Annotated in this window: 113 protein-coding genes, 3 pseudogenes and 1 riboswitch (2 of these 117 only partly in view); of the genes and pseudogenes, 18 read left to right on the forward strand and 98 right to left on the reverse strand. The window is 43.2% G+C overall.

The window, feature by feature from the left end:
* A protein-coding gene (locus GGQ95_RS05015) for an acyl-CoA carboxylase subunit beta (protein ID WP_044744440.1) crosses the window boundary here: on the reverse strand, window positions 1-261 show its 5' portion. It extends 1290 nt beyond the left edge of the window; 261 of the gene's 1551 nt are visible here — the first part of the coding sequence; it begins with the start codon at window positions 259-261; the stop codon falls past the left edge of the window.
* Entirely contained in the window at window positions 258-683 is a 426-nt protein-coding gene (gene mce, locus GGQ95_RS05020; protein WP_044744441.1) for a methylmalonyl-CoA epimerase, read from the reverse strand. The genes GGQ95_RS05015 and mce overlap by 4 nt, the downstream gene beginning before the upstream one ends.
* 168 nt (window positions 684-851) lie before the next feature.
* Between mce and prli42 the strand changes: the two genes are divergently transcribed.
* Entirely contained in the window at window positions 852-947 is a 96-nt protein-coding gene (gene prli42 / locus GGQ95_RS05025; protein ID WP_149917071.1) for a stressosome-associated protein Prli42, read from the forward strand.
* Window positions 948-988: 41 nt separating this feature from the next.
* Here prli42 and GGQ95_RS05030 read toward each other — a convergent pair whose 3' ends face one another.
* From GGQ95_RS05030 to GGQ95_RS05130, 21 genes are all read right to left on the reverse strand, one after another.
* Window positions 989-1495, reverse strand: a complete 507-nt coding sequence (locus GGQ95_RS05030; RefSeq protein WP_066145703.1) for a L,D-transpeptidase — start codon at window positions 1493-1495, stop codon at window positions 989-991.
* 61 nt (window positions 1496-1556) lie between these two features.
* Window positions 1557-2504 carry an aromatic acid exporter family protein gene (locus GGQ95_RS05035; protein WP_066146527.1) on the reverse strand — a complete coding sequence of 316 codons (948 nt, stop codon included), beginning with the start codon at window positions 2502-2504 and terminating at the stop codon, window positions 1557-1559.
* A gap of 447 nt (window positions 2505-2951) precedes the next feature.
* On the reverse strand, window positions 2952-3674 hold the full coding sequence (locus tag GGQ95_RS05040; protein WP_080862337.1) for an amino acid ABC transporter ATP-binding protein: 723 nt from the start codon (window positions 3672-3674) through the stop codon (window positions 2952-2954).
* A complete protein-coding gene (locus tag GGQ95_RS05045) occupies window positions 3667-4326 on the reverse strand; it encodes an amino acid ABC transporter permease (RefSeq protein ID WP_044744682.1) in 660 nt (219 codons plus the stop codon). The genes GGQ95_RS05040 and GGQ95_RS05045 overlap by 8 nt, the downstream gene beginning before the upstream one ends.
* Window positions 4327-4532: 206 nt before the next feature.
* Window positions 4533-5327, reverse strand: a complete 795-nt coding sequence (locus tag GGQ95_RS05050; RefSeq protein WP_066145708.1) for a transporter substrate-binding domain-containing protein — start codon at window positions 5325-5327, stop codon at window positions 4533-4535.
* 294 nt (window positions 5328-5621) lie between these two features.
* Window positions 5622-6059 carry a BrxA/BrxB family bacilliredoxin gene (locus GGQ95_RS05055; protein WP_066146530.1) on the reverse strand — a complete coding sequence of 146 codons (438 nt, stop codon included), beginning with the start codon at window positions 6057-6059 and terminating at the stop codon, window positions 5622-5624.
* Between the two features lie 118 nt (window positions 6060-6177).
* Entirely contained in the window at window positions 6178-6720 is a 543-nt protein-coding gene (locus GGQ95_RS05060) for a hypothetical protein (protein WP_183186448.1), read from the reverse strand.
* Between the two features lie 738 nt (window positions 6721-7458).
* Complete coding sequence (locus tag GGQ95_RS05065) at window positions 7459-7704, reverse strand: hypothetical protein (protein ID WP_066145714.1); 246 nt, start codon at window positions 7702-7704, stop codon at window positions 7459-7461.
* Window positions 7705-7717: 13 nt separating this feature from the next.
* Window positions 7718-8212, reverse strand: coding sequence for a helix-turn-helix domain-containing protein (locus tag GGQ95_RS05070; protein ID WP_183186449.1), 495 nt, complete (start codon window positions 8210-8212; stop codon window positions 7718-7720).
* Window positions 8213-8526: 314 nt separating this feature from the next.
* Window positions 8527-8664, reverse strand: a complete 138-nt coding sequence (locus GGQ95_RS05075) for a hypothetical protein (protein WP_156450476.1) — start codon at window positions 8662-8664, stop codon at window positions 8527-8529.
* Between the two features lie 170 nt (window positions 8665-8834).
* Complete coding sequence (gene meaB / locus GGQ95_RS05080; protein WP_066145720.1) at window positions 8835-9959, reverse strand: methylmalonyl Co-A mutase-associated GTPase MeaB; 1125 nt, start codon at window positions 9957-9959, stop codon at window positions 8835-8837.
* Entirely contained in the window at window positions 9956-12151 is a 2196-nt protein-coding gene (scpA, locus tag GGQ95_RS05085) for a methylmalonyl-CoA mutase (RefSeq protein WP_183186450.1), read from the reverse strand. The genes meaB and scpA overlap by 4 nt, the downstream gene beginning before the upstream one ends.
* Window positions 12144-14186 carry a methylmalonyl-CoA mutase family protein gene (locus tag GGQ95_RS05090; RefSeq protein ID WP_183186451.1) on the reverse strand — a complete coding sequence of 681 codons (2043 nt, stop codon included), beginning with the start codon at window positions 14184-14186 and terminating at the stop codon, window positions 12144-12146. Before GGQ95_RS05090 ends, scpA begins: the two co-directional genes overlap by 8 nt.
* Before the next feature lie 336 nt (window positions 14187-14522).
* Window positions 14523-15842: a dihydrolipoamide acetyltransferase family protein gene (locus GGQ95_RS05095; RefSeq protein ID WP_066145729.1), complete on the reverse strand. Its 1320-nt coding sequence runs from the start codon at window positions 15840-15842 to the stop codon at window positions 14523-14525.
* A 139-nt stretch (window positions 15843-15981) separates the two neighbouring features.
* Window positions 15982-16965 (reverse strand): alpha-ketoacid dehydrogenase subunit beta, encoded by a 984-nt coding sequence (locus tag GGQ95_RS05100; RefSeq protein ID WP_183186452.1) that lies wholly within the window; start codon window positions 16963-16965, stop codon window positions 15982-15984.
* Window positions 16966-16978: 13 nt separating this feature from the next.
* The gene (locus GGQ95_RS05105; RefSeq protein WP_044744457.1) at window positions 16979-17974 is read right to left on the reverse strand and encodes a thiamine pyrophosphate-dependent dehydrogenase E1 component subunit alpha; all 996 of its coding nucleotides are present in this window, start codon (window positions 17972-17974) and stop codon (window positions 16979-16981) included.
* A gap of 22 nt (window positions 17975-17996) precedes the next feature.
* The gene (gene lpdA / locus GGQ95_RS05110) at window positions 17997-19418 is read right to left on the reverse strand and encodes a dihydrolipoyl dehydrogenase (RefSeq protein ID WP_183186453.1); all 1422 of its coding nucleotides are present in this window, start codon (window positions 19416-19418) and stop codon (window positions 17997-17999) included.
* Window positions 19419-19433: 15 nt separating this feature from the next.
* Window positions 19434-20543 (reverse strand): butyrate kinase, encoded by a 1110-nt coding sequence (buk, locus tag GGQ95_RS05115; protein ID WP_044744459.1) that lies wholly within the window; start codon window positions 20541-20543, stop codon window positions 19434-19436.
* A 63-nt stretch (window positions 20544-20606) separates the two neighbouring features.
* Entirely contained in the window at window positions 20607-21710 is a 1104-nt protein-coding gene (bcd, locus tag GGQ95_RS05120; protein ID WP_044744460.1) for a branched-chain amino acid dehydrogenase, read from the reverse strand.
* Between the two features lie 34 nt (window positions 21711-21744).
* Window positions 21745-22650 (reverse strand): phosphate butyryltransferase, encoded by a 906-nt coding sequence (gene yqiS / locus GGQ95_RS05125; RefSeq protein WP_044744683.1) that lies wholly within the window; start codon window positions 22648-22650, stop codon window positions 21745-21747.
* A gap of 169 nt (window positions 22651-22819) precedes the next feature.
* Complete coding sequence (locus GGQ95_RS05130; RefSeq protein WP_183186454.1) at window positions 22820-24886, reverse strand: sigma 54-interacting transcriptional regulator; 2067 nt, start codon at window positions 24884-24886, stop codon at window positions 22820-22822.
* Window positions 24887-25021: 135 nt separating this feature from the next.
* On the opposite strand from GGQ95_RS05130, the gene GGQ95_RS05135 reads away from it, so the two are divergent.
* Complete coding sequence (locus GGQ95_RS05135) at window positions 25022-25258, forward strand: DUF2627 domain-containing protein (RefSeq protein ID WP_044744462.1); 237 nt, start codon at window positions 25022-25024, stop codon at window positions 25256-25258.
* 20 nt (window positions 25259-25278) lie between these two features.
* Here GGQ95_RS05135 and GGQ95_RS05140 read toward each other — a convergent pair whose 3' ends face one another.
* Window positions 25279-25998, reverse strand: coding sequence for a glycerophosphodiester phosphodiesterase (locus tag GGQ95_RS05140; RefSeq protein WP_066145735.1), 720 nt, complete (start codon window positions 25996-25998; stop codon window positions 25279-25281).
* Between the two features lie 229 nt (window positions 25999-26227).
* Between GGQ95_RS05140 and GGQ95_RS05145 the strand changes: the two genes are divergently transcribed.
* Window positions 26228-26377: a YycC family protein gene (locus GGQ95_RS05145; RefSeq protein ID WP_080862329.1), complete on the forward strand. Its 150-nt coding sequence runs from the start codon at window positions 26228-26230 to the stop codon at window positions 26375-26377.
* 288 nt (window positions 26378-26665) lie between these two features.
* On the opposite strand, the gene GGQ95_RS05150 is transcribed toward GGQ95_RS05145, so the two are convergent.
* From GGQ95_RS05150 to GGQ95_RS05290, 29 genes are all read right to left on the reverse strand, one after another.
* Window positions 26666-27571, reverse strand: coding sequence for an NAD(P)/FAD-dependent oxidoreductase (locus tag GGQ95_RS05150; RefSeq protein ID WP_183186455.1), 906 nt, complete (start codon window positions 27569-27571; stop codon window positions 26666-26668).
* 75 nt (window positions 27572-27646) lie between these two features.
* Window positions 27647-28087 (reverse strand): Rrf2 family transcriptional regulator, encoded by a 441-nt coding sequence (locus GGQ95_RS05155; RefSeq protein ID WP_044744465.1) that lies wholly within the window; start codon window positions 28085-28087, stop codon window positions 27647-27649.
* 368 nt (window positions 28088-28455) lie between these two features.
* Window positions 28456-29235 carry a sporulation transcription factor Spo0A gene (gene spo0A / locus GGQ95_RS05160; protein WP_044744466.1) on the reverse strand — a complete coding sequence of 260 codons (780 nt, stop codon included), beginning with the start codon at window positions 29233-29235 and terminating at the stop codon, window positions 28456-28458.
* Between the two features lie 267 nt (window positions 29236-29502).
* Entirely contained in the window at window positions 29503-30789 is a 1287-nt protein-coding gene (spoIVB, locus tag GGQ95_RS05165) for a SpoIVB peptidase (protein ID WP_044744467.1), read from the reverse strand.
* A gap of 125 nt (window positions 30790-30914) precedes the next feature.
* Window positions 30915-32636, reverse strand: a complete 1722-nt coding sequence (gene recN, locus GGQ95_RS05170) for a DNA repair protein RecN (protein WP_183186456.1) — start codon at window positions 32634-32636, stop codon at window positions 30915-30917.
* Between the two features lie 17 nt (window positions 32637-32653).
* On the reverse strand, window positions 32654-33103 hold the full coding sequence (gene ahrC, locus GGQ95_RS05175; protein ID WP_044744684.1) for a transcriptional regulator AhrC/ArgR: 450 nt from the start codon (window positions 33101-33103) through the stop codon (window positions 32654-32656).
* Window positions 33104-33158: 55 nt separating this feature from the next.
* Window positions 33159-34001 (reverse strand): TlyA family RNA methyltransferase, encoded by an 843-nt coding sequence (locus GGQ95_RS05180; RefSeq protein ID WP_044744469.1) that lies wholly within the window; start codon window positions 33999-34001, stop codon window positions 33159-33161.
* Window positions 34002-34004: 3 nt separating this feature from the next.
* Window positions 34005-35897, reverse strand: a complete 1893-nt coding sequence (dxs, locus tag GGQ95_RS05185; RefSeq protein WP_066145743.1) for a 1-deoxy-D-xylulose-5-phosphate synthase — start codon at window positions 35895-35897, stop codon at window positions 34005-34007.
* Window positions 35898-36121: 224 nt separating this feature from the next.
* Window positions 36122-36997 (reverse strand): polyprenyl synthetase family protein, encoded by an 876-nt coding sequence (locus GGQ95_RS05190; protein ID WP_066146533.1) that lies wholly within the window; start codon window positions 36995-36997, stop codon window positions 36122-36124.
* A gap of 6 nt (window positions 36998-37003) precedes the next feature.
* Window positions 37004-37234: an exodeoxyribonuclease VII small subunit gene (locus GGQ95_RS05195; RefSeq protein ID WP_044744471.1), complete on the reverse strand. Its 231-nt coding sequence runs from the start codon at window positions 37232-37234 to the stop codon at window positions 37004-37006.
* Window positions 37227-38579 (reverse strand): exodeoxyribonuclease VII large subunit, encoded by a 1353-nt coding sequence (gene xseA / locus GGQ95_RS05200; protein WP_066145746.1) that lies wholly within the window; start codon window positions 38577-38579, stop codon window positions 37227-37229. The genes GGQ95_RS05195 and xseA overlap by 8 nt, the downstream gene beginning before the upstream one ends.
* A 14-nt stretch (window positions 38580-38593) precedes the next feature.
* Window positions 38594-39460: a bifunctional methylenetetrahydrofolate dehydrogenase/methenyltetrahydrofolate cyclohydrolase FolD gene (gene folD / locus GGQ95_RS05205; protein ID WP_066145749.1), complete on the reverse strand. Its 867-nt coding sequence runs from the start codon at window positions 39458-39460 to the stop codon at window positions 38594-38596.
* Between the two features lie 365 nt (window positions 39461-39825).
* Window positions 39826-40233: a transcription antitermination factor NusB gene (gene nusB, locus GGQ95_RS05210; protein WP_044744474.1), complete on the reverse strand. Its 408-nt coding sequence runs from the start codon at window positions 40231-40233 to the stop codon at window positions 39826-39828.
* Window positions 40234-40453: 220 nt separating this feature from the next.
* On the reverse strand, window positions 40454-40855 hold the full coding sequence (locus GGQ95_RS05215) for an Asp23/Gls24 family envelope stress response protein (RefSeq protein WP_044744475.1): 402 nt from the start codon (window positions 40853-40855) through the stop codon (window positions 40454-40456).
* Between the two features lie 14 nt (window positions 40856-40869).
* Entirely contained in the window at window positions 40870-42225 is a 1356-nt protein-coding gene (gene accC, locus GGQ95_RS05220; protein WP_044744476.1) for an acetyl-CoA carboxylase biotin carboxylase subunit, read from the reverse strand.
* Between the two features lie 14 nt (window positions 42226-42239).
* Window positions 42240-42749 (reverse strand): acetyl-CoA carboxylase biotin carboxyl carrier protein, encoded by a 510-nt coding sequence (gene accB, locus GGQ95_RS05225; RefSeq protein WP_183186457.1) that lies wholly within the window; start codon window positions 42747-42749, stop codon window positions 42240-42242.
* 544 nt (window positions 42750-43293) lie between these two features.
* Window positions 43294-43878, reverse strand: a complete 585-nt coding sequence (locus GGQ95_RS05230) for a SpoIIIAH-like family protein (protein ID WP_044744686.1) — start codon at window positions 43876-43878, stop codon at window positions 43294-43296.
* 16 nt (window positions 43879-43894) lie between these two features.
* Entirely contained in the window at window positions 43895-44530 is a 636-nt protein-coding gene (spoIIIAG, locus tag GGQ95_RS05235; protein ID WP_044744478.1) for a stage III sporulation protein AG, read from the reverse strand.
* Entirely contained in the window at window positions 44514-45146 is a 633-nt protein-coding gene (spoIIIAF, locus tag GGQ95_RS05240) for a stage III sporulation protein AF (protein WP_066145754.1), read from the reverse strand. The genes spoIIIAG and spoIIIAF overlap by 17 nt, the downstream gene beginning before the upstream one ends.
* A 14-nt stretch (window positions 45147-45160) precedes the next feature.
* Window positions 45161-46327: a stage III sporulation protein AE gene (spoIIIAE, locus tag GGQ95_RS05245; protein WP_183186458.1), complete on the reverse strand. Its 1167-nt coding sequence runs from the start codon at window positions 46325-46327 to the stop codon at window positions 45161-45163.
* Window positions 46328-46343: 16 nt separating this feature from the next.
* Window positions 46344-46727, reverse strand: coding sequence for a stage III sporulation protein AD (spoIIIAD, locus tag GGQ95_RS05250; RefSeq protein ID WP_066145761.1), 384 nt, complete (start codon window positions 46725-46727; stop codon window positions 46344-46346).
* Window positions 46728-46749: 22 nt separating this feature from the next.
* On the reverse strand, window positions 46750-46956 hold the full coding sequence (gene spoIIIAC, locus GGQ95_RS05255; protein WP_027407755.1) for a stage III sporulation protein AC: 207 nt from the start codon (window positions 46954-46956) through the stop codon (window positions 46750-46752).
* Window positions 46957-46972: 16 nt separating this feature from the next.
* Window positions 46973-47485 (reverse strand): stage III sporulation protein SpoIIIAB, encoded by a 513-nt coding sequence (gene spoIIIAB, locus GGQ95_RS05260; RefSeq protein ID WP_066145764.1) that lies wholly within the window; start codon window positions 47483-47485, stop codon window positions 46973-46975.
* Window positions 47482-48405 (reverse strand): stage III sporulation protein AA, encoded by a 924-nt coding sequence (spoIIIAA, locus tag GGQ95_RS05265; RefSeq protein WP_066145767.1) that lies wholly within the window; start codon window positions 48403-48405, stop codon window positions 47482-47484. Before spoIIIAA ends, spoIIIAB begins: the two co-directional genes overlap by 4 nt.
* Before the next feature lie 33 nt (window positions 48406-48438).
* Window positions 48439-48720: a YqhV family protein gene (locus GGQ95_RS05270; RefSeq protein WP_044744484.1), complete on the reverse strand. Its 282-nt coding sequence runs from the start codon at window positions 48718-48720 to the stop codon at window positions 48439-48441.
* Window positions 48721-49033: 313 nt separating this feature from the next.
* Window positions 49034-49591 (reverse strand): elongation factor P, encoded by a 558-nt coding sequence (gene efp, locus GGQ95_RS05275; RefSeq protein ID WP_044744485.1) that lies wholly within the window; start codon window positions 49589-49591, stop codon window positions 49034-49036.
* 27 nt (window positions 49592-49618) lie between these two features.
* Window positions 49619-50680: a M24 family metallopeptidase gene (locus GGQ95_RS05280; RefSeq protein ID WP_080862323.1), complete on the reverse strand. Its 1062-nt coding sequence runs from the start codon at window positions 50678-50680 to the stop codon at window positions 49619-49621.
* The gene (gene aroQ / locus GGQ95_RS05285; RefSeq protein WP_066145773.1) at window positions 50668-51126 is read right to left on the reverse strand and encodes a type II 3-dehydroquinate dehydratase; all 459 of its coding nucleotides are present in this window, start codon (window positions 51124-51126) and stop codon (window positions 50668-50670) included. Before aroQ ends, GGQ95_RS05280 begins: the two co-directional genes overlap by 13 nt.
* 74 nt (window positions 51127-51200) lie before the next feature.
* Window positions 51201-51710 (reverse strand): YqhR family membrane protein, encoded by a 510-nt coding sequence (locus GGQ95_RS05290; RefSeq protein WP_183186459.1) that lies wholly within the window; start codon window positions 51708-51710, stop codon window positions 51201-51203.
* A 726-nt stretch (window positions 51711-52436) separates the two neighbouring features.
* On the opposite strand from GGQ95_RS05290, the gene GGQ95_RS05295 reads away from it, so the two are divergent.
* Complete coding sequence (locus tag GGQ95_RS05295; protein WP_183186481.1) at window positions 52437-53369, forward strand: DUF1385 domain-containing protein; 933 nt, start codon at window positions 52437-52439, stop codon at window positions 53367-53369.
* A gap of 22 nt (window positions 53370-53391) precedes the next feature.
* Window positions 53392-53766 carry an SA1362 family protein gene (locus GGQ95_RS05300; RefSeq protein WP_066145783.1) on the forward strand — a complete coding sequence of 125 codons (375 nt, stop codon included), beginning with the start codon at window positions 53392-53394 and terminating at the stop codon, window positions 53764-53766.
* 15 nt (window positions 53767-53781) lie between these two features.
* Here GGQ95_RS05300 and GGQ95_RS05305 read toward each other — a convergent pair whose 3' ends face one another.
* The 9 genes and pseudogenes from GGQ95_RS05305 to lipM all read right to left on the reverse strand — a co-directional run bounded on the left by GGQ95_RS05305 (window position 53782) and on the right by lipM (window position 63280).
* Window positions 53782-54666, reverse strand: coding sequence for a patatin-like phospholipase family protein (locus tag GGQ95_RS05305; protein ID WP_066145786.1), 885 nt, complete (start codon window positions 54664-54666; stop codon window positions 53782-53784).
* A gap of 96 nt (window positions 54667-54762) precedes the next feature.
* A complete protein-coding gene (gene mntR / locus GGQ95_RS05310; RefSeq protein WP_066145790.1) occupies window positions 54763-55191 on the reverse strand; it encodes a transcriptional regulator MntR in 429 nt (142 codons plus the stop codon).
* Window positions 55192-55285: 94 nt separating this feature from the next.
* Entirely contained in the window at window positions 55286-56311 is a 1026-nt protein-coding gene (splB, locus tag GGQ95_RS05315) for a spore photoproduct lyase (protein ID WP_066145793.1), read from the reverse strand.
* A gap of 219 nt (window positions 56312-56530) precedes the next feature.
* On the reverse strand, window positions 56531-57940 hold the full coding sequence (locus GGQ95_RS05320) for a glycoside hydrolase family 18 protein (protein ID WP_066145795.1): 1410 nt from the start codon (window positions 57938-57940) through the stop codon (window positions 56531-56533).
* Window positions 57941-58050: 110 nt separating this feature from the next.
* A pseudogene (locus tag GGQ95_RS05325) lies at window positions 58051-58665 on the reverse strand (ribonucleotide reductase barrel domain-containing protein); the annotation flags it as partial.
* 85 nt (window positions 58666-58750) lie between these two features.
* Window positions 58751-59068, reverse strand: coding sequence for an HNH endonuclease (locus GGQ95_RS18805; RefSeq protein ID WP_080862319.1), 318 nt, complete (start codon window positions 59066-59068; stop codon window positions 58751-58753).
* A 770-nt stretch (window positions 59069-59838) separates the two neighbouring features.
* Window positions 59839-61005: pseudogene (locus GGQ95_RS05335) on the reverse strand (ribonucleotide reductase barrel domain-containing protein); the annotation flags it as partial.
* Window positions 61006-61362: 357 nt separating this feature from the next.
* A pseudogene (locus GGQ95_RS05340) lies at window positions 61363-62148 on the reverse strand (ribonucleotide reductase N-terminal alpha domain-containing protein); the annotation flags it as partial.
* A 295-nt stretch (window positions 62149-62443) separates the two neighbouring features.
* Complete coding sequence (lipM, locus tag GGQ95_RS05345) at window positions 62444-63280, reverse strand: octanoyltransferase LipM (RefSeq protein ID WP_066145801.1); 837 nt, start codon at window positions 63278-63280, stop codon at window positions 62444-62446.
* A gap of 195 nt (window positions 63281-63475) precedes the next feature.
* Here lipM and GGQ95_RS05350 point away from each other — a divergent pair, with 195 nt between their 5' ends.
* Window positions 63476-63799, forward strand: coding sequence for a rhodanese-like domain-containing protein (locus tag GGQ95_RS05350; protein WP_221212014.1), 324 nt, complete (start codon window positions 63476-63478; stop codon window positions 63797-63799).
* A 610-nt stretch (window positions 63800-64409) separates the two neighbouring features.
* Here GGQ95_RS05350 and gcvPB read toward each other — a convergent pair.
* From gcvPB to gcvT, 3 genes are read right to left on the reverse strand one after another with little or no spacing between them, the layout of a single operon-like run.
* Window positions 64410-65864: an aminomethyl-transferring glycine dehydrogenase subunit GcvPB gene (gcvPB, locus tag GGQ95_RS05355; RefSeq protein ID WP_159720133.1), complete on the reverse strand. Its 1455-nt coding sequence runs from the start codon at window positions 65862-65864 to the stop codon at window positions 64410-64412.
* Window positions 65857-67203 (reverse strand): aminomethyl-transferring glycine dehydrogenase subunit GcvPA, encoded by a 1347-nt coding sequence (gcvPA, locus tag GGQ95_RS05360; RefSeq protein WP_066145807.1) that lies wholly within the window; start codon window positions 67201-67203, stop codon window positions 65857-65859. The genes gcvPB and gcvPA overlap by 8 nt, the downstream gene beginning before the upstream one ends.
* Before the next feature lie 23 nt (window positions 67204-67226).
* A complete protein-coding gene (gene gcvT / locus GGQ95_RS05365) occupies window positions 67227-68321 on the reverse strand; it encodes a glycine cleavage system aminomethyltransferase GcvT (RefSeq protein WP_183186461.1) in 1095 nt (364 codons plus the stop codon).
* A gap of 156 nt (window positions 68322-68477) precedes the next feature.
* Window positions 68478-68566: riboswitch (glycine riboswitch) on the reverse strand.
* 243 nt (window positions 68567-68809) lie between these two features.
* Between gcvT and GGQ95_RS05370 the strand changes: the two genes are divergently transcribed.
* The 3 genes from GGQ95_RS05370 (at window position 68810) to GGQ95_RS05380 (ending at window position 73331) form a co-directional block, all read left to right on the forward strand.
* Window positions 68810-70471: a DEAD/DEAH box helicase gene (locus tag GGQ95_RS05370; protein ID WP_376768705.1), complete on the forward strand. Its 1662-nt coding sequence runs from the start codon at window positions 68810-68812 to the stop codon at window positions 70469-70471.
* Window positions 70458-71252, forward strand: a complete 795-nt coding sequence (locus tag GGQ95_RS05375) for a YqhG family protein (protein ID WP_044744502.1) — start codon at window positions 70458-70460, stop codon at window positions 71250-71252. Before GGQ95_RS05370 ends, GGQ95_RS05375 begins: the two co-directional genes overlap by 14 nt.
* Window positions 71253-71540: 288 nt before the next feature.
* Window positions 71541-73331 carry an IS1182 family transposase gene (locus GGQ95_RS05380; protein WP_183186463.1) on the forward strand — a complete coding sequence of 597 codons (1791 nt, stop codon included), beginning with the start codon at window positions 71541-71543 and terminating at the stop codon, window positions 73329-73331.
* 105 nt (window positions 73332-73436) lie between these two features.
* On the opposite strand, the gene GGQ95_RS05385 is transcribed toward GGQ95_RS05380, so the two are convergent.
* The 9 genes from GGQ95_RS05385 to comGA all read right to left on the reverse strand — a co-directional run bounded on the left by GGQ95_RS05385 (window position 73437) and on the right by comGA (window position 78577).
* The gene (locus tag GGQ95_RS05385) at window positions 73437-73616 is read right to left on the reverse strand and encodes a YqzE family protein (RefSeq protein ID WP_044744503.1); all 180 of its coding nucleotides are present in this window, start codon (window positions 73614-73616) and stop codon (window positions 73437-73439) included.
* Window positions 73617-73640: 24 nt separating this feature from the next.
* Window positions 73641-74156 (reverse strand): shikimate kinase, encoded by a 516-nt coding sequence (locus tag GGQ95_RS05390; RefSeq protein WP_044744504.1) that lies wholly within the window; start codon window positions 74154-74156, stop codon window positions 73641-73643.
* Between the two features lie 462 nt (window positions 74157-74618).
* Window positions 74619-75005 (reverse strand): competence type IV pilus minor pilin ComGG, encoded by a 387-nt coding sequence (comGG, locus tag GGQ95_RS05395; RefSeq protein WP_080862315.1) that lies wholly within the window; start codon window positions 75003-75005, stop codon window positions 74619-74621.
* Window positions 75002-75460: a competence type IV pilus minor pilin ComGF gene (comGF, locus tag GGQ95_RS05400; RefSeq protein WP_231734572.1), complete on the reverse strand. Its 459-nt coding sequence runs from the start codon at window positions 75458-75460 to the stop codon at window positions 75002-75004. The genes comGG and comGF overlap by 4 nt, the downstream gene beginning before the upstream one ends.
* Window positions 75411-75764: a competence type IV pilus minor pilin ComGE gene (gene comGE / locus GGQ95_RS05405; protein WP_066145820.1), complete on the reverse strand. Its 354-nt coding sequence runs from the start codon at window positions 75762-75764 to the stop codon at window positions 75411-75413. Before comGE ends, comGF begins: the two co-directional genes overlap by 50 nt.
* Window positions 75748-76194: a competence type IV pilus minor pilin ComGD gene (gene comGD / locus GGQ95_RS05410; protein ID WP_183186464.1), complete on the reverse strand. Its 447-nt coding sequence runs from the start codon at window positions 76192-76194 to the stop codon at window positions 75748-75750. Before comGD ends, comGE begins: the two co-directional genes overlap by 17 nt.
* The gene (gene comGC / locus GGQ95_RS05415) at window positions 76178-76474 is read right to left on the reverse strand and encodes a competence type IV pilus major pilin ComGC (RefSeq protein ID WP_080862312.1); all 297 of its coding nucleotides are present in this window, start codon (window positions 76472-76474) and stop codon (window positions 76178-76180) included. The genes comGD and comGC overlap by 17 nt, the downstream gene beginning before the upstream one ends.
* Window positions 76475-76491: 17 nt before the next feature.
* Complete coding sequence (gene comGB, locus GGQ95_RS05420; RefSeq protein ID WP_066145828.1) at window positions 76492-77520, reverse strand: competence type IV pilus assembly protein ComGB; 1029 nt, start codon at window positions 77518-77520, stop codon at window positions 76492-76494.
* Complete coding sequence (comGA, locus tag GGQ95_RS05425; protein WP_044744511.1) at window positions 77513-78577, reverse strand: competence type IV pilus ATPase ComGA; 1065 nt, start codon at window positions 78575-78577, stop codon at window positions 77513-77515. Before comGA ends, comGB begins: the two co-directional genes overlap by 8 nt.
* Window positions 78578-78818: 241 nt before the next feature.
* Between comGA and GGQ95_RS05430 the strand changes: the two genes are divergently transcribed.
* Both GGQ95_RS05430 and GGQ95_RS05435 read left to right on the forward strand, forming a co-directional pair.
* Window positions 78819-79526, forward strand: a complete 708-nt coding sequence (locus tag GGQ95_RS05430; protein WP_066145834.1) for a helix-turn-helix transcriptional regulator — start codon at window positions 78819-78821, stop codon at window positions 79524-79526.
* A 138-nt stretch (window positions 79527-79664) separates the two neighbouring features.
* Entirely contained in the window at window positions 79665-79907 is a 243-nt protein-coding gene (locus GGQ95_RS05435; RefSeq protein WP_044744513.1) for a DUF2626 domain-containing protein, read from the forward strand.
* Between the two features lie 233 nt (window positions 79908-80140).
* Here GGQ95_RS05435 and GGQ95_RS05440 read toward each other — a convergent pair whose 3' ends face one another.
* Together GGQ95_RS05440 and GGQ95_RS05445 are read right to left on the reverse strand one after the other, a co-directional pair.
* Window positions 80141-81268, reverse strand: a complete 1128-nt coding sequence (locus tag GGQ95_RS05440) for a class I SAM-dependent methyltransferase (RefSeq protein WP_159720137.1) — start codon at window positions 81266-81268, stop codon at window positions 80141-80143.
* A 158-nt stretch (window positions 81269-81426) separates the two neighbouring features.
* The gene (locus GGQ95_RS05445) at window positions 81427-82059 is read right to left on the reverse strand and encodes an MBL fold metallo-hydrolase (RefSeq protein ID WP_066146540.1); all 633 of its coding nucleotides are present in this window, start codon (window positions 82057-82059) and stop codon (window positions 81427-81429) included.
* A gap of 86 nt (window positions 82060-82145) precedes the next feature.
* Here GGQ95_RS05445 and GGQ95_RS05450 point away from each other — a divergent pair, with 86 nt between their 5' ends.
* Window positions 82146-82568, forward strand: coding sequence for a hypothetical protein (locus tag GGQ95_RS05450; protein WP_066145840.1), 423 nt, complete (start codon window positions 82146-82148; stop codon window positions 82566-82568).
* Between the two features lie 63 nt (window positions 82569-82631).
* On the forward strand, window positions 82632-82808 hold the full coding sequence (locus tag GGQ95_RS05455) for a DUF2759 domain-containing protein (protein WP_044744516.1): 177 nt from the start codon (window positions 82632-82634) through the stop codon (window positions 82806-82808).
* Window positions 82809-82871: 63 nt separating this feature from the next.
* Here GGQ95_RS05455 and GGQ95_RS05460 read toward each other — a convergent pair whose 3' ends face one another.
* From GGQ95_RS05460 to GGQ95_RS05490, 7 genes are all read right to left on the reverse strand, one after another.
* Window positions 82872-83228, reverse strand: a complete 357-nt coding sequence (locus tag GGQ95_RS05460) for an MTH1187 family thiamine-binding protein (protein ID WP_044744517.1) — start codon at window positions 83226-83228, stop codon at window positions 82872-82874.
* Between the two features lie 66 nt (window positions 83229-83294).
* Window positions 83295-84461, reverse strand: a complete 1167-nt coding sequence (locus GGQ95_RS05465; protein ID WP_066145843.1) for a M14 family metallopeptidase — start codon at window positions 84459-84461, stop codon at window positions 83295-83297.
* A 322-nt stretch (window positions 84462-84783) separates the two neighbouring features.
* On the reverse strand, window positions 84784-86646 hold the full coding sequence (locus GGQ95_RS05470) for an LTA synthase family protein (RefSeq protein WP_066145846.1): 1863 nt from the start codon (window positions 86644-86646) through the stop codon (window positions 84784-84786).
* Between the two features lie 1000 nt (window positions 86647-87646).
* Window positions 87647-89098, reverse strand: a complete 1452-nt coding sequence (hpaB, locus tag GGQ95_RS05475; protein ID WP_183186465.1) for a 4-hydroxyphenylacetate 3-monooxygenase, oxygenase component — start codon at window positions 89096-89098, stop codon at window positions 87647-87649.
* 233 nt (window positions 89099-89331) lie between these two features.
* Window positions 89332-90288 carry an ROK family glucokinase gene (locus GGQ95_RS05480; protein ID WP_066145852.1) on the reverse strand — a complete coding sequence of 319 codons (957 nt, stop codon included), beginning with the start codon at window positions 90286-90288 and terminating at the stop codon, window positions 89332-89334.
* Window positions 90289-90295: 7 nt separating this feature from the next.
* Window positions 90296-90508 (reverse strand): YqgQ family protein, encoded by a 213-nt coding sequence (locus tag GGQ95_RS05485; RefSeq protein WP_044744522.1) that lies wholly within the window; start codon window positions 90506-90508, stop codon window positions 90296-90298.
* A 338-nt stretch (window positions 90509-90846) separates the two neighbouring features.
* Window positions 90847-92304: a spore germination protein gene (locus GGQ95_RS05490; protein WP_066146543.1), complete on the reverse strand. Its 1458-nt coding sequence runs from the start codon at window positions 92302-92304 to the stop codon at window positions 90847-90849.
* A 128-nt stretch (window positions 92305-92432) separates the two neighbouring features.
* Here GGQ95_RS05490 and GGQ95_RS05495 point away from each other — a divergent pair, with 128 nt between their 5' ends.
* Window positions 92433-93308: a hypothetical protein gene (locus GGQ95_RS05495; protein WP_066145854.1), complete on the forward strand. Its 876-nt coding sequence runs from the start codon at window positions 92433-92435 to the stop codon at window positions 93306-93308.
* Between the two features lie 3 nt (window positions 93309-93311).
* On the opposite strand, the gene GGQ95_RS05500 is transcribed toward GGQ95_RS05495, so the two are convergent.
* From GGQ95_RS05500 to GGQ95_RS05530, 7 genes are all read right to left on the reverse strand, one after another.
* Window positions 93312-94460 carry a rhomboid family intramembrane serine protease gene (locus GGQ95_RS05500; protein ID WP_066145857.1) on the reverse strand — a complete coding sequence of 383 codons (1149 nt, stop codon included), beginning with the start codon at window positions 94458-94460 and terminating at the stop codon, window positions 93312-93314.
* Between the two features lie 76 nt (window positions 94461-94536).
* Window positions 94537-94713: a protein YqgO gene (yqgO, locus tag GGQ95_RS05505; protein WP_172798667.1), complete on the reverse strand. Its 177-nt coding sequence runs from the start codon at window positions 94711-94713 to the stop codon at window positions 94537-94539.
* Between the two features lie 372 nt (window positions 94714-95085).
* Window positions 95086-96051: an L-lactate dehydrogenase gene (locus GGQ95_RS05510; RefSeq protein WP_044744525.1), complete on the reverse strand. Its 966-nt coding sequence runs from the start codon at window positions 96049-96051 to the stop codon at window positions 95086-95088.
* Between the two features lie 85 nt (window positions 96052-96136).
* A complete protein-coding gene (locus tag GGQ95_RS05515) occupies window positions 96137-96913 on the reverse strand; it encodes a DUF92 domain-containing protein (RefSeq protein WP_044744526.1) in 777 nt (258 codons plus the stop codon).
* Window positions 96906-97475, reverse strand: a complete 570-nt coding sequence (locus GGQ95_RS05520) for a 5-formyltetrahydrofolate cyclo-ligase (RefSeq protein WP_044744527.1) — start codon at window positions 97473-97475, stop codon at window positions 96906-96908. Before GGQ95_RS05520 ends, GGQ95_RS05515 begins: the two co-directional genes overlap by 8 nt.
* A gap of 162 nt (window positions 97476-97637) precedes the next feature.
* The gene (gene rpmG, locus GGQ95_RS05525; RefSeq protein ID WP_044744528.1) at window positions 97638-97787 is read right to left on the reverse strand and encodes a 50S ribosomal protein L33; all 150 of its coding nucleotides are present in this window, start codon (window positions 97785-97787) and stop codon (window positions 97638-97640) included.
* A gap of 82 nt (window positions 97788-97869) precedes the next feature.
* Complete coding sequence (locus GGQ95_RS05530; protein ID WP_159720145.1) at window positions 97870-100263, reverse strand: sugar phosphate nucleotidyltransferase; 2394 nt, start codon at window positions 100261-100263, stop codon at window positions 97870-97872.
* A 145-nt stretch (window positions 100264-100408) separates the two neighbouring features.
* Between GGQ95_RS05530 and GGQ95_RS05535 the strand changes: the two genes are divergently transcribed.
* Together GGQ95_RS05535 and GGQ95_RS05540 are read left to right on the forward strand one after the other, a co-directional pair.
* Window positions 100409-100765, forward strand: coding sequence for a hypothetical protein (locus tag GGQ95_RS05535; RefSeq protein ID WP_369818754.1), 357 nt, complete (start codon window positions 100409-100411; stop codon window positions 100763-100765).
* Window positions 100762-101214: an endolytic transglycosylase MltG gene (locus GGQ95_RS05540; protein ID WP_066145863.1), complete on the forward strand. Its 453-nt coding sequence runs from the start codon at window positions 100762-100764 to the stop codon at window positions 101212-101214. The genes GGQ95_RS05535 and GGQ95_RS05540 overlap by 4 nt, the downstream gene beginning before the upstream one ends.
* A 26-nt stretch (window positions 101215-101240) precedes the next feature.
* On the opposite strand, the gene phoU is transcribed toward GGQ95_RS05540, so the two are convergent.
* The 5 genes from phoU to GGQ95_RS05565 all read right to left on the reverse strand — a co-directional run bounded on the left by phoU (window position 101241) and on the right by GGQ95_RS05565 (window position 107516).
* On the reverse strand, window positions 101241-101900 hold the full coding sequence (gene phoU / locus GGQ95_RS05545) for a phosphate signaling complex protein PhoU (protein WP_044744532.1): 660 nt from the start codon (window positions 101898-101900) through the stop codon (window positions 101241-101243).
* 18 nt (window positions 101901-101918) lie between these two features.
* Window positions 101919-102728 carry a phosphate ABC transporter ATP-binding protein PstB gene (pstB, locus tag GGQ95_RS05550; protein ID WP_231734583.1) on the reverse strand — a complete coding sequence of 270 codons (810 nt, stop codon included), beginning with the start codon at window positions 102726-102728 and terminating at the stop codon, window positions 101919-101921.
* A gap of 428 nt (window positions 102729-103156) precedes the next feature.
* The gene (locus GGQ95_RS05555; protein WP_044744533.1) at window positions 103157-105286 is read right to left on the reverse strand and encodes a peptidoglycan D,D-transpeptidase FtsI family protein; all 2130 of its coding nucleotides are present in this window, start codon (window positions 105284-105286) and stop codon (window positions 103157-103159) included.
* 91 nt (window positions 105287-105377) lie between these two features.
* Complete coding sequence (locus GGQ95_RS05560) at window positions 105378-106661, reverse strand: MFS transporter (protein ID WP_044744534.1); 1284 nt, start codon at window positions 106659-106661, stop codon at window positions 105378-105380.
* A gap of 246 nt (window positions 106662-106907) precedes the next feature.
* A complete protein-coding gene (locus GGQ95_RS05565; RefSeq protein ID WP_044744535.1) occupies window positions 106908-107516 on the reverse strand; it encodes a superoxide dismutase in 609 nt (202 codons plus the stop codon).
* A gap of 211 nt (window positions 107517-107727) precedes the next feature.
* On the opposite strand from GGQ95_RS05565, the gene GGQ95_RS05570 reads away from it, so the two are divergent.
* Complete coding sequence (locus GGQ95_RS05570; protein WP_139788125.1) at window positions 107728-109506, forward strand: methyl-accepting chemotaxis protein; 1779 nt, start codon at window positions 107728-107730, stop codon at window positions 109504-109506.
* Between the two features lie 262 nt (window positions 109507-109768).
* On the forward strand, window positions 109769-110545 hold the full coding sequence (locus GGQ95_RS05575) for a DUF1189 domain-containing protein (RefSeq protein WP_044744536.1): 777 nt from the start codon (window positions 109769-109771) through the stop codon (window positions 110543-110545).
* Between the two features lie 203 nt (window positions 110546-110748).
* Here the strand turns inward: GGQ95_RS05575 and helD are convergent, their stop codons facing one another.
* The 3 genes from helD to pstC all read right to left on the reverse strand — a co-directional run.
* Window positions 110749-113115: an RNA polymerase recycling motor HelD gene (gene helD / locus GGQ95_RS05580; RefSeq protein ID WP_183186466.1), complete on the reverse strand. Its 2367-nt coding sequence runs from the start codon at window positions 113113-113115 to the stop codon at window positions 110749-110751.
* Window positions 113116-113586: 471 nt separating this feature from the next.
* The gene (gene pstA / locus GGQ95_RS05585; protein WP_044744538.1) at window positions 113587-114504 is read right to left on the reverse strand and encodes a phosphate ABC transporter permease PstA; all 918 of its coding nucleotides are present in this window, start codon (window positions 114502-114504) and stop codon (window positions 113587-113589) included.
* 1 nt (window position 114505) lies between these two features.
* Window positions 114506-115343: the 3' portion of a phosphate ABC transporter permease subunit PstC gene (gene pstC / locus GGQ95_RS05590; RefSeq protein WP_066145867.1), read on the reverse strand. 53 nt of this gene lie beyond the right edge of the window; only the last 838 of its 891 coding nucleotides appear in the window; its start codon lies beyond the right edge, outside the window — the gene reads right to left on this strand; the stop codon is at window positions 114506-114508.

Raw genomic sequence — 115343 nt, forward strand, 5'->3', positions numbered from 1 at the left:
TCTTCCATTCATTTTCCCATATCCAGTCACAACGCCATCCCCAGGTCCTTTTTTTCCTTCAAGGCCAAAATCGGTACAGCGATGCTCCATAAATGGATTTAATTCGACAAACGTCCCCTCGTCTAAAAGTAAATCAATGCGCTCGCGGGCAGTAAGCTTTCCTTTTGCATGCTGCTTCTCAATTTTATCATCCCCGCCGCCCAATTCAATTTCTCGGCGTCGGTCATAGAGCTCATTAATTTTGTCATACATGTCTGTCATTCTTGATGACCTCCCGCATTTGTTTTTTCACAAAGCTCGTATAACACGCCGTGGGCCGATTTCGGATGCATAAATGCCACAAGCGCTCCCCCAGCCCCGGTTTTCGGTTTATCTTGAATCATGCGAATTCCCTTTGTTTTTAATTCGTCAATACGAGCTTGAATGTCATCGACACCGAGCGCAATGTGATGAATTCCTTCTCCCCGCTTTTCAATAAATGCGGCAACAGCGCTATCCGGGGCCGTCGGTTCTAATAGTTCAATCTTTGCTTCTCCCAGCTTTAAAAACGCTACTTTTACCTTTTCCGATTCGACTTCCTCGATTCCAACCAGCGGCAGTTGCAGCGTATCGACATAAAATGGCAGCGCTTTCTCAATCGACGAAACCGCAATGCCGATATGGTCGATTTTCTTTACGTTCATCCGTCTAATCCCCTTTGCTGTGAATATTCATAAACATTATTTATATTCGACCTTTCGACAAAAAATCCTGCTAACACGTTTTAGAGCGACCTATTTTTTTGCTTGTTCACGATTTAAAATGGCGGTACAATGATAAATGGCAATATGTTTAGATAGGGAGGAAATCTCATGTCCCGCAAAAAAACGCAAAAAATTGTCGTATACTTAATGCTTATTACCATGCTGTTAACAACTATTTTAGCAGGCGTTGGTATGTGGTTTTAATAAGAGAGGCGACTTTTCCATCAAAGTCGCCCGTCTTTCTTTTATCGCATCGCTCCCTGCTGTCTAGCTAGCACGGCAAATGATTCATTGCTACGAACAATGAACACCTTGGTTCCTTCTGGAATTTTTTCATATAGCGTTTCCACATCCCGATTGTGCATGCGCACACACCCTTGCGTAATATAACGGCCAATCGATTGTGAATTGTTTGTGCCGTGGATTCCATAGATTCGTCCATCGGTTCCTTTTGCATCAAAGCCGATCCATCTTGTTCCAAGCGGGTTGCTTGGAGCACCTCCGGGAATACTCTTCTTTCGGTAATATGGATTTTTCGCTTTTACCTTCACTGTAAACAGCCCTTCAGGTGTTAAAGCTGTTGTGACACCTGTTGCCACAGGATAAACCGCCTCAATTCTTCCTCCTCGAATAAAAGCAAGCTGATTCGTCGCCTTGTTAATAATAATAAAAGGCTGGGTGGCTGATGATGCTGATGATGTCGTCGGCCACAGCAATGAGCATGATAGCATAATCGCCATAAGTAGCCGCATATAATTTCACCCTTTGCTTTTTCTTATATTTTGAAGCAAAAAGGAAAACCCCATTCATGATTTATTTGTCAGGATGAAACTGGCTTTTAATGATTAAATATTGCTCCAATTCCTTCACTAGGTGAAGCAATGCCGCTCGCTCTTCAAACTCTTCGCGCGTTTTCGGAAGCTCCATTGCCTCAAATTGCTTTTTCATATCATGAAGCTTTTGCAAAAAACGATCAGCTGTATTGCCTGGATGAATGGCATCGCTCAGCTCATCAATAAAATCAGCAACGACTTTTCGCTGCTCCACTGTATATGTAAGCGACGTCACAAGCGGAAGCACCCGCTCGATAATTTCAAACTGTTTTTCCCGCATTCGAAAATAGTGATAATATCCTGTTTCATTCCTTAAGAAATGGTTTTGGAGATTGTGCAAAGCCGCTATTTTCGCTTCCTGTAAAATATCTGCTGCCAGCATAAGCTCTTTCCCGTCCCAGCTGCTCTCGTTCGTCCGCAAATACTTCACAACTTCCTTCAAAATAATGCGAAATAAGTCTTCAATGATGCGCTGGTACTCCTTCAATTTCTTCTCGATGCTAGGCATATACATATTGACAATAAGAGCCACGCCAATTCCGATCACAACCAACAGTACCTCATTGATGACAATTTGCACGGTAAATTGTTTAGCCGCATAAAAATGAAGAATGATAACAGAGCTTGTCGCAATCCCTTCCGTGATCTTCAGCCTAACCGTCGCCGGAATAAAAAAGAGCAGCAGCAATCCAATCGAGACAGGATGATAAGCAATTCCTTTAAAAAAAATAAAGGAAAACACGATAGCTACCATGCAAGCAGCAAAGCGGGCCCACGCGGTTTGCAGCGATTTCTTTTTCGTCACCTGAATGCATAAAAGTGTAATAATTCCGGCTGATACAAAGTTATGCAATCCAAAATACTGAGCTAAACTAATAGAAGCGGTTGTGCCGATCGCTGTTTTAATGGTGCGATATCCTATTTTCAGCCTATACACCCCCTGTGAATGTCATGATGCTAACCACTTCATCATATAGAAGCTTGAGGCATTAACATCTGTTCTCGCATGCGCAAGCGCTGATCTGATTTCGCTGGTCAGGTAGACGAAAAGGCAGATCCCTGAACTCTTCCGACGGTGGATTTCCGTTCATTCCATCTTTGCATTGCTATACAAACACAATTGTTGATGAGCCATTATTTTACTAAAAAGATGGAATGATTGAGCTAGACACAAGCAGTGTCAATTGGTTTCTATTAGATAATCAATACACCTGATATACAAATTTTCTCGAATCATTCTCTATCCAACATCACCAACTCCGATTCAAAAAGAAAGGGATATTTGCAAACGGAATGCTCTCGGCTCGTTTTCTTCATCATCCATACTCATTCTATCTGCAAAAAAATAAAAAGATGATCGGCGATCACCTTTTTATTATAGCACCTTTTCGAGAAATTCTTGAGCCCTCTTGCTTTTTGGCGAGGCAAAAAACTCATTTGGCGGTGCATCCTCAATAAGCTGGCCGCCGTCTAAAAAAAGCACGCGGTCAGCCACTTCGCGGGCAAAACCCATTTCATGCGTCACAACGGCCATCGTCATGCCGGTATAAGCAAGCGACTTCATCACCTCAAGTACTTCTTTCACCATCTCTGGATCAAGTGCTGAGGTCGGTTCATCAAATAACATGATTTCAGGCGACATCGCAAGCGCCCGAGCAATGGCCACACGCTGTTTTTGCCCTCCAGATAAACGACTGGGGTACTCATTTGCCTTGGACACTAAGCCTACCTTCCCAAGCAGCTCCATTCCTTGGGTCTCTGCATCGCTTTTTGACATCCCTTTTACCTTGATTGGAGCATATGTTACGTTCTCTAAGACCGTCATGTGAGGAAACAGATGAAAATGCTGAAAAACCATCCCGATTTTTTCCCGCACTTTCATCATATCTGTTTGACGATTCGTAATTTCTTGCGATCCGATCCAAATTTGTCCGCGTGTCGGCTGTTCCAGCAAATTTAAACAACGCAAAAACGTGGATTTTCCAGAGCCGGATGGTCCGATAATGGCTACTACTTCTCCTTGTTCGATCTTTACTGTAATTCCCTTTAATACGTCCAACTTGCCAAATGATTTATGAAGGTCTACGACTTTAATCACTTTTTCTCATTCTCCCCTCGATCACTTTGCCAAGCATTGTGAGAATCATCACTAAAATGTAATAAATTATTCCCGCAATCAGCAACGGTTCAAAAAACGCATATTTGTCTCCCCCAACGATATAGGCGCGCCGCATAATATCCATCGCACCAATGACCGTTACAACTGCCGATTCTTTTGTCAATGTAATAAACTCGTTCATTAACGCCGGCAAAATATGTTTAAACGCTTGAGGCAAAATGATATTTCGCATCATTAGGGGATAGGGAACGCCCAATGCCATTGCCGCCTCTCTCTGGCCGCTATCAACCGCTAAAATGCCGGCGCGAATGATTTCAGAAATATAAGCAGCAGAGTTTAAGCCAAAAGCAATCACGGCGGCCGGAAAGGCTTCAATTTCAAAGCCGATCATTTGCGGCATGCCAAAATAAATAATCATCAGCTGCAATACAAGCGGCGTGCCGCGAAAAATGGAAGTATAAAGATCTGCCAGCCACGTTAACAGCTTGATTCTGCCGATTTTAAATAAAGCTAAAACAATTCCGAAAGCAAACCCCAACAATGCTGCCGATGCCACAATTTTTAACGTTACCCCTATCCCTTGTAAAATAAAAGGGATTGTCGGGATAAACTGAGAGAAATTTAAGCTCACACTCAAACCCGTCCTTCCTTATATATCATCAACCGTAAAAAAACGAGGCTTGCCCGTAAGCAGCGCTTGGCCTCGTTTGCTGTTTCGATTTTATCCAATCCGCTCCATTCGTTCCGATCACTGGCTTTCTTGCCGTTCTGATTTCGCCGGCCCATGTGTTTCATCTGCGTTCTTCAAACTAAATACCGATTCAACACGAAATTTAGTTACTGCTGATCAAACCATTTTTTAATAAGCTTGTCTACTTCTCCGTTCTTCATTTTTTCTTGTAATACTTGATTAAATTTGTCTGTTAGCTTGCTTCCTTTTGGGAAAGCAATGGCTGAGCCAGCTTCTTGCTCACTCGTCTGCATGGTCGTTCCCATTAACTTGCCACCGCTGTTCTTTATATACCCTTTGGCGACGGTATTTTCGATAATCGCCGCATCGAAACGCCCAGCTTGTATTTCTTGAATTAACTCTGGTATGCGATTGCGACTTTCAAGCTTCATATCAATGGTTTTTGCAAGTTTTTTCGCCTCTCCCTCTTGAATGGAGGCTGTTTGCACTCCAACCGTTTTTCCTTTTAAGTCCTCCATTGTCTTTAACCCATTTTCTTTTTTTGTAACAATCATATTTTTCGCTACATAATACACATCAGAAAAGTCGACACTTTTTTTCCGCTCCGGCGTAGGGGTCATACTCGCTAAAACGAAATCAACCTTACCCGATTGCAAAGCTGGAATCAAGCCATTGAAATCCATGTCAACCACTTGGACTTCATATCCAAGCTCTTTGGCGATCATATTTGCTAAATCAATATCAAAACCAATGACCTCGTCCCCTTTCGCTGTATCCATATACTCAAAAGGTGCATAATCAGCAGAGGTGCCTAGTTTCAATATTTTTTTATTTGACTCGCTTTGTTTTTCTGCAGATGATCCGGATGCCCCGCAGCCAGAAAGCAAACTAATGAACAGAATACAAAATAATAGCGACAAAAGTCCTCTCCATTTTTTCATGATCTTTGCTCCTTCTCTTCCCATTCAAAAAGTATTATATTTATATACTTTCATAACAACCATATTTAGAAATTGTCTAATGACAGACGTCTCCCATCTTCAACTGCAGTTCATGATTTTTTGTAATAAGACTAGTCTTTCTTAAGTTATTAAAACAATTTGTATCATAACATCGTTTTCATAAATATGCAATCTGTTTTCATAAATATAAAATTATTTTTATATTTAAAAAATATTCAACTGTCAAAAAAAGATCTGCCCGTTTTAAACGAGCAGATCTGGTTATAAGCTTCTTTATACTTCATCACAATGCTGTTCAAAGGCCGCTTGCAGCTTCTGAACAACGGCAATTGGTTCATGTCCTTCAATTTCATGGCGTTCAATCATTGTGCAAATCTTCCCATCCTTTAATAAAGCAAATGATGGAGAAGATGGCGGATAGCCAACAAAATATTCACGCGCTCTCGCCGTCGCTTCCTTATCTTGACCAGCAAACACAGTCACGAGATGATCTGGGCGTTTATCATAGTGAACAGCATGCGCCGCGGCTGGACGAGCAATTCCTCCCGCGCAGCCGCACACAGAGTTCACCATGACAAGCGTTGTTCCCTTCCGGCTAAATGCTTCATCTACCTCCTGTGGCGTGCGCAACTCTTCATATCCTGCTTCCACTATTTCTTTACGTGCTTGTTGGACAATGTCATTCATAAAAAACTGAAAGTTAAATTCCATATCACTCGCTCCTTCTTTCTTTTTTTTATCATACCAATAAGAGGAGCGATGTTTCAATTTATATGACATCGTGCATTTTTTTAATTGCAAACAGGCCTGCCTTCAAATGTCATTGAATTTAGTACGATTTGATTTTTGTTTCCAATTGTCTGAGGGTTAACTGGTTCAACTCTGAAAAACCGTCTTCCAACGAAATGATTTTTCCTTCATAAACAGGATAAACTCCTTGCCATCCCCCGGCAATGGTATAAAATTCTGTTCCTTCAACAGGTTTTAAAAAACAAACATACCGCCCTTCCGCCATAGGCCCTGGGTAAACCTTGTTAATTGGATTTAAAGGGGCAGGAAGTGGCTCAACTCCGGTGGATAACACGTTGATGATTTTACCATTCGTCCCCTTTATATATTGGTCTACATGAAATCGTTGGACAAAATTGACAAGCCGTCCACTTTGCACTGATTTGTCTAGTGATCGTTTCTGATGTGAAGTATCAAACCAGCCATACGCAATGAACGTTGAACGATTTACTAACCCCTTCAACGTTTCGGCACGTTTGATATGGACTGCTTGCTTTGGAATGCTATCAGAATAAGCCTCAGCAGGGAAATGAAACATAAACAGCAAGCCTATACAGATGAATAGCTTAGACCATCCTCTCATTTCATCACCTCATCATACACACTTCGTTAGCTGTTACTATTGTTCAACAATCTTCCTTTTTTTATGTGATCATTTAACATTCTTCAGTCGAGAAGTCTCCCACTTCTAAATCTTGCGAAGCTTGATGAAAGTGGGAGATGAATCGACTTCGGACAAGGACAGGCTTTTGCCTGTTCAATTGTCTGACCCTGTGGTAAAATAAACCTATGTCGTTCTTTCATAACTGGATATAGGAGGTTGCATGGAGAAAATAAAATGCGAAAACCAAGCGGATCCTTCCATGCGTAAAATATCCAAGGTACAAAAGAACTCCGAATTGTCGGACATCTAGGGTTGGAACGACCCGAAGTCACGCTCAGGGAGACGAAAGGCGGCTTTCGTCGTGGAACTGAGAAGCTCCCACTTCAAGCTTTAGCTAAGTGGTGAGTAGTTCACTAACAGAAAGAATGAAAAGAACTATATGAAAAACGTAAGAATGAATAAAAATAAAAATCCTCGCCTTCTGCCAAGTACAAAAAAGAATGTTCCATGGCTTAAGGAAGCCGACCGTTTAGCGCTGGCCAATGCTCTGCAGAACAAATGATAAATAAAAATAACGGCAATCGCTTTGATATACAAAAGCATTGCCGTCAAGGTTTTCGCTTATCAATGTCTCATGCTGTTTTACGTTAGAACATTTATTTAACACCATGCACCGAGAAGTCTCCCACCTCTACACGAAGGAAAGGTGGGAGAGGTTCATAGTGTAATTTTAATCTTAAAACCATCACTGCTTGATACATCAAGAAGAACAAGTTTTCTAAATGACATTTTCGCATTGATCAACTCTTTTCTTAAGACTTTTAAATATTCTTCTTTGATGGGAACATTCGAATACTTTTTAATACAACTCGCTATGATTCGGATGGTCACATCATTTAACACCACCTTCATGGGTAAAGGAAGGATAAGACGATGTCCGTTTGCCTCAATTCTAATCTTCATAACAGACCTCCGATCATTCAATTACAACTTCAACGTTATCGCCATTAGCACTCTTAACCTCCACTATCTTACCTATCACTCCGCTTTCCGCCATTAGTAATATCGCTTGTAAATCAATGTTTTTCAAAGCATCATGGCATGAAATCTGTGGTAATTGCATTCCGATTTCCAAAGCAGCTTTTATCAATCCAAGTGGCACATTCACTTTTACAATATCCCCCTGTTCACTATGAACAAATACCTTTAAAAGCATTTTGTTGAAATCTTTGCGTTCTTCTTCTGAAACGACTTGAACAACTTTAGATTTTCCACCCCTTAGAAGTTCATCTACTGTGACATGAAAATAATCCGCGAGTTGAGGAAGTAAAGTAATATCTGGGCATGACAAGTCATTTTCCCATTTACTTACTGCTTGAGAAGAGACTCCGATGTATTCTGCAAGTTGGTCCTGTGTCATTCCCTTTTTCTTTCTGAATTCTCCAATTCTTGAACCTAATGTATTAGCCATTTTCGATACCTACCTTTTGTTACGAAGTTGAAATAAATGTTAATTATACTGAACTTTATACATATTATTGCATTTAATAGGTATCGATTGAATAGAGAAATCGTTGAATTTTATCATCTATAAGTTGATTTTCAATCTACCGTTAGTTGTTTTTGTTACATATTGTAATAATAAATATCCTTGCCCTTTTCCAGACCGCTTCATCATCTAAGTCTCCTCAAAACGAGCTTCCGTCGTACGTGAACGAACAATCATATGTGTCCCGCATTGATTCGAAAGAAGTTCACCGTTTTGATCTTTTCTTGCCTACGTTTTCACTTGAGAGAACTAGGAATCCATAATGGCGCGGCAACAGCTTGATCACTTATTTCTCCTTTTTCGTACAAACGAACGGAACAGCTTGTAGCTTGAACTCCTCTGTATACAATTGAAATGTTGGTTTTTTTCGCCATAAAAAATCCCCTTCAAGTATCGTGTGACAGGCCACATCTGAAATGTGGGCTTTTACCAAGAAGCCCCCCACCTCCATCCCGTTAAGAGGTGGGAGAGGTTCATCACCGGTTACTCAAAGGGGATCAAATATCACATTCCGTAGAATTTAATCTAAGGCTTTTTGATCTATTTACTCAGACCCTTTTTTGGTTTCGTAAATCTGCAATAATTGTTGTACGGCCTTCGTGACAGAGAGCGTACCGGCAATGACATGATTTTCAATCATCGGCAGCTCTGCTTTAATTTGCGGATGCGAGAAAAAGCTTGATTCTAAATAATCTTTAATCATGGAGTAAATCCAGTCCTTCAATTGGTGGCGCCGCCGCGCATCAAATGCGCCTGACTGCTTGGTGACGGAAATAAATGCTTCCACAACGTTCCAAACTTTTTCGATCCCTTCTCCCAACAATGCTGAACACGTGTAGGCCTTCGTTTCCCATCCTGGTGTGGCCGGACGCAAATAGTGCAAAAACTGATTATATTCTTCTCGAGCCGCTTCCGCTTTTGGTTTATTATCGCCATCCGCCTTATTAATCACAACCGCATCCACAAGCTCCATAATTCCTTTTTTCATTCCCTGCAATTCATCGCCAGCACCAGTAAGAGCGATCATCATAAAGAAATCGACCATGCTGCGTACGACAAATTCGCTTTGCCCGACTCCGACCGTCTCAATTAAAATAATATCGTATCCCGCTGCTTCGCATAAAAGCATCGTTTCCCGCGTTTTTCGATGAACGCCGCCAAGCGTCCCTCCGGATGGCGACGGACGGATAAAGGCACGCGGATCGCGCGCGAGATTTTCCATCCGCGTTTTATCGCCGAGGATGCTGCCGCCGGTAATAGAGCTGCTCGGGTCAACCGCTAAAACGGCAACCCGATGCCCTTGTTCACACAAAAATTGTCCAAACGCTTCAATAAAAGTGCTTTTTCCGGCGCCTGGCACACCTGTGATGCCGATTCGAATCGATCTCCCGACATGCGGCAAAAGCTCGTGCAAAATTTGCTGGGCCCTCTCCATATGTTTAGCTGCATTGCTTTCTACTAATGTGATGGCCTGTGCCAAAATGGTGCGATCGTTGTTTAATACCCCCTCCACATATTCGCTTACTGAGCGCTCTTTGCGTTTCACCCATTTTTTCGTTTCCTGCGATCTCAGAGTGGTGTCTTCCTTTCCCTTCACATAGGCAGTCGCAAAATCAGCCGTCTGTTCTTTTGGCGCCCATTCTGGACGGTAGGTCCGTTCTTCACTCATTGGCTCACTTCCTCATACCCGATCCGCTTATAAATTTCATGCAATACCTTTTCAGCCGCAGTCGGAATCACTGTTCCTGGGCCAAAGATAGCCGCCGCTCCATGCTCGTATAAAAATTCATAATCCTGTGGCGGAATCACTCCTCCGGCCACAACAATAATATCTTCACGACCTAGTTTGCGCAGCTCCTCCACCAGTTGCGGTAGCAAGGTTTTATGTCCCGCAGCAAGCGAGCTCATGCCAATGACGTGAACATCATTTTCCACCGCTTGACGCGCCGTTTCCTCTGGTGTTTGGAAAAGCGGGCCGATATCCACATCAAATCCTAAATCAGCAAATGCAGTGGCAATTACTTTCGCTCCGCGATCGTGTCCATCTTGGCCCATTTTCGCAATCATGATGCGCGGTCTGCGTCCTTCAAGCTCATAAAACTCATCCGTCAGCTTTTTCACTCGCTCGATTTCTTCCTCATTTGTAAATTCTGAACTGTAAACACCGCTGATTGATCGGATGACCGCCTTATGGCGCTTCGCTACTTTTTCAATCGCATAAGAAATTTCACCTAATGTCGCCCGAACGCGAGCGGCCTCTACTGACAATTCCAGTAAATTCCCTTCTCCTGTTTCCGCCGCCTTTGTAATAGCTTCCAGCGCTTGTTGAACTCGCTCTTCATCGCGGGAAGCACGCAGCTGCTGCAGTCTTTCAATCTGTCGCAGACGCACCGCTGTATTATCGACCTCTAAAATGTCAATTGGCACTTCTTTATCAGGGCGGTACTTATTCACTCCGATGATCGTTTCCGCTCCTGAATCAATTTTCGCTTGCCGTCTTGCGGCTGCTTCTTCAATTCTCATTTTCGGAAGGCCGGTGTCAATCGCTTTCGCCATTCCGCCAAGGCTTTCGATTTCTTCAATGTGTTTCCATGCGCGAGTCATCAGCTCGTTCGTTAACGCTTCCACATAATAAGAGCCGGCCCAAGGATCAATCACATTGCAAATTCCCGTTTCATCCTGCAAATAAAGCTGTGTATTGCGGGCAATTCGCGCTGAAAAATCCGTTGGCAAAGCAATCGCTTCATCCAACGCATTCGTATGCAGCGATTGAGTATGCCCAAGAGCCGCTGCATGCGCTTCAATACATGTGCGCACAACATTGTTGAATGGATCCTGTTCGGTCAAGCTCCAGCCTGATGTTTGCGAATGCGTGCGCAGCGCCAGTGACTTCGGATTTTTCGGGTTAAAGGTTTTCATCATTTTCGCCCAAATAATGCGCGCCGCTCTCATTTTGGCGACTTCCATAAAATAATTCATGCCGATTGCCCAGAAGAACGACAAACGCGGCGCAAACGAATCGATATCAATTCCTGCTTTCAAACCTGTTCTCACATACTCTAAACCATCCGCAAGCGTATAAGCTAATTCAATGTCGGCTGGTGCTCCTGCTTCTTGCATATGATATCCTGAAATACTAATGCTGTTAAATTTAGGCATATATTTCGACGTATATTCGAAAATATCCGCAATAATGCGCATGGACATTTCCGGAGGATAGATATACGTGTTGCGCACCATATATTCCTTCAAAATATCATTTTGAATCGTTCCAGAAAGCTTGTCCTGCGTCACTCCCTGCTCCTCTGCTGTGACAATATAAAAGGCCATAATCGGCAAAACGGCTCCATTCATGGTCATCGACACAGACATTTGGTCAAGCGGAATGCCGTCAAATAAAATTTTCATATCTAAAATGGAATCGATCGCTACCCCTGCTTTTCCAACATCGCCGACCACTCGCGGATGATCTGAGTCATAGCCGCGGTGGGTGGCAAGATCAAACGCGACGGAAAGGCCCTTTTGCCCCATGGCTAGATTACGGCGGTAAAAAGCATTACTCTCTTCCGCTGTGGAAAATCCTGCGTATTGGCGAATCGTCCATGGACGATTGACGTACATCGATGGATAAGGCCCTCTTAAATAAGGAGGAATGCCCGGCATGTAATTCAGAAAATCCAGCTCTTCAATATCCTGCTTCGTATACAGCGGTTTCACTGCGATTTGTTCATTCGTCTGAAATAACAGATCCTCCATTGACGCTTTTAATTTTTGTTCAATAGCCTGCTTCCATTGCTGTTCGTTAGCCGATTGGTTTGATAGATGCAAAGGAATATTTGTAAAATCGACTTTTCTACTCATCGAGAGCCACCCCCATTTCCTTCATCACCGTAACAAGCGTTTCGTAACAATTCGATCCTATATGAATAAATCCATCAATTCCAGCCTGTGTAAACATCGCTTCTCTATCAGGATTTTGCTTTCCGGCTACATATAATTTGATATGAGATTGCGCTCTCTTTAGCTCTGTTGCAATCAAAGGCACAGTCTCTATATAGCTTTCATCAGTGCCGCAAATAATGTAATGAGATCCATTCTGACGAAGCGCTTCCTGTACAGCTTCTTGGACTGACGCATAGCCATCGTTTTTTACCACTTCAAAGCCACCCGCCTCAAAAAAGCCTGTGATAAAATCAGCGCGTGCTTTATGATTTGGAATCGGGCCAAGATTGATTAAACGAACGGTTGGACGCTTTCCAGAAGTCGCAAGATGCGCCTCTGCCGCTTTTCTCAATTGTTCAAACGGCTCAGCCAAACGCCATTGCGGAATCGGCTGGATACAAAACGACAAACTATTGCTTTCTAGCGCCTTCTCTATTTCCTGAACGGTCGCTCGTTGAGAAACCGCAGATAAAGCTGTTTTTACCCATTGCTTTGCTGCAAATTCCTTTTTCAACTGATCGACTCGTTCTTTATCGAGCGATTGCTCGACGGATATGCAGGCGTGTTTTCGATGAAGCTGTGGTGTTGGTTCTGCTAAATTCGCATAGACGTTCGTGCCGACGATTTTTTCCTTGCGCGTTTTGACGTGTCGATCGCGCTGCGCGGCTACTTGATTTACCTCCGATTGCACAAAGCCTTCCTCAAGAGCTTTCGTCATGCCGCCTTTTGCTTCAATTTGTTGAAATAGCTTCCACGTCTCTCGGGCCACTTGCGCCGTCAACGTTTCGACATAATAAGAACCTCCAGCCGGATCAATGACTCGGCCAATATGAGCTTCCTCTAGTAAGATCAGCTGTGTATTGCGGGCAATTCTTCGTGAAAATTCATCGGCTGGCTGAATCGCTTCATCAAAAGGAGAGACATGAAGGCTATTCATTCCGCCCACGACAGCCGCAAACGCTTCTGAAGTCGCCCGAAGCATATTAACATATGGATCATATATTGTTTTCGTAAAATAAGATGTGCGAGCATGCATCGTGAGCTTTTGGGCATCGTCACTGCCGCCAAATGCTTGAACAATATTGGACCAAACCACCCGAGCGGCGCGCAGCTTCGCAATTTCCATAAAGAAATTGGAACCGATCGCAAAAGAAAAGCTGATGCGCTGCGCGATGTCATCAATCTCCAAGCCACGGTCGAGGCACTCGTTGATATATTCTGCCGCCGCCGCAAATGCAAAGGCTAGCTCCTGCACCGCATTGGCACCGCCATTATGATAAGACTCGCCATGAACTATCACGGTTCGTATATTTGGCATATGCTCCATCGCCCATTTTGTCACATCGGCCATCATATCATATGAATCTTCGAGCAAAACAGGAAGCTGTCCTTTTTGGACAAGCCCCCCCAGCGGATCCATGCCAATCTCGCCATGCAATGCCTCAAGAGGTACTTGTTGTTTTTGCAAATAGGTAGCGAACAACGCTAAAAACGGCAATGAGCAGGCCCCTGCATCCACTCGAATCGGATAATGCCGTAAATCAATGCCAGAAAACATTGTTTCTACATCTTCAAGCGTCGTTACTAAAAAACCGAGCCTGTCGAGCACAAGATGGATGGCTGTTTGCCCTCTCGCGATGTCATGTTTGACCATTTCATTCCATTCTTTTGCACTCGCTGCAGAAAGCTCCTGACTGATAAACCATGGTTGTTGAAGATACCCATTGACTTCCGTCCCGCGTACATAATCAGCAAAACCCGGAAGCTGCTCAAGATGCTCTAACGATTCAATATCTTGACGTGTATAGATCGGTTGAATGCGCACATTTTCATAAGTGGTAGAATATAGCTTTTCAATTGGCTTCCCTTTTAATGATTTCTCGACTTCTTGCTTCCATTCCTCATAACTCGGAATAGGAAACAAGCCATTTTTCATCGTTGAAATCTCTGTCATCTATAATCCCTCCCCTTTGTTATCTGCTTGCTTCCTCTCTTCAGAAAACGCTTACTTTTGAATTTTTTTAAACATTCGTTACATATTTATTTTAGTATATATAAGCCTTGCGGGCAATGAACAAAACGGCTATCTTCCCAGACAGGCGCGATTTCTTTTTTCCTATCGTTCTCTTGAAGATAGATGGCTCTATTCTAAGGTTTTGCTTTTATGTTGTGTTGCTACAAAAAAGTCACTTATTTTCCAATTTTTCTTCCATCCACTCATAGTAAAGTTGAATCTGCTTGATTTTAAATGCAAACACCTACCGCCGAAATGCAGCGGTAGGTGTTTTTCTTAATAGATCGGTGTATTTTCTTTAGATGTGTTTTCTAAAATTTCTTTCACACGCGCTAAGAAGCGGCCGCAGATCAAACCGTCAAGAACGCGATGGTCAAGCGACAAGCAGAGGTTCACCATGTCGCGAACCGCGATCATGCCGTTATTCATCACAACTGGGCGTTTCACAATCGCTTCTACTTGTAAAATTGCCGCTTGTGGATAGTTGATAATTCCCATCGATTGTACAGAACCGAATGAGCCTGTGTTGTTGACTGTGAATGTGCCGCCTTGCATATCTTCTGGACGAAGTTTGCCTGCCCGCACTTTTGCAGCTAATTCAGAAATTTCCCGAGCAATGCCTTTGATGGTTTTTTCATCAGCATTTTTAATGACAGGGACAAATAGAGCATCGTCCGTTGCAACAGCGATCGAAATGTTGATCTCTTTCTTCTGGACGATTTTGTCGCCCGCCCACATCGAATTAATTTGCGGGAATTCTTTCAGCGCTTGAGCGACCGCCTTTACGAAGAACGCAAAATAGGTTAAATTGAACCCTTCGCGTTTTTTGAACTCGTTTTTCATGGAGTCGCGGTAAGCAACTAGGTTCGTAACATCCACTTCCACCATCGTCCACGCGTGAGGCGCTTCATGTTTGCTGCGAAGCATGTTAGCAGCAATCGCCTTGCGGACAGGGGTAACTGGAATTTCTACATCACCTGCTTGCACAGGAACAGAAGGCGCAGCTTGTTGTTTTGGAGCTGCTGCTGGTTCTGCTTGCGGTGCTTCTTGAACTGGTTGTGCTGCCGCTTGAGCTGCTGGTTTTTGTCCTGGAGTCGGAATATTCCCAGACTCAATTAATTTTAACAAGTCTTTGCGCGTAATGCGTCCGCCTGCACCTGTGCCTTGTACTTGCTCAAGGTCAATATTATGCTCTTGAGCGAGGCGTAAAACAGCAGGCGAGTAGCGTCCTCTTTCTCCTGCTGGTTTTTTCGGTGCTTGAGCAGGAGCCGCTGCTTGTGATGCTGGTGCTTCAGTTTTTGGAGCTTCTGCTTGTGTTGCTTCTGCAGCAGGAGCCTCAGGGGCACTTCCTTCTCCTTCGACTTCAATTGTACAAATAACAGCGCCAACTGGCAGTGTTTCTCCCTCTGACGCAATTAATTCTTTAATAACGCCAGTGAAAGAGGAAGGAACTTCCGCATTTACTTTGTCTGTCATAACTTCTGCAATCGGATCGTATTTATTTACTTTATCGCCAACAGATACGAGCCATTTGCTGATCGTACCCTCTGTGACACTTTCTCCGAGCTGAGGCATTGTGATTTTTTCGATTGCCACTTCGATGACCTCCTATCTTGATTAAAGGCTGCTTTTATGATGATTTCGCATGACAAGGCAAGCGATTGCTTGCCATTGTCACTTTCTCTTATTTTTCCCTCTTTTTTTTAGCATTCCATACTCATGTTCGTTTTTGGCATTAGAATGCCGCTAATTCGCGAATCGCTTTTTCCACTTTATCTGGGTTCACCATGAAGAATTTTTCCATCGTTGGCGCATACGGCATTGCCGGTACATCCGGACCAGCAAGACGCATGATTGGCGCGTCTAAGTCGAATAAGCAATGTTCTGCAATAATTGCCGCAACCTCGCTCATAATGCTTCCTTCTTTATTGTCTTCCGTTACAAGAAGAACTTTGCCCGTTTTGCTTGCTGCTTCAATGATCGCTTCTTTATCAAGCGGATAAACTGTACGCAAATCCAATACATGAACAGAAATGCCATCTTGAGCGACACGCTCTGCTGCTTGAAGTGCAAAATGTACACATAAGCCGTAAGTGATGATCGTAATATCGTCGCCCTCTCGTTTAACGTCTGCCTTGCCGATTGGCAATACATAGTCCTCTTCAGGTACTTCGCCTTTAATGAGACGATAAGCGCGTTTGTGCTCGAAGAATAGTACTGGATCTTCGTCGCGAATCGCAGCTTTTAACAATCCTTTCACATCATATGGAGTGGATGGCATGACGATTTTTAAACCTGGCTGGTTCGCGAATACCGCTTCAACAGATTGAGAATGGTAAAGCGCTCCGTGAACGCCGCCGCCATAAGGAGCACGGATCACTACCGGGCAGTTCCAATCATTGTTGGAACGATAACGGATACGCGCAGCTTCAGAAATGATTTGGTTCACAGCCGGCATAATAAAATCAGCAAATTGCATTTCGGCAATTGGACGCATTCCGTACATTGCTGCACCGATCGCAACACCGGCAATCGCAGATTCTGCTAGAGGCGTGTCAATGACACGTTCTTCACCGAACTGATCGTATAATCCGATGGTTGCTTTGAATACCCCACCTTTTTTACCTACGTCTTCACCTAATACGAATACGCGCGGATCGCGTTCCATTTCTTCGCGAATCGCCATCGTCACCGCATCAATGTATGAAATTACTGGCATTCTTCATTCCCCCTTACTTCTCAGCATATACGTACTTTAATGCATGCTCCGCTTCAGCATACGGTGCTTTTTCTGCATAATCAGTCGCTTCATTGACTTGTTTCATGACGCGATCAAGAATTTCTTTTTCTAACTCTTCTGTTAATACGCCTACTTCTTTCAAGTAGCCAGCGAATGAAAGAATCGGATCCTTCGCTTTTGCTTCCGCTAACTCCTCTGGTGTACGATAAGCGCGATCATCATCGTCGGAAGAGTGAGCTGTTAAACGATAAGAAACCGTTTCAATCAATGTAGGACCTTCGCCGCGACGTGCACGGTCAGCTGCTTCTTTCACGGCTTTATACACTTCTAACGGATCATTTCCATCTACTGTATATCCAGGCATGCCGTAGCCGATCGCCCGATCTGATACTTTTTCGCAAGCCAATTGCTTTTCGACTGGAACAGAGATCGCGTATTTATTGTTTTCGCACATAAAAATAACTGGTAGCTTATGAACCCCAGCAAAGTTCGCACCTTCATGGAAATCTCCTTGGTTGGAAGAGCCTTCACCAAATGTAACGAAGGAGATGAAGTCTTTCTTTTCCATTTTCGCTGCTAATGCGATACCTACTGCGTGAGGCACTTGTGTTGTAACCGGCGAAGAGCCTGTTACAATGCGGTTTTTCTTTTGTCCAAAGTGTCCTGGCATTTGACGTCCGCCAGAGTTTGGATCTTCTGCTTTTGCAAATGCAGAAAGCATCAATTCTGTTGGCGTCATTCCAAACGTTAAGACGACACCCATATCGCGGTAATAAGGCAATACATAGTCTTTTGTGCGATCTAATGCAAAGGCTGCACCAACTTGAGCTGCTTCTTGGCCTTGACAAGAGATTACGAATGGAATTTTACCAGCACGGTTTAAAAGCCACATACGCTCGTCAATTTTACGAGCCAATAGCATTGTTTCATACATTTCTAATACCGTTTCATCACTTAAGCCTAGCGCTTGATGACGATTTTCTGCCATCGAAAAAACCTCCTTTATTGACTTAGAAATGAATCGCTTTGCCGTCAACGGCTAACGCTGCTTCAGCCATCGCTTCTGATAAGGTTGGATGCGGATGGATTGTATGAGCTACTTCCCAAGGAGTAGCATCGAGAACACGTGCAAGTCCCGCTTCTGAAATCATATCAGTCACGTGAGGCCCAACCATATGCACGCCAAGCAAATCGTTTGTATTTTTATCAGCGACAATTTTGACAAAGCCTTCTGCTTCACCAAAGACAAGCGCCTTTCCGATCGCTTTGAACGGGAATTTGCCGACTTTCACATTGAAGCCTTTTTCTTTTGCCTCGTCTTCTGTTAAGCCGACGCTCGCTACTTCTGGACGGCTGTAGACACATTTTGAAATCATTGTGTAATCAATTGGTGACGGAGCTTGTCCAGCAATATGCTCAACAGCGACAATGCCTTCATGCGACGCTACGTGAGCAAGCTGAAGGCCGCCGATCACATCGCCAATCGCATAAATATGGGACTCTTTTGTTTGATAAAATTCGTTCGTTTGAATGAACCCTTTTTCAACAATGATATCGGTATTTTCTAAGCCAATTCCTTCAACATTAGCTTGACGTCCGACTGATACAAGCATTTTTTCCGCTGTAAATGCTTTTTGTTCGCCTTTATGCTCCGCTTTGATCGTGACATCCTTGCCTTTTTCAAGCGTTTCTGGCAATACTTTCGCACCTGTCACGATTTGAATGCCGCGTTGCTTTAATACTTTTTCTACTTCTTTGGACACATCGCGGTCTTCCGTTGGCAAAATGCGGTCTGCATACTCTAGCACCGTTACTTCTACGCCAAAATCATTGAGCATAGAAGCCCACTCGATGCCGATCACACCGCCGCCAACGATAATGATCGATTTTGGAAGAGCTTCAAGCTGTAGCGCTTCATCAGATGTAATCACAAGCTCGCCATCAATATCAAGCCCTGGCAATGTACGCGGACGAGAGCCAGTGGCGATAATCACATTTTTCGGAACAAGCATCTCATTTTCGTCGCCATTGTTCATTTCAACTGAAATCGTTCCTGGCATCGGCGAAAAAATCGACGGTCCTAAGATGCGGCCAGTTCCTTCATATACATCAATTTTTCCTTTTTTCATTAATCCTTGAACGCCTTTATGTAGCTGTTCAACGATTTTCCGCTTACGCTCCTGCACTTTAACAAAATCTAATTTCACATCGCTAGCAAGTACACCAAACGTTTCACTTTCTTTTGTTTGTGCATATACTTCAGCGCTGCGAAGCAATGCTTTACTTGGAATGCACCCTGCATGCAGACAAGTGCCGCCAAGTTTTCCTTTTTCGACGACAGCTGTTTTGAGGCCGAGTTGCGCTGCGCGAATGGCTGCTACATATCCGCCCGTACCGCCACCTAATATGACGAGATCATATTCTTTTGCCATGAGTCTCTCTCCTTCCTATTGCAAAACTTCAACTTTAGAAAAATTTCCAGGATACACCTTCTCTTTCTCTTCACCGCGTAAAACACGAAGCGCTCCTTCAGCTAGCGCTTGAAGCTCATTTTCTCCCGGATGAACAATGACGTCAGCAATCCATTTCACACGATCAGCGATTTCCTTTACAAAGCCTTTTCCGTATGCTAAACCGCCAGTTAAAATAATCGCGTCTACCTTTCCTGCTAAAACCGCGCTGGCCGCCCCAATTTCTTTCGCCACTTGGTAAGCCATCGCACTATATACTAGCTTTGCCTTTTCATCTCCTGCTTCAATCATTTTTTCTACTTTTACCGCATCGTTTGTACCAAGATAACCGACTAAACCGCCTTGGCCAACAAGCATTTTTAAAATTTCTTCACGGTAATACTCTCCTGAGAAGCATAAAGATACGAGATCTCCTGCTGGAACCGTACCAGCACGCTCCGGACTGAATGGTCCTTCCCCGTCTAATCCGTTATTCACATCCACGACACGCCCTTGCTTATGAGCGCCAACTGTAATTCCGCCGCCCATATGAACAACAATGAAATTCAATTCTTCATATTTTTTGCCAAGCTCTTTCGCTACACGACGAGCAACGGCTTTTTGATTTAGAGCGTGGAAAATACTTCTTCTCTCGATTAATGAAAACCCTGAAATTCTCGCGATAGGGTCAAGCTCATCGACAACAACAGGGTCAACGATAAAAGCAGGAATGTTTAGGGCCGATGCAATTTCATGGGCTAAAATACCGCCAAGGTTCGAAGCATGCTGTCCCGCATATCCCTTACGCAAATCGTCAAGCATCTGCTCATTTACGCGATACGTTCCGCCTTCAATCGGACGCAACAAACCACCGCGACCGCAAACAGCGCTTAATTTCGAGATATTGATTCCCTCTTGATCCAGCGTTTCTAAAATCGTTTGTTTGCGGAATTCATATTGATCAATAATGGATTTGTATGATTGAATCACATCTGTGTCGTGGCGAATCGTTTTTTCAAAAATCGAGCGTTCGTTATCGAATACCCCGATCTTTGTCGATGTTGATCCTGGATTAATCACTAAGATGCGAAATTCTTTCGTTTGCAAGATGTCAACCTCCTTTTTACAGTGAAAGCGAGAATATCCATTCCCGCTTTCACCGATTATTGTTTAGCGACCGCGACGACGGCTTAAAATGTGATGGCCGTTTTGTAAAAATTGGCTGCGAGATTTACGCATTGTTTCAATTCTCTCTTCTGCCAAGCGGTCTGCCGCTTTATAGGATGGAATGTTGTCACGTTTAGCGATTTCAAATACTTTTTCAATATTGTTGTAAATTTGCTCTACTCGCTTCATTGCGCGTTCACGGTTGTATCCGTATAACTCATCCGCCACGTTGATAACGCCACCTGCGTTGATGACGTAGTCAGGAGCATAAACGATACCCATTTCATGGATGATATCGCCGTGTTTTGCATCACGAAGCTGGTTGTTAGCTGCTCCTGCAATCACTTTTGCTTTTAATTGCGGAATCGTTTGATCATTGATAACACCGCCAAGTGCACAAGGTGCAAAAATGTCGCAATCTACGCCGTAGATCTCGTTAGGGTCGACGGCTTTTGCTCCAAACTCTTCCACAACACGTTGTACCGCTTCTTTGTTAATATCTGTCACGATTAATTTCGCACCTTCTTCATGAAGATGGCGGCATAGGTTGTAAGCTACGTTACCAACACCTTGAACAGCAATGGTTTTTCCTTCTAGAGAGTCGCTTCCAAAAGCTTCTTTTGCTGCTGCTTTCATACCGCGATAAACGCCATAAGCGGTAACAGGAGATGGGTTACCTGAAGAACCAAACGCAGGCGAAATTCCTGTTACGTAATCCGTTTCTTCATAAATAATGTCCATATCAGCCACTGTTGTACCAACGTCTTCCGCTGTGATATAGCGGCCGTTTAAACCTTGAATGAAGCGGCCAAATGCACGGAACATGGCTTCGTTTTTATCTTTGCGAGGGTCGCCGATAATAACCGTTTTTCCACCGCCCAGATTAAGGCCAGCAGCTGCGTTTTTGTATGTCATACCGCGAGCAAGACGAAGCGCATCTTCAATCGCAGCCTCTTCTGATTCGTACATCCACATGCGAGTTCCGCCAAGTGCTGGACCAAGCGTTGTATCGTGAATCGCAATAATCGCTTTTAATCCTGATTCTTTGTCTTGGCAAAATAATAGTTGTTCATAGTCATAATTTTCCATATATTTGAAGATTTCCATGTGATTTTCCTCCCCTATTTCTTTCATTTATCATTTATTTAGATGCGGAGCAAACCGCAAGTGCTAACGAATACAGCTTGCTTTCAGCCGAATCGGCGCGTGATGTCAAGACAATCGGCGCTTTCGCCCCTGCAATCACAGCCCCTACCTTCGCATTGGCAAAATAAACAAGCGATTTATATAAGATGTTTCCAGCTTCAATATCAGGAACGAGTAAAATATCAGCGTTTCCTGCAACCTCGCTGACGATTCCCTTATGCTCAGCAGCAGCTGGAGACACTGCATTGTCAAGCGCGAGCGGCCCGTCAACGATGCATCCTTTGATTTGACCGCGGTCATTCATCATCGAAAGCGCGGCTGCATCAATAGTGGCCGACATAGCTGGATTGACGACCTCAACCGCTGCAAGTGGAGCGACCTTTGGCTTCTCAATCCCAATCGATTTCGCAACAGAAACGGCATTGGCAATGATTTGCGCCTTTTGCTCTAAATCAGGTGCAATATTCATCGCTGCATCTGTGACGATGATATATCTATCATAATGTGGCACTTCAAACACGGCCACGTGGGATAATACACTTCCTGTTCGCAATCCGTATTCTTTATTTAACACGGCTTTTAAAATGGTCGCTGTCGGAATATTTCCTTTCATTAATACATTCGCTTCATTCAAGCGAACCGACTTAACAGCAAGCTCGGCTGCTTGAGCGACGGAATGAGCGTGAACAATTTGGATTTTTCCCTCTTTCTCATAATCCTTGTTCTTCTGCTTAAGCAGCTGCGAAATACGTTCGCGATCTCCATATAAAACAAATTTTCCGAATTGATGATCTAAGGCCATCGTAACGGCTTCAATCACCTCTTCGTCTTCCGCTGCGGCAACCGCAACAGTCATATCGGAATATTGGGTTGCTTGGTCAACTAGTGATTGTAGCTTCATTTCATGCATCCAACCCCTTTTTTCTTTATCATTTTGTCCGCTTTTTATTATATGCAAAAACTGTGCCAAATAAAAAAACACAAACGAATGAAAGAAAAGCGAGAAAAATGACGAAAAATCGTTGAAAACGCTTTATTATCTTTTTGCATTTTTTTGCACACCGTGCAATTTATTGCGTGTATTTTTTTGCAAAGTCGTATTTTTCCAGCTTATAGTATAAGCTGCGAATCGAAATTCCCAGCGCTTTGGCTGTGGCCGTTTTATTCCCTTGATGTTCAAGCAAGGCTGCTTCAATTAATTGAGCCTCATATTTTTCAAGCATTTCATCAAGCGGACCGATGCTGCTTGCAAAGGTGGGTTCTTCAGCTAACGCCTTATTCTGCGGCATTTGCAGCGGTGGAATATGGTGAACATCAATAAGCACTTCATTGAATTTCATAAAAATCATGGCCCGGCCCAATACATTTTCCAGCTCGCGAACATTGCCCGGCCAATCATAGGATAAAAGATAGCGAATCGCTTCCTCCGTCAAGCCCTCGACATTTCTGCCATAATCCTGATTCAGCTTATGGATTAAATGTCGGCATAAAGCAACAATATCCTGCTTTCTTGCGCGAAGCGGCGGAATATGGATCGGCATACGGCTGAGGCGATAGTATAAATCTTCGCGAAATGTTCCTTCAGCAATTGCCTTTTCCAGATTGACGTTTGTCGCGGCAATCACCCGCACATTAATAGGAATGGGCTTTGTGCCGCCAACACGGACAATTTCTCTTTCTTGCAAAACGCGAAGTAGCTTGGCCTGAGTATTAGCAGAAAGCTCGCCGATTTCATCAAGAAAAATGCTTCCATTATTCGCTTCTTCAAACAACCCTCTTTTCCCGCCACGCTTCGCACCGGAAAAAGCGCCTTCTTCATATCCGAATAGTTCGCTCTCCAATAGTGTTTCAGAAATGGCCGCACAATTCACGCGGATAAATTTGTTATATTTTCTATCGCTGGCATTATGAATGGCGTGGGCAAACAGCTCTTTTCCCGTTCCTGATTCGCCGCGCAGCAAGATGGTAACAGGGGTTTTCGCAGCTAATTTTGCTTGTTCAATGGCCACCATCATTTCTTCCGATGTACCGATGATATCATCAAACGAATACTTCGCTTCCAGCGTGCGGATAATTTGCCGTGCTCGATTTAATTCGTTAGTCAGACGCTGAATTTCTGAGACGTCGTGAATAATGCCGACGCTTCCTTTTAACATGCCATCGACAATAATTGGAGCGACATTCACGATCACATCACGGCTTTTTGGTCCTACCTTCATGCGCACTCCACGAACAGGACGCCGTGTTTTCAACACTTGCATATGCATGCTTTCCCCTTCAGAAATATCAGCTGTCGCTGGTTTTCCGATCACTTCCTCCTCAGATAGGCCGGTAATGCGCGTATAAGCAGGGTTAATCAAAATGCCTTTTCCGTGCTCATCCACCACTGAAATGGCTTCTTCAGAAGAATGAATAATCGCTTCCAGCATCATGCGGATGTCCTTTAAATTAGTTACTTCTTCAGCAAGTTTCATCACTTCTGTCACATCTTTAAAAACCGCCAGCGCGCCAAACAATCTCCCTGATTCATCGATCATCGGAATGCGTGTCGTGATGATTTTTCGGCCGTTTTCAAGCTCTTGTTCTTGATGAATTTCCGTTTTTCTCGTTTTTAATATGCGAGGCAGCTGGCTGGTCGGAATCACTTCTAAAACATGCTTTCCAATCACTTGCTGCTTATCGACTTTGATCATAGCGGCAGCGCTGTCATTCATGTGTGTAATATAAGCAAATCCATCCACTACAATCATTCCATCATGTGTGGAGTTAAGGATTAAATCAAGACGTGCTGTTTCGCTTTTCAAAGTCGAAATCAACGCCTCTTTTTCTTCGACAAGCTCGGCAATCACATAGGCGACCTCTCCAGGAATCACAAGTGTATTTTTTTTTCGTTTTTGACTGATCTCCGCAAACACATCCTTTTCACCAGTTGCTTCCACCACAATATCAATGTCGTCAGTTAAAAACGGACGCCAGTCGTTTCCTGTACGAATATTCATTCTTTTCGCCAATTCTAATCCAGGCGCCTTATCATCGCGATCAATAACGGCTACGATCTCAACAATCGCTGTTTCCTGAAATATTTTCAATAAAGCAGTGCCACCTTTGCTGGCTCCTACAATCAATGCTTTTTTCATTTGCTTCACCTTTAAACTATGCAATTTTTTGCAGACAATTTTATCATATCATTAATGAATATTTCTTGACAAATATAATCAAATCGTTATGATTTTTTCATGAACCCATTTTCTATAGGAAAGGATTCTGCTCGTATGCAACGAATCATTGCCCTTGTGATTTTATTGATCCCTGGCTTTTTAGCTGCTTTAGGAATTAAATGGATGCGCGATACCTTATTTGGCATCCTACATCCTCCCATTCCTGCTCTTTGGCTGCAATTTTTGGGCGGTTTTGTTTTATTTGCGCTTGGCTTAGGGTTTGTTGGCGGTTTTATTCTTCATCGTGATCGAAAACGCAATAAAGTGCAGCCCCGTTTCCAAAAAAAATGACCTGAACGATACTGTTCAGGTCATTTTTTGACTTGTTTTGCTTTCAGTGGGTAATCAGTAAAAATAGCATCTACTCGATGTTCAAACATTTGTTTCATCAGCCGTTCATGGTTGATCGTAAACGGCCTTACCGCAATCTGGTTGGCATGGGCTTTCTGAACAAATAATGGAGACAGCGTGCGGTAATAAGGATGCAAGCCGCTCGCGCCAAGAAGCCGAGCATATTGCCAAGGTTGATAGAGCGGCTCCATATAAAGCAGGGCAGTTGCGATATCCGGCGCCATTTGATGACAACGTGCCATGCTGTTATGATTAAATGAAGATAAAATGACACGGGATTCTAATCGATAATATTTGATCATCTCGATCACTTTTTCTTCCAGCTTATGATAAGCAATCAATCCGTTTTTTAATTCAATATTCAATAATAACGAAGTTGGCGAAATCCATTCAAGTACTTCCTCAAGCAACGGAATTCGGCAGATTCCGTACTGATTGGCAAATTTATAAACCGCATTAAACGCTTGAAGCTCTTGATACGTAAAGTCCTTTACCCAGCCCGTTCCATCTGTTGTTCGATCAATCGTTTCATCGTGAATGACCACAAGCTTCCCATCTTTCGTCATTTGCACATCTAATTCAATCCCGTCAGCTCCTACGCGTTCCGCTTCATAAAATGAAATCATCGTATTTTCGGGGTGCGTGCCAGCTGATCCGCGATGAGCAAAAATTTTGGTCATACTCCTGCCCCTTTCCCAAGCAATCGAAAACATAGTAAAATTATATGCAAGAGCGAGAGGGTTGATTATCCATTCTTTGAACGGCAACAGGCTTTTCCATGTGCCGCAGCGGCGGAAAAGCGAAAAGCTTTTTTCTAGCTAGCCATCTCCTTTTACTAAACGAATCAACGCTCTTCATGCATAAATGAAAATGCTGCTCTTTTCCAAATAAACAGAGAGGTGATTCAATATGCGTCCACATCAAATTTCGCTAGAAACCGCACAAAAGCTAGCAAAAGCGCTTGGCATCCCGATCGAGCAAGTGATGCATATGCCCCAGCATGTTTTAATCCAAAAGCTTATAGAAATCGAAAAAGCGGACAAAAAAGAAGAAAGGTAGCCTAATTTTTTAGGACTGCCTTTTTCTACAGCTCTCGCTAAATGTGATTGCATGTCTCTACAATCAGCGTTCAGTGGTAGCACCGTTTGAATCGTTTAAAACCAGGCTCTCACAAGCGATATTAACTGATACAAAGGAGAAAGCCGATAATCGCATTCGGTTTACGTCACTTTTGTAACAAGAGTAAATTTATTATCTATTCTAATTGGATCAATGCCTCGCTGTCACTTATGAACCACAAAATCATTGTTTCATCATTGAATTAACCATTTATTCAAAGTGCAGATTTCATTTGAATTCTTCCATTGTCAAATCACTATTTACCCCCATGGCAGCACACGTTCCTTGAGCAGCAGCGATTACTAACTGTGAAGGCCCGACTACAGATACATCCCCCGCGGCATATACCCCCTCTACATTACTCCTGCCTAAAACGTCAACAATCACTCGACCATTTTTATTCACTTCACATCCTAGCGATTTAGCAAGGTCATTAGGTTGCTCGAGATCAGTTGTAACAAAGCCACCTGATCGATTAATTTCTGTACCGTCCTCAAAAACCACCTTTTCTAATTTTCCATCTGAACCACTTAACTTTAATATTGGCTTCTCCTTAATAATAATACCCTTTCTTTTAAGTACTTGCTCTTCTGTTTCTGAGATTATTTTATTGCCGTTCGTACAAACAACTAAATCTTTACTCCATTGATAAACCATCTTTGCCATATGGAAAGCATTGTTGTTTTCAGAGATTAGCACTAAAGGTTGTTCTCTTAATTCCCAACCATCGCAATAAGGACAACTGAATATGCTCTTCCCATAATAATCCCTAATCCCATTCACATTGGGGAGGCTTTCTTTAAGACCCGTTGCAATAATCATTTTTTTACTTAAATATGGCTTACCTTCATGGGTTATTAGTTTGAATATGGAACCTTTCTCTCTTTTTACTTCTACAATTTTGCATTTTTTTATTTGGACAGATGGATATTTACTGATATCTTGATGAGCCAAATTTCTGAACTCTCTGGGAGTAACACCGTCTCTAGTAATAAATCCATGTGATTTCTGAGTAACGGCATTTCTCGGTTGATCATCGTCAAAAAGGATCACTTTTCTTCCAGCTCTGCCTAACACAAGAGCGGCGCTCAATCCTGCAGGGCCACCACCTATTATTGCGCAATCTAAAATCATTTTCCCACCTCATTTAGTTTTAAATTTATTAGAGATATTAAAGATATTTAAAATCTATAATTATCAAAAAAAAAATTAATTTACTACAGAACGGATACGATTCACAATATTCTTATCTACTTTTTGTAATATATGCTCAATCGTTTGAGATCTTAGATAATCTTCCATTTTTTGTTCAGCTTCATTCATTACTTTCTCAATAAAGCAATTTTGTCTATCATGTATAGTATGATCTAAACCGCAATTAAACAATGAGGTCGTTCCCTCAATCGCATGAATGATATCTAAAAACGTTATATCTTTGGCATCTTTAATTAATTGATATCCGCCGTTAACTCCCGTGCCCGACTCGATAAATCCAGATTTAACTAATTTAGTTAAAACCTTAGAAAGGTACGTAGGCGACACTTTTTGAGCTTCAGCTAAAGGCTTTACACCTATTGTTTTTCCTGGTGGTAACAAAGCTAAATAAACAATGGTATGGAGAGCATAATTAGTTGCCTTGGAATACTTCACTTTCTCACCTCCTAATTAAAGACTTCGTGAATCTATAATATCCTTAATCCTTCAGATAAGTCAACCCTTTACCCTCATAAGCAAATTTGTTTCCTGGCAATGGTCCCTTCTTTTTACCGGTTTCCTACAACATTTGTCCAAAGGTTTGGCACGATAAATGTTTAGCTTCACAATGCAATATGAAATTGTCTAACTGGATAATAAAATCGGACAAAATAAAAACACCCCTTACTACCGTTCTTTTTCCGGTAAATAAGAGGCGTTTCTTTTTCGTATACATACGCACAAACATTTATTGGCTTCGTCCCGATATTTATCGGTAACTAAAATGTATGTTCGAAATCACCCAAACGTTGATATTATTGCCTTTAACTCGCCTTATGCTCCAGTCTCAGCTTATCCGCCACCATCGCAATAAATTCCGAGTTGGTTGGTTTCGCTTTCGACATGCTGACGGTGTAGCCGAACAGCGAGGAAATCGACTCGATGTTACCGCGGCTCCAAGCGACCTCAATCGCATGGCGAATCGCCCGCTCGACGCGACTGGCGGTTGTATTATATTTTTTTGCAATGTCTGGATAAAGCACTTTCGTAATCGAACCAAGCAATTCGATATCATTATATACCATCGAAATCGCTTCACGGAGATATAAGTATCCTTTAATGTGAGCCGGTACACCGATTTCATGAATAATGCTCGTAATGCTTGCATCTAGATTTTTTGGCTTACTTTCACGCACTTGATAAGAGGACACCGCTTTTTTCACAAGAGGAGTCGTTTTTCCATGCACTTGACGAATGTGATGAACTAAATTTTCCATATCAAACGGCTTTAAAATAAAATAAGAAGCGCCTAAATCAACGGCTTTTTTGGTTACATCCTCTTGACCAAAAGCGGTCAGCATAATGACATTCGGCTGTTTTTCCCGCTTCATGCGCATCTTCTCAAGAACAGCCAATCCGTCCAAATGAGGCATAATAATATCGAGTAGCAATATATCCGCTTGCTTTTCTTCAAGCATATGTAAGCAGTCTTGGCCATTATAAGCTGCGCCAACGACCTCCATGTCATCTTGATTGGAAATATATTCTTCTAATAAGCTTACTAATTCGCGATTATCATCCGCAATACACACTTTAATCTTCAAGAAAATCTTCCTCCCCGCTTCCAATTCATCATTTTTTCTTCCTTAAAATTCATTCGACAGCGTCAGCAAAAATCCTTTATTTTTTCAAAAATAAGTATCTTTTTAAAATTCATCAATAACCGTTCCATTTCGACGCAGAACCCCTCATTTCTTTGTCGAAAAATCTTCGTATTTTTATTTTAACGAATTGTTCAACAAATATCTATGCAAACAACAAAAAAATATTGACTTTTTTTTGCCTTTTTTCAAACAAAAAGCGAGCATTTGTCAGCTCGCTTTTTGTTTGGATCCATATATATCAATTCCCGCCTCATTCAACATCCATTCAATGTGCACGCCGTATCCTGACGTTGGATCATTTACAAACACATGTGTGACTGCTCCGATGAGCTTCCCATCCTGAATAATAGGACTGCCGCTCATTCCTTGCACAATTCCTCCCGTTTTCTTCAGTAGCCGAGGGTCAGTGACACGGATGACAAGTCCTTTTGTTGCCGGGAACTTTTGCGGAACTGAATTGACGATTTCAACGTCAAACGCCTCCACTCGGTCGTTTTCAATCACCGTCAGCATTTTTGCTGGCCCTTTTTTTACTTGGCTCGACAAAGCCACTGGCATTGGTTTATCATACAATTCATTTGGCACTGATTTCGATAATTTTCCAAAAATCCCAAAAGGACTGTTTGTTGTGATATTCCCAATGATTTCTTTATCTTTGGAAAATCTTGCGAGCTTTTCACCTGGATTTCCGCTGCTTCCTTTCTCAATCGAGGTGACTGTCGATTTCATAATTTGTCCATTTTGAACGATAATCGGTTTTTTTGTATCCATATCTGAGATCACGTGTCCAAGTGCTCCGTACTTCTTGGAAATGGGGTCAAAAAAGGTCATCGTTCCGATACCAGCAGCCGAATCACGGATATATAAGCCGATGCGATAAGCGTGGTCATGCTTGTCTTTTAATGGGGTTAGTTTCGTCGCTATCGAACGTTGATCGCGAATAAGCTGCAAGTCCAATGGCTGTCCTGTTTTCCCTGACTTTTCAATAAAAGGAGAGAGGTCGCTCATATTTTCGATTTTTTTCCCATTGACACTTGTAATCATATCTCCAACTTGGATTCCAGCCAATTCTCCCGGTGATTTTTTTCCGCTTTCTGTATCAACAAGGTGATAGCCGACCACAAGAACTCCTAGTGTATTTAATTTCACACCGATCGATTGTCCTCCAGGAATCACTTTCAAGCTTGGGAGCGCTTTAACGTCAATCTGCTTAATGGGCACTCCTCCCATATTTAACACTACCTTCTCTTCATCAGGCTGCTTCGCCTCAACGGTAAGGGTATCGTCTGCTTTCTCAAGCTCAATGGAATGAGAAGCGTCTTTCACCTCTGCATGAACAGGAAGAGCAGAAGCGAATGTTGCTTTTTCTCCTTCAAACATCACCATTTGCTTTGGAATGCGTAAATACTCCCTTACCGGCTTCGATGTACTGATTAATACGAATGAAACAAGGAGAAAGATCCCCATCATTTTTCTTATTGTTTCTGCGTTCAAACCTTTTCACTCTCCTCGCTCCCACCTACACCTTCAAAATGTGACTACAATCTTAATTTTGCCTTAATCCTCATAAATATAATCGTTTTTGCTAATAAAAAAAGCTACCCATAATGGATAGCCTTTCATCCTTTGATTTTTGCTGCTAATTCAAGCAGCTCTTTCGCATGTTCCTTTGTCAGCTCTGTAATTTCCACCCCAGAAATCATTCGGCCAATTTCCTTAATTTTTTCATCTTCTGTAAGCGCTTTGACCGATGTTTTGGTTCGATTTCCGTCTGTTTCCTTAGAAATGAGCAAATGCGTATCCGCCATCGCTGCGACTTGCGGCAAGTGGGAGATGCAAAGCACCTGTGAGCCGACAGACACACGATAAATTTTTTCAGCAATCGCCTGCGCCACGCGTCCGCTCACTCCCGTATCCACTTCATCAAAAATGATCGATGTAACGCCTTGATGCTTAGAAAAAATACTCTTTAAGGCCAGCATGATGCGAGACAGTTCGCCTCCTGAAGCGACTTTGGCGAGAGGTTTTAACGGCTCGCCAACGTTTGTTGAAATATAAAATTCGGCGACATCAACACCGTCCTCTTGAAATTTGACAGGCACGCCATCAATTAACGGAGCATCAAGCAAGCCCTCCCGTTTGCTAAAAACAATATCGAACTGCGTCTTTTCCATATACAAATCTTTGAGTTCTTGATAAATGTGCTGAACCAGCGTTTGGGCATGCTTCATTCGCACAGCGGTAACATTTTTCGCCTCAATCAGTAAATCTTCTGTTACAGATTGCAGTTCTTTTTGAAGCTGATGAATATGCGTATCGCGATTTTGGATCGTATCAAGCTCTTGGGCAATTTTTTCTGCATATTGCAAAATATCGGCGACTGTCTGTCCATATTTTCGTTTTAAATGATTAATTTCATTCAGGCGTCCTTCAATAAAATCAAGGCGGTGCGGATCATATTCCAACTGCTCTAATTGATCGCGCAATTTATAAGCCATTTCTTCGAGTAAATAATAGCTGTTGGCGATCGTTTCATGCATTTCTCTCAAGCCGGCATCAATGTGAGCAACGTCATCTAAATGGCTCATCGTAAGCCCGATCCAATCAAGCCCGCGCTGTTCTCCATATAGCGCTTCGTAACTATTCTTTAACGCTTCATATATTTTTTGGAAGTTCACAATCTTTACTTTTTCTTCCATTAATTGTTCATCTTCATTTGGCTGCAAGCCGGCTTTTTGAATCTCATCAAGCTGAAATGTGAGCAAATCAAGGCGGTGCGCCATTTGCTGTTCATTTTCATTCAATTTTTGCAGCTGTTTTTTTAACTGTTCATATTTTCGATACACCGCTTGATACTCTTCGAGGGCCGAAGCAATTTCTGCGCCTCCATATTCATCAAGCAACGGCAAATGCCGGCTGGAATCCATTAATTCCTGATGTTCATGCTGCCCATGGATATCAACAAGAGTAGAGCCAATTTCGCGCAAAATTCCCATCGTCACCAATTTGCCATTCACGCGGCAAACGCTTTTTCCGCTTACCGAAATCTCTCGGCGCAGAATGACCATCCCTTCGCTAATATCAATGCCCACTTCTGCACATTTTTGATAGCAGGGATGCGTTTCTTCTTCTAATAAAAACAGTCCTTCAATTTCCGCTTTCTCTTCGCCGTAGCGAACAAATTCAGCGGAACCACGCCCACCAATCAACAAATGGATGGCATCAATAATAATGGACTTTCCGGCTCCTGTCTCCCCTGTCAGCACTGTCAAGCCTTTCTCAAAGGAGATCGACAGAGACTCAATAATGGCAAAATTTTTAATTGATAATTCCGCAAGCACCTTGGAATCACCTCATACTATAGCATGTCTAATAAGCGCTGCGAGATTTTTTCGGTATCCTCTGGAGTACGGCAAATAATCAAGCATGTATCATCACCGCAAATCGTTCCAACAATCTCCGTCCAATCAAGATTATCAAGCAAAGCGCCGATTGCATGAGCGTTTCCAGGCAACGTTTTCATTACAAGCATATGCCCTGCGCCATCAATTTTGACAAACGCATCCATTAAAGCACGTTTTAATTTTTGCAACGGGTTAAAACGCTGATCAGCAGGAAGGCTATATTTATACCGGCCGTTCATCATCGGCACCTTTACAAGCTGCAATTCTTTAATATCGCGTGAAACCGTTGCCTGCGTGACATTAAAGCCAGCCTCCTTCAGCATATCGACTAGCTCATCCTGCGTTTCCACTTCATAATTCGTAATAATTTCGCGAATCTTAATGTGCCTTTGTCCTTTATTCAAGATTAACACCTCACACTTGTCCTCATTTATCGCAAAAACGGGAATAACGCTTTTGTTATTCCCTTTCCTCAGCGCCCGCTTTTAATTCACTATGAGCCTGTTTGACAATGTCAGCTGGCCGCTTCGACAGTTTATTTTTGCCCGCTTCTTGTTCTCCTTCCCAACGAAGGTGAAGCAAAAACTCAATGTTTCCGTCTCCTCCCGTAATCGGAGAGTAGGATAAATCAAGTGCATCATAGCCTTCGCTAAGAGCGAAGTCAATGATGGAAACAAGAACGAGTTCATGGATGCTAGGATCACGGACAATTCCTTTTTTTCCGACATGCTCCTTTCCCGCTTCAAACTGCGGCTTGACAAGAGCGATGACATCGCTTTCTGGAACGAGCACGGTTTTTAATACAGGCAAAATCAGCTTAAGCGAAATAAACGATACATCGATCGTTGCTATTTCTGGAAGCCCTTTAGTAAAATGAGCAGGAGTAACATAGCGGAAATTCGTTCGTTCCATCACGACAACCCTCTCATCTTGCCGAAGCTTCCACGCTAATTGATTATATCCCACATCAAGCGCATATGACATTTTCGCTCCGTTTTGCAACGCGCAGTCCGTAAATCCCCCGGTCGATGCACCGATATCCAAAAGAATTTTATCCTTTACGCTTACATCAAATAGGCGCAACGCTTTTTCAAGCTTTAATCCGCCTCGGCTCACATAGGGCAAAGCATTTCCTTTCACAGTAAGCGGAATGTCGGCAGGCACCTTTTCTCCCGGCTTGTCTAGGCGCATTTCATTAGAATAGACAAGCCCTGCCATAATCGCCCGTTTGGCTTTTTCCCGCGTTTCCATTAATCCTCGTTCAACTAATAACACATCCACACGTTCTTTTTTTCCTTTCATCTCTCATGCCCTTTTTTGTTTTCTCGGTATGATCTTCTTAACGCGATCAACGACATGCGCGGTTGTTAAACCGATTTCCTGAAGCAGTTCTTTCACGCTTCCATGCTCAATAAAGCGATCCGGGATGCCCATGCGCTGGATCATCGCTTGATGGTAGCCGTGATCATGAGCAAACTCCAGCACCGCACTACCAAATCCCCCCATGAGTGCCGCTTCTTCAATCGTTAGCATCGGTATACCACTTTCCAGCAACTCATGCAGCATCAATTCATCCATTGGTTTAATAAATCTTGCATTGACCACTTTGACCGATATATTTTCCTTTGCCAGCTTTTCGGCGGCTTCTAATGCCATCGGAACGGTCGTTCCAAACGTTAAAATGGCAATATCGCGACCTTCGCGCAGCGTTTCCCATGTTCCGATCGGGATGGCATGAAGTTCTTCATCCATCTTTACTCCAAGCCCGTTTCCGCGCGGAAAGCGAAGCGCAATCGGCCCATCATCATATTGAATCGCCGTATAAACCATATGTTGGCCTTCATTTTCATCCTTTGGCATCATCAGCACAAGGTTCGGCACATGCCGCAAAAAGGCAATGTCAAATACTCCCTGGTGCGTTTCCCCATCTGCGCCGACAAGACCGGCACGGTCAATCGCAAAAAACACGTTTAAATTTTGTCTACAGACATCATGGACCACTTGGTCATACGCCCGTTGCAAAAATGTAGAATAAATCGCTAAAAATGGTTTCATGCCTTGTGTAGCCAGTCCTGCTGCCAAAGTGGTCGCATGCTGCTCGGCAATGCCAACATCATACATGCGGTCCGGAAACTCAGCAGCAAAGCCTTCCAGCTTGGAGCCGACAGGCATAGCTGGAGTAATGGCAACAATACGTTCGTCTGTACGTGCAAGCTTTCTTACTGTTTCGCTTACTAACTTACTCCATGATGGAGCTTGGTCGGCCGACTTTAAAAAGTCCCCTGTTTCAATTTTATAAGGACCTGTCCCATGCCATGTGCCCGTTTTATCGTTTTCCGCTGGCTCATATCCCTTTCCTTTTTTCGTGATGACATGAAGCAAAACCGGACCTTTGATTTTTTTGGCATAATGCAAATTCTCAAACAGATCATCAAAATCATGGCCATTTACTGGTCCAAGATACGTAAAGCCCAGCTCTTCAAAAAACACGCCGGAAACAAGCAAATACTTTAAGCTATCCTTTAGACGTTCAGCTGTTGCCGCAATTTTTCCGCCCACAGCCGGAATTTTTTTTAAAAGCATTTCCAGTTCGTCTTTTACCCATTGATATTTCCCTGCTGTGCGCAAGCGACCTAGCACATTATGAAGCGCCCCGACATTCGGAGCAATCGACATTTCATTATCGTTGAGAATGACGATCATATCTTTTTTCTCATGTCCGATATGATTCAATGCTTCAAGTGCCATTCCTCCGGTAAGAGCACCATCGCCAATAATAGGAACAATATATTCATCCGTTCCTTTTAAATCACGGGCAATGGCCATGCCCATCGCCGCAGATAGCGAGGTTGAGCTGTGTCCTGTTTCCCACACATCATGATCGCTTTCACTCCGCTTTGGAAAGCCGCAAAGTCCTTTATATTGCCGCAATGTATCAAATTCATTCGCACGTCCAGTTAAAATTTTATGAACATAAGATTGGTGACCGACATCCCAAATCAGTTTATCTTTCGGGCTGTCAAAGACTTTATGGAGCGCGATTGTTAACTCGACAACCCCAAGATTCGGGCCGATATGTCCACCTGTTTTCGAGAGCTTCTCTACTAGAAATTGACGAATATTCGCGCTCAATTGAATCAGTTCTTCTTTTGACATCGACTTCAAAAAGCGCGGATTAGTAATATTGGTTAGCTCCAAACGAGATCACTCGCTTTCGTTTTATCACTGATATCATATAAAGATTACTTATTATTATACATGATAAATGGTTAAAGAAAAATGTCCCGCTGCGATTTCATCAGACAGGCGAAAAAAGAGCCGCTAACACAAATGTGATAACGGCACGTGGTCTCCATTTTCTTAGTATAACATAATAGCATCAGAATATCGAATCAACCATTTTCAAAATCCGTCCTGAAATGTTAATAGTCACGGGTAGCGACCAAATCGCATATATAGCGCAATATTTCTTCCTGAACACGAGCGGCCTTCAAACAATGCTTCGCTGCTTCTATGTGAAAATACAGCTTTTCTTTTGCGCCATCCATCGTTAATAGCGATGGGTACGTGACTTTTTCGTTTTCAATATCGCTTCCGACTTTTTTTCCCATTTTCTCTTCTGTTCCTTCAATATCCAGAATGTCATCGCGAATTTGAAAGGCAAGCCCTAAATGGGAAGCGAACTCGTCAAGCTGTGCAACTTGCGCATCGTCTGCGCCCGCTAACCAAGCGCCAGCTAATACGCTATATTGCAGCATTTTTCCTGTTTTATGACGATGAATGTATTCTAATTGCGAAAGCGACAACGGCTGTCCTTCCCCTTCGATATCGGCCATTTGCCCAGCTACCATTCCTTCTGGCCCCGCTGCTTTAGCCAGTTCAGCGATCAGTTTGAGCTTTACTTCTGCGGACACGCGGTTGTCCATGCCAGCAATCAATTGAAATGCGTATGTAAGCAATCCATCTCCTGCCAAAATGGCAGTCGCTTCACCAAACACTTTATGATTCGTTGGTTTCCCTCTGCGCAAATCATCATTATCCATACATGGCAGGTCGTCATGAATAAGGGAATACGTATGAATCATTTCAATGGCACATGCGACAGGGAGTCCAATTTCGCTTTTCTTTCCAAATGCATGCAGCGTTGCGAATAAAAGCAATGGACGAATTCGTTTTCCGCCTGCTTCAAGCGAGTACAACATAGCATCCTTTAGCGTATCCGGGGCATCAAGCCCGGCAATATAGGCGGAAAGCGCTGCGTCGATGCGCGGTTTGTTTTCATTTAAAAATTGCTCTATCAATCCTTACTCCTCCTCAATCGAAAAAGGCGCCAATTGCCCGTCTTCCCGCAAAATATACTCCATTTGCTTTTCAGCATGCTGCAGCTTGTCATGGCACCATTTTGAGAGCCTCATTCCTTCTTGAAAAAACGAAATCGCTTGTTCAAGAGGAACGTTTCCCTCTTCAAGTTTTCCCACAATTTCCTCAAGCTGTTTCATCGCTTCTTCAAACGTTAATTCTTTTTCTTCACTCATCAGAAGCTTCCTCCATTCCCCATACGTGGCAATCAAGCCGTCCATCCTGCAAGCGAACTTGGATCGCATCTCCTGGCTGAATCTGCCGCACGCTCGTCACAAGCTCATCCTTTTCATTATAGACTAAGCTATAGCCGCGTTCCATAATTTTAAGCGGACTCAACGCCTGCAGCTGTGACAGCAGTGAAGTAAATTGCCACTGTTTTTGCTTTAATAGCGCTTGTATTTCTTTTTCAAGTGACTTTGTCAGCATTCGCTGCTTCTCAGACATTTGCGCTAGCTGTTCTGCCGGATGATAGGTTTCAAGCCTTAAATGAAGCTGCTCAAATCGCTCCTGCTTTCGCTCGAAAAGGCGCTGGGTTTGCCGTTTAAGGCGATCCAAAAAAGAATCGAGCTGCTGCTCTTTTTGCTCATATAGCTTCTTCGGATAGCGGAAGGCATAAGACTTTTGCAAGCGGCTTAACCGATCGGATTCGATGGTGATTTTTTCCTTAACTGCCCGAATCAGCCTTGCTTTTCGTTGGGTTATTCTTTCGGCCAGCTCGGCGACGTGAGGAGCTGCCAATTCAGCCGCTCCAGTAGGTGTCGGCGCACGCAAATCAGCGACAAAGTCAGCGATCGTAAAATCTGTTTCGTGTCCAACTGCGGAAATAATCGGAATGCGAGAAGCAAAAATCGCCCGTGCCACCTGCTCCTCATTAAACGCCCATAGCTCCTCGATCGATCCTCCGCCTCGGCCGACAATTAACACATCCACGTTCCCGAATTCATTCGCTTTTTCAATCGCTTGAACAATTGACCCGGCTGCATGCTCCCCTTGGACAATGGCTGGAAATAAAATGACGGTTCCAAGCGGATAGCGGCGCCGGATCGTTGTGATAATATCGCGAATCGCCGCTCCTGTTGGAGACGTTACCACTCCGATGCAGCGAGGAAATAAGGGGATCGGCTTTTTATGCTCCGGGGCAAATAGCCCTTCTGCTTCCAACTGTTTTTTCAACTGCTCATACGCCAAATATAAATTTCCGATCCCTTCCGGCTGCATCTCTTTCACATAAATTTGATAATTTCCGCTCGGTTCATAGACAGAAATTTCGCCGCGTACAAGCACCTTCATCCCGTTTTCGGGACGAAACGCCAAATAGCGATTATAGCCAGCAAACATAACCGCTTGAATTCTTGCATTTTCATCCTTGAGCGTAAAATACATATGCCCCCGCGAATGGCTCGTAAAATTGGAGATTTCTCCTTTGATCCATAAATCCTGAAGATGCGGATCAACTTCAAACTTTCGTTTAATATATTTTGTCAGCGCTGTAACCGTTACATATTTAATTTCTGCCACAACATCATCCCCGCTTATCGCTGAACTTGCTGATGCCCATATTCGCGTGCCGCTTCAACAGTATTATGGAGAAGCATCGTAATCGTCATCGGTCCGACTCCCTTTGGCACAGGGGTCAAATAGCTTGCCACCTCTTTCACTTCTTCAAAGCGCACATCCCCGCATAATTTGCCATTTTCCAAGCGATTGACGCCGACATCAATAACAATGGCTCCTTCTTTCACATGATCAGCTCCAATCATGTTGGCTCGGCCGACAGCTACAATTAAAATATCAGCTTGACGAGTCATTGCTGCTAAATCCTTTGTTTTAGAATGACAATAGGTAACCGTAGCATGCTCACGCAAAAAGAGTTGCCCAACTGGTTTACCGACAATATTGCTGCGGCCAACCACCACTACATGCTTCCCAGCAATTTCGACGCCAAGTGACTGTACCATAAATAAAATGCCGTAAGGAGTGCAAGGAAGAAACGCTTTTTGTCCAATCATCATTCGACCGATATTAATGGGATGGAAGCCATCAACATCCTTTTCCGGGGCAATCGTTTCAATCACGTTCAACTCATCAATATGCGGCGGAAGCGGAAGTTGTACTAAAATACCGTGAATGGACGGATCCGCATTCAATTGCTTGATTTGTTCTAATAAAGCGGCTTCGGTAATGGTATCAGGGAATGTAAGTAATATCGAGCGAATCCCGACTTCAGCGCACGCTTTTTGTTTCCCCTTCACATAGGAATGCGAAGCAGGATTATCACCGACAAGAATCACGGCTAGCCCCGGTTCAATTCCTTTGCTTTTCAGCTGTTCTACCTCTTTTGCTAATTGTGCACGCTTTTCTTTCGCTAATTCTGTACCACTAATGATTTGTGCCGTCATCGTTCTAGCTCCCCTTTATTTTATGATAGGTTTTCCGATATCAGTCACTCGTGGTGCTAGTTTGAGCACGACGCTATCCCGACATTTGTCTCCGTGTGAACAGGCGATCATTGATGTTGATAGTCGGGAAAACGCAGCTTTTACATACAGGACACGGACAACAAAAAATCCATTTTATCTGACACCACGAGTATAAGCGGTTAACAAATAAAGCACGATGAAAATCGCCTGATTTCCCTATTTTCTCCCAAAGCGCTTAAGGAAACAGCTGCTGTCTCTAACGGCCCCGATCTTTATTCACGCCAAGCATCGGCCGCTTATTTTTGTCACAATAAAACAGACAGGAGCTGTTTGCGTTCTGCCTCTCATTTTGTCGCTGGCCCGTATAATGCGTCCTTTACCTTTGAAAGAACTCCGTTAATAAATCGGCCTGATTTGTCATCCCCAAACTTTTTCGCCAACTCAATGGCTTCGTCCAAAATGACTTTAACAGGCACATCCTCTGTATACTTCATTTCATATGTCGCCATGCGCAAGATCGCTCGATCCACGTTAGCCACTCGTTGAAGCGTCCATTTTTCTAAATGGTCGGATAATAACGCATCAATTTCCGTTTGGTGCTCCATTACCCCGAAAACAAGCTGACGTAAAAACGGATCGGCTTCCTCCTCTTTTTTTATTACATTTTGAATCGCCTCTTCCGGCTCGATATGGCCAACATCAATTTGAAACAAGGCTTGCAATGCTTTTTCTCTCGCTGTATGCCTCTTCATTATGTTCACTCCTTTACAAATAAACGAACGTTATGTGATGATCATACCATATTTTTTCGCTAAACGACACTATAATCCGTACAAATCATTTAGATGACACAAAAAATTATCGCCTTTTCTCCATATCCCGAAAAAGGATCTGTCCATTAAGATACCAAAGTTTCAAAAAAATACAAGGGGGCTCATGAATGATATCATGAAAAGCCCCCTTTTCGCCCTTTTATTGCTCAACCTCTAGTTCTTGCTGCTTCGCTGTTTCAAGCTGAATTCCAACAATGTGAACGTTGATTTCGCTTGTTTCCAGTCCAGTCATATTAAAGAGTGCCTGACGGACATTTTCTTGAATTTTCTTAGCCACATTTGGAATAGAAACGCCGAATTGGACAAGGCAATAAATATCGATCGCTACTCCTTCTTCCTTTACGTCTACCTTCACGCCTTTTCCGTGATTTTTCTTTCCGAACCGCTCAACAACACCAGCTGCAAAATTTCCGCGCATTTGCGCAACTCCTTCAACCTCGTTTGCTGCGATTCCAGCAATGACCTCAATGACCTCTGGAGCAATTTCCACTTTTCCTAAGCTTGCTGCTCCCTGCTCAATGTCAAATACATTTTCTGACATTCACCGCTCCTCCTTTATGATGATTTCATGACATCATACAACTCAAGAAACTTTGTATTAAAATCTCCCTGCACGAATTTTTCGTGCTCTAATAATTTTAAGTGGAATGGAATCGTTGTATGAATGCCTTCAATAACAAATTCACTTAGCGCTCGTTTCATGCGCGCGATCGCTTCTTCTCTTGTAGGAGCATGCACAATCAGTTTGGCGATCATGGAATCATAATAAGGTGGAATCATGTAGCCTGGATATGCCGCGGAATCCACACGAACTCCTAACCCTCCAGGAGGAAGGTACATTTGAATGCGACCTGGAGACGGCATGAAATTTTTCTCAGGATTTTCAGCATTAATGCGGCATTCGATTGCCCAGCCATTAAACGTCACGTCTTCTTGTGTAAGAGAAAGCTTTTCTCCTGATGCCACACGAATTTGTTCTCTAATTAAATCAACTCCTGTAATCAGTTCCGTAACAGGATGTTCCACTTGGATACGCGTGTTCATTTCCATAAAATAGAATTTTTTAGCTTTATGGTCAAAAATGAACTCAACGGTTCCCGCGCCTGTGTAGTTGACCGCTTTGGCCGCTTTTACTGCCGCTTCTCCCATCTGTTCACGTATGTTTTCGTCAAGAGCTGGAGACGGCGCTTCCTCTACAAGCTTTTGTAAACGGCGCTGAATGGAACAGTCGCGTTCTCCCAAATGAATCACATTGCCGTGAGCATCAGCAAGCACTTGGATTTCGACATGCCGAAAATCCTCAATGTATTTCTCAATATATACACCCGGATTCCCAAACGCAGTGGCGGCTTCTTGTTGCGTGATATTAATTCCCTTTATTAATTCTTGTTCGTTTCTAGCCACGCGAATTCCTTTTCCGCCTCCGCCTGCTGTCGCTTTAATAATAACAGGATAGCCAATTTCATTCGCCAACGCAAGCGCTTCGTCGATACTTTCAATAATTCCTTTTGAACCTGGAACGATTGGGACTCCGGCCTCGCGCATCGTTTCGCGCGCAATATCCTTTATTCCCATTTTTGTAATCGCTTCCGGACTTGGACCAACAAATGTCACATTGCACTCACGGCAAAGCTCAGCAAATGCAGCATTTTCCGCCAAAAAACCATACCCTGGGTGGATCGCATCACTGCCTGTTAGCGTAGCGACACTCATAATATTCGTAAAGTTTAAATAGCTATCTTTAGAAGCTGTTGGTCCAATACAATACGCCTCATCAGCTAATTGGACGTGCAACGCCTCCCGATCCGCTTCGGAAAATACAGCTACCGTTTCAATGCCAAGCTCTTTGCAGGCACGAATGACGCGAACAGCAATTTCGCCTCGGTTCGCTACTAATAATTTTTTGATCATGGCTCGTCCTCTCCCTATTCAGTTTTTACAAGGAATAAAGGCTGTCCATATTCGACGAGCTGCCCGTTTTGCACAAGAATTTCTACAATCTCACCGTTAACTTCTGCCTCAATCTCATTAAATAGCTTCATTGCTTCAATAATGCAGACAACCGTATTTGGCTTTATTTTATCACCCGTCTTCACATATGGCGCTGCATCTGGCGATGGAGCTGCATAGAATGTACCAACCATCGGAGAAGTAATTTTATGTAAATTTTCTGCTTTCACCGCTTCTTGCTTCGGTGCTTCTGCCGGCTTTGTCTCCGGAACAGCTGGAGCTGCTTCCACCTGTGGCGCTGCTTCTTTCACAACAGCTACTGGTGCTGGTTCTACGACTGCTGCTTTTGCAACCGCTTCAACCGGGACGCTTCCATTTGGCTTCTTCATATGAACCTTTACTCCATCATGCTCATATAAAAATTCCTCAATACTAGATTGGTCAATAAGTCGAATGATTTCGCGAATTTCTTGAATTTTCAACATTGTTCACACCTCTCGCCCCAAAATAATTTCATATACTACCATCATACGACAGACCTTCCCTCATATTCAACTGTAGAATTTAACTAGGCTATTTGATTTATTACCTAGTCATATAAACAATTTCTATTATATAGCATAAAAACAATTTTTCCACTGTAAAAATAAAATGTCTCTTCATTTGATATATGAACACTGGTAATACTAGAGCTTGATTCCTCTATATATGTTCCAGATGTGAGTAGGGATAATCGCGACTAACCAACACGAAGTTCTTTATCCCCCACTCATGCCATAAGCATTGAAAGGGGCGATCAGCGAGGATAAGAAAAGCGCAAAGCGTCCGCCAAGGAGAGCTCGAACTAAGCCAAGCTTGATTCTGCGGCGGGCGGGACTCCACGTGTCGCCGCCGCAGTGTGGGGCAGATCCGACTCGAGATGATGGCGCTTGAAGCTAGACAGCAGCGTATTTTTTTTGAAAAGTCTAAATACAAATTCTGCGAGGATAAAAAAACTGGCATCCTTTTGGAAGCCAGCTCTTCGCTTGCTTATTTGACGGGCTGAAACTCGACAGCTATATCCTGCATATCCTTCATCTCGCTTTTTACAAGCTGGATAATTTCATTAGCCGCTTTTGTCGAGCTTTGTTTTGCTTTTACCATTACTCTTACTGTGTCGCCATCAGCACGAACGAGTACGTCTTCGTATCCACCCTTGGATTTAATTAATGTCTCTAATGTTGCCTCTTTATTAGCGATCGTTTGAAGTTGTTGCATTTTTTCATATGCGTCATTCTTTTGCTCCGGTGTTGTGTTTGATGAAGTAACAATGGTATTTAATTGATCTCGCTGGCGGCTGCGTTCATCCTCAATTTGTAAGCGCAATGCCGTAAATACATCGTCATCGCTCGTAGCGCTTGAAGTGACCTTTTCATCCTTTGCCTCCGCTTCATCCACCGCGACATTTGCCTCTTCTTTTGTAGAAGCTGTTTTTTCTGTTTGGTTTGTTTGATTTTGCTCATCCGTAAAAGCAACGCGATCATTCATATCTTTTGGCGCTGTTACGTAATACACCGATAATACGACAACTAAACTCAACATTGTTAATAACCAAACTGTTTGCTTTTTTAACATTTCCATCGATCCTCCCCTATTTTTTTGGCAGTACAGCAACTCGGTAGCTCGGCACATTTAGCACACGCGTTACTGCTTCTACAATCCACTGTTTCACCTGCAGATTATCCGCTCCTTTAGCTACAACAAGCACCCCGCGAATATCTGGTTTTTTCGTCGTTACGACAATCGGTGTTTCTTTATCGCCATCCTGTATAATGACGACTTGTTCATTTGATGAATAATTTTGAATTTTACGTGTCCCGCCTTCTTTGTCTGTTTCATCCGTTGTTTGCTGCTGAGTTACTTCGTTTTTTTCTAATATTTGCATCTCTGTAGCATCCACGTTGACAACAACTTTGACATCACGCACTCCTTGAATATCTTCAAGCGCTGATTTTAGCTGCTCCTCGTAGCGTTGTTCATATTCGGCAATCACCTTAGCTTTCGTGTCCTTGTTGCGTCCAAAGGTCTCGACAGCCTGCTCATCCGTCTCCTGTTTTAAAGCGGCGACAGAGTCCGCCGGTGCCGCATCATTTTTCCAATTATGGCTCATTAGCATAAACAAAACACCAAGCAGCAGTAGCACAAAAACGTAAGAAATCGGCGTTGCCTTCTTTTCGCCAGTTCCTTTTTCTTGTGGTTCTAGCCAGCGTTTAATGAACGGAAACATCCCCCCATTCCCTCCCCTCGATTTGTACATCGATTTTTTCTTCATGTACATCCCATTTTGCTGCAAAGAACGAAGCGAGCTTTTTTGTTTGTTCGGTTTCTTCAGCTGATGGTTCAAGCGATTTCGCCGTATCAATCACGACAGGCTGAACCGCTTCGGGATCTTGCGATTTACTTACAATGACTTTAATGGTTTGAATATCATCAGGAATTTGTAATGATTCATGTTCATTTTCTTTTGTTTGTACAACAATTTGTTTGACAGTCAATCCATATTGCTTCATCAACTCCTCAGCTACTTGTTTTTTCATCTGGACAGCCGTTTGTTCTAAAATATATGCACGTTGTGAGGCTTGTATTTCTTTTTTCTTGTTTTCTAGTTCATTTTTCATCATATCTTGCTGTCCGTAGTCTTCCTCTGTAATGGCAGCGAGAAAACGATTGACATCAATCGAGAAAATATGTAAAAGAGGTGATAGCATAACAAGAAGAAGAATCAGTCCGACCACCATTTTTACATATTTTTGAAAAGAAGAGGAAGGGAGCAGCAAGTCGATAATCGTCGCAAATAAGATGAATAGAATGATATTGGTAACCCACTCTGTAATCACATGCATCCCGTTTCCCCCTTCTACCGCACCATCATCGCGATATTTCCGGCTGTAATGATCACAGTTAAACTAAGAAAAAACATCAATGATACGATTGCTAATGCTGCAAAAACATAAGTAATGCTCTTGCTTATCACATTCAAGCACGATATAATGGCGCCGCCGCCAAGCGGCTGTAAAACCGCAGCTGAAAGCTTATAAATAAAAGCAATCACAAAAATCTTTAAAGCCGGGAAAATGACAATCATTAACAAAAGTGCTACCCCGACAATACCTACCGCGTTTTTCAATAACATAGAAGCGGTGACAACGGTATCAGCTGCATCCGTAAACATTTTTCCAACGACAGGAACAAAATTTCCCGTGACAAACTTTGTCGTTCGTAAAGCAATGCCATCGGCAACGGCCGAGGTTGTCCCTTTTACAGACATAACGCCAAGAAAAACCGTTAAAATGGCGCCGAGCGTCCCAACGGCTACCTTTGTGAGCAAATCGGCCAGTTGCGTCACTTTGTAATGCTCAGACATCGTGCTGACAATTCCTAATAGCGCTGCCAAAAATAAAAGAGGGAGCGTCACATACTGTACAACCACTCCAGTTGTATTCATTAAAAATAGAATGATAGGATGAAAAAACGCAGCAGAGATTAATCCGCCGGAAGAAGCGAGCAAGGCTAACAAAAGAGGGACCATGGCAACCATAAAATGCGTCATTGTCTGGATGGCTTCATGCGCATACTCCATCGCGAGACGAAAGCTATTTAAAGCAATAATAATGAGCACCATATAGACAACGGCATAAGCTACCTTACTAACCGCCTGCTGCTCAAAAGCCGTTTGTAGCGACTGCAAAAACATGCTAAATACGGTTAATAAAATAAGCGTACCAAGAAGTTTCCCATTCATTTGCAACTCGTACATCAGAAATTTGAGCAACGCCAGAAGCCATTCTTTCATCGACCACTCTTTTTGTCCTTGCAAAAACTGGACAAGTGATCCTTTTTGACTTTCCGGCAAAAATCCGCCATACTTTGTCACGATTTCATTCCAATATTGCTGCACCTCATCAATTCCAAGCGCTTCTATCTGCTTTTGCATAAGCGGCTGATGATCATCGGCAGCTTGTACAATGTGCGGAATGAAAAAAAAGAAGCCGCACCAGATCAGGGATATCAACGTTTTTTTCAATCCATCACCCCCTTTGCTATGACGTAGGAATGAGCCCGATGACCGTTTCAATAATGGCGGTTAAAATCGGGATGGCCATCGCCAAAATTAAAATTTTTCCCCCCAGCTCAATTTTGGAAGCAATCGCCCCTTGACCGGCATCTTTCGAAATTTGCGCTGCAAATTCGGCAATATAAGCAATACCAATAATTTTTAAAATCGTTTCAAAATAAATCATATTAATCTTTGTATCAGAGACCATTTTTTGAAGCATATGAATAATATGGCTAATTTGATCAATCAAAAACAGAAAAATCACACAACCAACAAACACGGTCAACAAAAACGCCACACTGGATTTTTGCTCCTTAAGCAAAATGGCTAAAAACGTTGCAATCAGCCCGATCCCTACAATTTGCAATATTTGAATGGCTCTTCCCCTCCTAGCTTTGAAACAAAAATACGTCCTTAATTTTTTGAAATAAATCGCTAACAATGGAGGCCACCATAAATAAAATGTAAATGAAGCCGAGCAGCGTCACCCATTGGGCATATTCCTTTTTCCCCATCTGGTCCAGCACGGTATGCAAAAACGCAACAACGATGCCAACTCCAGCAATTTTAAAAATGATATCGACATCAATTCCCATAGCTGCTTCCTCCTAATTAGATCAATAAAATAATAATGAGCAATCCTGTGAGCAAACCTAAGCTTTTAGCCATTTTTTCATAACGCGCTTTTTTCTCTAGCGCATCTTGTTCTTCTCTTTCAAGGTGGACGATTGCTAGAGCGATCTGCTTTTGCTGGGCCATTCGATCATACTGCCCTAATGTTTCGCCAAATTGCTTCATCACTTCAAACTCCCCTTGTTTGAGCGCCGTAGCTCCCCAGATGCTTTGCAAGCTTTCCTGCCATGCTTCTTTTACGCTCGTTTCCCCCGTTTGGAGCGTTTCCGCAAATTGCTGGAAAAAACGCGAGAGAGGCAGAGGCAGCTGGTTCGCCAAATGCAAGGCAGCTTCTGATAGCGGTGTATGCCCATACATAATCTCTGCTTCGAGTGCCTGCAATGCGGTTTTTAATTGCCGCAATTGCCGCGGACGCTCGCTGAGTCTGTTGGCTGTTTCAAATCCTGTCCATGTTGTCGCCAGTAAAATAAGAAGAGCGCCAATCCATTTCATCTTCTTGCCACCGCCTCATAGAGCACCGTTCCATTTTGATCTGTGATGCGGCGAACGGTTCCTGGTCCCCGTTCGTTTGTTAATTCGATAAATCGATCAAATACACGCTGTTCAATCATTGCACGTAATGTTGGCCGTAAAGCGACATCGTTCCAATTTTTCCCATGAACTGTCGTCCAAACGCAAACTCCCGCATGAACAGCTTCTAATAAGGCTTCGCTATCCTCTATACGGCCAATTTCATCGACAATTAACACCTCCGGGCTCATCGAACGAATCATCATCATCATTCCTTCGGCCTTTGGACAAGCATCTAATACATCAATGCGGTGACCTAAATCAAATTGAGGAATGCCTTTCACACATCCGGCAATTTCTGAACGTTCATCCACAATTCCGACCTTTTTTGGAGGAATTTTCTTCATCGGTACGCCAGTGCTGACCATTCGTGCGATATCGCGGAGCAGTGTCGTTTTGCCTGTTTGCGGAGAGCCAATAATCATCGTGCTACACCAACGACCATCGTATACATATGGAATCAGCGGCTCAGCAATTCCAACTTTTTGTCTGGCTATGCGAATATTAAAGGAGGTAACATGTCGGATCGCTTTCACATTTCCTCCATCTGTAATCACTTTCCCGGCTAGTCCTACACGATGGCCGCCTTGAATCGTGATAAATCCTCTTTTCAGCTCTTCCTCCATCGCATAAATGGAATAGTGGCTAATTTTATTCAGAAGATGTGTGCCATCTTCAGCGGTCACTTCGTACGGCAGAAAATGAACCATCCCCTTCATCGTTACCTCAAGCGGTTTCTGAATTCTGATCCGAATTTCTTCGAGTTCCTCTTTCCAAGAAGGAGGCAGCTTCAAAAGAGCGGAGCTGATTGTTTTTGGCAGAATTTCGATAATCTCATTCATCTTTCCCCCTCCTTTTCCATAAGTGCACACCCCTTATTTATAGATGCCAACTAAAATCAAACCAACACCAAGGGCAATCCAAAATAATTTAGAAAATGAAAGCTCGTCCGCTACGGAAAGAAGGCCAATTGTCATCGTTACTATAAAAATAATCGGGCCGACAATGGCAAGCATCGCATTGACGGCAACCGCTTTTTTTACGTCATTGAGACAAAGCATGATGATCGCAGCAGTCAGTTCAATTGTCGCCGACAAAAAACGCATTCCAGCCATGGAAAGCACCGTTGAATCGATCATGGACAACCATCGCTTCATGGGTTCCTCCTCATAAATAAAATGATTAGTACAAACGTATGCAACGCTCATTCATTTCAGAAGCAATTTTTTGCATAAAAAAACTCCTTGCTAAAAAGCAAGGAATCAGGTGGTTGACAAAAAACGCTTTCATCCCGTGTCACTGTCCGCATTCGTCCGCTCATGAACTTCTTTATTCCCATTTCCTCTGCATTCGGATTCGTTGCTTCCCTGTTGAGCGTTTTTAAGCAGGACTGATGCGAAAAAGTGCTACAAATAAAAATGATGGTAGGCAAACGCTAAGTTAGCTTTGCCTACCATCCCTATCATTCGCTTAAGCGCGGGAAACATAAGTTCCGTCTGTTGTATTGATAATGAGCACATCTCCTTCATTTACAAAGAACGGCACTTGAACAACAAGCCCTGTTTCTAATGTAGCTGGTTTAGAACCGCCAGAAGCCGTATCACCTTTAATGCCCGGCTCTGTTTCCACCACTTTCAACTCTACTGTATTTGGAAGCTCTACACCGATCGTTTCGCCTTGATACATCATAATAAAGACTTCCATGTTTTCTTTTAGAAATTTCAACTCATACTCGATTTGCTGTGAGGAAAGCTCAATTTGCTCATACGTTTCTGTATCCATAAACACGTGCTGATCGCCGTTTGCATATAAGTATTGCATTTTGCGATTGTCAATTTGCGCACGGTTGACTTTTTCACCGGCGCGGAACGTTTTTTCTTGAATAGCACCTGTGCGAAGGTTGCGAAGCTTGGAACGAACAAATGCAGCTCCCTTTCCTGGTTTTACGTGCTGGAATTCAATGACGCGCCAAATATCGCCATCTACTTCAATCGTTAATCCTGTACGAAAATCGTTCACTGAAATCATTGACGAATGTCCTCCCACTTACAAGTATTATAAAATGATCAACTCTTTTGGTGAGCGAGTCAGCGGATCATTACCATCCGCGGTGACAACCGTATCATCCTCAATACGCACACCGCCAAGCCCTGCTATGTAAATTCCTGGTTCGACCGTCACCACCATGCCCGGCTCCAATCTTACATCAGAACGAACCGATAGTGTCGGCCCTTCGTGAATCTCCAGACCGATTCCATGACCGGTGGAATGCCCGAAATGCTCGCCATATCCTTGTTCCGAAATATAATCACGGGTCAGCGCATCTGCTTCTTTTCCAGTCATGCCCGGCTTAATTCCTTCCATGCCGCGCAGCTGTGCTTTTAATACAATATCATAAATCTTTTTTAGCTCATCGCTGACTTCACCAACCGCGACGGTTCGGGTGATATCCGAACAGTAGCCGTGGTAATAAGCACCAAAATCGAGCGTGACGAATTCCCCTTTTTCAATGATTTTGTCAGTTGCCACTCCGTGCGGTAATGCTGACCGATAGCCAGATGCAACGATAATATCAAACGAAGACGAAATAGCGCCCTGCTTGCGCATAAAAAATTCTAATTCATGAGCAACCTCGATTTCCCGTACCCCGGGGCGAATAAACTGAAGTATATGGTTGAACGCTGCATCAGCAATCTCCGCTGCTTCCTTTAATATCTTAATCTCTGAATCCGACTTAATCAAGCGTAACTTTTCAACTAAACCGGAAACAGGGACAAGCACCACTTCCGCCTCTCTTTCATAGGCTTGAAAAGTGGCATAGGATAGATGATCCTGTTCAAAACCAAGCTTTTTAATTTGAAGGCGGGCCGCCTGTTTAGCTACTTCTTCGATGATGGAACCAGCATGCTGAACAATCTCGTATCCTTTAATTTGCTTGGCAGCTTGTTCAGCATAACGAAAGTCCGTAATAAATACCGCTTCTGTTTTGCTGATCACCGCTACGCCGGCCGTTCCGGTAAAGCCTGTCATATAGCGGCGATTATAGCTGTTTGTAATCAACATTCCATCAATGCCGTACTCAGCAAAACAAGCACGTAGTTTTTCTAGTTTTTCCATGCTCTCTCCCCTTCCCCTAATTTGTCCAATAGCGCTAAAATGGCTAAGCGATATCCGGTCACGCCAAGACCCACAATTTGTCCGATCACTACCGGTGCAATGACCGACTCATGGCGGAACGGCTCGCGGGCATGGATGTTGGAAATATGTACTTCAATGACCGGGACATTAACACTGGCAATGGCATCACGAATGGCATAACTATAATGAGTAAATGCACCTGCATTTAAAATCACACCATCATACACACCATCGGCAGCATGAATTTGCTCGATGATGTCTCCTTCGTGATTGCTCTGAACGCATGCCAGTTCTGTTTCCCGTTCGGATGCAAACGAGATTAACTGCTGCTCTAAGTCATGCAAAGTTCCGCTTCCGTAAACATGAGGCTCTCGTTTGCCAAGCAAATTTAAGTTTGGACCATTAATTAAAAGAAGACGTGCCATTTCCGCAACCCCTTTTAAGCCAAATCGCCAAAATGTTTAAACAATCATATTTTAGCATAAAAAGGGTTGGACCACTACTCATTTCTTACCTGTGTTTGCTTATACTCGCTTTCTTGATGTTCAAACGAAATGGAGTAACCGATGAACAGACCATACAAAATATACAAGCAGATGGTTGTAATAACCGTATTCCGTTCAAGCTCAGAGACAGAACGCAATCCCGGAATCAGCGGATTCAGCACATAAAACACAATAATCCATAATGCCACACCGTATCCGATGCCCGCCCACATGCTTTTTATTTTACGCAACAGCACATAATAAAGTAGAGCCACTAATATAGATAATAAACCGATGAGGAAAACGGCAAGATAATTTCCCGTCTTTCCATATTTCCAATCACCAAAATTCCATGGAAGCAGAAGCATATTAGGACTTAATTCCGTAAAATGAAAAAAGCTAGCCAAATATCCCAGCAGACTCCAAAATATACCGCCGACAAATCCAGTAATCATCGCTTTCATTAACAGCGACATCGGTTGTTCACGCTGATTTTGTTCAAGTGATTGCCCATTGTCCTTCATGAATGCTTGACACCTCCTTTTTGTTAGTATGGCCCTTCATCGGCAAATTCATGACTATATATCACAAGTGTTGATTGTCCATTATTTTCGTACAGAATCATCTGGCCACACATAAGCGGTCAGCATGTCCAGTCGACAAGCAAGTGGCTCGTACAACCAAGAACCGGGCAATATTAGTTGGATCATCAACATAACTGACTATATAAATGTAACTTGGCCTCTTAGCACTTGCAGCGATAGGAAGTTGGGGACATTTTTCGACGGTTGGGCACTCCGCCGCGCTTTGGCATAACGAAGATCCGTCACCGCCTTGCATTCAGTCGTTGAAAAAATGGGACTCTGCTTTGGAATGGGCTATCGGTTCAACCTTTTAGCTGTATCTATTATAGATGCAACTTAAGACTTTAACATGTATCTGAACAATGTGGTTGAGGGACGAACAGCGCCGCTTCATCGATCCATAGATGATTCGGCTGTTCGAATTCTTGCCACATGCTCACGTGACAAAAAGCTCCCCAAAACTTCTCCGACCGTCGGTGTTCCATAGAGACCATTCGCAACAAGTTGCATTTATATCCATATAAATTAAAAAAAATTCGTTTGGCATGTCTATCCATTTTTATTTTTGGAAATGATAATCATAGCATCGACCTAGAGGTTTCTCGCTATTTCTTGTAGAATAGAATATAAATAACGAAATAGGTTGGTGTCGACACGATGGAGAAAATGATCAAACCGATATATGGCGGGCAAGCCGTGGTAGAGGGCGTGATGTTTGCAGGAAGAAAGCATTCTGTAACCGCGATTCGCCGAAAAGATCAGACAATCGAATATTTTCATATGCTTCGCCAAACAAATCCAACATTATCATTTTTAAAAAGGATTCCTTTGATTCGCGGAATTGTCGCTATCTTAGAAGCGAGCGCAAACGGCGCCAAGCATTTTCAGTTTGCTAGTGAACGCTACGATCTAGACCCAAAAGATGACGACACGCTGAATGAGCCAAAAAAAGAAAAGTCGAAGCTGTCTTTGATTCTCAGCGTAGCAGTCATTGGCGTCTTATCATTTCTGTTCGGGAAATTTTTATTCACCATTATTCCGGTGTTTTTAGCGAATTTTACAAAACCTCTTTTTCCGACGAAAACAGCGCAGGTGTTGGTGGAAGGAGCGTTTAAGCTACTGCTGTTGCTTGCTTATATTTACGCTGTTTCTCTGACGCCGTTAATTAAGCGTGTATTCCAATACCACGGAGCGGAGCATAAGGTGATCAACGCCTTTGAAAGTAACGTTCCGCTTACGATCGAAAATGTTCAGCGGCAATCGCGCCTGCATTATCGGTGCGGCAGCAGCTTTATTCTATTTACTGTTATTGTCGGTGTCTTTGTCTACTTGGCTGTTCCGACAGATCCGCTTTGGTTGAGAATTGTTAACCGTATTGCCTTAATTCCGGTCGTGCTGGGGATCTCTTTCGAAGTCCTGCAGTTTACTAACCGGTTAAGAAGCATTCCCGTACTGCGCTGGCTCGGCTATCCGGGTTTATGGCTGCAGCTGCTGACAACAAAAGAACCGAGCGACGAGCAAGTGGAAGTGGCGATTGCTTCATTTCAGGAGCTCCTTCGACTAGAAGAAGGACAGGAGGCAACCAAAGCCGTTCGGTAATTATCAGGGAGGTGGATGCGGAATGTTCCGTCGCACATTTCATCCATTGATTGGGATTGTTCTATTATTAGGAGCCTTCGGCCTGGCATTTACACTATTTTCCGAGCCGGTGATACTGCTCCGCCGCATCATCTTTATCGGTCTTACGATCGCCATTATATATGCGCTTTTTCGTTGGATTTCCCAGCGGCGTTTCAATAAAGAAAATGCCGCCTATTTAAGAGCGGTCAACCAATCGAAAAAGCTTCATGTGAACCGGGACCGAAGACCTTCAGCAAAAGCATTGTCCTATTCGAAGAAAGGAACGCACCACCGCTTACCGAAAAAACGAACATCATCCCACTTAACAGTCATCGAAGGGAAAAAAGGAAAAAAGAAGAATCGAGCTTTGTTTTAGCTCGATTCTTCTTTTTTAGTATGTCCATTTTTTTAAAAAAAGCTCTGTTTTGCGTCTGCCATAGCCGATTAAATGGTCTCTTTCCTCATCGGTCATTGAAAATTCTGTAGATAATACGTTACGAACAGGAATAAAAATAATGTTTTTTTCATGCCGCCGCGAGATGTACCGAGCATCATGCGCCTCCTTCATGGCACTGAATAGCGCTTCATACAGCTCAATCGCATTGCGAACTTGCTTTTTTGGCCGCTTATCAAGCCGAGCGCTAAGCTGAACGCCAAGAACAGGCCGCTTTTTCACCTTTTTTTCTTCATCAAAAATAAACAAAGGAAAATTGCTAAGTACTCCCCCATCGACAACCACAAATTTCCCGGCATCCGTCTGGAGCTTAACAGGCTCAAAAAAATAAGGAATGCTGACACTCATGCGCACCGCTTTTGCTACTGAAAACGTATCAGGATCAATTCCATATTGCGGCAAATCAGTCGGCAGCACCAAAATACGTCCGCTTGTTACATCGGATGCCACAATATACAAACGGTCTTTTGGCAAATCGCCGAACGTTCGAATTCCCTTGGCTGCCAGTACCTCCTCCATCCATTCCTCCAGCACCTGTCCCTTATATAATCCCATTTTCCAATATAAAAACACCCACTTCATTAATGAAAATGGAAGAACTTCCTTGCGCTTATCCAGCAGCTGCTTTAAATCCAAATGATCAATCAACTCAATCATTTGCTGGCTTGTATAGCCTGCTGCAATGAGCGCTGCAATCATTGAACCTGCGCTCGTGCCGGCGATTCGCTTTAATTGGAGCCCTTTTGCCTCGATCGCTTCATAGGCGCCCACCAGCGCGAATCCCTTTACTCCTCCCCCCGAAAGCACGATGTCAATCTCCATGCTGCCAGCCCCTCTCTGCGACGATTCGTATCTTATATATGTATAAGAGCGGAGGAAGAGATTTAGTATCAAAAATAAAAAAGAGTAAGAAAATCCTTACTCTGTCTGTTGTTCATTTTGTTTTTGAATATTGCGGAGCGCTTGAAGACGCACTGGATCTTCTTGGAAGTATTGAACGAGATCCCCAATACGATCAATAGCGTTCCAGCTCAAATGATGTTCAATTCCCTCTACATCCTGATAAATGTTCCCTTCATCTACGCCAATGATGCGCATAAATTGTTCAAGCAGTTCATGACGATATACAAGTCGTTTGCCGATTTTTTTCCCTTTAGCGGTTAAAACAAGGCCACGGTATTTTTCATATACTAAATATTCATCTTTATCAAGTTTTTGCACCATTTTTGTAACAGAGGAGGGATGAACGGACAATGCCTCGGCAATATCCGATACTCTCGCGTATCCTTTTTCTTCAATTAAATTATAAATTTGCTCGATATAGTCCTCCATGCTTGGTGTCGGCATCATAATTCCCTCCCATACTTACCCGTACTCATCCAAAAATCACAATCAGTATTATTATACCATGCTATAGTGAAATGACAAGGAAAAGAGCGAATCACGTAAAATATTGAATTTCTGCCTCAGGGAAAAATTGTGCAATATAATACTCGAGTGCTTCTTTCAGCTGCTTGGCCTCTGAATCTGGATATACATATTTGCCAATGCCGTAGCGCCCCCATTTGTATTTTCGCTTGCTTTCATCCAAATCCAGCTTTGTTTTTGGATAACGCTTTTGAATCACTGCCTTTGCCGGTTTCGTAAAGCGATGCTGGATTAATTCAAACGAAAGATGAGGTGTCTCGACTCCTGCAAGCTGTTCAGACAAACGTTGGAACAATTCTAAATAGCCTTCCCTCCACCCATCATGCCGATAAATCGGTGCAACAATAAAACCGAGCGGATAACCGGCGCGAGCCACTTTTCGCGCCGCTTCCATCCTTGCTTCAAATGATGATGTTCCCGGCTCGAAATGACGAATGACATAGCGCGAATTCACACTAAAACGAAAGGTGGTTTTCCCATTATGCTTCGCATCAAGCAGATGATCGACGTGCTCATATTTCGTGACAAAGCGAAGCCGTCCGTATTCCGTCGCTCCAATAAATTCGATCGCTTTTTTTAATGAATGAGTTAAGTGATCAATGCCAACAATATCGGACGTACAAGCGGCCTCAAAACGGGTAATTTCCGGTGCGCGCTCATCGATGTACTTTTTCGCTTGGGAAAAAATTTCATCGAGATTGACGTATACACGGATATAAGGCTTGCTTCCGAGCGTCGTTTGCAAATAACAATAATGGCAATGCCCCATACACCCTGTCGCAAGCGGAATGGCGTATTCTGCCGACGGCTTGGACGTATCAAACTTTAATGTGCGCCTAATGCCGACAACGAGCGTTGATTTCGCGTTTCGGTACCGCTGCAACTCCGTTTCCCCAGGAATGCCGCGCACTTGGTTATGCGACGTTGTCTCGCGTATTTCAATATCCATACTTTTGAATTTTTCATATAACTCTTTGCCTAAAGAATATTGCAACGCCTCTGGTTCAAAATAAACGAGCCGCGGAATAAATGGTTCCATAGCTGAGGTACGCCTCCTTGTTTTGTTCATACTTATGGTTAGTATGAACCAACAAAACAGCGATGTTGCTTGGGATTTTTTTGTTTAATCAAGCTTCCAGCGAAACCAGCGGCTATGCCATCGGTTTCAGCGACAGCACGCGCATATTTCCTGCCGTCAATAACAAAACGAAAAGGTGCGTGCCGTCGGAATCTTCCTTCTTTACACGCACCATTTTTATTATCGCTTACGAATGTGAAAATTGTCTTCTAATAGCGCCCAGTTTTCTGGAAAAGGATAACCAAGAACCCAATAGCTGATTCCTCTTAGCTGATACTCTTTCACTAGTTCAAACTTCGCTTGAGCGCTGCGAGCATTCTCAAACCAAACTTCACGTGTTCTTCCTTGACTGTCGACATAGCGATAAAACGGTGACTGGGCTGTATAATCATACTGAATCACCGCACCATAACGAATCGCGCGTTCCACTGCTTCTTGCGGACTGAATGTCTCCGCTTCTTGTCCTTGTACATGAGGAAGAACCCAATCCCGCGCATAAATTTGAAACCCCATAAAAATTTTATTCCGCGGAATGACACTAACGGCATAATCAAGCACCCTTCTAATTTGATGAACTGGGGAAATAGCCTGCGGCGGCCCAAACCTGTATCCCCATTCATACGTCATTAACACAACAAAGTCGACAATTCTTCCATGCGCTGGGTAATCATGTGCCTCATATAAGATTCCTTGTTGTTCTCCACTTACTTTAGGAGCAAGGGAAGTAGAAACAAAGTAGCCCTCACGATGAAGTCTCTCGACAGCGTTTTGCAAAAATTGGTTATACCGTTCACGATCAGATGGATAGACATTTTCAAAATCGATATTCACTCCACGGTAGCCTTTTTCGTGCATCGTACGAACTATATGATCAAGCAGCCGGTTTTGTAATTGCGGATTGGAAAGGATCGTCTGCGCCAATCGTGAGCCTGGGTCTGTATACGTAAAATTCGTGATCGCCATCATCGGAACAACGTTTTCCGACCTTGCCGCTTCAATAATGGCAGCATCATTAGGCGGATTAAGCCCGCCATCGGCTCTCATCGTATAAGCAAATGGAGAGGCGTATGTTAAATAACGCCCTACCTCTCGGACTTGTTGCGCTCCTTTTTCCCCTCCATCAATCGTAAAAGCGTTCACTTCAATAGTTGGTTTAGGATGAGGAATCATCAATGCCATGCCAGCGACAATCCTATTCGGATCAGCAATCTGATTAGCTCGCGCGATGTCTTGCACAGTCGTTCCATAACGAGCAGCGATCTGTGATAGCGTCTCTCCTCGCTGTACGGTGTGAGTTCTTGGCGGAATCAGAAGGACTGTGCCCGAATAAAGAACAGACGGGTTGCTGATGTGATTAGCTTGAATAATAGACTCAAGCGAAACGCCGTATTGTCTAGCAATAGCCCATAATGTTTCTCCTGTACGAACCGTATGATAGCGGTATAAAGATGGAACGACGAGCTCCTGTCCGATCGCAAGACGGTTAGCATCTTTCAGCTTATTAGCTGTAATAATCGCCTCGATCGATACTCCGTAACGCTGAGAAATCGTCCAGAGCGCTTCCCCCCTCTGTACAACATGGATCAGCATCGTTCTCCCCCTTATTTATTCATTATGCCTCATACTACTATATTTGCTCTTTCATCGTTTTATGAATAAAAAACTGGCTCCACGATTGATTGGAGCCAGTTTTTTATTGCTTACAGACCACATTTCAGTTGTGCGCCGCAACTTGTGCATGTGTTGCAGCCGCCGATTTCTTCAACCGTTCCTTCACGGCATACCGGACAAATGTTGCCGACTTCCGAACCGATCGTCACATCGGTCGTGCGCAAATCTTGGATCGTATCAATTAATACAACCGCCCGTTTTGTTTCTTTTTCTTCTTCTGGAATTAATTCAAGCTGTTCTTCAAATGTGTTTTCTTCTGCTTTCAACGTCAATACTTGCGCATCTCGACTGCCGTCAACATAGACGGTGCCGCCCTTCGCGCCGCCGCGCCATAAACGCTCGTACACTTTTTGTACCTGTTCAACTGTATAGCCTCGCGGCGCATTGACCGTTTTCGAAAGGCTGGAGTCAACCCAGCGCTGGATGATGCATTGCACATCCGCGTGCGCCTCTGGCGATAAATCCATTGCCGTTACAAACCAGTGAGGCAGGTTGTTTGGATCTGCCTCTGGATGGCTGTCCAAATATTCTTGCACAATATCGGCCTTCACTTCAATAAACTTGCCGAGACGGCCGCTTCGGTAATAAGAGAAGGAAAAGTAAGGCTCTAATCCTGTTGAAACGCCGACCATGGTTCCGGTACTCACTTGTGTTACTTCTATCTATACAACATTGGACAGAAGGCAGGTAAGATTGCTACCTGCTCCATATGTCGCCATATGGGTCAGACTATATCTTCAACCAAAATTCTTTTGAATGTCTCTTGCGATGACAAGGGTGTTCACATAGAGTTATTAAATTTGACAAGTCATTGGCTCTTTTCCAGTCGCCGTTGAAGGCTCTGAAAGGTATAATGTGATGAACTGAGAGTTCTTGTCCGTATTCTGCTTCTGTTATTCCGCAATCTTGACAAGTAAAATTATCTCGTTCTCTAGCCTTTCTACGCTGAATTCTCCAATTGGGCCCGTAATATTCTATATCTCCACCTGCCCAAGTGCCGCTATTTTCTCCGGAAAACATTCCACTCTTTCCATAATAATCCCCCATACATTTTATAGAACAAAAATTTAAGTTCCTAACAACAGAAGGCTTTTTTTCAAATTTTGTTCCGCAGTTATTACATACGACAATAACTCTTTTTGAATATTGAACCTTTCCTCTCTGTCCATTTGCCTTGACTAAGCAATGTTTAGAACAATATTTTGCGCTTAACGCCCTATTTTTCGGAACACTAACCTTTTGTCCACAAAATTTGCAATTTAGCTCTACCCTTCTTTTTAAGTGTTGATTAATTTTATCGCTATTTGCTATAGATACTTCCTTCTACAATGTCTATCACAAAAGTTGGTTTCTCTAATTTCAGAAGGTTTGCGGATGATTCCTTTCCCGCAGAATGAGCAATTAACGAGTCTTTTCTTACTCATTTCTTTCCAAAACGATGGGGGGTTTTTTAAAATATTCAGCTTTACAAGACCGAGAACAGAACTTTTTTCTCTCAACTTGGCTTGGTTTTACATAAATTTGTCCATCGCAATTTAGACATTTCTTTTTCACAGGAACACCTCTTTTTTAATATTCCCATAAGATTATTATACAACGAACTTGTGTTCCTGTTAAGAATTTTGGTTGCTCGGCGTATAGTCGTTGAGGGGTCAGCCACGACTTCCCTGCGGATTGTCTGGTAGGATTCATCCAACACTCTTGCATTTTTACCTCTTTGTGTGCTGGCAAGGCACAGGTAGCAAGAGATACGCCAGAGTTCCCCGCATACAGCCGAGTTTTCACTGTATTTTTACAAATACAGGGGGCAACTATTTACCCGTCGGAGCCACCGTTAGCAAATGCGAGTTGCGAATGCCATATTTTAAAATGTCTTCGCGAATATCATCCGGCATTTTTTTCATATAGCCGGTATTAATCAACGCTTCGCGCAGCTTCATCGTTTCTTCTTCCGTCTCGCCAACCAAGAACGGGAAGCTGCCTTTTTCTTTCGCCAGTTCAATCGAGGCGCGATATGCCGTCGTCGCGATCATTTTGAATACTTCATCAACAAGTTGGTTACCTTCTTCGGAGCCGTATTCCTTTTCGCAGTAAATGAGCAAATCGGCCAATCCCATTACGCCAAGGCCGACGCGGCGTTCACCAAGTGCTTGCTTTTTATTTTCTTCAAGGAAGTATGGTGTTGCATCAATGACATTATCTTGCATTCTTACGCCAATTTCTACCGTTTGTTTCAGTTTGTCATAGTTAACCGTTTTTGTTTCTTTATCGACCATATTCGCCAAGTTGATAGCTGCCAAGTTGCAGACAGAATATGGTGCAAGTGGCTGCTCACCACATGGATTCGTCGCTACGACTTTTTGGCCGTACGCTCTTGCATTTGTCATGTCATTGGCATTGTCGATAAAGAAAATACCTGGTTCCGCAGAGTATGTAGCGCAAATGTTAATCAGCTTCCACAACTCGCGGGCACGGATTTTGCGATAGACACGGATGCGATACCCCATCTTTTCCCATTCACGTACATCGCCAACTTCATGCCATTTTTCGTTGTAAATGCGCATTTCTTCTTCTGAATATGTCTCAACATCTGGGAAGCGCAATTCATATTCTTGATCGTTCTCAACCGCTTGCATAAACTCTTTTGTTAAGCAAATAGAAATGTTTGCTCCTGTTAGAAAATCTGGATTATGCACGGTGTAAGTGCCGCCCGTCCGCAGCTTTTCTTCCGCTTCTTTAATAATCTTTTCGGAAAATCCGCCATATCCCGGCATATTTTTGTAGTTCACAATTCCTTGGTACATCGCACGCTCTTGCTCGGTAAGCGGAGTGAATTTTAGTTTTTCTTTCGCCGCTTTTTGAATGCCCTCATCTTCTGTATTTTCTAGTAAATAACGCAGAATGCGCGGATTTTGCATCTTCGAAATGATAAACTCAATCACATCCGGATGCCAGTCTGCCAGCATAATCATTTGCGCGCCTCGCTCTTTGTTACTCGCTCGATCGGAGCGGGCTAGGCCATTTCTGCCTAGCTCTCTAGCTTTCACTAGAGGTCGGACTCTATCATCAAAGAGAACGTATCTCCTTGTCTCGCGCTCTAAACGAGCGTTGCCGCCCGCTTAGTCTACTCCCTCCTTAACGCTAAGTGTCTTAGGAGGTTTCGATCGTCTCTGAACCTTCATCTCCGTTTCCAGAGAAGCTTGGCTGCTGATAACCCATTGTTTCATCCAACTTGTTTTTCAACCGTCACGCTTGCCGTTGCCAGCTACGTTGTGGTCAAGTTGGCTTTAGGGCGTCCCAGCAATTCACGAGATTTTACTCCCGCCGGTGGCGCTTGGTTAACGGGAGCCTCCTTGCTCAACAAGGTGGGTAAGCTTGGCAATATCATCAAGCCATGAGACCGATCCGGATGATTTTCCGTTTACGCCGCGGGCCAGCGCATTTCTTGGACGAAGTGTCGAACCATTTGTACCGACACCGCCACCGCGGCTCATAATTTCCATTACCTGCTTGCGATGCTCGGAAATCCCCTCGCGCGAATCTTTAACAAACGGCATGACATAGCAGTTAAAGTAGGTTACTTCTGTTCCCGACCCAGCACCGTATAATACGCGTCCTGCCGGAATAAAATTGAGGCTGGACAATTCTTGATAAAACTTGTTAAACCATTCCTTCCGCTTTTCTTCTGTTGCTTCCACAGCTGCAAGCCCTGTTGCATTTCGCTTGGCAATTTGCTCATAAAAAATTTCAAGCGGCTTGTCAATCGTATCTAACGAGCGAACGACAATTCCCGTTTCTGCTTCCTCACCATCTAGCACGCCGCGATAGTCTTCTTCAACCAGCACCTTCGCTTTTTTCGTTTCCCAATCCATATCGACAATAAAGCCAAGTCCACGCGCTGGAAACTTCGGATCCTCTTTGACCGTCAATACAACAAAATCGCCCACGCTCATCGTTAGCTTTTCCGTGTCCTTAAATGAGTAGCGGTCCAGCATCACTAAACGGGACACGCCTTTATGCGTAATGTTCATATCTTCTGTAATTGGGTGCACTTGCGGAAAAAGGCGAATATCCTCATTCAGCTTTTCAATATTAATGCCCATTTTTTTCGAAGACGCAACCGTCATTCTCCAATCTCTCCTCTTCTTTCTAATTCTACATGATCTTTCTGCCTGCAAATTCTGTCTAGATTAAATTACCATACCGCCAGCAAAAAAACAATATATAGTATTATTTTTTTAACAACACCTACTATATATTGTATGATTGGTCAACTCTCTTTCATTTTGTCAAATAAAAAAAACAATAGAAACTAGAGAAAAAAGAAGAAAATCGTTAAAATTCAAGCCATTTTGCTGATAAACGAAGCATTTTGCCAGTTGCCTTTATAAAAAAACGGAAAAACGCGGTGGTCGCCCGCGTTTATCGCTTAAAATTCCATTCGTCGCTCTCATATTTTTTTCTAGCGAGTTCGTTGACATACTCAATTTCCGCTTCTGATAGCGTGTATGGCTCCAAAATGATATCAAGGCCTTTTTCAAATCCTTGATAAAACGCTTCCTTTGCTTCCGAAATCGTCACTTTTCGATCGGTGAGCTCATTAATAGCTACCGCTTTATTTTTAAAATTTTTCTGCAGGCGAGCTTTGACTCGCTCGTTCGGATACTTGAATAAGCTAAATAGCAAATCTTCATCTAAATCAAGCAAAATCGAGCCATGCTGCAAAATAACTCCTTTTTGTCTTGTTTGTGCACTTCCAGCCACTTTTCTTCCTTCCACCACAAGCTCGTACCAGGATGGAGCATCAAAACAGACAGCGGAGCGCGGATTTTTTAAACTAGCCTTTTCTTCCTCCGTTTTTGGGACAGCAAAGTAAGCGTCAAGCCCTAGCAAACGGAATCCTTCTAAAATTCCTTGCGAAATGACGCGATATGCCTCTGTCACCGTTTCCGGCATAGCTGGATGCGCTTCAGACACAATGACGCTATAGGTGAGCTCTTTGTCGTGAAGCACTCCTCGTCCACCTGTCGGCCTTCTGATAAAGCCTAGGCCGTTTTTTCGTACTGCATCCATATCGATTTCTTTTTCAACTTTTTGGAAATAACCAACCGACAGCGTCGGCGGATTCCAGCCATAAAAACGAACGGTCGGCGGAATTTTGCCTTCGCTGTGCCACTCAAGCAGCGCTTCGTCTAAAGCCATATTAAACGCTGGAGAACAATCTCCAGAATCGATAAATCGCCATCTTTCTTTTCCCATTTTCAACCCTTCTTTTTTCCTTATTTGCGCTTATAAGTTTAACAAACAAAAGAAGCAAAGAAAAGTGAAAATACTTTGCGTCATAGGCTCGACATCTATATAATAGAAGTTGTCGAAAGTTGAGGAAAAGGGGGCTTTCTGCTCGTGCAGTGGATATGGATTTTGCTTGGCGCCATCATCGTCTATTCAGTAACCATGTACTTTATGCAGCGCAGAATGGTAAAAGCGCTAACAGAAGAAGAGTTTCGTGTAGGCTACCGCAAAGCGCAGCTGATCGATGTACGTGAAGCAGATGAATATGCGTCTGGGCACATTTTAGGGGCGCGCAATATCCCGCTAACGCAAATGCGAATGCGAATGAAGGAATTGCGAAAGGATCAGCCTATTTATTTATATTGCCAAAGCGGGCTGCGTAGTGGAAGAGCAGCACAAATGCTTTACCGCAAAGGCTATCGCGATCTTTACCACTTAAAAGGTGGCTTTAAAACATGGACGGGAAAAGTGAAGAAAAAAGCTTGATCGGGTGACAGACTGTTTTTTGTCACCCTTTTTACTTTCGCATGCAAACAACAGCTCCCGTTGCGCCCTTCTTCCCCCCTTTTGAATTAGGCCATCCATACTCTTTCCATTTTAACAGCGCCATTTAGTGGCACTGACCGTTCACGATACAAATTTCATTGCCTGTGTCACAATATCCCCCTCAAATAAGCAGGCGACTGGGCGATGAAACAACAGCGCCTTCAGGTCACGCTTTAGTGTGACTTAACCAATCCACTGATTGTCTTTGACCGTCGATCCTGCTTTTGAATCGACCATATGCTCGATCTTCTCGTTGGGTAAATATTATCCACAAGTGAATCGAAATTATTCATCACTTATATATAGCAGAGACTAAGTAGATCACTTGATCGACTCTATTCATTGATTGAAAAGTATAAGAATCGTTTTGCAGCCCTAATGGCTTTTAGAAAAAAGCAACCATATACACCTAAAAGAGCAGGCATGCGCCTGCTCTTTTAGATTGTTAACCAACGGGGGTTCCTTGTGTCACTGGCTTCGCTCGGCTGCGTTTCTTCACTTCCAATCGTTTCCAAGTCAGTCTGTATAAAGCAAAATAACCTTCTCTCTTTTATTTCTGATAGCGTAAAATCGGCTTTCGTGCTGCTGTGGTTTCATCAAGACGCTTCACAACAGTTGTATGAGGCGCTTCTTGCACAATTTCTGGCGTTTCTGCTGCTTCTTTCGCAATTTGAATCATCGCATCAATAAACGCATCAAGCGTTTCTTTGGATTCGGTTTCCGTCGGTTCAATCATCATACATTCCTCAACGATCAATGGGAAGTAAATGGTCGGCGGATGATAGCCAAAATCCAGCAGACGTTTTGCGATATCAAGCGTGCGGACACCGAGCTTCTTCTGGCGTTTGCCTGATAAAACAAACTCGTGCTTGCAATGGCGATCATATGGCAAATCATAATATTCTGCCAAGCGGCGCATCATGTAATTCGCATTTAATACAGCGTATTCGGTCACCGCTTTTAAGCCGTCTGGCCCCATCGAACGAATATACGTATAAGCGCGGACGTTGATGCCAAAGTTTCCGTAAAACGGCTTGACGCGGCCGATCGCCTGCGGTCTATCGTAATCAAAGTAGTAGCCGTTTTCTCCCTTTTCAACGGTCGGCTTTGGCAAAAATGGAATGAAATCTGCTTTGACGCCTACTGGTCCTGAACCAGGTCCACCGCCGCCGTGAGGGCCGGTAAATGTTTTGTGAAGATTTAAATGCACAACATCAAAGCCCATATCCCCAGGTCTTGCTTTACTTAATACCGCATTCAAATTGGCGCCGTCGTAATATAATTTACCGCCAGCGCTGTGCACAATTTCCGCCATCTCTAAAATATTCTCTTCAAAAAGACCTAACGTGTTCGGATTTGTCAGCATCAATGCCGCTGTATCCGGGCCAACTACCCGTTTTAAATCTTCTAAATCGACAAGCCCTTCCTCCGTCGATTTAACGGTGACCGTTTCAAATCCAGCAACCGTCGCCGACGCCGGGTTCGTTCCGTGCGCGGTGTCCGGAACAATCACTTTCGTGCGGTTGAAATCGCCGTTTGCTTCATGATACGCGCGAATCATCATCAGCCCTGTCCATTCTCCATGCGCTCCCGCTGCTGGCTGCAGCGTCACCGCGTCCATTCCAGTGATTTCTTTTAGATGCTCTTGCAAATCATACATAAGTTCAAGTGCCCCTTGCACCGTCTCCTCCGGCTGAAGCGGGTGAAGATGGGCAAAGCCGGCAAGCCGCGCCACGTTTTCGTTAATTTTCGGGTTATATTTCATCGTGCAAGATCCAAGCGGATAAAAGCCGGAATCCACGCCATGGTTGCGTTTCGATAAGGCAGTGTAATGACGCATAATATCAAGCTCCGACACCTCAGGAAGCTCCGCTGCCTCCATGCGAATATAATCGCTTGGAATCACTTCAGCAACATCTACTGCAGGAACATCCAACTCCGGTAAGCTGTAACCAATTCGTCCTGGTTTGCTTAATTCAAAAATAAGCGGTTGATCTTTATGCATGACAATCCCCCAATTCCTTCACAAGCATGTCGATTTCTTCTTTTGTCCGCAACTCTGTGACCGCCACAAGCATGTGATTTTCTAGTTCTGGATAATCGCGTCCAAGGTCGTAGCCGCCGATGATGCCTTTTTCAAGCAGCCGTTGATTGACTTCCCTCACTGGTTTATTTACCTTGATTACAAACTCGTTAAAGAATGGGCCCGTAAATGGCACTGTAAAGCCGCGTTCAACAAAGGCATTTTTGGCATAATGCGCTTTTTGAATATTCATCAACGCCATTTCTTTGACTCCCTGTTTGCCAAGGGCTGTCATCGCTACAGAGGCTGCTAGCGCATTCAACGCTTGATTCGAGCAAATGTTAGAAGTCGCTTTATCGCGGCGAATGTGCTGTTCGCGCGCTTGCAACGTCAACACGAAGCCGCGGCGACCTTCTTCATCTGTCGTTTGCCCGACAAGGCGCCCAGGTATTTTTCGCATCAACGCTGATTTGACCGCGAAATAACCGCAGTGCGGTCCCCCGAATTGAGCTGGGATTCCGAAAGGCTGCGCATCTCCAACAACAATATCAGCGCCAAACGCTCCTGGAGGTGTCAATCCCCCTAACGCAAGCGGATTGCTTGCTACAACCAGCATTCCTTTTCCTGAATGAGCAATCGGCTCCATTTCCTTTAATGGCTCAATTTGGCCAAAAAAGTTCGGATATTGCACAATGACGCAGGCGACATCATCGTTCATTTCCTTTTTTAGCGTTTCTAAATCCGTCACGCCATTTTGCAGCGGAATTTCAACAACTTCAAGCCCCGGACCTTTTGCGTATGTGTTAACGACATCTCGGTATTCCGGATGAACAGCTTTTGACAGCAAGACTTTCTTCTTTTTGGTGTGAGCTGCGCTTAATAAGGCTGCTTCAGCTAACGCGGTTCCACCGTCATACATCGACGAGTTGGCCACATCCATTCCCGTTAACTCACAAATCATCGTTTGGAATTCAAAAATGGCTTGCAGCTCCCCTTGGGAAATTTCCGGCTGATACGGCGTGTATGCCGTATAAAATTCAGAGCGGGAGATCACATGATCAACAACAACTGGAATGTAATGGTCGTATACACCTGCACCAAGAAACGAAGTGTAACTTTTAAGATCAGCATTTTGGGCTGCAAGCGCTGCCAGCTCTTTCATTAGTTCCGGCTCTGACTTTGCTTGCTTAATCCGATACTCTCCCTTAAAGCGGACGCTCTCTGGGATATCGGAGAACAGTTCATCAATCGACTCGACACCAATGGCTTTTAGCATTTGTTGTTTGTCGTCTTCGGTCATTGGCAAATAACGATGAAGCATAAAATCCTCTCTCCTCTTTTGATCTATTTTGCTCGTTTATAAAACGGTGTAGCGACGACCTTCGCTTTTAAGCGTTTCCCGCGAATATCGACCTCTACCACCGTATCTACATCAGCCCATTCTGTTCGAATCAGCGCCAAGCCAATATTTTTCTTCAATGTCGGCGATTGTGTTCCTGTTGTTACAATCCCGATCCATTCTCCTTCTGAAAACACGTCATACCCATGGCGCGGAATGCCTTTATCAATCATTTCAATGCCGATAAGCTTTCGGCTCGTTCCTGCTTCTTTTTGTTGCTGCAATGTACTTTTTCCAAAAAAGTCGACTTCCTTATTCGTTTTCACAGCGAAACCGAGTCCTGCTTCAATAGGCGTGATGTCTTTAGACAGCTCTTGGCCGTAAAGCGGCAGGCATGCTTCAAATCGAAGCGTATCGCGCGCACCGAGACCGCACGGAAGCACCCCTCCCCCTTTTCCAGCTTCTAAAATCCCATGCCAAAGCGTCACCGCATCTTCTGAGCGACAATAAATTTCAAAACCATCTTCACCTGTATACCCTGTACGGGACACAAGGGCCTTTACCCCCTGTAAATCAACATCATCTTGGAAGCCGAAAAATCTCAGCGCAGATAAATCAATAGTCGTTAATTTTTGCAGTACACGCTCAGCAAGCGGTCCTTGCAAAGCAAGCTGTGCGATTTCATCGGAAATATTCACAAGTTCTACATCGCCGAAAAGGTGTTCATGGAGCCAATGAAAATCCTTTTCGATGTTTGCAGCATTAACCACGAGAAGATAATGGTCGTCCGCTTTCTTATAAATAAGCAAATCATCGACCGCACCGCCATTTTCATAGCACATAAGCGTATATTGTGCCCGGCCGTCTGCTAATTTCGAAACGTCGTTTGTCATCATTTTTTGTAAAAAGGCAAGGCTATCTTTTCCCTTCACCTCAAATTCACCCATGTGCGATACATCAAATAATCCCGCGCGTGTACGAACGGCTTCATGTTCTTCTTTAATGCTTGAGAATTGAACAGGCAGCTCCCAACCGCCAAAATCAATCGTTTTTGCCCCGTATTCGGCATACACAGAAAATAAAGGTGTGCGTCTTAGCATATAGAACCTCCTGTCTTAAAATACATAAAAAAGGACAGACGACTCCCACATATAAAAATGCAAAGAAGTCTCTGTCCTTTCACCTGAAAGTTTCCCCGCGTTTAAACACAGGTTTCCCCTTGGGTGGTTCACATGAGTGAACACTCTCCAGAGCTGCGTCAAGCAAGAGTTCTTTTGCCTGAGAGATTCGTGTTGCCACTTGCTCCTTCGGCGCTACAATTTGTAGTCTCTCCCCTTGCTCTCATTCGCCGGTATATAAAATTCGATAAAAATGGTCAAACTATAGGAAAAGCAGGAAAATAATTTTTTTAACTTTCTAATTTATTATTATACTACCATTAACATGCGCATAAGAGCAATAAAAATTCGCTGAAAAACAAGAAAAATAACCGAACTTTTTATTTCGTAACCAAGTAAATAATTAACAATTAACCGCATATTCAATGTTTCATAAATAAAAATGTTCGTTATTAAAGGAGAAGATAATGATGATCGAAATCGAATTTGATTCATCTTGGCAAGAATCATTTGTGGAACGAATCGAAAAGGATGGGCCTTGGGCTAGCTGGGAGATGTACCAGCTGGCATTAGAAGCTGCTGAGCATCTGCTCATTCCAGAGTTTGATGGCTTGCAAGCTCCTAAACATCTGCCTCATCTCACTCCTTTGCCGCATCAGTTGGAGGTTGCAAAGCAGGTGGTTGAACAAATGAACGGCAAAGCAATTTTGGCGGATGAAGTAGGACTTGGAAAAACGATCGAAGCGGGTTTGATTTTAAAAGAGTATATGATTCGCGGATTAGTAAAAAAAGTGCTCATCCTCGTTCCGGCATCCCTCGTTTCCCAATGGGCGATGGAATTAAACGAAAAGTTCTTCATCCCTGCCGTCCCGCAAAAAAAGAGTTACGTTTGGGAACAATGTGATGTCGTTGTGTCATCGATCGATACAGCCAAAAGAAATCCTCACCGCGACATCATTTACGAGCAGCAATATGATATGGTCATTATCGATGAAGCGCACAAGTTAAAAAATAATAAAACAAAAAATTACGAGTTTGTCCAAAATTTAAAAAAGAAGTTTTGTTTATTATTAACGGCTACTCCTATCCAAAATCGGATAGAGGAAATTTTCCATCTTGTTTCATTGTTGAAGCCTGGACATTTAGGAAATGCCACTTACTTTGCTGAAACATATGGAAAAGAGCGGTCATTACAGACAGATGAGCATTTAAAAGCGCTTGTAAATAAAGTAATGATCCGAAACCGGCGTGCCAATACCGGCATTGAATGGTCGAAGCGCCATGTCGAAACCGTCATGATTGACTTTTCAAAAGAAGAGCGCGAACTATACGAAGCTGTACAAATGCTGAAATCTAATGGCGCTATGCTTAACAGTCAGTTTTCGCTCATCACGATGCTTCGTGAAGCTTGTAGCAGCCGCGAAGCCCTGTTTTTCACCCTTAAAAACATGATCAACAAATACGAAGGAAATATCCCTTCATATTTTCAAGCACTAATGGAAAAAATCAATGCTGTCACTGCCAATTCCAAGGCCGAAAAAGCTTTGGAACTCATTCGCCGCATTGATGACAAAGTCATTATTTTCACCGAATATCGAGCGACCCAATTGTACTTACAATGGTTTTTACAGCAAAATGGCATTTCTTCTGTTCCCTTTCGCGGAGGATTTAAACGCGGCAAAAAAGACTGGATGAAAGAACTGTTTAAAAATCGTGTCCAAGTTCTTATTGCAACTGAAGCTGGAGGCGAAGGAATCAATTTGCAGTTTTGTCATCATGTCATTAACTACGATTTGCCTTGGAATCCAATGCGCCTCGAGCAGCGAATTGGACGTGTGCATCGTCTAGGGCAAACAAAGGATGTTCACATTTACAATTTCGCTGTTAGAAATACAGTAGAAGAGCATATTTTAAAGCTTCTTTATGACAAAATCCGCTTATTTGAACGAGTGGTTGGTGAATTAGACGATATTTTAACTAAAATGAATATGAATAACCTAGAAAATTATTTGCATGATATATTCTTTCATTCACACAATGAACGGGAAATGCAAATCAAAATGGAAAATCTAACTTCTATGATTGATTTGGCTGATCAACTAACAAAGGGGGAGCACTATGCAGCAAAATGACATTCAACAGTTTCTGAAACGCTATTTTCAAACCAACGATTGCAGCATTGTGGAAGAAACGGACGGCCATCTCACAGTCCAGCTATCCGTCGAATTAGATAAAGAACTGATGAACCGCCCCTTTTATTGGCATTATATTGAGCGGACAGGCGGCACGCCAGCACCGATGAAGCTAACGCTTATTACGAAGCAAAATGAGCAAACCCGCTCGCTCACAGGAGAGCGGCTTCATTTCGGATCACCTAGACTTCATCAAATTTTTCAGTCGGCGCAGCGCCGCGGCAGCTATATTCGTCTTTATGAACAGGCACAAGCAATCGGGCCATCTTCTATTCCGCTCCATCCTTGGCTTGGTTTAAATATGAGGATCTCCTATCAATGCGATCGAAAAAAAGACCAATTTTTATCTCTTGGCTTACATTTAATCAGCGGGGCGATTGTCGAACAATTTCACGAGAAGCTGCAGCGTCTTGCGCTGACTCCTAAAATTCCTGACTATTGCTTCACCATTTCGCCCATTATTAAACCAAGCAGCGGCATTGGAAGATTAGAGCAATACGTCAAACGAATCATTGACCAAGACGATCATACATGGGCAGAAGAAGCGATCGCACGTTGGCAAGAGGATAAGGCGCTTTTGGACCATTTTTATGAAGATATAGCGGAAAAACCGGAGTGCTACTATATTGAGGAAGAAGCGCTTGAGGAGCAATATAAGCCAAAAATTACCGTTTCTATTATTAACGGAGGGCTGTTTTATTTGCAGCCGCGCACGGCTTAACTTGACGCTCTTCATTCAACTTAAAGATAGAGCAAGCAGAATCAGAAAAAAAGGAGGAAACCGTTTCAGCATTTGAAAAAATCACCGCTTTTTTCTTTGTCGTGCGAATGCGGAATATACCTCCAAAAAAGATGGCTTTTTTAAGAAAATAGGGGGCTGTCCGAAAAGTCAGTGGAAACTGACTGACGGACAGCCCCTTTGTACAAGTTGCAAAAAAACATCACAAAAAAATCGTCTTTTCTTGTAAAATGGAGTTACCACACTACATTTACAGAAAGGACGATTTTTATGAGTAATCGAACGACTACTCCTCCAGATTATATCATACAACCTTCCCTTTTTCCAGATGAAATAAAGGAGCAGGCTGCTGCAAGTAAACGTGAGCTTGCGCCTACTTTCAAACCTTACGACAACAAGCAGACTCAAATGATTTTGGATCTCGAAATGTTTATCCCTCCCCATCATGTCGCCCGCGTGATTGATGAAATGATCGAAGCGATTCCCGATTCGCAACTGTTCGCGCATTACACCGGAGGCGGTCGCAGTTCCTACCATCCCAAAATGATGCTCAAGGTCATTTTGTATAGCTATTCCCAAAAGGTCTATTCCTGTCGTGGCATGGAGAAGCTGCTGCGTGAAAATCTCCCGGCCATGTGGCTGGCCGCCATGCAACAGCCGGATTTCCGTACCCTCAACGACTTTCGCGGCGTACGCATGAAAGCCCTGATGGATGAGCTGTTTGAAACGATGATTCAACGGCTCCTTGCAGAAAACTATATCACGATGGACAACTATTTTCTCGATGGCACCAAGATCGAAGCCGATGCCAACAAGTATTCATTTGTGTGGAAAAAATCTACGCTGCGCTTCGAGGAAAAGCTCCGGGAGAAGGTACAGGCGACCTTGGCGCACATTCATGCGCTCACGGCTCAGGAAGCCGGAGAAGATCTGTCCCCAGCAGCAGAGGAACTGCCTGCCAAGCTGGAAGAAACAGCGGCGGTACTGGAAGAAAAAGTGGACGCTCTTACCGAACAAATGGCGCAAACGGATGACGTGGAAACCCGAAAAGCCTTGCGAAAAGAGCGCAGCCGCTTGAAACAACCGCTTAAACAAATTCGAGCAGACTTTCTGCCCCGACTGGCCAAGTATGAGCAGCAGAAAGCTCTTTTTGGCGATCGCAACAGCTACTCGAAAACAGACCCGGATGCGACGTTTATGCGAATGAAGGAAGACCACATGAAAAATGGTCAGCTCAAGCCTGGTTACAATGTGCAAATGGCCACCGAAAACCAGTTCATTTTGTTTTACAGTATCCATCAACGCCCGACCGATACGCGCTGCTTCATTCCACATATGGAGCAACTGGCAGCGTCTAGCTTGCCGGTGCCGAAAACCGTCATTGCCGATGCGGGCTATGGCAGTGAAGAAAACTACCTGTATGCGTTAGGGGAAGAAAGAAAGCCGCGATTTGATTTCCTGATTCCGTATAGCAGTTACATGAAAGAGAAGACGAGACGCTACCAAAAAGACATCCGGCATGCCTCTAACTGGGAATACGAGGAGAGGGATGATCGTTTCATCTGCCCGAATGGTCGTTATGTACGATTTAAGAAATATCAAACGAAGAAAAACGCATCGGGATTAGAGCAAAGTTTTAAAATCTACGAATGTGAGGACTGCAGCCACTGCCCGTTGAAACCAAACTGCACGAGGGCAAGGGGCAACCGCCAGGTACACTGGAACACGATATGGGAAGAACTGAAAATAAAAGCCAAACGAGCCCTTGAGGATGACGAGAAATCCGCGATTTACGCCCGGCGCAAAGTCGAGGTAGAAAGCGTGTTCGGTCACATCAAGGGCAATCGCGCGTTCCGCAGATTTTCTTTGCGGGGCCTCGACAAGGTACATGTCGAGTTTGGGATTGTGGCGTTAGCCCACAACATACTGAAAGTAGCAGGTATCCGCCAGCTACTTTCGAAGAAAAATCGAAAAAATACAAAAGCAAGTGGAGAAAAACGGCTCGTTTTTCTCCACTTGTTTCATTTTAGAGACTTATCAGACAGCCCCCTTAGGCTGTGAACAAACGGTTTCATATCATGGCAAATATTAAGATGGTAAGTTACATCTATATGATACTTCTTTCGTCTACCATATGAGTCACTTCGCAATCGAGCATTTTTCTCGCTATGATTTTCTTCGCCAAAGAAGTTTAAGGGAAAGAGGAATCATTCCAAATAAGCGATATAAAATCGGCTCCTTTCCTTGCTTTCGCTCTTCCCGTCTTTTTTTCCGTTCTTCCTTTGGCTGATCCATGTAGCGCACCAGTTGTTGAGTAACAAATCGAACATAGTCATTGGCAGACATTCTCACACCGCCTTTTTTTGGCTATTAGTATTTCCATGGCGGATCGTTTTTAATCATTTTCGTGATTTCATCCACAATTTGTTCAATGCTTTGTCCCGTCGTATCAATGATCCAATCCGCTTCTTGATAATACGGCAAACGCTGCTGCCACAGCTCTTCTAAACCTTGACGGTGGTGCTGGGAAAGAAGCGGGCGCGTATCATCATGCTCCAACCTTTTCAAGAGCTCGGCAAACTCACAATGCAAATAAATTACCGTTCCTGTCCGCTTCATCCAATCACGATTTTCCTTTTGAATGACAATGCCGCCCCCTGTTGTCACAATGATCTTATCAAGAGGCAAGGCGCGCAAAAACTCCCTTTCATATTGCCGAAATGCCGCCTCCCCTTCTTCCGCAAAAATGCGCTTAATCGTTTTTCCGATCTGCTCTTCAATGTATTCGTCTGTATCGATCATCGAAAGGCCTAATCGCTTAGCTAAGCATTGGCCGATCGTGGTTTTTCCAGCTCCCATAAAACCGGTCAAATAAATTCGTTGCATCGTTCGTCTCCTTTTCTTTCGCTTTTTCTCAAACATACCACATCATCGCTGAATGGTGAACTCCCCTCTTGTTCGTTTGCTACGCTAAATGCCGCTTGAACTAGAACGAATGGTCTTTGAAAAATCAATAGACGACAATGACGGATTCATATGGCCAAGATCCAAACTGCGCTCGCTTTCGATCGACGAATCAGTCTTTGAAGCGGTTCACAGTTGGATTGCCTGCCTCTGCAAAACCAATGGTCACTCGATATGACGCTCCGACGATAAAAAGCTAAATGCTGTTCATCGCGGCCATTTGTTGGGACATCCTATTTTTTAATGATGGTAGCTTGATACCCCGAAAGATCGATCATGAGGCTTCCCCCACCTTCCCTTCGTTTGGGGGTGGGAGACTTCTCGGTAGATGGTGTTAAAGTAGAAGGCTGCATGTGTTTAGCCGACATCACCAAATATGTCCTATCAAAAGCTTTCTTTCCAGTCAAGAAGCTCCAAATTGGGGAAAGAGACTGTAAATTCAGCCGTATAGCGAACCCCTTCATTGGAAAAAACAGAAACTTTTGCTTTAACTTGATCGTTGCTTAATTGCTGCCAGCTATATTCCGCTCTGCCATTAGGGTAAACAAACATTCCGTTGTTTGTCTGTTGAGTCGGCACATGGGATGCAATGCTCGCTTTGATGTCGGCAACAGCCATTTGCATTAATGAATCCGCCTCATACGATTGTTGCTCATCTTTAGCAAATTCCAGCTCCATTTCATATAAACACAGCACATGAAGCAGACAAAAGAGAAAGACACATGAAAACATGACGGTCATCGGAAAAATCATTCCTTTTTCATTTCTCACAGCCGCTTCACCTTTATTGGGAAAAATGTAGAAATAAACGCTGAATAACGTTTTCCGTCGTTCGCTATTACCACTACTTCCACACCATTTTCCTCCAATTTGTACTGAATGCTAGAAATAGATTGGAGGACAATTTCATTCCCTTGACCATTTACTCGCCGACGGATAAACGAGCCATATTGTTCCAAACAAACCTCTTCTCCTCCCCGCTTATACAGATACAGCTTTTCTCCATCGCTCGCAATCTGTCGAGACTCGCGCACCTCTTGCTTTAATTGCTGAAGAAGTACTTGCCATTCCAAACGATTAAACTGTGGCTGCTTCTCTGTCCGCAGCCAACGAATATCCAACAATATTGGAAAAAAGCTAACAATCAACAAAACAACAGATAGCACAATGAGCATCTCAATAATCGTAAAGCCGCGGCTTTGTCTCACTGTTTTTGTAATATCCACATCTTTCCGCCTTCCTTCCCATATAATCATGCCATTGAATGCAGATTTTCATCACTCCATTTTCGTTGTGACTTCGCAAAACCTTGTATTCTACTCCTTCAACCACAACGGCTTTTTCTATTACTGGCTCCTGATTTCCCATTTCTTTGTTCAGCAGCTGCTGGGCATGGCTCTTTAATGCTTGATTTTGCCGCTCCATCATCACTTGAGTAATAGCTGGTAGCAAGATAGCCGTAACAAACAATAAAAGAGACAGCGCTATAACGGTTTCTACTAAGGTAAATCCTTTACAGCTTTTGTGCATAAAATCTCCCTTTTCCAAGTAAAAATACAACTTTATAAACGGATGACCCCTTTTTAAAAAAGACGGTGCCTGATTTGTTTACATTTCCGTTCGGCAAAAAAGAAAGGGGGCTTTGCAAGGTTGCCAGCTCAATCATCCATGACGAAGGAAGTTGGCGTTCAATCAACGTCCTTCCGAATGTATAGCTTTCTGCAATCCGATATTTCCTTTGACCATTATAAAAGATGAGCATTACAGCTGTTTTATGAGTAAGTGCATATTGCTGTGCATACAACAAATCATCTGTCAGCTGCTCAATCACGTATTTCTCCTCACTAGCCTGCAAAAATTGATCCATATGCGGGATACAGACCGCTGTAAGAACGCCGATAACCGTTAAAACAACGAGCAGCTCGATTAGGGTAAACCCGCGTTTATTTCTCACCCTCATGCACTTCCCCGCTGCTATCGATATAAATGGTGCGGCCGTTAGGGCATTTATTCGATTTAATATAATTTCCATCAACAAGCTGTCGGATAGTTGGAAGTGTATCATGCTCCATCTGATAGGCCTTAACCTGTGCTTGCACGGTTTTAACAAATGCTTCGCATCCTTTATCGTTAATCATTTGGTTATGCTTGACGATATTGGGAATGGCAATAAGCAATAAAACTGAAATCACCATCAAAACGATAAGCATCTCGATCAATGTGAATCCTTTTTCTTGCATCATCGGTTCCTCCTTTTTCACTTATTCATCGCTTCAAACATCGGCAGCAAAATCGATAAATACATCAAAACGATGAGTAGCCCAATAAACGAAAAGAGGATCGGCTGAATCGTACGTGTCCATTTTTCAAGTTTCTCTTCCAGCTTTTCGAGCACTAGCCGGCTATAATGGAACAGCTCCATCGCCAGCTCGCCATTGGATTGACCGTGACGAATGACAAGCCCTAATTCCTTCTCGTAATAAGATCGGCTGCCAATCATCTCCTCTAATCGTTGTCCTTTAACCAGCTGTTCTTTCAACGCTGCGCCTTCGGCTCTCAAAAATGGAACATTTTCTTGCTTTTCAAATACTTGAAGCGCTTCATAGACAGATAAGCCGCTGTTTAATAAATGACTGAACTGCAAAGCAAATAGATGGGTGTGATATAACATGGAAAGATGACGAACAAAAGGGATGCGAAGATATATTTTGATTTGTTCGATCGGAGGCAGCTTTTTCAGCCAAAAATAGTAACCGGCTATCGCTGCGCCAATAAGAAATGAAAGAGCAGTGAAAACAGAGGGGAAAATCGAAAAAAGCTGAAGAATGATTTGGGAAAACGAAAAGCGATGAGAATCCAAAGAGGATGACAACTGCACAAATTGCGGAAGAAGCAATTGCTGAATAAAGGCAAGCATGATCGCAACCGCACAAAGAAGAAAAAGAGGATAGCGAGCTGCTTTGCGAATTCGTTGCCAATAGCGCGCCCTGCTGAGCAGTAATTTCCCTGCTTCCGCCAGTCCTTGAGCTAAATCTCCGTGCTGTTCAGCGAAAAAGATCGATCCTACCGCTTCCGAATGAAAAGAAAGAGCTTCTAGCACTTTATAAAAAGCGAAACCGGAGCGAAGAAGGGAAAGAGCGTGCTGCAAATCGCGACGGCGCAAAACGGGCTGCTGGATTTCTAAAAATTCTATCGCCTGAGATAAGGAGTAGCCTTTTTCAAGAAGCTGACCTAACCGCCATAAAAATTGTCCCTGCTCTTGAAGCGGCCATGTTTTTTTACGCATCTTCTATCATCTCTCTTTTGAAAACGGAAGGTGATAAAAAGCCGAGCGCCACTCCTTTTTTCATCATGTGCTGCAGCGTGCGATACCGATACTCCACCTCTTCGCCTCTTGCCGCTTGAATCGCTCTTGCCAGCGCCTCTCCATGCAAACATTCGTAAACGGCCGCTCGTCTGATCTTCCTTTGCCGGCGGCAAAAAGCCGAACACGCTTCTTTGCAAAATGGGCACATCAGTTCAACAAGGCGTTGGGCTGTCACAGCCAGCATCGTTTGTTCGATTTCCCGCCAAGAAACGCCAAACTCCAATAAGCGATAAATCGCACCGATAGCATTTTTTGTATGCATCGTCGATAAGATTAAATGTCCTGTCAAAGCGGCGCGTACCGCGATTTTCGCCGTTTCTTCATCGCGGATTTCGCCGACGATCACGACATCGGGATCATGGCGCAAAATCGCCTTTAGCCCTGTTGCATACGTGATCCCCGCCTTTTCATTGACCTGAACTTGCAACATATTTTCGATCCGTTTTTCCACAGGATCTTCCAAGGTAATGACATTGCGCGGCCACTTTTTCTGACATGCTGCTAACAGCGTATATAAAGTGGTCGTCTTTCCTGAACCGGTCGGTCCCGTAAAAATAAGCAAACCGTGGGAATGATGCAAAAGCGACAGCAATATTCGCGTTGTGCTTGGAAATAAAGCAAGATGTGAAAGAGGAAGAAGTGAGTTGTGAGGAAGGAGACGAATCACGAGGCTTTCATCATAAAGCGTCGGAAGCGTAGATAAGCGCAAGCTGACATGAACTCCGTTTTGAGTGATTTCCATGGCTCCGCTTTGCGGGCGACGCCGCTCTCCAATATCCATATCCGCCAAAAACTTAAAATAAACAAGCAGCCGCTCGTATAACCCCTTTTCCAGCATGCCCTTCACAACGAGCGCTCCATCCATGCGGAACTGGATGAGGGCATCATCTCGTCTTGGAACGATATGAATATCTGAGGCACCGATTTCGCTCGCCTCTTTTACGAGACGATCCGCTAATTGTTCAATTTCGTTCATCCATTCACCCCTTTTCTCTTAGATAGAATCAGCACCAAATTATAAATTCTCCATTTTTCTACAAATTCCTGCATCTTCATCTAAAAAATTTTTTCATCCTTTGATTGATGTGGAAGCAAAATCGTGAATAATTTATGAATTTTGCATCAATAAGACCATTAATTACTATAAATATCATTCCAATGGAAAATTAAATGTAATATAATAGAAATAGCATCCGATTGTGTAGGAGTGAATAACCATGGATCAAGTTTTAAAAATTACAAATGTATTAGCTGATCCAACCCGGTATCATATCTATGAATACATTACGAAAAAACACAAAGAAGTGTCCGTTCAGGAAATTGCAGAGGTGTTCAGCATCCATCCAAATGTGGCACGGCTTCATTTAACAAAGCTGGAAGATGTGAACATGCTTGTTTCGGAGACGCAAAAGACTGGAAAAGGAGGACGTCCAAGCCGGCTATACCGTTTGTCGGAGGATGTGATTCATCTGCATTTCCCGTTTCGCGATTATCAGCTTCTTGCCAAAATCGCGATTCAGACAATGATGTCATTAGGGGAACAGGGAAAACAGGCGCTATATGAAACAGGAAAAAACTTTGGAAAAGAGATGGTTCAGCAACGCTTTCCACATGATCGGCCAATCGCCCATTTATCATTTGCCGAAAAAGTTCAGCTTTTAAAAGAAGCGGCTGAAGCCGCTGGATTTTATCCTTCGTTTGATTATAACGAAACAACGCAGAAAATTTATTTTCAAATTTTTAACTGTCCATTTAAAGAGATCGCTTTGCATCATCCACAAACGGTCTGTGGCATGCATCATGCTTTTTTGCGCGGCATGTTTGAAGCGCTTTTTGATAACGTGGAGCTAATCGAACTTGATAATATGGCAAACGGATGCGATTCCTGCTCTTATCGCGCAGAATTCGCATCCGCTTGCGAATAAATGCGCTTGGAAGGCCATCGTTTCATCCGCTGCGGTCGGCCTTCTTTCCGAAAATTGAAAGCGCTGTTTACATAGCTATAATCTGTACATTATAATATGTAGAGGCAGCTATTAGGGCAAAAAGGAGGGATACATAAGATGGACCGCATGTTCCGTGTTTTATCGTTCTGGACTGGTATTTTTGCAGTAATGTTTTACCTTGGCCATATGCATACCACTTCCTTGATTTTCTTCGGCCAAACGCTGTTCTTCTTATTGTTAGGCTACTTAAAGCTGACAGAGCGGATGTACATCTATATTTTTGGTGCATACTTAACGATTTTCTTCGCGGCCTTTACGTATTGGACCACATTTATGCTTGTGCCCGGAGTAGGGGAATAACCTACAAAATGATAGACAAAGCCAACATTGGCTTTGTCTATCATCATTTTCACCCTCTTCATGGACAGTGATGGTTTCACATCAAACTGGTTTGAACATGCTTGGTAGACAAAAAACGCTGCCGAATGAAGACGCGAATCAAGCCAAAACGAACGAGGTCCTTGACAAAGGATGAAAGCGTTTGTCAATAGTCTGAAGCGATGGAATTCCATCGCTTTTTTGCGTGTCGGCACTTATAAAAAGCTGGGCTCCACCCAAATTTTCTCCCAATCCATTTGGAGATTTTTCTGCTGAATCATCACTTGGAAAAATGCGCTCATCCCTTCATCCATCATCAGCGAACGAATCGCTCGGTTGCGCTTGCTTTGTTCTGAAAACGGGTCGCTGCCATCATGCTCCTTTAATTGTGTTAATATTCCTGCCGCCAATAAGAAACGATCCTGCCTAATGGTTTGCACCCATTCCCATCCAGCGATATTTCCATACATTCGCAGGGCATCCCATTGGATATGGGCGGTTAGATCCATTTGTCCGGGATAAGCGAGAGGATCTCGGATAAGCCGATGTTGATAATACCCCCTCAAGCTTCCTTGATGACGGGCGGGGTTTGCCCATTCTTCATCGGTGTAGCCATAATCGACAGTAATCATCACACATTCCGCAAATACATGAGCATTTTCTAATAGAAAAGATTTCATAGCAAGCGGAACTTCCAATCGTTGCCCTTCTTTTAGAACAATATTTCGTTCCTGCAAATAAACGATAATCTGTTCATTTTGCAACATATGCGGCTCTTCTACCAGTTCATTCTCACGCAAAGCGACAAACAGCTCATATATCTGTCCCTTTTCTTTCTTTATCACATGCACAGGAAGCGCATCAAAAAATTCATTGCTAAACATAATTCCTGAAAACGGCGCATGCTTTTTACAAAAATCGTCAAAATGCCGGTACTGTATCACTTTTTCAGCGAATTCTCCTAGTATTTCTGCTTGCCTTGTTCGCTGGTATGGACTAATTTCAATAAGGATATAGGTTAATGATTGGTAAGTATGCGGTGATTGATTTTTCCATTCCTGCAAAACAGCACGAGCAAAAGCCCCATCTCCCCCGCCGAGTTCGCAAATACATGGAGGAATGCGCCCCGTTTCCACTAGTTTAATGAATAAAGACGCAAATAATGTGCTAAACACACTCGATACATGGCTGCTCGTATAAAAATCACCATGACGGCCAATTTTTATACGCTCGTTCATATAATAGCCATGCTGTTCGTCATATAAAGCTGCATTCATGTAATCGGCATATGACATTCGTTGATTTGGCGATGCCTTAAGCTTCTCCAACAAAAAATTACACATTTTATTTTCTCCTTTGGAGTTTTTCACTATTGACATAGTGAAAATATTATTATATTGTTATGATAGTAGCTTAACTATATCCCCTCCCATTATATGGATAGAACATCCCCCAAAGTCCCTTCTCAATTATTGAGAAGGGCTTTTTTTATGAAGCCCTTTTAAAAACCATGCAAAAATGGATTGGTGTCCATTTCCGTTCCAATGGTTGTTTCCGGTCCGTGTCCCGGTAATAACGCTGTTTCTTCCGGTAAAACAAGCAAGCGCTCATGAATGCTCCGCATAAGCTCTTCATAGTTTCCTCCTAGTAAATCCGTGCGCCCGATGCTTCCAGCAAATAATACATCTCCCGAAAACACCGCTTCTATCTCAGGACAATAGTAGGAAACACTGCCTGGTGAATGCCCTGGCGTTTCCAAAACCTCCAAGGCAAATGAGCCGATCGTCAACGTTGTTTCGTTTTGCAAACAATGTGGCTCATGTGCAACCTGCACCTTCTCACCGATAAAATAGGCAGATCCATTTAATGATGGGTTAGAGAGCCAAGCTTTTTCTTTCTCATGCAAATAAATCGGAAGCTTCCATCTGATTAGCAAGTCATTGATCGCTCCAATATGGTCAAAATGAGCATGTGTCAGCAAAATCGCCAACGGCTCCCATCCTTGCTGTTCAATCGAACGGATCAGCTTCTCCCCTTCGCTTCCGGGATCAAAAATGAGGCACGTTCCATCAGAGTGAGATAAAATATAGGCATTAGTTTCCAGTGGTCCAAGCGGAATGCGGTTCCATTTCATAAACATACTCCCTTCATTCTTTATATCCATCATTTTACTCTACCTCTTTATTTGTTACAATAAAAAGAAAAAGAAGAGGGAATCATATGATAAAGCGATATGCGCTTTCGCCGTTCGAACAAATAAACAGCACGATCCTTGATCAAGATGAGGAATGGGTCATTGTTTCACAGCTCCCTAACTTGATCTCCAGCTATGAAACGCTTTTTGAGCTGGAACAGCCGACTACCACTACATCGTTGTTTAGCGATTATGGCTTTCTCTCAGCAAATGGGCGCTTCTACCTGTTTGCATCTTTGGTCACTGCCTTTTCCATTGTGGATGGCGATCCTTTGGAAATCGACATGTTTCTGCTTCAGCTTGAAGAATACATGATTGCCCAAGAGTCAACAGGCACCATCATCTATTGGATCGATGGGCAATATGAGGAATTGCTGGTGAAAAACGCAGCGGTCTACCATGTTGTTATTCACATTTTCGACCTCGACAAAATGGGAAAAAACGATTAAAATGTAAAGTGATTCTTCATTTCTTTACATACAGTCTTACTTGCGAAAAGGGGGGTAAGTATAATGGGATTGGTCATCATTTTTGCACTTGTGACATTGTTAGCGCTTTACGGAATTGTACGTTCATTGCGTCAAAAGAATATACTTGCTTTATTATTTGGTTTAGGAACAGCGGCTGTATTCGGCTGGTTTACCATTATGACCGTCATTCATCACGGATTTCCAACGGGCACACATTAAAACAAGAACAGGTTGTAGACAAAGTCAAAATCGGCTTTGTCTACAACCATTTTTACGCGGTCTCTATTCAGGTGATATGTCCACACGAGACGGGCTTGAGTTTTTATTTTCGTTTAATTTTTCGCGGACACTTGTCACTTTTTCAGCCATGCTTCGTTTTTTATCGCGTCGGTCATCAATTCGTATATTGGTCGCTACCCGCTGAATTCCATTGGAAAATGGAACCTCATGGATCGCTTGAATGACTTCAAACAATACGGAAAGCTCCCCTTCAATGATCGTATTCATTGGCGTCAGCATAAAATCAATCTTTCCCTCTCGTTTATACACTTCCAACACTTTTTGAATTTCAGCTACATACTCACTTACGCTTGGTCCTTGCGTTCCGATTGGAATTACTGTTACATCAACAATGGCCATTTGTCTAGCTCCCTTTATCTCAGTTTCTTTTTCTACCTCAATTATAATCGGAGGAGCTTCGTTTCTTCAACTGATGGCCAATAAGGAAAGCAGCATTTTTAAAGCATGCTCTTTAATTTGTCCGAACTGTTCGAGCGGCAACGGATTGACTCCTTCACCCAACTCAACCGTATAGCCTGGACGTTTCCATTCTTGAATAAACCAATCACGATAACCGGCATGGCTATCAATATAACGGACTGCTTGATATCCGCTCGCTTTTGCTAATGCGTTTACAATCGGTTCCGCGTCTTCCGGTTCCCAGCCTTCATATCCCCAATAAATTTCTTTTCCTTGGGTATGAAACGCCACTATTATTTCAAAATCACGATTGTAGGCTAAATCTGCCATGGCTTTCGCCTCAGGCTCTGTCAGAGGGGAAAATCCCGGAAAGTCGCGAGGGGCAGGTGATTTCGGGATTTTTCTGGCTTGTTCTATTTCCCATTTAGCTGGAAACTGATTGTTTAAATCGACTCCGCGAATATTCGCTTTCCATTGCGAAAAATCTCGTTCTCCTTGATTGATCCGCAATACTTCGCTTCGATATGGTTCTTGATTTGGCGGTCCGTTCAACACTAAATCTACTCCATCTGGATTGACCATCGGCACAATTGACAATGTTACTTTTTTGTAATAATCCATTAGCGTATGTCCAAACAAGACATTTCCATTTGTCAATGCCAGTACATACTCATTAATAAATGACATAATGGCCGCCGTCGTGATCCATTCATTCGCATGAAAGGAGCCATTCAAATGAATTTTTTTCGGGCCGCATCCAATCGTCAACTCTATGATCGGCTGCCCTAATACACTTGTTCCAATTACTTTTTGTTTAATAAAGGGGTAATGTGTGCATAGGTCGTCAATATCTTGTTTCATACTAGCAAAATCATACGGTTTTTGTCCATTAACCAATGTCGCCTCAATCCGCCGGGGAATTCGTAATGGAAGACGGTCATCGTTCATTCGCTGCAGCACTTCTGTAGGCAGCGAAGCCGAGCAGGCGATTTGCTCCAGTGTTTCTGATGTTTGACTATGATACGCGACGACATCATATCCTGGAATTTGAATGATTTCACCATCATGCAATTCATTACTTACATGCGGATTTGCTTCCGCTATTAACTCGTGCGGAATAGCCAGCCATTGGCTATACATATGCAACGTATCGCCTTGTCGGGCACGAATCATCCGTTGTATCGCCTCCTTCATTTCTTTCCTTCTTTTCAACATATGATGGAGTGAAAAGAAAATGACCGATAAACAAGCGCAGGCCCCATTCCATCATGAATGGGGCCTGTAGCGCTTTCTGTCTAATGAGTTTTGACAGTTACCGTTCATTCACCATATTGATTACCACCCGAAGACAATAAGTGAAGCAATTAGATTGGGAGCCACGAATTTTTTCAACCGACAAACTACATTTAGATATAACATAACCAGTGTGTGGATCATCCAATCAACCCGATTGATACGCTAGATTCCTGACTTTTCTGCCGTAGTCGGCAAGCGACTACTCGTTTTCCGCTTTTTCATTATAAAAACGGAGTAAATCTCCATATATAATTTTATCGGAATAATCAAGTTCCTGCTTCACTTTTTCCGCATACGGCTCGCACTGTGAGTTATCTGTTTTCAATCCTGTCTTTTTATCATAACAAGTATTATCTTTATAAACATAATCTTTTGTAACAAAGCTTCCATCTCGCAATATCGCCAAATTTAGCTTGTCTTGAGCGAACAAATCCTGACCAAAATGAATATCATTTTTCGTGTCAATTCCTAATAAATGAAGCAAAGTTGGCTTCACATCGATTTGTCCCGCTACTTTCGAAATGACTTTTGGATGCTGATCGGTCACCCCTGGAATATGGATGATTAAAGGAACCCGCTGTAATTGAACATGGTCGACAGGAGTAATCTCCTCTTTTCCTAAATACTGCGCCATCGCTTCATTATGGTTTTCCGAAATGCCATAGTGATCGCCGTATAAAATAATGACAGAGTTTTCGTAGAGCCCTTCCTTCTTCAGCCATTCAACAAACATTTTCAGCGACTCATCCATATAACGAACCGTCGGGAAATAGCGATTGACAGTCCGATCATTCGACGTATACTCCGGCACCATTCGATCCTCTTCCTCTAATTCAAATGGAAAATGGTTAGTCAGCGTAATCAGCTTAACGTAAAACGGCTGCGGCAATGTTTTTAAATGCGCAACGGATTGCTCAAAGAAATGCTGATCCTTTAATCCCCAACCTACCGAATTTTCTTCTGTCACATGAAAATCATCCAAGGAAAAATATCGGTCATAACCAAGCGAATGGTACATTACGTCGCGATTCCAAAAACTTTTATTATTAGCATGAAATACGGCGGTATAATAGCCCTTGTTTTTTAGAATTTCCGGAGTGGCATGGTATTCATTGGTCGCATGAGTAAAGAAAACCGCGCCGCGTCCAAGCGGATACAAGGAGTTTTCAATTAAAAACTCCGCATCAGATGTCTTCCCTTGTCCTGTTTGATGATAGAAATGATCAAAATAGTAGCTTTCCTTGATAAAATCATTTAAAAACGGAGTAATCTCTTGTCCATTGACCTGGTTATTGATCACAAAGCTCTGCAACGATTCCATTGACACAATAATCACGTTGCGGTCTTTAGCGATGCCAAACAATTGCTGATCTGGTTCCTTTTCATTCGCGCGAATATAGTTTTCAATTTCAGCGAGCTCGTTGCCATTCGCTAACACTCTTTGCGCTTTTGTCTTCGATTGCAAAACGGCATCATAAATTAAATAGTTGTACATGCCGATATTTTTGACCAGCATTTTTCTGTCAAACGTTCTCGTTAATAGCTCCGGTCTTTGTCCTTCTGCAAGATCGAGATTCACTAAAACAAGCGCGGTCAATATTAAAAAGTAAGCAGAGCGTTCTGTTTTTGTCACGCGCTCAAATGCCACAAACGACGATTTTTTCCAAACCAACCATGCAAATAGAGCAACATCGACAAACATCAATAAATCAGCAAAGTGGAACAACTCAAACACGCTATTCCCTAAATCCCCTAAATTACTCGTTTGAAACAGTACGGGAAGCGTAATAAAATCGTTAAAAAATCGATAGAACATTACATTAATATACAACAAAACGGTGACTAAAAAGCTAATGGCAACAATGTAGCGGTTGCGCCATTTTTCTTTCATAAATAAAGCAAATCCGAAAACAAGCAATAAAAAGCTTAATGGATTAATAAATAAGATAAACTCTTGAAGCGATGACTCAATTTCAATATCAAAGCTAGTTTTATAGACAATATATGTCTTCAGCCATAACCAAACTATGGCGATCAGCAAAAAGCGATGCTTTCTGATCATTTTGTTCCATCCTTTCTTCTACCAGAAACAAACCATAAAATGGATATTATTCCTATTTTCCACCATATATCTTAATATTCTTTTGACAAAAAGGCAACTTATTTTTGTTATATGGCCGATACATAAACTTTTTGCAACAACTTCCTATAGATGTAACTCGACACGTTCATTTTTGTATAAATAGAGGGTAAAAACTGTTTGTTGACAGTCGAACGATCAAGCAATGCTGCTTCACAGAACCATCCATGGGCCTGAAAGCGATAGGGCTCAGAACCTTCCGGACATATTTTTTCAGTTTGATATAGAGAGCTAGTCATTCAACCCTTCCAGAGTCGCGACAAAACTTTTCATGCTAGCAGTCTATTAGCCATTTGACTCGCAAGCCACATTTCTATGTAAAAGGGCCTTTCTGAAGGTACTGCATGCATCATGGATATACGTTTGTCACCAAGAAAAAGTTTCACTTGGATTTGTTCAATCATCATAATAGGGAGATGCGTCCATCTTTGTTCCAAAGTGAGCAGGGGATGATCTGATTTTAACAGGGAGCCGATCGTCGAGAAAATAGGGATTCTTCTTCTGGGGATTACCCTAACGCTTGAACATAGAAGCTTCTCTGCTCCACAACGAAAATGGTCCTCAACGTTCCTTTGGGTGATTTGATCGCTTGGTATCCGGCAATTCGAGTGCTTTCGTACTTAGGATATTTTGTGCATGAAAAAATGCTTGGTTTTCGCACGCTTTTTCTCCAGACACCCCATATATCCGGCGAACAAAGAACATGAGCGATCGAATATAGCAAAAATCGGGGTGATCGCCCACCGAAATTTATCTCTCCTTACCATTTTTACACGCTTAAAAAGGGAGACTTCTTTCCTAAGTGGGGATTAGGAACAATAGAAGCTCCCTCTGCCTTTATGAACCAATCGTCCGTTTTATCAATAAGGTCTAACCTTATGTTTCGTTTTGTAAGATGGCAGGTTGGAGAGTTCCATTCGCTTTATCCGTTAGCATTCGTACTTTCTAAAAACTGCTGCACCATTTGAACACATTTCGTTTTATCATACCCGTTGTAAAAACTGACGGAAAACTTCGCAGGATCACCGAAAAAAAAGCGTTCATAAAGCGTTTGTCTTGTTCCAAACGCGCTCATGGTCATATCCCATGCCAAGCGAAACAATTGTACCCGATCTTCAGCCTCCAGCGTCGCTGCCTGTAAATAGCGATCTAAATCTGAACGAATAGGAGAAGCAAAATCCTTTTCTGTCGGCAAACAAACGAGGCCGCTGGCGCCAAGCAATTGAACAATTTCTGCAAAACGCGGATACATTCGCGGATATAAAAAGGCTGACGCAGATAACGGTTCTAGGGCAGGAATCATCGTACCGCGGCGATCTGGTTTCGCCTCCCTTTCTGATGCCAGCAACAATGCCTTTAACGCTTCTAATGCAGCAGCAATTTCACTTGCTTTTTCTTTGACATGCTGATATTCCGCAATTTGAATTGATTCAATCAGCAAATGCACGACCCCAAGAAAATATTCCGTCTTGACTACTCTCCTGGAAAGTACCTGATGCAAAAGCATCGCCGATAAATGGCTCTCTGTATACAGTTCTTTAGCCAGCCATGCATTTTTATATAAAAATACACGGTCCCACGGTACAAGCACATGATCAAAAACAACAAGCGCATCCACTTCATCAAATCGCGAACTTAGCGGATAATTAAACGCCGACGAGCCGCCTGCAAACGATGGGCGACAAATAAACTTTAATCCTGGCGTGTTTGTCGGAAGAGAAAATGCGTAAATATACTCATCACCAATATAATTGCCGCCAGCAGGCAAAACGAGGAGCTCATCCGTGATTCCTCCCTGAGTAGCCAAAAGACGCGCTCCTTTTAAGACAATGCCATCGGCTGTTTCATCGACGACCTTAGCCGCCACAATCTCCTCATTATCTTCTATATAACCAAGAGAACGGTTTTTCTGAGGATTAATAAACGTATGTGTAAAAGACCAATCATGTTTCATTGCTTGCTCATATAAATGACGTACATGCTCGCCATACTCAGGTCGTTGCTCTGCAAACATATCGGCAGCAGCAGCTAAGGCCATGACAGCTGTATTCATGTAGTCAGGTGATCTTCCCATCATGCCGGCACTGATTTTCGCCCACTCCTGAAACATGAGACGTCTTTTTTCCAAATCCTCTTTTGTCGTCGGACGCAAAAAAGAAGCACCTACTAATTCGCCGTTTGGAGCCCGGAACGTAAGAATGTGTTGCTTATCTGGATGATGCTGAGCATCATACAATTTCGCTTGACTGCGCATAATTCCCGAGAAAGCTGGATGCTCAGATCGTTTCCCCGTGACGGGGGTACCATCGATCCAAACATCCGCCTGCTGATTGTCAATCCTTTCAATATACTCGCTTCCTCTAATAATCCCCATGGTTCTTCCTCCTTCTGGCCGCTGCCCCAAAATATTTACGAGTATTGTATGCTCAGAAGGATGTACGAGTGATTTCACCATGAACCATCATTCTATTTTTATGGAGAGATCGCTCATTTTACTACATGTCAGCCGTTCTTTCCCTTCGTCTCTTTAAAATGACGAATAAACTTGGCCATGCGGTTCATATAAGAAAAAGGCTGATTGCATGAAACAATCAGTCTTTTATGCTGCTATAATAAAAACGCTTGTTTGGCCAGCCAAGCACCGCCAATCACTCCAGCATCATTGCCGAGCGTTGCCGTAACAATAGAAGCTCCCTCTGCTACACGAGGAAAAGCAAAACGTCTAAAATAATGGCCGGTATGCTGAACTAATATGTCACCAGCTTTGGATACACCGCCGCCAATGACAATTTTTTCCGGATTCAAGGCATTGGCAACATGAGCGAGAGCCAGTCCCAGATGAAAGGTGACAAAGTCAACGATTTCAAGCGCCAATCGGTCATTGGCTTTAGCTGCGTCAAATACATCTTTGGCCGTTACATGTTCTGCTTGCCGCAATATACTATCAGCTTCGCTATTGGTCAGCTTTTCTTTTGCGATACGCACAATTCCTGTTGCCGAAGCGATCGTTTCTAAGCAGCCCGTTTTTCCGCAATTACAAGCAGCTCCTCCGTCCGGGATGGAGGTAATATGGCCAATTTCACCACCTGCACCATTCGTTCCGCGCACGATTTGACCATTGGCAATCACACCGCCGCCAACTCCTGTCCCAAGCGTGACACAAACTAAATTTTTTGCGCCATTCCCTGCTCCTTTCCACATCTCGCCAATGGCTGCCATATTAGCATCGTTATCCACAACAACAGGAAGCGATGTTTCCGCCTCAAGCAGGTTTTTCAAAGGGTAGTTTTTCCAGCCAATATTGACTGTCTCATAAACGACTCCTGTGTCTCCTTTGATAGGACCAGGCGCCCCCATGCCGATCCCTAGTAGCTTCTCTCTTCCTTGACCGTGCTTTTCCAACCTTTGATCAATTGCTTTAGCAATATCAGTAACAATATGTTTTCCGTGATCAGTATGATTTGTATCGATTTCCCATTTATCAATCATTTCCCCATATATATTGATAAACGCCATTTTAATTGTTGTGCCACCTAAATCAACACCTGCTAACCATTTTTCCATGTTCTATTCATCCCTTTTTCATTCGTTTTTCTCGTTCCATTTGTGCCTCATGCCTCACGATCAACAGCGCCATTTGGTATTCCTGCACATCAATCAGCTGCGATTGATATAGCTCCTTTAGCTCCTCCTCCATTAACTCTAAATCAGCTACCCGATCGCCTACATAAATAATCGTTCCAAACTTTTTTAAAAGCTGCTGAACATCATAAACCGTTTTCATCTTTTCACCCGCGCTATATGTTATATATCGTTTTTGTACATATTATAAATTTATAAACAAACGGAGCAAGCCGTCAAGAAAGGAAACGATCCCTACTATAAAAAACATAAAAGAAGGCTTCAGATTGTAGAAAAAGTCACTTTTGGCTTTGCCGGTCATTATTTAAATTAATTATGATTTTTCTATATCAGATTCGCTTGAAAATGCTTGGTTAACAAGAAACATAGACGAGGGAAGATGCAAATCGAACAAAATGTAGGAGACGAGCGAAACCAGTAATGCAGAATGAAAGCGTTTATCAACAGTTAAAGGCTTATCTTACGAAAAGATAAGCCTTTTTATCGATCGGGATCACGCGGATGCAGCACGGTCGGTCTTCGATTTTTTAACGGAATAGGAGAGCGGATCAACACGTCGCGCATCGCCCGGTAGGAAAACGGAATAAAGGGCCATAAATAAGGAATCGTAAAGGATTTCATGCGCGCTAGCATCATAACCCACAACGTAATTCCAACGATATAACCGTAAACGCCAAATAAAGAGGTAGCAATGAGTAAGCCAATGCGCACAAGGCGGTTCGCCAATCCCAGCTCATAGCTTGGTGTCGCAAATGTACCAATCGCTGCAATAGAAAAATAAAGAACGACTTCATTGGAAAAAATGCCGACCTCTACAGCAATTCCCCCAATCATCAGAGCCGCCACAAGTCCCAGTGCCGTCGCTAAGGAGGAAGGCGTATGAATCGCCGCCATTCTTAGCATATCAATACCGAGTTCAATCACAATGAGCTGGGCAAATAACGGAAGATCTCCTGTACTTGCTTTCCCAATAAAGGAAAGGGCACTAGGCAGCTGATCAGAATTAGTCATCGCCCAATACCATAGCGGCAGCAGAAAAAGCGAGGCCCAAACAGCTAAAAAGCGGACCAAGCGCAAATAGGCGCCAACAATGGGTTTATTGCGATACTCCTCCGCATGCTGTAAATGGTGCCAAAATGTCGCTGGCATAATCAAGACACTGGGTGAGCCGTCAACCATGACCAAGACATGACCTTCATATAAATGAACGGCCGCCGTATCTGGCCGTTCCGTGTACCGGACAACCGGATAAGGATTCCAATGTCGTCCAGAAATAAATTCTTCAAGTGTTTTTTCTCCCATTGGCAGCCCATCTGTATCAATTTTGGAAATCGATTCCTTCACACTACGAACAATTTCCGGATTTGCGATATCCTCAATATAACAGACACAAATGTCGGTTTTGGATCGCCTCCCTACTTGCATATATTCCATACGCAGCGTTCGGTCGCGCACTCTCCTTCTCGTCAACGCCGTATTAAAAACAATGGTTTCGACAAAGCCGTCACGTGCGCCGCGGACCACCCGTTCCATATCCGGCTCTTGCGGTCCGCGAACCGGATACGTGCGAGCATCAATCAAAATAGCATAAGCGATCCCATCGATCATTAATGCCGTAGGACCTGAAAGCACTCCATCGACAATTCGATTTAAATCATCCGTCTTTTCTAATTCAACATAAGGCAAATATGTTTTTAACAATTTCTCGATCGGACTTTCCTGAAGCGCTTGTTGATCAAGGGTTGCTAAAAACTTCATGATATAGTGCAAGATATCATCTTTGACAAATCCATCAATCATAAAAAAAGCCATGCTGCGTCCTGCATATTCTACATCTAAATGAATAACATCAAAACTTTTGCCAACACCTAGACGCTCACGCAAATAAGCAACATTTTCAGACAATGATGTGGAAATAGCCCGCTTTGTTCGTTCCATCGTTTTTTCACCTGCACGATCTCTCATTTATCCTCCAGCATTGACAGCCGCGCGAGAATTCATACATATTTTCCAAATTCTCTGCATATACATTGGTGAAAACTTGTCCATATTATTGGAGGAAAAATATGAAGCGAGCACTTTTTTGGATGATCCCTCTATTTGTCACACTATTGATAAGCCTTTATCTTTTTCCGTTTTCTTTTGAGAATCCATCACAAGAGGCCATCACTTTTTTTCCTATTGACCAAGAGGCTAGCTTTCAGCAAACCGCAACCGTTTTACATGCTCGGTCGCCAAAATCGCACCATTCATATTCCCTTTCTTGGACGGTCTCTTCTTCTTTAAACGAAAAAGTGTATTTGCGGCAAGATATTTCTTTGCTGTTTGCAGATGGACGTTTAATGGGGACTTTGTCTAAATGGAGAGAGGCTGATCAATCACTGCGGCAAGAACGGTCCTTTCAGTCGACCGATAGTCATTTTTTCCAAGCGATTTCTTTTCACTATGGAGAGATTCATCGCGGAGACACCATTACGAGCAGTCAAAAAATGAGTGGCGATCAATTATATGTCATTGCTTCTCCATACTCTCCATTTACTTCTTTCCGTCACGCCAAAACAGCAAATGAAAAAGAATGGCAGCGAGTATTAAATAAAGCCTCCTCACAGCTTCTTGAATATACAGCTAAAGCAATGATTGAAGAAATAGGGGTTAATGAACGACGCTACTATCACTTGTATTTGCCAGAGCTGCTTTCCTATAACGAGCAGCCGTTTCCTGATCTTTCGCAAGCAAAAACCCAAGCCATTATCGGCAATCTATGGGAAGGATTGTACAAAAACTATTTTTTAGGAATCAAACAAAAGGACGGATCGATTATTTCGCCAATTGGAAGCACCGTTCCGCTTCTTTTAATAAGTAAAGACTACTCCCATTTAATTGTTTTGACGAAAACGAAAAATGGGGAAACTGTGCAATTGCGCCAGCATATTTCCCCATAATCTTTATCCTTTAAATCCCATATATAAACTAAAAGAAAGCAATGACAATGTCACGAGAAACGAAAGCAATTGCTTGCTCCATGAACGATGGCGCGGCAAGTGAACGATATTGGCTGCCAGAAAACCACCAATCAAACCACCGATATGTCCGGCGTTATCAATCCCGGGAATCAACAGTCCCAACCCTAGATTAAGCACGATTAATCCTATAATATTAGCCCCCATTGTTTGAAAGAAAAGATGGCGGTATACCGTACCAAAATAAAGAAGGGCGCCAAATAAGCCGAAAATCGCTCCAGACGCTCCTGCGGAGATGGAAGAGGTGAATAAAAAACTGCCGACTGTTCCGAAGAAGCCTGCCAACAAGTAAATAAACAAAAAGCGCCAAGAGCCATATAAACGTTCGACCACGATTCCTAAATAATATAGCGCCATTGTATTCATTAATAAATGAAGAAAACCAATATGTAAAAAAACCGGTGTAATCAGCCGCCACCATTCCCCCGATTGAATCAGAGGGTTAAACTTTGCTCCATATTGAATCAGCACAGCAGAATTCGTGCTGCCTCCTTTCCATTCAAGAAAAAGAAACATCAATACTTGGATCGCGATTAATGCATAGACGATCCGTGGCTTGCCGTGCTCCATCAGGCGCTTCTCTTTTTCTTGCCTTTCTTTTTCTAGGCGGAAGACATGCCTTTGGATAGACTGGATCGCAAACTGGGGGGCCATGTCGTGTTCGATCGCGGGCAGCGAAACGGGAACATGGATGATTTGGCTTATGTCCTGCAACGCTTGCATCTGGTTGGCTGAATGAACCAATATCGTATGTAAGCTCGAATGCTCAGTGGGTTCCTTCACGATCCATTCCCAATCATCAACCGGCGGATAAGCGGAAATATAGATATTCAAGATTGGAAGCGAACGGCGTAAATGCCGTTTTTGCAGCTGTTCAGCTATCTGGCGCGTATATTCAAGATCACGTTGGAGCCAGCTGCTCCAATCGATATCATACCGCACAAGCCGAATAAGCGGAGCGCCTTTATGCTCGAAAGACTCTAACCATATTTCATGAGGCGCATTCGATAATTTGATAATTCGATAGCGGTTTTTCACCAAAAAGTATACGAGCTGCCAATAAAACAGATCCACGTTTCCCTCTCCCTTTCATATCGTTAAAAACCACGTGCTATGACGAAAAGCTTATTTTTTAGCCATTGTACCATAATTAATGAAAAACTTGCGAAACAACTGCTTTGCGAACAAATGGAATGCTCATTCCTGCACGCACAAGCAGTGTCTGCAAGGGACGAATGCTCAATACTCCATTCAGCAACCGATAACGATAGCGATACAGGAAAATCGCAGCGATTACAGCCGTAATGGCATATATCGTTTTATTCACTTTTTTCGCCTCCCATTCATGATTTCTCTATTCTTTTTCCCCAAAATCGATAAATTATAAAACGCATCCTTTATGCTTTATGAAGGATGCGTCAGACTATGGATAAACGCTTTCATTCTGTGACACTGGCCCCGTTCGTCCACTCACACTCATAAGCGTCTTTTGTTCGATTTGCGTCTTCATTCGACTACGCTCATTTTCTGCCAAGCGTTGTCCAGCCAGTCTGCAAGTAGAAATGTCACCATGAACGGATGTTGCATAAACCTCCCTCACCTACTCTCCATTAAGAGATAGGAGACTTCTCGGTGGACGATGTTAAAATAGTTGTAGACAATGTCCAAATGGACATTGTCTACAACTAACACAGCTTTCTTATGAAGGATGCGCTTTATTTCCGAAAAAAGGGTTAAGAACATTTTTTAATACCGTGGCTGAATGGGAGAATTTCGCTTTTTCCGTTTCTGACAGCTTTAACTCTACAATTTCACGGATGCCGCCGCGATTGACGATGGCTGGAACGCCGATATAAATATCCGCATGGCCATACTCACCGTTTAAATAAGCAGATACCGTCAGCACAGAATTTTCATTTTGTAAAATCGCCTTTGTTAAACGGGCAAGACCCATGGCAATTCCATAATAGGTTGCCCCTTTGCGCTCGATAATATGGTAGGCGGCATCGCGAACGTTCGCAAAGATTGTTTCTAAGTCCTCTTGCTTATACTGCTTGCGCTCACGAATAAACTCTGTTACAGCTTTTCCGCCGATATCTGCATGACTCCACACTGGAAGTTCGGTATCGCCATGCTCACCAATAATATAAGCATGAACATTTCTGGCATCCACTTGAAAATATTGTCCGAGCAAATAACGGAAACGGGCTGTATCTAAAATCGTTCCTGAGCCAATCACCCGTTCATGCGGAAGCCCTGAAAACTTCCATGTCGCATAGGTAAGAACGTCGACAGGATTTGTGGCAACAAGAAATATTCCGTTAAATCCACTTTTCATGACTTCTGAAACGATGGATTCAAAAATTTTCATATTTTTATGAACTAAATCTAAACGAGTTTCTCCCGGCTTTTGGTTGGCTCCAGCCGTGATGACAACAAGGTCGGCGTTTTCGCAATCACGATAATCACCAAACCATATTTTCGTTGGTGAAGGAGAAAACGGAAGACCGTGGTTTAAGTCCATTGCATCCCCTTCCGCTTTTTCTTGATTAACATCAATTAACACAAGCTCTTCCGTAACGCCTTGATTGAGCAAAGCAAATGCGTAACTTGAGCCAACAAAACCTGTTCCAATTAGAACAACCCTTTTTCCTAAATGTGCCATCTTCGCTTCTCCACCTTTCACCATTCATAACAAGAGAGCTTTCTTCTATACTTTACCATTATCTATCGGGTTCCTCCCCTTCTTTCTATTGCAAATTCGTGACAAACAAATAAACAATCAGTGAACAAGCAATGGCTAACCAATTTACTAAATCGTTATTAAGTAAACGAATTCCTTTAATATGTACAGTTTTTTGCTGACAGTGCTCCGTTTTTTCTGTTTCAATGCCGCAAACCTCGCAGCGGTACATCGCTTGCCACACCGCTCCTAAATATGTATCAATCATGCAGCCTAAAAAACCGGCGATGCTCACAGCAACAACGGGAACACCATCCCATAGCAGCGAACCGACCACAGCGATTAGTCCAGCTCCTAAACAAGAAGCAGCAAGGCCAAGCCAGGTAACCGCCCCTGATGTCCCCGGCTCCGTTTTTTCCCATGTTGTCACAAGGCGAGGAGACTGGCGGCTGAGACTGCCAATCTCTGAAGCCCATGTATCCGCATTCGCCGCAGCAATGGAAACGATAAACAATCCTTGCCAAACAAAGGAAGGAAAAAAAAGGGAGAGTAGGCTAATGGTCGCCGGAATGCTTCCATTCGCGAAAACTTGAATATAATCCCGTTGCGATCCTTTTGCGACTTTTTCCGCTACTCTTTCCTTTTTCCGATGACAAAAATGGCTCCAAAAGCTTGATGTAACAAAAAATACGCCTAATAGGCATAATCCCTTCCAAGCAAATCCAGCAGCAACTGCTGTTCCAACCAAAACGGTCGCTAATGCTCCCGATATCGATAAAGAGCGGACAACGAAGCCGCCAATAGCCACGATCCAAATAGCAGCTATATATAGCCATTCATTCATCACACATCATAACCTTTTCATTAGTAACAATCATGTCAACCGGAATGTCATGCGCTTCAAATGGAACATGGTTTACCACTTGAAAGGAATAAGCAAGCGAAATCGTCGGCCGCCAAAAATGCTGCAGGTAACGGTCATAGTATCCGCCCCCATAGCCGATTCGATATCCTGCTTTGGAAAAGCATACTCCCGGAACGATCATCACATCGATTTGCCGAGAAGCGACTTCTTCCGTCATGGCTACAATCGGCTCCTGTAAACCGAAATAAACAGACTCTAATTGATCAAATGAACGGATGGCGCGAAATGTCATCGTTTTTTCTTGTGGATCACATTTTGGGACGCATACCGTTTTTCCTTCCTGCCAAGCCTTTTCAATAATGGGTTTTGTGTTAATTTCGTTCTCTCTGGAAATGGTGATCCCAATGGTTTCCGCCTGCTGCCAAACCGGCAAAGCGTACAGATTCTCCGCAATTTGCGCGTCATACTCGTTCTTTTGCTTTGCTGATAAGCTTCTTATTTTTTCTTTCATTTGCTTGCGAAGCGCGCTTTTTTCCTGCAATTCATTCCCTCCTCTGCTTTGCCCTCCTCCTCACTTACCTAAGTTGAAGTGGAGCATTCCTGTCCTTCTCTTCGGTAAAGACCGATTCATTCCCCACTTATGGAAGCAGGAGATTTCTCATTTGAGATGATAAAAAAGCAGCAGGAAAACGTTTCCTACTGCTTACTTTGTTTCGCGATGAAGGGTCGCTTTTTTGTCTCTTGGACAATATTTTTTTAACTCTACACGATCTGGATTGTTGCGTTTATTTTTTGTTGAAATATAGTTACGTTCGCCGCATTCTGTGCAAGCCAATGTAATATTTACGCGCATGATCATTTCCCTCCAAACTTTATAAACTTATAATCAGACTTTTCTATGATAGCACTTTTTTGCGGCAATTTCCATATTTAATTTATGCATTTTGATACTGGCGAATTTTTTTTATATAATAAATCATCGTTTCACGTGCTCTTTGAACATCCAGGGCTTCAGAATAAATGGTAAACATCGGCTGATCCAGCTCCGGTAAAATAAACGTCCAGCCGCCATCAGGATGATATAATTTAATTCCGTCATTGACATCGACAATCGTTTCGTTCTCATCCTCCATCAGTCGACGCAATACAATCGCCCGGGCGTTCCAAGGACAGAACACATATTCTCTAAGCCAATGCATGCGTGGGGTGGAAGCGGTAATTTCAGATAATGGACGTCCCTCGGCAGCTAGCAGCTGAAGGAGCTGGACAAACGCATAAATGGCATCATAACAAAAATGAAACGGTTGCTGCCATTCTTTGAGCATCTCTTTTCGTGCCCCTTTGATTTTTTTGATTTGCCCATTCATTTGTCTAGCCACGGTCTCTAGCGCAGATGGCGCATAGCTTGGAACCAAAACAGGACATTCTGGCTGAAACCATAACGAGGTGATCGTATATAACGATAGCAGTTGTTCTTCAGTCACTATCGTTCCGCTTTCGTCCATAATCCAAAATTGCTCGCCATCCCTTCCTGTGATTAAAGCAAATAACGCGTCTCCTGTTTTTATATAATCGGCAATATCGCGAAAATCAGCGCTTTTCAGCATTTCAATTTCGCATGGCTGGCCATGAAGCAGTTTGTTTGCAAGATGATGGACATGTGATTCTGAGGCAAGAATTGCTTTGCAGCCACGAAGAGGCAAATGGATTTGTTGCTGCATTTCTTGAATGTAAGAGGCGCTTGGCTGTAGATGAGTATTAGAAAAACCTATTTGTTCCATCGACACACGGCGGATTTGCTCTTGAACGAACGTACGTTCAATTTCTTTTTCTTGTAAATAATTAATCGGATAGCCGTGCTTGTCATACAAATCAATGTAGATGCTTCGATCTTTTTCATCAAGGAAAATATAGACGCCGCCATCATAAGAAGATCGACGAAGCTGGTGACGCACAATCGGCGCAGTAACACTTTCTAGACATTCCGCTGTAACCACTCCTGATGCGTGCAGTCCATGAATAAACGCTTGTTTAATGAGGTTCGTAAATGGGTGTCCATCCCCTGCAACCATTACATGATGATGAACCTGAAGCGTACTTCCATAAGCAGCAGCTAGCCTCGAAGCATATTCGGGCGTCATTTCTACATTAGCAATACCGGCAATCCCGCGTGTTCCAAACAAGGATTTTTGTTGTTGCTTTCCCCAAAACACGGAAGAATGAATCACTGTTCCTTCCGCAATCGTTTTTTCCGGCCAAATTTTCATATTGGGCTTTACCTGCACCCGCGGTTGAAGAGTGCAGCGGCTACCGATTACGGATTGTTCAAGCAGTTCCACGTTGTTGCCTAAATAGGTGCCATCTGCTAAAATACTGCCACGCAATTCGCAATGCTTTCCGATATAGCTTCTCTCCCAAATGATACTTCGTTTCACGGAAGCATGCTCGCCGATTTGCACATTGGGTCCAATGACAGAATGGGCATCGATTTTGACGTTTTGGCGAATAAACGCTCCATTGCCTATAAATGATGGACCGACAATAACCGCACCATCCTCGATTTTCACATCGGATCCGACCCAAACATGGGGAAACAGCTCCTTGCCATTGATCGACACTTGCACATGTTTATTTAAAATGTCTATGTGCGCTTTTTGATATTGCTGAATGGTGCCGATATCGAGCCAATAGCCTTTAGCCAAAAAAGCATATAAAGGCACATCCTTTTTTAATAAAAAAGGGAAAACATCATTGCTGAAATCGCACTTTTCATTTTCAATAATATACTCTAAAATTTCCGGTTCAAAAATATAAATACCCGTGTTGACAAAATCGGTATATACTTGGTTCCATTTTGGCTTTTCAATCAGCTGCTTGACCCGCCCTTCACGTGAGACGATAATTCCTCCGTAATTAAGCGGCTGCCGCTCCTGCGACATAACGATCGTGGCTAAAGCGCCTCGCTGGCGATGAAATTCCACCGCTTCAAACAAGTCGATATCGGTTAGCGCATCTCCACTGACAACAATAAACGTGTCATCAATAAAAGAAGCGGCGTTTTTTATGCTTCCTGCTGTGCCAAGTGGCTCATGTTCTTCAAAATAGTCAATATTCACTCCAAATCGGCCGCCGTCTTGAAAATGCTGTTTAATCACTCCCCCTAAATATTGAATGGTCATCGCAATATCAGTAATCTCAAACCGCTTGAGCCACTCAATGGTGTATTCAAGCGCTGGTTTTCCAACAAGTGGGACCATTGGCTTTGGAATGTTGCACGTCAGCGGTCGCAAACGCGTCCCTTTTCCCCCAGCCATAATCACACCTTTCATGATTTTTTCACCTCCCTACCTTTTTTACGGAATATTCTTTCAATATTTTTTATTTTTATTTTAACTCCTTCTCTCCTTACTTACAATAATCTTATCGATTTTATGCATTTATTTATGGTATAGTGAAGTGGGGTGATAGAAAATGATGGAATATACGTTAATTGGATTTGTAATCATTTCCCTTCTTCTTTTGGCTGCGTCTTTTTTCGGAAAAGATCAAATGAAAAGCTTAGAAGAGCAAATAGATCATTTAACGCTTTCATTGGCTCAAGAAACGTATCAACTCAAAAAACGGCTGAAGATATTGGAGGAAGAATTATTAATAAATGAAGAAAAGCCTTTTTCATTAACAGAAAAAATAAAAGACGATTCACCTCTCGCATCATCATATGCCCGTGTATGGGCTCTTTATAAAAAAGGTCTTTCAGCGGAGCAAATTGCCCGGGAAACATCGCTAACGGCTGAAGAGGTGCGCATGATTTTGCGGGGGATTGCTCGATGAACAGAGAAGCGATTCGCGGATTTGCGCTCGGAATGTTATTGTCAACCTCCATCATTGGCATCATTTATTATCAGCAGCCAGTTAAATCAACGAAAGCGCAGCTTGATGCCTATTTGCAAAAAAACGAGTTGGTCGTTTTGGCAAAAACAGAATATCAAGCGCTAAAAAAAGCAGCGGAAACGAAGGCGCAGGCTGCTTCTCCACAGACAACGACAACGGCACCGCCAGCAACCATTCGTATTTATCGGCTTGTTATTAACAAAGGAGATGTTCCCACAAAATTTGCTAAAGAACTAGAAGAAGCGAAAATTATCTCTGACGATCAGGCTTTGACCAACTATTTAAACGCCCATCAACTCACTGGACAAATTCGTCCCGGCACATATGAAATACGCAGTGATATGAAATATGAGGAAATCGCTCGCATGATTACCCATTCAAAAAGGTGACCCCTTAAAGGGCCACCTTTTTACATTTATCCATTTAAATCGTAATGCTTTCCTTTTACGAGATAGACGACATGCTCTCCTAAATTAGTCGCATGATCGGCGATACGTTCAATATAGCGGGCAATCAAGGAAAATTGGTTAATTTGCAAAGCATTTTCTTGATTGGTGGCGTTCAATCGCAGCAGTTCCCTCATGATTTGTCCATATAACTCATCTACTTCATCGTCCATTTCTGCAATTTTCCGAGCCAATACCACATCTTCTTCGTAATATGCTTTTAAACCAATGGACACCATTTCTAGCGCAACACGGTGCATTTGCATGATTTTTTCCATTTCCAGCGCAAATGGACGGTCGCCCATTCGAATCGCCGCTTTCGCAATATCAACAGCAAAATCAGCAATGCGTTCAATATCTGTTGCAATTTTAATCGCAATGACAATTCTCCGCAAATCAATGGCTACCGGTTGTTGTTTCGCAATGAGCAAAATAGCAAAATCGTTGATTTCTTCTTCCAAAGTGTCAATTTGACTGTCGTTGTCAATAATTTGCAATGCTAGTTCAATATTTTTGTGTTGAAATGCCTGAATGGAATAATTTAACGCTGTTTCGGTTAAGCTGCCAAGTTCCAGCAGCTTTTGCTGTAATGTTTTTAAATCATAGTCGAATTTTTCTCTGGCCGGCATATTGGTTCCACCTTTCGTTTAGCCGAATCTTCCGGTAATATAGTCCTCGGTGCGCTTGTCCGAAGGATTGGAAAATAAACGGTCTGTGTCATCATATTCGACCACTTCACCATTTAAGAAAAAGGCTGTTTTATCAGAAATACGCGCGGCCTGCTGCATATTATGTGTAACGATAATAATGCTATAGTTCTCTTTAAGCCTTTGAATCAGCTCTTCTATTCTTAATGTAGAAATCGGATCTAAAGCGGATGTCGGTTCGTCCATTAAAATCACATCCGGTTCAATGGCGAGACAGCGGGCAATGCATAAACGCTGTTGCTGTCCTCCCGATAATCCGCCGGCATTATCATAAAGGCGATCCTTCACTTCGTCCCAAAGGGCCGCACCGCGCAAGCTTTTTTCCACAATCTCATCAAGTGTTCGTTTGTCGCGAATCCCATGAATGCGTGGACCATAAGCGACATTATCATAGACGGATTTAGGAAATGGATTAGGCTTTTGGAAAACCATTCCGACTTGTGTACGCAGTTCTTCCACCCGATATGATTGATCGAAAATATTGCGGTTGCGATAAACAATCTCTCCAGATGTGCGCACATTCGGAACTAGTTCGATCATTCGATTTAATGTTTTAATATAGGTCGATTTTCCGCATCCGGAAGGACCAATGATCGCCGTCACTTCATTTTCATAAATATCCAGATGAATATTCTTTAAAGCATGATGCTCACCATACCACAAATTTAATTCACTTGTACGATAAACAATCTCTTTATCTTTCTCTGCCGGTTTCGAAATTGCCCCGTTTTCCGCTTTTGTCTTGATCATTGTCAATTCCATTGGGTTCTCTTCCTCCATCCATATAAGCATCAGAAGCCAACGATATTCATCGATATTGTCTTTCATTTATTATCATCCTATTGATCATAAGCATAGAACAGCGATTTTTCTTCGTCAAAACACGTGATTTCGCTTTTTGTAACACCTAAAGAGTACTATAAGACTTTTAACTTGGTTTTAAGAGATTGTTAAGCTTTTGTAAAGCAAAAAGGCACTCAATAATGAGTGCCTCTTCAAAATGGTTCTAGCTTTTCAGCTGGTGTTTGCCTTTACATCTGTGCTTTTGACGGAAAACGCCCAGCACCGTCATTTTACATTCATTGAATGGTCGGCGAAATAACGTTGTTTAGCCTCATCCCTACGTAAATGTAACATGTCGAATGACATCATTTTCTCATCAATGAACGCAGTGACTCTTATTGATTGGTTGCTTGCGAATCTGTCTGCGTTTCGTCTTGTTGCGTTTGCTGTGTCCCTTGCTGCGGCCGTTCCTTTTTCAATTCAAAGTACGCATCTAAAATTCGGCGGCCGATTCGGTTATTAATGCCGTCACTGTCTCCTTGTGTCGCCCATGGCACGACAACGGCAAACGACACTTCAGGGGCATTGTAAGGAGCATAACCGACTAATGTTAAATTATAGGTTGGATCATTTTTTTTGCTTTGAATCGGACCGTCATAAAATGCTTCCGCTGTTCCTGTCTTTCCGGCCGGCTTGTATGGAGCGTCGGCGAAATACGCATATGCTGTTCCCCCCGGCTCTTGCATAACGCGGCGAAAGCCTTCCTTCACCCGGTCGATATAGGCTGTCTTCATATCGACCCGGTTCAGCACCGTCGGCTGAAAATCGCGGATCACCGGCCCTAGCTCTTTGTCATCGTTATTCGGCTCGCGGATTTCTTTGACAATTTGCGGCTTCATACGATAGCCGCCATTGGCAATCGTTGAAACATATTGCGCCATTTGCATCGGCGTATACATATCGTACTGGCCGATCGCTAAGTCAAGAAGCAGCCCCGGCATTTTGCTTGATCCTTGAAACCCGGTAATTTCATTCGGCAGATCGATGCCGGTTTTGACGCCGAGGCCAAATTGGCTAAAATAACGCCGGATCGTCGTAAAAGCATCCGGATCGATGCTGAGCGGACCATGCGGACGATAAGTGCCGCGACCGATTGCGATCGCGGTTTTAAACATATACACGTTCGACGATTGTTTAAGCGCCGTTAATTCATTGATGCTTCCCATCGTCTTCCACGATTTTTTCGGCTTTGTTCCTTTAATGTATAACGGTTCGTCGACCAAGTACGTATTATTATGAAGCACACCTGTTTGAAAGCCGGTTAATACAGTGGCTCCCTTAACAGCCGACCCCATTGCATAAGCAGACGTAATCGTTCCAAGGGCATAATCCTGTATTTCCGTTTTGCCGCTGTCCGTTTTGACTAATCTTTTTCCCGCCATTGACAGCACTTCCCCTGTTTTCGGGTTCATCATCACGACAAAAGCCCTGTCCAATAACGGCGCATGCCCTTTCCGTTTCGTAGCAAGCAGCTCTTCTTGAATAATCTGCTCGACGCGCTGCTGCAGTTCCATATCAATGGTGAGCACGAGATCCTTGCCCCGTTCTCCTTCATACACTTGTTGCGTCTCAATGACATTTCCTGATTTATCGGTTATATTTTTTATTTTCGCTTTTTTGCCGTGAAGCACATCTTCATATTGCGCCTCTAAATAGCTTTTACCCACGCGGTCGTTGCGGCTGTAATCGCGCGCCAAAAAGTAGTCGAGCTTCTCCAGCGGAACACCGTCCTCATCGCTTGTGACGCTGCCCAGTACAGAGCGGAACGTGTTGCCATATACATAATGGCGCTCCCAATCTGTTGTCGTATTCACTCCTGGCAGCTCTTCTAAATGTTCGCTGACCACCGCGTATTCTTCATTTGTTACATTTTTATTTTTCACAATTTGCGGCGTTAGCGCATAGCCGCTATCAAGCGATCGCTTAATAGCGAGCACTTTCATTTCTTCAGGCTTGATTTCTTTTAGATCATCAGCTGTAATTCGTTCAAGTGTTAATTCATACACCTTCTTGTCCAGCTCTTTATCAGATAGCCCCTTTTTTTGCAGCGCTTTTTTTTCTGCTTCGCTGACCTTTTTAGCCGCCTTTTCTTCTCTTGTTAAAATCCAATAATCCTTCATATCGCGTTCGGTTACTTTATCTACAGGCTTATCAATGTATTGAGCCAATCGCTGGGCAATTTTTAGCGTATCTTCTGGAGTCGTCGTTTTCGTACGAGTATACGTAATTGCATTCAGCGGGATGTTATCAACAATCACACGATGATAGCGATCATAAATTTTGCCGCGCGGCACCGGTGTGCTCACTGTCACATTTTCCGTCCGTTCGACTTCTTTTCGATATTGCTCGCCATACACGATTTGTACAACCCCAAGCCGTAAAATCAGGGCTGAAAACAGCATAAACACGAGAAAAAATAATATATTTAACCGAAATGGTACTTGCGCCCTTTTCTTTTTTTTCAAAATGACACCCTCCTGCTTTTTAACGATTCCATTTCTTATTGTAAAAGAAACGGCGGCATTTTTCTAGAAAATCGTCATAAAGAAAGAGGCCCTATGCAGGAGAGCCTCCTTCTTTGTTCGTAAAAGTGCGGCGGAGAACAGCTTCATCCCCTTCCCGCTGCTGTTTTCTTGAAACCTCGATCGGGCGGATAAACCAATAAATCATCGTGTGCCCCGCTCCTAGCACCATCATCAGTACAGAAATGCCGCTTTTTTCGTTGAAAAAGGTAATGGTGAATAAAAAGGCGAGAATGGAGACAATGCGTCCAGCATTTAAAAACAGCTCGCGAACGACGATATATTCAATTCTTCGATCCGCTGATCCCCAGCTCTTGCCAATCACATCAAATGTCAACGATGAATACGGCACGAGCAGGATCGGATAAGCGATCGCAATCGCAACAGCATACAGCATCAAACGCATATAGGAGGGATCGAAAACAATTAAGAAAATCGCCGCGTACAGCAATAAACCGCCGCATAAAATCGCCAGTTTTCGATAAGATGGCTTAATCAGTCTAGAGGCAACATAGTACGCCACAAAGGATGTCAGCGAATTCACAAAACCAAATTTTCCAAGCGCCCATTCGCTATCGGTGGCAACATACACAAAGACAGAAATAATAAAAACAAAAATCCCTTCTCTTAATCCTTGAAAAAAATGAGCGTTTGTAATCAACCGCCACTCTTTATTATTCTGCCTCTCTTTGATAATGCGCAGCAAAGCGTATTTTCCTTCTGCCTGCCTCCTCTTAAGGAAAAAGCTGAGGACTACAGCAATTAAAAACATCCCTAATGAGATGGAAAAAATGAGCGTATATCCTTTCTTAACAAGCATGGAAATGATATATCCTGCAGCGATAGGGCCGATCATCCCGGCGGCCGACGTTAAAATGCCTAGAAAGCCATTAAAAAAATCCCGTGTATTCGGTTCTGTGATTTCAAATGTCAATACATTAAACGCCAGCCAATAAAAACCATAGCCGATCCCAAGCAACGAACCAAGCAATAATAAATAATCATCGGCGCGCTGTCCAACAAGCAATACACTCATAAAAAAAGCCGCTAAAAATGACACGCCTAAACGCAAAACAATAATGCGATCGACTTTTTTCGCAAGTCTTCCGGCAAAAACAAACGTCAAAGGCTGCAATACTACAATCGCCAAATTATACAGCGCCAAATCCCGAAATTCTCCCGATTGTTTCCATAAATATACATTCACAAAGGTGTTGGAAAGTGCAATGCTTAATGAATAAAAGCCACCGATGCATAGCAACAAGATGAGATCGCGATTGATATGCTCATGGCCGAATATTTTTTTTAGCATAGTCATGGTTAACTCCCCTTTTCATCTTAAAGGATAGTTTGGCAATCTCCTGCCTGTTCTATGCACCGCACATAAAAAAGACGCCCCTGAATCCAAAGCCATCCTAGACTGTCCATCCATATTAAAAAAGCGGTCTGAGACAGAAAAAACCGAAACAAATGGCGGCTAAAAATAATGGAGCCAAAGTCAAAATTGACTTTGGCTCCTGTTTGAGACGGCGATTGATTGGGGCCGTCCCTTTCCATTCATTTCTTATTTTGCAGCTTGATAACGTTTAGTAACCTCGTCCCAATTTACGACATTCCAAAATGCAGAAATGTATTCTGGACGACGGTTTTGATATTTTAAGTAGTATGCATGCTCCCAAACATCCAAGCCAAGAATTGGCGTTTTTCCTTCCATAATCGGATTGTCTTGGTTTGGCGTGCTTGTCACTTCAAGCTCGCCATTATTCACAACGAGCCAAGCCCATCCAGAACCGAAGCGAGTTGTTGCGGCTTTTGTAAATTCTTCTTTAAACGCAGCAAAGCTGCCGAATTTTTTGTTGATCGCATCCGCTAATTCACCAGTTGGCTCACCGCCGCCATTTGGCGAAAGAATCGTCCAGAAAAGGCTATGGTTGGCATGTCCACCACCATTATTGCGAACAGCTGTACGAATGCTCTCTGGAAGCGCTTCTAAATTGCTAAGCAATTCCTCAAGCGTTTTTCCTTGCAGATCTGCATGACCTTCTAACGCTGCATTTAGGTTTGTAACATATGTGTTATGGTGTTTAGTGTGGTGAATGTTCATTGTCTCCTTGTCAATATGCGGTTCAAGCGCGTCATAAGCATAAGGTAATTGAGGTAATTCAAAAGCCATTTTAATTCCTCCTTTGTTGTCATATGTACTGAACGAGAGCCTCGTCCATTCAAAATTAGCTTACCAAAATTGCCACAATGTTTCAATTTATTTGCTTGTTTGATAAGCTTAACAATTTTTATACATTTTCTTAATAAAAGCTTAAACTTCATTCAATACATTGAAAGTAGGATTTTGGCATAAATGGTATCAGAAATGAGGAGTGCAAATGATGAGCAAATCAAAGCAAGCACGGGCAATTTTATCACGCTTATCTTCTTTGCTAGATGCAACAAAGCAAAAAGGGAAGTCTATGCGTTCTCTCCCTTTTTTTCGTCTTTCCTTTTCTCGCAAATGGAGTTTGCAAACGATGTTAACGATGCTGATTATTCTAACCAGCTGCCTTGCGTCCATGTTGATCGCTTATACAAGCTATCAAAAAAACAAACAAATCACTACTCAAGCCGTCGAACAACAAATGCAGCTGGCAACAGAAGTGACGATCGAAAAAATTTCGATGCTAAAATCTACTGTCACAAATGAAGACTTTCAAAAAAAGCTATCATACATACTTACATTAACTAAACATAAGTTCCAATCTCTTCAAGCAAATCCCATGCAATTTGTGATCACAAAAGAGGGAAAGTTAGAAAAATTGGCGGGGTTTCATAGCTCCTTGCCCGCGCTTTCTCCGTCATCGATTCGGAGCATATATGAAAAAAAACAAGGAATTCTCCATATTCAAGGGCTGACACTCTCTTACGCCTCTTCTGTTGACTTAAACGGTGATATCTATGTATTAGCGTTGAATGATCAGGATTATTTGCAGCCTGTTTTTGCTTATCAAAAAACAAGCATCGTGATTTCATTGCTGATTGCCCTGCTTGCAAGCTTAATCGGCTGGCTGATCGTACGCAAGATGGTTAAACCGATCACCTTATTAAAGCATGCTATGGAGCAAGTGGGAAAAGGAAATCTGCAAACACGTCTGCAATTAAGGCATGCGAGTAAGGATATCCATGCACTTGCAGCCGGTTTTAATCAAATGGCCGACAGCTTAACCGCATTGATTGCGCATCTAGATACAAGCTCTAAGCATGTCTCTCACTCGTCTGAAACATTAAAGCATGCTGCATACGAATCGCGGCTCGCATTTGGACAAATTTCAAGCGCGCTTGGAGAAATCGCTAGCGGCGCAGAAAAACAAGCCCATTCCACCATCGAAACGACACAGTTTTTTCATGAAATAGCCGAAGGAATGGAGCAAGCGTTTCATTCCATGGAAGACGTTGAAGCGTCGACAAATGAAGCGACACATAAAGCCCATGCAGGAAACCGCTTAGTGGATCATGCTGTTCAACAAATGCGTTTAATCCAAAAAACCGTTGGCGAAACCGCTGATGCCGTATACATACTGGGGGAAAAGTCGAAACGAATTGATCAGATCGTCCATCTAATTAGCCAAATTGCCAATCAAACGAATCTCCTTTCTTTAAACGCAGCCATTGAAGCAGCACGAGCAGGAGAGCATGGAAAAGGATTTTCCGTTGTCGCTCATGAGATTCGAAACCTTGCTTCCCAAAGTGGTGAAGCGGCAAGGCAGATACGGGAAATTATTGAAGAAATTCAGCATGGCGTCAACCAAACCGTTCACTCCATGGCGCGAGGATCGGAAGTGATCAAGGAAGGAATCGAAATCGTTTATCAAACCGATACATCATTTAAAGACATCGCTCATGCTGTAGAAAATGTGTCGAGAGAATCAAAGGAAGTAGCGGCGATGATCCATCATGTCTGCTCGCAAACAAAACAAATGTCCATGACTATGGAAGAGGTATCTTCTATTTCGCAACAAATTGCGGCCAATATGGAGCATGCAGCTGCGATTGTTCAGGAGCAAAGCGCTTCCGTTGACGAGGTTTCGCATGCCTCTAGCTCGTTAAATGATCTCGTCAAACAGCTGCAACAAGTCGTTCAAACGTTTAAAGTATCTGCTAGGGATAAAAATTAACAAGCTTTTTTCATTTGCAAGTGTGTCGTCACATGATAGTGGTGAAAAGCAAATTGTGTACATGTTTGCTAGGCCACCCACATGTCCAGTTGCGCTAAACAACCGATGAAATAGATGGTCTTTATATCGCACTTATTGACTCATCAAGTAAAAGAATCCCTTTTTAGCACATAAGGGATTCTTTTCATTTTACAGCACTAGTTGAATTCTCTGGCTGAACAATATACAATGAGCATGGAAGCAAGGGAAGGATGTGTAACGGATGAATCTATTCATGCAGCTATGGAAAAGTTTGTATTCGCCAAAAGATATCGCTCGATTTCGTTTTCAAAAAATTGGAAGATCCATTTTATATATCTTCCTCTTGTCATTGATTACATCACTACCTACTACTTATTATTTTACAACAAGCTTTATTGAAGGCACGCGTTACACTGGCGGTTTGCTACAAAACGACATTCCGTCTTTTACCATCGAAAATGGTTCCCTACATTCGTCAGCCAGCGAGCCGATCGTCATGAATGAACAAGGTTTAACCATTGTGTTTGACAGCACGGGAAAAATGACAAAAGAAGAAGTGGAGCGCCTAGGAACAGCGATTGGACTTTTAAAGCATGAAGCCGTGCTTGTGACAAATAGTCAATTACAATCTTATAACTATTCCATGTTTCCTCAAGATACCAAGCTGACAGATCAGGATGTACACTCATTTATTCAAACGGTTCAATCATTGCTTCCTGTACTGATTCCGCTGGCGTTTTTGTTCCTTTATATTTTTACAAGTGCGAGCAAGTTCATCGGTGTATGTGTTCTTGCCTTTATCGGACTTATTTTAAAAGGCACGCTTGATAAAAAGATCTCGTATCGTCACACATGGGTGATGTCTGCGTATTCCATAACTTTATCCACCATCTTTTTTGCCATTATGGAAATGATGCACACAGCGGTTCCATATGCACCATTTCTCCATTGGTTCGTATCCATTACCGTATTATTTTTAGCCATTAGGGAAATTCCTTCTCCTAAAGCTCATGACTAAACTAGGTTTACCTCAATATACGAAGCGCTCCCTATCAAGCAGGCAGGGAAAAAGCGCATATGAAGCAGCCTGAGTCCCTGTATTCATAAGGACTCAAGCTGTTTCATTTTCGATTTCGATGATTCGATTGAGTATAAAACACCTGAATGAACCTCCCCCATCTCCCCTCCGTTAAGAGGCGGGAGACTCCTCGGTCGATGATGTTAAAGCCGTATATTTATCCCGTGCGAACTCGGGGTTAGCAGCAAGCTCCCCTGCTTAATGTGGCGCAAAAAAGGGCTCGGTTCACCCACACTATAAAGCTGCAAGTCATGCATAGCCCGGGTACAGGCAGTGTAGAACAATCGGCGCAGGCTCTCATCTCCATATACTTCGGCCGATGCGTTATAAATGATGACGGCATCAAATTCGATTCCCTTGGCCAAATACGCTGGTATGACCACAACACCTTGTTCATATTCAGTCGAGCTGCGCTTTACAAGTTTTATTTCTTCCACACTTTTCAATGCGTTATATGCGGCATTGCTTTCCGCGGCGGATTTGCATATGATCGCGATCGTATTGTATCCCCGTTTCCGCAAGTCCGCGACTTTAGAAGCAATCGAGCGATGCAATTCGGCATGATTGGACAATTGCGTCAATACCGGCTTATCTCCGTCGCGTTCAAAAGCAACAATTCGTCCGCCATCAGACACGAGTCCGCGCGTAAATTCGACGAGCGGTCTTGTGGCTCTGTAACTGCGCGCCAAAGTGATCCCATCTGTTTCATCTGGCCCGTATAAGCTGGTAAGCGTGGAAAAGTCGACAGTTTCGCTGGCATGGGCGAAAATTGCCTGGTTAAAGTCGCCGAGCACGGTCATCCTGGCTGCTGGAAACAAGCATTTCAAAAACTCAAATTGAAAAGGAGAGTAATCCTGCGCTTCGTCAATAAGTAGGTGTTTAATCGAGATATTCGTTTGAAATCCTTGAATCAGCTCTTTCAAAAATAAAAACGGCGTCGCATCTTCGTAAAACAATTTGCCTTCGTCAAGCATGCTCACCGTCAATCGGCACATATTCTCCCATTCCTCTGGCGTTTCCCCCTCCATCCACTGCTTGATTCTCGCTGGATCGATGAAAAGTTGCTTATATAACCCTTTTATGTCGATAAAGCGAAGCGCCCGGATTCGCTTGCGTAACGGCTTAAGCTTCTTGTGAACGATCAATTGACCTAGCGCTTCGACTTCCATTTCATAATTGGCCAACTCTTCTCCTTTAAAGCCGTGCTTTTTTCGTAAGAGAGTATGAGCTTTATGGTAATCCTCGTTGCTAAGCAATTCGATTTCTTCCTGCACCCATGGCTTAGTCCGTTCAAGCTTCTCAGCTTTATCGATTTGCTTGTTTAGCCAAGCGACCAACTTTTCGATTCTATTGTGAAAACGGAGCGAAGTGTCGCTGCTATAAAATCTTTCGGCAATTTGTTGGGCGGTGACAATGGCTTTCCCTCTAAACCGAATATCTTTAAAGAGCATGCCGGATAATTCAAGCGACTGCCGGTAGGCCTTGATCGTTTCAAAAAAACGGGCCGAGGCCTTGAAGCGGATGCTTGCAGCCCTAGTCCGGTATGAAGGATCATCCGTTGCCGTTAACACATACTCCAACTGTCCGTATGGGTCCTCGACTTGAAATTCATGACTCAGCCGATGATCTAAGTATTCCTGAAATGTAACCTGATGCATATTCTCTTCGCCAAGTTCAGGCAACACATTGGCTACATAGCTACTAAACATTAAATTAGGGGAAAATAAAATGATTTGGTCGGCTTTTAACTTATCCCGATATTTGTAGAGCAAGTAAGCGATTCGCTGAAGGGCAGCTGATGTCTTGCCGCTGCCAGCGGGACCTTGCACAATGAGCAATCTCCCGCGGTCATGCCGAATGATTCGGTTTTGTTCCTTTTGAATAGTGGCCACGATGTTATGCATATGTTTATCTGTCACTTTGCCAAGCACCTGCTGTAAAATCTCATCCCCAATCGTGAGGCTCGTATCAAACATCGATTGGATCACACCGCCACGAATGAGATATTGCCACTTTTTCTCCAGCATGCCACGGACTTTACCTTCAGGTGTCGTGTATTCAGCTGGACCGGGCGGATAATCGTAGTAGATACTCGAGATCGGCGCCCTCCAGTCGTAGATGAGAATATTCTCTCCACTTGTATCTATGAGCGTAGAGATGCCAATATAAATTCGTTCAGCAGCAGAAGTTCCTTCTTCAGCGAAATCGATTCGACCGAAATAAGGCACCTCCTGCATGCGGCGCAGCGCGATCAATCTCTTGAACGCCTGTCTGTGAGTGCTTTGGCTCACAGACAGATTCTGCGCCTGTTGTCTTAAGGCAATGATGGTTTCAAGGAAATCATCGAACGTATCGGTATTCACCTTGACATCATCCCAAAAATGTTTGCGGAACTCAATCACTTCTTCACGACGACGGAATGTTTCATTTTCCAGCGTGACGATTTGCTCCGCAATTGTCTCCATCACGCTGTCCAATCGTTTTTGCTCCTGCTGAAGTTCTGTATTCATACCAAGCACTCCTTTAAAAAATAATGAAAACAGGGGTTGACTAAGGGAGTTTTTTGTTATAAAATTATAATAGGGATATTATTGTAAAAAATAATAAAAAAGTGTGTTTCTATATTAATTTATCATATTTTCTTTCGTTTATCAATGCATTTAGTGCTCTATAAAGAGATCACAAAAAATATCCAAATATGTGATCATTTTTCAGCGGAGAGCACATCATATAGTTGAGCCTCATGTTGTAACTTTATTATCGTTTTTTATTCCCTCTCCTCTTTTCTTATTTTTAGATGAACGAAATTTCCCAAGCTATTTCTAGTTCTTCTATTCCCGCCAAATATCCTCATTGTCGTTAACCATTTTCAATGCTTTTGACACATCGTTTCCATAAAAAATTCCCTCCATTAATAGACAGACTCATGGGACTTTTTCTGTCTACTAGAAGGGAATGATCTCGAGAAAAGTTCGTATTTTCTAAGACGCTATTTTCATTTTTCGCTTATTCGTGCGTTTATTTCCAGTGAAATAGCGCTGCAATAGCACGGAGACAAAACGAGCTCCAATATTAAATAGCAGAACCATAATCATTAAAACGGCAGCTGATTTCGCTGCAATGAGCTTGGCGTCAGGAACAATTCCTTCCGAATTTAATTTCCAAATGTGAACAGTCAATGTTTCAGCAGGACGAAAAATATTTAGCGGATGCATCTTACTTGACAGATCAGCTGAAGCGTTCAGCAATGGAGTGGTTAATCCTGCCGTATAAATAAGAGCTGCCGCTTCACCAAAAATTCTTCCTGCTGCTAAAATCACTCCCGTAATAATTTGCGGAAGCGCTGCCGGAATCGTCACTTTGACTAATGTCTGCCATTTCGTCGCTCCTAGCCCAAGGCTAGCTTCCTTTACACTGTGTGGAACATCTAAAATCGCTGTTTCGCATACTCTCGTTAATCCTGGAAGGTTTAAAATCGTAATCGCTAAAGCGCCGCCGATTAACGTATACCCCCAGCCAGTCAATGTCACAAATACTAAAAGCCCGAACAAACCGACAACAATCGAAGGGAGAGAAGCCATTGTTTCAATGCATAAGCGAATAAAGCTTAACAGCCTCCCTTGCTTTGCATATTCCGCTAAGTAAATGCCAGCTCCCAATCCAAGCGGCACAGAAATGAGCAATGTCAACACAAGCATGTACAGCGAATTAAATAATTGAGGACCTATGCCTCCCCCTTCTTTTGTATTGCTCGGGAGACCGGAAAGGAAATCTAGATCCCAAAATCCCCATCCTTTGATGAGAATGGTGATGACAAAATAACCTAACAATCCAACAACCATAAACGAAAGCACGTATAAAACCCCTGTCCAAATGGTGTCAACCGTTCTCGCCTTCATGTTATTTTTCACCTCTTTGTCCAATTGCTCGAATCAATAAAATGAACAAGAAAGAAATCAGCAGCAAAATCATGGCTAATGTCCACAGTGCATTATTCCAGGCTGTTCCATTTAACGTGTTGGACATATCCATTGTCAAAATACCTGTTAATGTCGCAGTTGGACTATACAATCCAGAAGGCAGCTTCACGGTGTTTCCGATCACCATTTGAACAGCCAACGCCTCACCAAAAGCACGGGCTAAACCTAGTACAATTCCTGTCAAAATTCCTTTGCGCGCTGCTGGAACAATGACGCGGCTAATCGCCTGCCAGCGTGTCGAACCTAATCCGTACGATGCTTCTAAATAAGCACGAGGAACCGCGCCGATCGCATCGGAAGCGATGCTTGCGATGGTTGGTAAAATCATAATACTTAAAACGATCATACCTGCTATTAAGCTGAATCCAACTCCTCCCCACCACTCGCGAAACAACGGTACAAGAATCGTTACTCCTAAAAATCCGTAAACGACTGAGGGAATCCCTACAAGCAGCTCTAACACCGGCTTTAATACCCTTGTACCGAACCAAGGAGAAATATAGTTAATAAATACAGCTAAAGCAAGAGCGATCGGTGTGCTTAGAACAACAGCGCCAACCGATACAAGGGTTGAGCCAACAATGAAAATGACGGCGCCATATTTAGGTTCTGATTGGTTTGGAGCCCATTGTTTCGAAAAGAGCATTTCTCCAAGTGGAATATGGCTTTGTGTAAAGGACTGAATTCCTTTGCTGCAAATAAAGATGATAATGGCAAGAGTCACAAGCACAATAAAAAATCCGCACACCGTCACTAAT

The organism is Anoxybacteroides rupiense (assembly GCF_014196195.1).
Taxonomy (GTDB): domain Bacteria; phylum Bacillota; class Bacilli; order Bacillales; family Anoxybacillaceae; genus Anoxybacteroides; species Anoxybacteroides rupiense.

What these genes read in the sequence shown, in the direction of transcription:
- GGQ95_RS05130 (WP_183186454.1), bottom strand. Translation starts at nt 24,886, where the DNA reads ATGAAAAAAGCATTGATTGTAGGAGCCAGCAAAGGTGGCACTGCTTTA.
- GGQ95_RS05385 (WP_044744503.1), bottom strand. Translation starts at nt 73,616, where the DNA reads ATGTCTGCCAATGACTATGTTCGATTTGTTACTCAACAACTGGTGCGC.
- spoIIIAC (WP_027407755.1), bottom strand. Translation starts at nt 46,956, where the DNA reads ATGGGAATTGATGTCGATATCATTTTTAAAATTGCTGGAGTTGGCATC.
- spoIIIAA (WP_066145767.1), bottom strand. Translation starts at nt 48,405, where the DNA reads ATGAATGAGATTATCGAAATTCTGCCAAAAACAATCAGCTCCGCTCTT.
- lipM (WP_066145801.1), bottom strand. Translation starts at nt 63,280, where the DNA reads ATGGGAAAAGAAAGATGGCGATTTATCGATTCTGGAGATTGTTCTCCA.
- GGQ95_RS05060 (WP_183186448.1), bottom strand. Translation starts at nt 6,720, where the DNA reads ATGAGAGGATGGTCTAAGCTATTCATCTGTATAGGCTTGCTGTTTATG.
- GGQ95_RS05570 (WP_139788125.1), top strand. Translation starts at nt 107,728, where the DNA reads ATGAGCAAATCAAAGCAAGCACGGGCAATTTTATCACGCTTATCTTCT.
- GGQ95_RS05370 (WP_376768705.1), top strand. Translation starts at nt 68,810, where the DNA reads ATGATCGAAATCGAATTTGATTCATCTTGGCAAGAATCATTTGTGGAA.
- GGQ95_RS05300 (WP_066145783.1), top strand. Translation starts at nt 53,392, where the DNA reads ATGTTCCGTCGCACATTTCATCCATTGATTGGGATTGTTCTATTATTA.
- GGQ95_RS05430 (WP_066145834.1), top strand. Translation starts at nt 78,819, where the DNA reads ATGGATCAAGTTTTAAAAATTACAAATGTATTAGCTGATCCAACCCGG.
- GGQ95_RS05390 (WP_044744504.1), bottom strand. Translation starts at nt 74,156, where the DNA reads ATGCAACGAATTTATTTGACCGGTTTTATGGGAGCTGGAAAAACCACG.
- scpA (WP_183186450.1), bottom strand. Translation starts at nt 12,151, where the DNA reads ATGAGTAGAAAAGTCGATTTTACAAATATTCCTTTGCATCTATCAAAC.
- comGB (WP_066145828.1), bottom strand. Translation starts at nt 77,520, where the DNA reads ATGCGTAAAAAAACATGGCCGCTTCAAGAGCAGGGACAATTTTTATGG.
- gcvPA (WP_066145807.1), bottom strand. Translation starts at nt 67,203, where the DNA reads ATGCTTCATCGTTATTTGCCAATGACCGAAGACGACAAACAACAAATG.
- GGQ95_RS05485 (WP_044744522.1), bottom strand. Translation starts at nt 90,508, where the DNA reads ATGAAAACGGTTTATGATGTTCAGCAGCTTTTAAAAAAGTTTGGAACG.
- mce (WP_044744441.1), bottom strand. Translation starts at nt 683, where the DNA reads ATGAACGTAAAGAAAATCGACCATATCGGCATTGCGGTTTCGTCGATT.
- mntR (WP_066145790.1), bottom strand. Translation starts at nt 55,191, where the DNA reads ATGCCGACACCAAGCATGGAGGACTATATCGAGCAAATTTATAATTTA.
- gcvPB (WP_159720133.1), bottom strand. Translation starts at nt 65,864, where the DNA reads ATGCATAAAGATCAACCGCTTATTTTTGAATTAAGCAAACCAGGACGA.
- GGQ95_RS05055 (WP_066146530.1), bottom strand. Translation starts at nt 6,059, where the DNA reads ATGGAATTTAACTTTCAGTTTTTTATGAATGACATTGTCCAACAAGCA.
- comGA (WP_044744511.1), bottom strand. Translation starts at nt 78,577, where the DNA reads ATGAACGAAATTGAACAATTAGCGGATCGTCTCGTAAAAGAGGCGAGC.
- gcvT (WP_183186461.1), bottom strand. Translation starts at nt 68,321, where the DNA reads ATGCTAAGACGCACACCTTTATTTTCTGTGTATGCCGAATACGGGGCA.
- GGQ95_RS05375 (WP_044744502.1), top strand. Translation starts at nt 70,458, where the DNA reads ATGCAGCAAAATGACATTCAACAGTTTCTGAAACGCTATTTTCAAACC.
- GGQ95_RS05350 (WP_221212014.1), top strand. Translation starts at nt 63,476, where the DNA reads ATGTACTTTATGCAGCGCAGAATGGTAAAAGCGCTAACAGAAGAAGAG.
- phoU (WP_044744532.1), bottom strand. Translation starts at nt 101,900, where the DNA reads ATGCCGGCCAGAGAAAAATTCGACTATGATTTAAAAACATTACAGCAA.
- GGQ95_RS05070 (WP_183186449.1), bottom strand. Translation starts at nt 8,212, where the DNA reads ATGGCTAATACATTAGGTTCAAGAATTGGAGAATTCAGAAAGAAAAAG.
- rpmG (WP_044744528.1), bottom strand. Translation starts at nt 97,787, where the DNA reads ATGCGCGTAAATATTACATTGGCTTGCACAGAATGCGGCGAACGTAAC.
- GGQ95_RS05145 (WP_080862329.1), top strand. Translation starts at nt 26,228, where the DNA reads ATGCGTCCACATCAAATTTCGCTAGAAACCGCACAAAAGCTAGCAAAA.
- GGQ95_RS05440 (WP_159720137.1), bottom strand. Translation starts at nt 81,268, where the DNA reads ATGTGTAATTTTTTGTTGGAGAAGCTTAAGGCATCGCCAAATCAACGA.
- GGQ95_RS05090 (WP_183186451.1), bottom strand. Translation starts at nt 14,186, where the DNA reads ATGACAGAGATTTCAACGATGAAAAATGGCTTGTTTCCTATTCCGAGT.
- GGQ95_RS05560 (WP_044744534.1), bottom strand. Translation starts at nt 106,661, where the DNA reads ATGACTATGCTAAAAAAAATATTCGGCCATGAGCATATCAATCGCGAT.
- nusB (WP_044744474.1), bottom strand. Translation starts at nt 40,233, where the DNA reads ATGAAGAGGCATACAGCGAGAGAAAAAGCATTGCAAGCCTTGTTTCAA.
- GGQ95_RS05380 (WP_183186463.1), top strand. Translation starts at nt 71,541, where the DNA reads ATGAGTAATCGAACGACTACTCCTCCAGATTATATCATACAACCTTCC.
- GGQ95_RS05515 (WP_044744526.1), bottom strand. Translation starts at nt 96,913, where the DNA reads ATGAATGAATGGCTATATATAGCTGCTATTTGGATCGTGGCTATTGGC.
- spoIIIAB (WP_066145764.1), bottom strand. Translation starts at nt 47,485, where the DNA reads ATGAAATGGATTGGCGCTCTTCTTATTTTACTGGCGACAACATGGACA.
- GGQ95_RS05230 (WP_044744686.1), bottom strand. Translation starts at nt 43,878, where the DNA reads ATGTTAAAAAAGCAAACAGTTTGGTTATTAACAATGTTGAGTTTAGTT.
- helD (WP_183186466.1), bottom strand. Translation starts at nt 113,115, where the DNA reads ATGAATACAGAACTTCAGCAGGAGCAAAAACGATTGGACAGCGTGATG.
- accC (WP_044744476.1), bottom strand. Translation starts at nt 42,225, where the DNA reads ATGATCAAAAAATTATTAGTAGCGAACCGAGGCGAAATTGCTGTTCGC.
- GGQ95_RS05460 (WP_044744517.1), bottom strand. Translation starts at nt 83,228, where the DNA reads ATGGCCATTGTTGATGTAACAGTAATTCCAATCGGAACGCAAGGACCA.
- efp (WP_044744485.1), bottom strand. Translation starts at nt 49,591, where the DNA reads ATGATTTCAGTGAACGATTTTCGTACAGGATTAACGATTGAAGTAGAT.
- yqiS (WP_044744683.1), bottom strand. Translation starts at nt 22,650, where the DNA reads ATGAAGCTACAATCACTAGTTGACCAAGCAACCCAATATTCCGATATG.
- GGQ95_RS05105 (WP_044744457.1), bottom strand. Translation starts at nt 17,974, where the DNA reads ATGGCAGAAAATCGTCATCAAGCGCTAGGCTTAAGTGATGAAACGGTA.
- bcd (WP_044744460.1), bottom strand. Translation starts at nt 21,710, where the DNA reads ATGGAAATCTTCAAATATATGGAAAATTATGACTATGAACAACTATTA.
- GGQ95_RS05480 (WP_066145852.1), bottom strand. Translation starts at nt 90,288, where the DNA reads ATGGAAAAATGGTTAGCAGGTGTTGATTTAGGTGGCACAACAATTAAA.
- GGQ95_RS05450 (WP_066145840.1), top strand. Translation starts at nt 82,146, where the DNA reads ATGATAAAGCGATATGCGCTTTCGCCGTTCGAACAAATAAACAGCACG.
- GGQ95_RS05530 (WP_159720145.1), bottom strand. Translation starts at nt 100,263, where the DNA reads ATGAAAGGTGTGATTATGGCTGGGGGAAAAGGGACGCGTTTGCGACCG.
- GGQ95_RS05295 (WP_183186481.1), top strand. Translation starts at nt 52,437, where the DNA reads ATGATCAAACCGATATATGGCGGGCAAGCCGTGGTAGAGGGCGTGATG.
- meaB (WP_066145720.1), bottom strand. Translation starts at nt 9,959, where the DNA reads ATGAGTGAAGAACGGACCTACCGTCCAGAATGGGCGCCAAAAGAACAG.
- GGQ95_RS18805 (WP_080862319.1), bottom strand. Translation starts at nt 59,068, where the DNA reads ATGGGGGATTATTATGGAAAGAGTGGAATGTTTTCCGGAGAAAATAGC.
- GGQ95_RS05215 (WP_044744475.1), bottom strand. Translation starts at nt 40,855, where the DNA reads ATGTCAGAAAATGTATTTGACATTGAGCAGGGAGCAGCAAGCTTAGGA.
- prli42 (WP_149917071.1), top strand. Translation starts at nt 852, where the DNA reads ATGTCCCGCAAAAAAACGCAAAAAATTGTCGTATACTTAATGCTTATT.
- GGQ95_RS05510 (WP_044744525.1), bottom strand. Translation starts at nt 96,051, where the DNA reads ATGGCACATTTAGGAAAAAGGGTTGTTCTAATTGGAACAGGTTTTGTT.
- folD (WP_066145749.1), bottom strand. Translation starts at nt 39,460, where the DNA reads ATGACGGCACAAATCATTAGTGGTACAGAATTAGCGAAAGAAAAGCGT.
- GGQ95_RS05565 (WP_044744535.1), bottom strand. Translation starts at nt 107,516, where the DNA reads ATGGCTTTTGAATTACCTCAATTACCTTATGCTTATGACGCGCTTGAA.
- GGQ95_RS05140 (WP_066145735.1), bottom strand. Translation starts at nt 25,998, where the DNA reads ATGACCAAAATTTTTGCTCATCGCGGATCAGCTGGCACGCACCCCGAA.
- GGQ95_RS05270 (WP_044744484.1), bottom strand. Translation starts at nt 48,720, where the DNA reads ATGAAGCGATGGTTGTCCATGATCGATTCAACGGTGCTTTCCATGGCT.
- GGQ95_RS05465 (WP_066145843.1), bottom strand. Translation starts at nt 84,461, where the DNA reads ATGATTCGTGCCCGACAAGGCGATACGTTGCATATGTATAGCCAATGG.
- GGQ95_RS05540 (WP_066145863.1), top strand. Translation starts at nt 100,762, where the DNA reads ATGAACAGAGAAGCGATTCGCGGATTTGCGCTCGGAATGTTATTGTCA.
- GGQ95_RS05455 (WP_044744516.1), top strand. Translation starts at nt 82,632, where the DNA reads ATGGGATTGGTCATCATTTTTGCACTTGTGACATTGTTAGCGCTTTAC.
- GGQ95_RS05030 (WP_066145703.1), bottom strand. Translation starts at nt 1,495, where the DNA reads ATGCGGCTACTTATGGCGATTATGCTATCATGCTCATTGCTGTGGCCG.
- spoIIIAF (WP_066145754.1), bottom strand. Translation starts at nt 45,146, where the DNA reads ATGCATGTGATTACAGAGTGGGTTACCAATATCATTCTATTCATCTTA.
- GGQ95_RS05305 (WP_066145786.1), bottom strand. Translation starts at nt 54,666, where the DNA reads ATGGAGATTGACATCGTGCTTTCGGGGGGAGGAGTAAAGGGATTCGCG.
- pstA (WP_044744538.1), bottom strand. Translation starts at nt 114,504, where the DNA reads ATGAAGGCGAGAACGGTTGACACCATTTGGACAGGGGTTTTATACGTG.
- GGQ95_RS05195 (WP_044744471.1), bottom strand. Translation starts at nt 37,234, where the DNA reads ATGAGTGAAGAAAAAGAATTAACGTTTGAAGAAGCGATGAAACAGCTT.
- GGQ95_RS05065 (WP_066145714.1), bottom strand. Translation starts at nt 7,704, where the DNA reads ATGAAGATTAGAATTGAGGCAAACGGACATCGTCTTATCCTTCCTTTA.
- comGD (WP_183186464.1), bottom strand. Translation starts at nt 76,194, where the DNA reads ATGAGGGTGAGAAATAAACGCGGGTTTACCCTAATCGAGCTGCTCGTT.
- GGQ95_RS05075 (WP_156450476.1), bottom strand. Translation starts at nt 8,664, where the DNA reads ATGGCGAAAAAAACCAACATTTCAATTGTATACAGAGGAGTTCAAGCT.
- GGQ95_RS05320 (WP_066145795.1), bottom strand. Translation starts at nt 57,940, where the DNA reads ATGCTGATCCATGTTGTACAGAGGGGGGAAGCGCTCTGGACGATTTCT.
- splB (WP_066145793.1), bottom strand. Translation starts at nt 56,311, where the DNA reads ATGGAACCATTTATTCCGCGGCTCGTTTATTTTGAACCAGAGGCGTTG.
- accB (WP_183186457.1), bottom strand. Translation starts at nt 42,749, where the DNA reads ATGTTGAAAATTCAAGAAATTCGCGAAATCATTCGACTTATTGACCAA.
- pstB (WP_231734583.1), bottom strand. Translation starts at nt 102,728, where the DNA reads ATGATCAAGACAAAAGCGGAAAACGGGGCAATTTCGAAACCGGCAGAG.
- GGQ95_RS05470 (WP_066145846.1), bottom strand. Translation starts at nt 86,646, where the DNA reads ATGATCAGAAAGCATCGCTTTTTGCTGATCGCCATAGTTTGGTTATGG.
- GGQ95_RS05535 (WP_369818754.1), top strand. Translation starts at nt 100,409, where the DNA reads ATGGAATATACGTTAATTGGATTTGTAATCATTTCCCTTCTTCTTTTG.
- GGQ95_RS05290 (WP_183186459.1), bottom strand. Translation starts at nt 51,710, where the DNA reads ATGAAGGACAATGGGCAATCACTTGAACAAAATCAGCGTGAACAACCG.
- GGQ95_RS05150 (WP_183186455.1), bottom strand. Translation starts at nt 27,571, where the DNA reads ATGATTTTAGATTGCGCAATAATAGGTGGTGGCCCTGCAGGATTGAGC.
- GGQ95_RS05495 (WP_066145854.1), top strand. Translation starts at nt 92,433, where the DNA reads ATGAAGCGAGCACTTTTTTGGATGATCCCTCTATTTGTCACACTATTG.
- GGQ95_RS05135 (WP_044744462.1), top strand. Translation starts at nt 25,022, where the DNA reads ATGCAACGAATCATTGCCCTTGTGATTTTATTGATCCCTGGCTTTTTA.
- GGQ95_RS05280 (WP_080862323.1), bottom strand. Translation starts at nt 50,680, where the DNA reads ATGGAAAAACTAGAAAAACTACGTGCTTGTTTTGCTGAGTACGGCATT.
- GGQ95_RS05490 (WP_066146543.1), bottom strand. Translation starts at nt 92,304, where the DNA reads ATGGAACGAACAAAGCGGGCTATTTCCACATCATTGTCTGAAAATGTT.
- GGQ95_RS05575 (WP_044744536.1), top strand. Translation starts at nt 109,769, where the DNA reads ATGAATCTATTCATGCAGCTATGGAAAAGTTTGTATTCGCCAAAAGAT.
- GGQ95_RS05435 (WP_044744513.1), top strand. Translation starts at nt 79,665, where the DNA reads ATGGACCGCATGTTCCGTGTTTTATCGTTCTGGACTGGTATTTTTGCA.
- hpaB (WP_183186465.1), bottom strand. Translation starts at nt 89,098, where the DNA reads ATGGGGATTATTAGAGGAAGCGAGTATATTGAAAGGATTGACAATCAG.
- GGQ95_RS05180 (WP_044744469.1), bottom strand. Translation starts at nt 34,001, where the DNA reads ATGAAAGGAAAAAAAGAACGTGTGGATGTGTTATTAGTTGAACGAGGA.
- aroQ (WP_066145773.1), bottom strand. Translation starts at nt 51,126, where the DNA reads ATGGCACGTCTTCTTTTAATTAATGGTCCAAACTTAAATTTGCTTGGC.
- comGC (WP_080862312.1), bottom strand. Translation starts at nt 76,474, where the DNA reads ATGCAAGAAAAAGGATTCACATTGATCGAGATGCTTATCGTTTTGATG.
- GGQ95_RS05050 (WP_066145708.1), bottom strand. Translation starts at nt 5,327, where the DNA reads ATGAAAAAATGGAGAGGACTTTTGTCGCTATTATTTTGTATTCTGTTC.
- spoIIIAG (WP_044744478.1), bottom strand. Translation starts at nt 44,530, where the DNA reads ATGTTTCCGTTCATTAAACGCTGGCTAGAACCACAAGAAAAAGGAACT.
- GGQ95_RS05445 (WP_066146540.1), bottom strand. Translation starts at nt 82,059, where the DNA reads ATGAAATGGAACCGCATTCCGCTTGGACCACTGGAAACTAATGCCTAT.
- lpdA (WP_183186453.1), bottom strand. Translation starts at nt 19,418, where the DNA reads ATGGCAAAAGAATATGATCTCGTCATATTAGGTGGCGGTACGGGCGGA.
- GGQ95_RS05100 (WP_183186452.1), bottom strand. Translation starts at nt 16,965, where the DNA reads ATGCCAGTAATTTCATACATTGATGCGGTGACGATGGCGATTCGCGAA.
- comGE (WP_066145820.1), bottom strand. Translation starts at nt 75,764, where the DNA reads ATGCACAAAAGCTGTAAAGGATTTACCTTAGTAGAAACCGTTATAGCG.